The sequence below is a fragment of the Methylobacterium sp. Leaf108 genome (genome assembly GCF_001423265.1).
Lineage (GTDB): Bacteria > Pseudomonadota > Alphaproteobacteria > Rhizobiales > Beijerinckiaceae > Methylobacterium.
Map to the genome: position 1 here is coordinate 7501 of NZ_LMND01000012.1, position 113785 is coordinate 121285.

General features: G+C 69.6%; 109 protein-coding genes, 1 tRNA gene and 1 pseudogene (2 of these 111 running past the window's edge). 55 read left to right on the top strand and 56 right to left on the bottom strand.

The features are described 5' to 3' along the window. The 7 genes from ASF39_RS08245 to ASF39_RS08275 form a co-directional block, all read left to right on the top strand. Nucleotides 1-293 carry the 3' end of a cytochrome ubiquinol oxidase subunit I gene (locus ASF39_RS08245; RefSeq protein WP_055888075.1) on the top strand. The gene continues 1135 nt to the left of window position 1, outside the view, so 293 of the gene's 1428 nt are visible here — the last part of the coding sequence; its start codon lies beyond the left edge, outside the window; it ends in the stop codon at nt 291-293. A 10-nt stretch (nt 294-303) separates the two neighbouring features. Further along, nucleotides 304-1311 carry a cytochrome d ubiquinol oxidase subunit II gene (cydB, locus tag ASF39_RS08250; RefSeq protein WP_055888073.1) on the top strand — a complete coding sequence of 336 codons (1008 nt, stop codon included), beginning with the start codon at nt 304-306 and terminating at the stop codon, nt 1309-1311. Beyond that, nucleotides 1311-1442 carry a DUF2474 domain-containing protein gene (locus tag ASF39_RS08255; RefSeq protein ID WP_055888071.1) on the top strand — a complete coding sequence of 44 codons (132 nt, stop codon included), beginning with the start codon at nt 1311-1313 and terminating at the stop codon, nt 1440-1442. Before cydB ends, ASF39_RS08255 begins: the two co-directional genes overlap by 1 nt. 30 nt (nt 1443-1472) lie before the next feature. Next, nucleotides 1473-2057, top strand: coding sequence for a GbsR/MarR family transcriptional regulator (locus tag ASF39_RS08260; RefSeq protein WP_056283469.1), 585 nt, complete (start codon nt 1473-1475; stop codon nt 2055-2057). A 423-nt stretch (nt 2058-2480) separates the two neighbouring features. Then, the gene (locus ASF39_RS21130) at nt 2481-2666 is read left to right on the top strand and encodes a hypothetical protein (RefSeq protein WP_156648433.1); all 186 of its coding nucleotides are present in this window, start codon (nt 2481-2483) and stop codon (nt 2664-2666) included. A 200-nt stretch (nt 2667-2866) separates the two neighbouring features. Further along, nucleotides 2867-3739: an HD domain-containing phosphohydrolase gene (locus ASF39_RS08270; protein WP_244472322.1), complete on the top strand. Its 873-nt coding sequence runs from the start codon at nt 2867-2869 to the stop codon at nt 3737-3739. Between the two features lie 1145 nt (nt 3740-4884). Beyond that, the gene (locus tag ASF39_RS08275; RefSeq protein WP_056282714.1) at nt 4885-6576 is read left to right on the top strand and encodes a HAMP domain-containing methyl-accepting chemotaxis protein; all 1692 of its coding nucleotides are present in this window, start codon (nt 4885-4887) and stop codon (nt 6574-6576) included. Nucleotide 6577: 1 nt separating this feature from the next. On the opposite strand, the gene ASF39_RS08280 is transcribed toward ASF39_RS08275, so the two are convergent. Then, nucleotides 6578-7870 (bottom strand): ArgE/DapE family deacylase, encoded by a 1293-nt coding sequence (locus ASF39_RS08280; RefSeq protein WP_056282717.1) that lies wholly within the window; start codon nt 7868-7870, stop codon nt 6578-6580. A 137-nt stretch (nt 7871-8007) separates the two neighbouring features. Between ASF39_RS08280 and ASF39_RS08285 the strand changes: the two genes are divergently transcribed. Further along, nucleotides 8008-8313 carry a hypothetical protein gene (locus tag ASF39_RS08285; protein WP_056282721.1) on the top strand — a complete coding sequence of 102 codons (306 nt, stop codon included), beginning with the start codon at nt 8008-8010 and terminating at the stop codon, nt 8311-8313. A gap of 99 nt (nt 8314-8412) precedes the next feature. Here ASF39_RS08285 and ASF39_RS08290 read toward each other — a convergent pair whose 3' ends face one another. Further along, a complete protein-coding gene (locus tag ASF39_RS08290; protein WP_056282724.1) occupies nt 8413-10080 on the bottom strand; it encodes a TolC family protein in 1668 nt (555 codons plus the stop codon). A gap of 261 nt (nt 10081-10341) precedes the next feature. On the opposite strand from ASF39_RS08290, the gene ASF39_RS08295 reads away from it, so the two are divergent. Next, nucleotides 10342-11145, top strand: a complete 804-nt coding sequence (locus tag ASF39_RS08295) for an alpha/beta fold hydrolase (protein WP_056282727.1) — start codon at nt 10342-10344, stop codon at nt 11143-11145. Between the two features lie 6 nt (nt 11146-11151). On the opposite strand, the gene ASF39_RS08300 is transcribed toward ASF39_RS08295, so the two are convergent. Then, nucleotides 11152-12348: a beta-ketoacyl-[acyl-carrier-protein] synthase family protein gene (locus tag ASF39_RS08300; RefSeq protein WP_056282730.1), complete on the bottom strand. Its 1197-nt coding sequence runs from the start codon at nt 12346-12348 to the stop codon at nt 11152-11154. Further along, nucleotides 12345-12635 carry an acyl carrier protein gene (locus ASF39_RS08305; protein ID WP_055888055.1) on the bottom strand — a complete coding sequence of 97 codons (291 nt, stop codon included), beginning with the start codon at nt 12633-12635 and terminating at the stop codon, nt 12345-12347. The genes ASF39_RS08300 and ASF39_RS08305 overlap by 4 nt, the downstream gene beginning before the upstream one ends. Nucleotides 12636-12909: 274 nt before the next feature. On the opposite strand from ASF39_RS08305, the gene purB reads away from it, so the two are divergent. Beyond that, nucleotides 12910-14217, top strand: coding sequence for an adenylosuccinate lyase (gene purB / locus ASF39_RS08310; protein WP_055888054.1), 1308 nt, complete (start codon nt 12910-12912; stop codon nt 14215-14217). Between the two features lie 61 nt (nt 14218-14278). After that, entirely contained in the window at nt 14279-15130 is an 852-nt protein-coding gene (locus ASF39_RS08315) for a D-amino-acid transaminase (RefSeq protein ID WP_056282733.1), read from the top strand. 82 nt (nt 15131-15212) lie between these two features. On the opposite strand, the gene ASF39_RS08320 is transcribed toward ASF39_RS08315, so the two are convergent. Then, nucleotides 15213-15297 (bottom strand) — tRNA-Leu (locus ASF39_RS08320). A 173-nt stretch (nt 15298-15470) separates the two neighbouring features. Here ASF39_RS08320 and ASF39_RS08325 point away from each other — a divergent pair. After that, complete coding sequence (locus ASF39_RS08325) at nt 15471-16157, top strand: PspA/IM30 family protein (RefSeq protein WP_056282735.1); 687 nt, start codon at nt 15471-15473, stop codon at nt 16155-16157. Between the two features lie 54 nt (nt 16158-16211). Further along, entirely contained in the window at nt 16212-16484 is a 273-nt protein-coding gene (locus ASF39_RS08330) for a YiaA/YiaB family inner membrane protein (protein ID WP_056282738.1), read from the top strand. A gap of 143 nt (nt 16485-16627) precedes the next feature. On the opposite strand, the gene ASF39_RS08335 is transcribed toward ASF39_RS08330, so the two are convergent. Next, complete coding sequence (locus ASF39_RS08335) at nt 16628-16939, bottom strand: hypothetical protein (RefSeq protein ID WP_056283476.1); 312 nt, start codon at nt 16937-16939, stop codon at nt 16628-16630. Nucleotides 16940-17385: 446 nt separating this feature from the next. On the opposite strand from ASF39_RS08335, the gene ASF39_RS08340 reads away from it, so the two are divergent. Further along, the gene (locus tag ASF39_RS08340; protein ID WP_055888045.1) at nt 17386-17913 is read left to right on the top strand and encodes a cupin domain-containing protein; all 528 of its coding nucleotides are present in this window, start codon (nt 17386-17388) and stop codon (nt 17911-17913) included. Between the two features lie 232 nt (nt 17914-18145). On the opposite strand, the gene ASF39_RS08345 is transcribed toward ASF39_RS08340, so the two are convergent. From ASF39_RS08345 to arsH, 8 genes are all read right to left on the bottom strand, one after another. Beyond that, complete coding sequence (locus ASF39_RS08345; protein ID WP_056282742.1) at nt 18146-18841, bottom strand: response regulator transcription factor; 696 nt, start codon at nt 18839-18841, stop codon at nt 18146-18148. After that, on the bottom strand, nt 18838-21570 hold the full coding sequence (locus tag ASF39_RS08350) for a sensor histidine kinase KdpD (protein ID WP_056282745.1): 2733 nt from the start codon (nt 21568-21570) through the stop codon (nt 18838-18840). The genes ASF39_RS08345 and ASF39_RS08350 overlap by 4 nt, the downstream gene beginning before the upstream one ends. A 9-nt stretch (nt 21571-21579) precedes the next feature. Continuing rightward, nucleotides 21580-22185 carry a K(+)-transporting ATPase subunit C gene (locus ASF39_RS08355; RefSeq protein ID WP_056282748.1) on the bottom strand — a complete coding sequence of 202 codons (606 nt, stop codon included), beginning with the start codon at nt 22183-22185 and terminating at the stop codon, nt 21580-21582. 35 nt (nt 22186-22220) lie between these two features. After that, nucleotides 22221-24314: a potassium-transporting ATPase subunit KdpB gene (gene kdpB / locus ASF39_RS08360; protein ID WP_056282751.1), complete on the bottom strand. Its 2094-nt coding sequence runs from the start codon at nt 24312-24314 to the stop codon at nt 22221-22223. Nucleotides 24315-24436: 122 nt separating this feature from the next. After that, nucleotides 24437-24646: a hypothetical protein gene (locus ASF39_RS22030; protein ID WP_210168659.1), complete on the bottom strand. Its 210-nt coding sequence runs from the start codon at nt 24644-24646 to the stop codon at nt 24437-24439. A gap of 13 nt (nt 24647-24659) precedes the next feature. Then, nucleotides 24660-26375, bottom strand: a complete 1716-nt coding sequence (gene kdpA, locus ASF39_RS08365; RefSeq protein WP_056282754.1) for a potassium-transporting ATPase subunit KdpA — start codon at nt 26373-26375, stop codon at nt 24660-24662. 27 nt (nt 26376-26402) lie between these two features. Beyond that, complete coding sequence (locus ASF39_RS08370; protein WP_036267122.1) at nt 26403-26492, bottom strand: K(+)-transporting ATPase subunit F; 90 nt, start codon at nt 26490-26492, stop codon at nt 26403-26405. 306 nt (nt 26493-26798) lie between these two features. After that, nucleotides 26799-27560 carry an arsenical resistance protein ArsH gene (gene arsH / locus ASF39_RS08375; protein ID WP_056282757.1) on the bottom strand — a complete coding sequence of 254 codons (762 nt, stop codon included), beginning with the start codon at nt 27558-27560 and terminating at the stop codon, nt 26799-26801. A gap of 47 nt (nt 27561-27607) precedes the next feature. Here arsH and ASF39_RS08380 point away from each other — a divergent pair, with 47 nt between their 5' ends. The 7 genes from ASF39_RS08380 (at nt 27608) to ASF39_RS08410 (ending at nt 38757) form a co-directional block, all read left to right on the top strand. Further along, nucleotides 27608-27970 carry a metalloregulator ArsR/SmtB family transcription factor gene (locus ASF39_RS08380; protein ID WP_055888031.1) on the top strand — a complete coding sequence of 121 codons (363 nt, stop codon included), beginning with the start codon at nt 27608-27610 and terminating at the stop codon, nt 27968-27970. Further along, nucleotides 27963-28490: an arsenate reductase ArsC gene (locus ASF39_RS08385; RefSeq protein ID WP_055888030.1), complete on the top strand. Its 528-nt coding sequence runs from the start codon at nt 27963-27965 to the stop codon at nt 28488-28490. Before ASF39_RS08380 ends, ASF39_RS08385 begins: the two co-directional genes overlap by 8 nt. Next, a complete protein-coding gene (arsC, locus tag ASF39_RS08390; RefSeq protein WP_056282761.1) occupies nt 28490-28915 on the top strand; it encodes an arsenate reductase (glutaredoxin) in 426 nt (141 codons plus the stop codon). Before ASF39_RS08385 ends, arsC begins: the two co-directional genes overlap by 1 nt. A 36-nt stretch (nt 28916-28951) precedes the next feature. Continuing rightward, entirely contained in the window at nt 28952-30283 is a 1332-nt protein-coding gene (locus ASF39_RS08395) for an arsenic transporter (protein WP_056282763.1), read from the top strand. Between the two features lie 10 nt (nt 30284-30293). Continuing rightward, a complete protein-coding gene (locus tag ASF39_RS08400) occupies nt 30294-31457 on the top strand; it encodes an MFS transporter (protein ID WP_056282768.1) in 1164 nt (387 codons plus the stop codon). Between the two features lie 204 nt (nt 31458-31661). Then, nucleotides 31662-37574 (top strand): M10 family metallopeptidase C-terminal domain-containing protein, encoded by a 5913-nt coding sequence (locus ASF39_RS21135; protein WP_056282770.1) that lies wholly within the window; start codon nt 31662-31664, stop codon nt 37572-37574. A 175-nt stretch (nt 37575-37749) separates the two neighbouring features. Further along, nucleotides 37750-38757, top strand: coding sequence for a hypothetical protein (locus ASF39_RS08410; RefSeq protein ID WP_056282772.1), 1008 nt, complete (start codon nt 37750-37752; stop codon nt 38755-38757). A gap of 31 nt (nt 38758-38788) precedes the next feature. On the opposite strand, the gene ASF39_RS08415 is transcribed toward ASF39_RS08410, so the two are convergent. After that, entirely contained in the window at nt 38789-40651 is a 1863-nt protein-coding gene (locus ASF39_RS08415; protein WP_055888118.1) for an ABC transporter transmembrane domain-containing protein, read from the bottom strand. Nucleotides 40652-40852: 201 nt separating this feature from the next. Between ASF39_RS08415 and rpmE the strand changes: the two genes are divergently transcribed. After that, nucleotides 40853-41107, top strand: a complete 255-nt coding sequence (gene rpmE, locus ASF39_RS08420) for a 50S ribosomal protein L31 (RefSeq protein ID WP_055888117.1) — start codon at nt 40853-40855, stop codon at nt 41105-41107. Between the two features lie 85 nt (nt 41108-41192). Here the strand turns inward: rpmE and ASF39_RS08425 are convergent, their stop codons facing one another. Further along, complete coding sequence (locus ASF39_RS08425; protein WP_055888008.1) at nt 41193-41720, bottom strand: DUF1465 family protein; 528 nt, start codon at nt 41718-41720, stop codon at nt 41193-41195. Between the two features lie 510 nt (nt 41721-42230). Here ASF39_RS08425 and rpmH point away from each other — a divergent pair. From rpmH to ASF39_RS22035, 7 genes are read left to right on the top strand one after another with little or no spacing between them, the layout of a single operon-like run. Beyond that, nucleotides 42231-42365 (top strand): 50S ribosomal protein L34, encoded by a 135-nt coding sequence (gene rpmH / locus ASF39_RS08430; protein ID WP_055947927.1) that lies wholly within the window; start codon nt 42231-42233, stop codon nt 42363-42365. 39 nt (nt 42366-42404) lie between these two features. Beyond that, nucleotides 42405-42989 (top strand): ribonuclease P protein component, encoded by a 585-nt coding sequence (gene rnpA / locus ASF39_RS08435; RefSeq protein WP_244472323.1) that lies wholly within the window; start codon nt 42405-42407, stop codon nt 42987-42989. After that, nucleotides 42982-44841, top strand: a complete 1860-nt coding sequence (gene yidC / locus ASF39_RS08440; RefSeq protein ID WP_056282774.1) for a membrane protein insertase YidC — start codon at nt 42982-42984, stop codon at nt 44839-44841. The genes rnpA and yidC overlap by 8 nt, the downstream gene beginning before the upstream one ends. Nucleotides 44842-44897: 56 nt before the next feature. Further along, nucleotides 44898-45548, top strand: a complete 651-nt coding sequence (gene yihA, locus ASF39_RS08445; protein ID WP_055888002.1) for a ribosome biogenesis GTP-binding protein YihA/YsxC — start codon at nt 44898-44900, stop codon at nt 45546-45548. Then, entirely contained in the window at nt 45545-45922 is a 378-nt protein-coding gene (locus ASF39_RS08450) for a DUF423 domain-containing protein (protein WP_056282776.1), read from the top strand. Before yihA ends, ASF39_RS08450 begins: the two co-directional genes overlap by 4 nt. Next, nucleotides 45919-46155 carry a hypothetical protein gene (locus ASF39_RS20380; RefSeq protein ID WP_082494444.1) on the top strand — a complete coding sequence of 79 codons (237 nt, stop codon included), beginning with the start codon at nt 45919-45921 and terminating at the stop codon, nt 46153-46155. The genes ASF39_RS08450 and ASF39_RS20380 overlap by 4 nt, the downstream gene beginning before the upstream one ends. After that, on the top strand, nt 46152-46337 hold the full coding sequence (locus ASF39_RS22035; protein WP_210168660.1) for a hypothetical protein: 186 nt from the start codon (nt 46152-46154) through the stop codon (nt 46335-46337). The genes ASF39_RS20380 and ASF39_RS22035 overlap by 4 nt, the downstream gene beginning before the upstream one ends. Here the strand turns inward: ASF39_RS22035 and ASF39_RS08455 are convergent. Both ASF39_RS08455 and clpB read right to left on the bottom strand, forming a co-directional pair. Continuing rightward, nucleotides 46300-47748 carry a TIGR00366 family protein gene (locus ASF39_RS08455; protein WP_056282779.1) on the bottom strand — a complete coding sequence of 483 codons (1449 nt, stop codon included), beginning with the start codon at nt 47746-47748 and terminating at the stop codon, nt 46300-46302. The two genes, ASF39_RS22035 and ASF39_RS08455, sit on opposite strands and share 38 nt — an antisense overlap. A gap of 203 nt (nt 47749-47951) precedes the next feature. Further along, nucleotides 47952-50582: an ATP-dependent chaperone ClpB gene (clpB, locus tag ASF39_RS08460; protein WP_056282781.1), complete on the bottom strand. Its 2631-nt coding sequence runs from the start codon at nt 50580-50582 to the stop codon at nt 47952-47954. 324 nt (nt 50583-50906) lie between these two features. Between clpB and ASF39_RS08465 the strand changes: the two genes are divergently transcribed. Next, a complete protein-coding gene (locus tag ASF39_RS08465; RefSeq protein WP_056282784.1) occupies nt 50907-51695 on the top strand; it encodes an MOSC N-terminal beta barrel domain-containing protein in 789 nt (262 codons plus the stop codon). A gap of 30 nt (nt 51696-51725) precedes the next feature. Here ASF39_RS08465 and ASF39_RS08470 read toward each other — a convergent pair whose 3' ends face one another. Both ASF39_RS08470 and ASF39_RS08475 read right to left on the bottom strand, forming a co-directional pair. Next, on the bottom strand, nt 51726-52001 hold the full coding sequence (locus ASF39_RS08470; protein ID WP_055887987.1) for a hypothetical protein: 276 nt from the start codon (nt 51999-52001) through the stop codon (nt 51726-51728). 265 nt (nt 52002-52266) lie between these two features. Then, a complete protein-coding gene (locus ASF39_RS08475; protein ID WP_055887985.1) occupies nt 52267-52476 on the bottom strand; it encodes a hypothetical protein in 210 nt (69 codons plus the stop codon). A gap of 151 nt (nt 52477-52627) precedes the next feature. On the opposite strand from ASF39_RS08475, the gene argB reads away from it, so the two are divergent. Next, nucleotides 52628-53524, top strand: a complete 897-nt coding sequence (gene argB, locus ASF39_RS08480) for an acetylglutamate kinase (RefSeq protein ID WP_055887982.1) — start codon at nt 52628-52630, stop codon at nt 53522-53524. 139 nt (nt 53525-53663) lie between these two features. Then, a complete protein-coding gene (locus ASF39_RS08485) occupies nt 53664-54395 on the top strand; it encodes a pyrimidine 5'-nucleotidase (RefSeq protein ID WP_055887980.1) in 732 nt (243 codons plus the stop codon). 40 nt (nt 54396-54435) lie between these two features. On the opposite strand, the gene ASF39_RS08490 is transcribed toward ASF39_RS08485, so the two are convergent. From ASF39_RS08490 to ASF39_RS08510, 5 genes are all read right to left on the bottom strand, one after another. Beyond that, nucleotides 54436-55677, bottom strand: a complete 1242-nt coding sequence (locus ASF39_RS08490; RefSeq protein WP_056282787.1) for a hypothetical protein — start codon at nt 55675-55677, stop codon at nt 54436-54438. Between the two features lie 156 nt (nt 55678-55833). Continuing rightward, complete coding sequence (locus tag ASF39_RS08495) at nt 55834-56355, bottom strand: DUF2937 family protein (protein ID WP_056282790.1); 522 nt, start codon at nt 56353-56355, stop codon at nt 55834-55836. A gap of 68 nt (nt 56356-56423) precedes the next feature. Further along, nucleotides 56424-56693 (bottom strand): hypothetical protein, encoded by a 270-nt coding sequence (locus tag ASF39_RS08500; RefSeq protein ID WP_056282794.1) that lies wholly within the window; start codon nt 56691-56693, stop codon nt 56424-56426. A gap of 5 nt (nt 56694-56698) precedes the next feature. Continuing rightward, entirely contained in the window at nt 56699-57706 is a 1008-nt protein-coding gene (locus ASF39_RS08505) for a WD40 repeat domain-containing protein (RefSeq protein WP_056282797.1), read from the bottom strand. Beyond that, entirely contained in the window at nt 57703-58389 is a 687-nt protein-coding gene (locus tag ASF39_RS08510) for a YoaK family protein (protein ID WP_055887965.1), read from the bottom strand. Before ASF39_RS08510 ends, ASF39_RS08505 begins: the two co-directional genes overlap by 4 nt. Before the next feature lie 159 nt (nt 58390-58548). Here ASF39_RS08510 and ASF39_RS08515 point away from each other — a divergent pair, with 159 nt between their 5' ends. From ASF39_RS08515 to ASF39_RS08525, 3 genes are all read left to right on the top strand, one after another. Next, nucleotides 58549-58974, top strand: a complete 426-nt coding sequence (locus ASF39_RS08515; protein ID WP_055887962.1) for a response regulator — start codon at nt 58549-58551, stop codon at nt 58972-58974. A gap of 153 nt (nt 58975-59127) precedes the next feature. Then, nucleotides 59128-59505 carry a hypothetical protein gene (locus ASF39_RS08520; RefSeq protein WP_055888113.1) on the top strand — a complete coding sequence of 126 codons (378 nt, stop codon included), beginning with the start codon at nt 59128-59130 and terminating at the stop codon, nt 59503-59505. 100 nt (nt 59506-59605) lie between these two features. Beyond that, complete coding sequence (locus tag ASF39_RS08525) at nt 59606-60685, top strand: ROK family protein (RefSeq protein ID WP_056282799.1); 1080 nt, start codon at nt 59606-59608, stop codon at nt 60683-60685. A gap of 46 nt (nt 60686-60731) precedes the next feature. Here the strand turns inward: ASF39_RS08525 and ASF39_RS08530 are convergent, their stop codons facing one another. From ASF39_RS08530 to ASF39_RS08605, 16 genes and pseudogenes are all read right to left on the bottom strand, one after another. Then, the gene (locus tag ASF39_RS08530) at nt 60732-61406 is read right to left on the bottom strand and encodes a DUF2939 domain-containing protein (RefSeq protein ID WP_056282802.1); all 675 of its coding nucleotides are present in this window, start codon (nt 61404-61406) and stop codon (nt 60732-60734) included. Between the two features lie 23 nt (nt 61407-61429). Next, a complete protein-coding gene (locus tag ASF39_RS08535; protein WP_055887953.1) occupies nt 61430-61984 on the bottom strand; it encodes an RNA pyrophosphohydrolase in 555 nt (184 codons plus the stop codon). Between the two features lie 55 nt (nt 61985-62039). Next, nucleotides 62040-63245: a divergent polysaccharide deacetylase family protein gene (locus ASF39_RS08540; protein ID WP_056282807.1), complete on the bottom strand. Its 1206-nt coding sequence runs from the start codon at nt 63243-63245 to the stop codon at nt 62040-62042. 148 nt (nt 63246-63393) lie between these two features. Beyond that, a complete protein-coding gene (locus ASF39_RS08545; RefSeq protein WP_055887946.1) occupies nt 63394-64716 on the bottom strand; it encodes a S41 family peptidase in 1323 nt (440 codons plus the stop codon). Continuing rightward, complete coding sequence (locus tag ASF39_RS08550) at nt 64716-66026, bottom strand: peptidoglycan DD-metalloendopeptidase family protein (protein ID WP_244472324.1); 1311 nt, start codon at nt 66024-66026, stop codon at nt 64716-64718. Before ASF39_RS08550 ends, ASF39_RS08545 begins: the two co-directional genes overlap by 1 nt. Before the next feature lie 62 nt (nt 66027-66088). Next, nucleotides 66089-66589, bottom strand: coding sequence for a 23S rRNA (pseudouridine(1915)-N(3))-methyltransferase RlmH (rlmH, locus tag ASF39_RS08555; RefSeq protein ID WP_056282810.1), 501 nt, complete (start codon nt 66587-66589; stop codon nt 66089-66091). 57 nt (nt 66590-66646) lie between these two features. Next, nucleotides 66647-67084 carry a ribosome silencing factor gene (rsfS, locus tag ASF39_RS08560; protein WP_082494447.1) on the bottom strand — a complete coding sequence of 146 codons (438 nt, stop codon included), beginning with the start codon at nt 67082-67084 and terminating at the stop codon, nt 66647-66649. A gap of 2 nt (nt 67085-67086) precedes the next feature. Next, complete coding sequence (locus ASF39_RS08565) at nt 67087-67707, bottom strand: nicotinate-nucleotide adenylyltransferase (protein WP_082494480.1); 621 nt, start codon at nt 67705-67707, stop codon at nt 67087-67089. Between the two features lie 105 nt (nt 67708-67812). Continuing rightward, a complete protein-coding gene (locus ASF39_RS08570) occupies nt 67813-69111 on the bottom strand; it encodes a glutamate-5-semialdehyde dehydrogenase (RefSeq protein ID WP_056283483.1) in 1299 nt (432 codons plus the stop codon). Nucleotides 69112-69202: 91 nt separating this feature from the next. After that, nucleotides 69203-70324 carry a glutamate 5-kinase gene (gene proB / locus ASF39_RS08575; RefSeq protein WP_055887938.1) on the bottom strand — a complete coding sequence of 374 codons (1122 nt, stop codon included), beginning with the start codon at nt 70322-70324 and terminating at the stop codon, nt 69203-69205. Further along, on the bottom strand, nt 70321-70725 hold the full coding sequence (locus tag ASF39_RS08580; protein WP_055887934.1) for a type II toxin-antitoxin system VapC family toxin: 405 nt from the start codon (nt 70723-70725) through the stop codon (nt 70321-70323). Before ASF39_RS08580 ends, proB begins: the two co-directional genes overlap by 4 nt. A gap of 10 nt (nt 70726-70735) precedes the next feature. Then, complete coding sequence (locus ASF39_RS08585) at nt 70736-71050, bottom strand: type II toxin-antitoxin system VapB family antitoxin (RefSeq protein ID WP_056282813.1); 315 nt, start codon at nt 71048-71050, stop codon at nt 70736-70738. A 74-nt stretch (nt 71051-71124) separates the two neighbouring features. Beyond that, nucleotides 71125-72159 carry a GTPase ObgE gene (obgE, locus tag ASF39_RS08590; RefSeq protein ID WP_055887928.1) on the bottom strand — a complete coding sequence of 345 codons (1035 nt, stop codon included), beginning with the start codon at nt 72157-72159 and terminating at the stop codon, nt 71125-71127. 150 nt (nt 72160-72309) lie between these two features. Beyond that, complete coding sequence (gene rpmA, locus ASF39_RS08595; RefSeq protein WP_055887924.1) at nt 72310-72576, bottom strand: 50S ribosomal protein L27; 267 nt, start codon at nt 72574-72576, stop codon at nt 72310-72312. Nucleotides 72577-72702: 126 nt separating this feature from the next. Next, nucleotides 72703-73014 (bottom strand): annotated as a pseudogene (rplU, locus tag ASF39_RS08600) (50S ribosomal protein L21); the annotation flags it as partial. A 491-nt stretch (nt 73015-73505) separates the two neighbouring features. Further along, nucleotides 73506-75056, bottom strand: a complete 1551-nt coding sequence (locus tag ASF39_RS08605) for a helicase HerA-like domain-containing protein (RefSeq protein ID WP_055887918.1) — start codon at nt 75054-75056, stop codon at nt 73506-73508. Between the two features lie 227 nt (nt 75057-75283). On the opposite strand from ASF39_RS08605, the gene ASF39_RS08610 reads away from it, so the two are divergent. The 4 genes from ASF39_RS08610 to ASF39_RS08625 all read left to right on the top strand — a co-directional run bounded on the left by ASF39_RS08610 (nt 75284) and on the right by ASF39_RS08625 (nt 78701). After that, nucleotides 75284-75646 carry a hypothetical protein gene (locus ASF39_RS08610; RefSeq protein WP_200938188.1) on the top strand — a complete coding sequence of 121 codons (363 nt, stop codon included), beginning with the start codon at nt 75284-75286 and terminating at the stop codon, nt 75644-75646. Nucleotides 75647-75827: 181 nt separating this feature from the next. Further along, nucleotides 75828-76217: a hypothetical protein gene (locus tag ASF39_RS08615; RefSeq protein WP_056282816.1), complete on the top strand. Its 390-nt coding sequence runs from the start codon at nt 75828-75830 to the stop codon at nt 76215-76217. Between the two features lie 197 nt (nt 76218-76414). Continuing rightward, complete coding sequence (locus ASF39_RS08620; RefSeq protein ID WP_055887912.1) at nt 76415-77434, top strand: GNAT family N-acetyltransferase; 1020 nt, start codon at nt 76415-76417, stop codon at nt 77432-77434. A gap of 118 nt (nt 77435-77552) precedes the next feature. Further along, complete coding sequence (locus tag ASF39_RS08625; RefSeq protein WP_056282819.1) at nt 77553-78701, top strand: acyltransferase; 1149 nt, start codon at nt 77553-77555, stop codon at nt 78699-78701. Here ASF39_RS08625 and ASF39_RS08630 read toward each other — a convergent pair. The 3 genes from ASF39_RS08630 to ASF39_RS08640 form a co-directional block, all read right to left on the bottom strand. Continuing rightward, on the bottom strand, nt 78656-79525 hold the full coding sequence (locus ASF39_RS08630; RefSeq protein ID WP_056283486.1) for an SDR family oxidoreductase: 870 nt from the start codon (nt 79523-79525) through the stop codon (nt 78656-78658). The genes ASF39_RS08625 and ASF39_RS08630 overlap by 46 nt on opposite strands. 17 nt (nt 79526-79542) lie before the next feature. After that, nucleotides 79543-80715, bottom strand: coding sequence for a tRNA epoxyqueuosine(34) reductase QueG (gene queG / locus ASF39_RS08635; protein WP_082494481.1), 1173 nt, complete (start codon nt 80713-80715; stop codon nt 79543-79545). 103 nt (nt 80716-80818) lie between these two features. Further along, nucleotides 80819-81511 carry a glutathione S-transferase family protein gene (locus ASF39_RS08640; protein ID WP_055887906.1) on the bottom strand — a complete coding sequence of 231 codons (693 nt, stop codon included), beginning with the start codon at nt 81509-81511 and terminating at the stop codon, nt 80819-80821. A gap of 230 nt (nt 81512-81741) precedes the next feature. Between ASF39_RS08640 and ASF39_RS08645 the strand changes: the two genes are divergently transcribed. The 4 genes from ASF39_RS08645 (at nt 81742) to ASF39_RS08660 (ending at nt 85508) form a co-directional block, all read left to right on the top strand. Continuing rightward, nucleotides 81742-82545, top strand: a complete 804-nt coding sequence (locus ASF39_RS08645; protein WP_056283492.1) for an undecaprenyl-diphosphate phosphatase — start codon at nt 81742-81744, stop codon at nt 82543-82545. Between the two features lie 115 nt (nt 82546-82660). Beyond that, entirely contained in the window at nt 82661-84493 is a 1833-nt protein-coding gene (locus tag ASF39_RS08650; protein ID WP_056282822.1) for a methylmalonyl-CoA mutase subunit beta, read from the top strand. Nucleotides 84494-84565: 72 nt separating this feature from the next. Next, the gene (locus ASF39_RS08655; RefSeq protein ID WP_055888101.1) at nt 84566-84946 is read left to right on the top strand and encodes a hypothetical protein; all 381 of its coding nucleotides are present in this window, start codon (nt 84566-84568) and stop codon (nt 84944-84946) included. Between the two features lie 133 nt (nt 84947-85079). Continuing rightward, on the top strand, nt 85080-85508 hold the full coding sequence (locus tag ASF39_RS08660; RefSeq protein ID WP_055887899.1) for a hypothetical protein: 429 nt from the start codon (nt 85080-85082) through the stop codon (nt 85506-85508). A 167-nt stretch (nt 85509-85675) separates the two neighbouring features. Here the strand turns inward: ASF39_RS08660 and ASF39_RS08665 are convergent, their stop codons facing one another. The 4 genes from ASF39_RS08665 to ASF39_RS08680 form a co-directional block, all read right to left on the bottom strand. Continuing rightward, the gene (locus tag ASF39_RS08665) at nt 85676-87151 is read right to left on the bottom strand and encodes a PAS domain-containing methyl-accepting chemotaxis protein (RefSeq protein ID WP_056282826.1); all 1476 of its coding nucleotides are present in this window, start codon (nt 87149-87151) and stop codon (nt 85676-85678) included. Between the two features lie 178 nt (nt 87152-87329). After that, complete coding sequence (lepA, locus tag ASF39_RS08670; protein WP_055887894.1) at nt 87330-89135, bottom strand: translation elongation factor 4; 1806 nt, start codon at nt 89133-89135, stop codon at nt 87330-87332. A 138-nt stretch (nt 89136-89273) separates the two neighbouring features. Continuing rightward, nucleotides 89274-91373: a response regulator gene (locus ASF39_RS08675; RefSeq protein ID WP_056282829.1), complete on the bottom strand. Its 2100-nt coding sequence runs from the start codon at nt 91371-91373 to the stop codon at nt 89274-89276. 106 nt (nt 91374-91479) lie between these two features. Next, on the bottom strand, nt 91480-92271 hold the full coding sequence (locus ASF39_RS08680; RefSeq protein ID WP_056282832.1) for a DUF2470 domain-containing protein: 792 nt from the start codon (nt 92269-92271) through the stop codon (nt 91480-91482). Between the two features lie 328 nt (nt 92272-92599). On the opposite strand from ASF39_RS08680, the gene ASF39_RS08685 reads away from it, so the two are divergent. From ASF39_RS08685 to ASF39_RS08705, 5 genes are all read left to right on the top strand, one after another. After that, on the top strand, nt 92600-93310 hold the full coding sequence (locus tag ASF39_RS08685) for a response regulator transcription factor (protein ID WP_055887887.1): 711 nt from the start codon (nt 92600-92602) through the stop codon (nt 93308-93310). Nucleotides 93311-93349: 39 nt separating this feature from the next. Beyond that, on the top strand, nt 93350-95110 hold the full coding sequence (locus ASF39_RS08690; protein ID WP_055888099.1) for a sensor histidine kinase: 1761 nt from the start codon (nt 93350-93352) through the stop codon (nt 95108-95110). A gap of 9 nt (nt 95111-95119) precedes the next feature. Beyond that, nucleotides 95120-95644, top strand: coding sequence for a hypothetical protein (locus ASF39_RS08695; protein ID WP_082494449.1), 525 nt, complete (start codon nt 95120-95122; stop codon nt 95642-95644). Nucleotides 95645-95769: 125 nt separating this feature from the next. After that, complete coding sequence (locus ASF39_RS08700) at nt 95770-96171, top strand: PTS sugar transporter subunit IIA (protein WP_055887883.1); 402 nt, start codon at nt 95770-95772, stop codon at nt 96169-96171. Between the two features lie 94 nt (nt 96172-96265). Further along, nucleotides 96266-96589: an HPr family phosphocarrier protein gene (locus tag ASF39_RS08705; RefSeq protein WP_055887880.1), complete on the top strand. Its 324-nt coding sequence runs from the start codon at nt 96266-96268 to the stop codon at nt 96587-96589. A 14-nt stretch (nt 96590-96603) separates the two neighbouring features. Here the strand turns inward: ASF39_RS08705 and ASF39_RS08710 are convergent, their stop codons facing one another. The 3 genes from ASF39_RS08710 to ASF39_RS08720 form a co-directional block, all read right to left on the bottom strand. After that, a complete protein-coding gene (locus tag ASF39_RS08710) occupies nt 96604-97539 on the bottom strand; it encodes a hypothetical protein (RefSeq protein ID WP_156648434.1) in 936 nt (311 codons plus the stop codon). 134 nt (nt 97540-97673) lie between these two features. After that, nucleotides 97674-98762 (bottom strand): GTP-binding protein, encoded by a 1089-nt coding sequence (locus ASF39_RS08715; protein ID WP_056282839.1) that lies wholly within the window; start codon nt 98760-98762, stop codon nt 97674-97676. Between the two features lie 51 nt (nt 98763-98813). After that, nucleotides 98814-100328, bottom strand: a complete 1515-nt coding sequence (locus ASF39_RS08720; protein WP_056282843.1) for a D-alanyl-D-alanine carboxypeptidase family protein — start codon at nt 100326-100328, stop codon at nt 98814-98816. 298 nt (nt 100329-100626) lie between these two features. Between ASF39_RS08720 and queE the strand changes: the two genes are divergently transcribed. From queE to ASF39_RS21140, 5 genes are all read left to right on the top strand, one after another. After that, complete coding sequence (gene queE / locus ASF39_RS08725; protein WP_056282845.1) at nt 100627-101259, top strand: 7-carboxy-7-deazaguanine synthase; 633 nt, start codon at nt 100627-100629, stop codon at nt 101257-101259. Nucleotides 101260-101309: 50 nt separating this feature from the next. Next, on the top strand, nt 101310-101666 hold the full coding sequence (queD, locus tag ASF39_RS08730; RefSeq protein WP_056282848.1) for a 6-carboxytetrahydropterin synthase QueD: 357 nt from the start codon (nt 101310-101312) through the stop codon (nt 101664-101666). 4 nt (nt 101667-101670) lie between these two features. After that, nucleotides 101671-102378 carry a 7-cyano-7-deazaguanine synthase QueC gene (queC, locus tag ASF39_RS08735; protein ID WP_056282850.1) on the top strand — a complete coding sequence of 236 codons (708 nt, stop codon included), beginning with the start codon at nt 101671-101673 and terminating at the stop codon, nt 102376-102378. Nucleotides 102379-102470: 92 nt separating this feature from the next. Continuing rightward, on the top strand, nt 102471-103547 hold the full coding sequence (locus tag ASF39_RS20385) for a DUF262 domain-containing protein (RefSeq protein ID WP_156648435.1): 1077 nt from the start codon (nt 102471-102473) through the stop codon (nt 103545-103547). Nucleotides 103548-103556: 9 nt separating this feature from the next. Further along, complete coding sequence (locus tag ASF39_RS21140; RefSeq protein WP_156648436.1) at nt 103557-104480, top strand: hypothetical protein; 924 nt, start codon at nt 103557-103559, stop codon at nt 104478-104480. 29 nt (nt 104481-104509) lie between these two features. Here ASF39_RS21140 and ASF39_RS08740 read toward each other — a convergent pair whose 3' ends face one another. The 3 genes from ASF39_RS08740 to ASF39_RS08750 are packed head-to-tail and all read right to left on the bottom strand — an operon-like array spanning nt 104510 to nt 107828. After that, complete coding sequence (locus ASF39_RS08740) at nt 104510-104980, bottom strand: secondary thiamine-phosphate synthase enzyme YjbQ (RefSeq protein ID WP_056282854.1); 471 nt, start codon at nt 104978-104980, stop codon at nt 104510-104512. Continuing rightward, nucleotides 104977-106794 (bottom strand): cisplatin damage response ATP-dependent DNA ligase, encoded by a 1818-nt coding sequence (locus ASF39_RS08745; RefSeq protein ID WP_056282856.1) that lies wholly within the window; start codon nt 106792-106794, stop codon nt 104977-104979. Before ASF39_RS08745 ends, ASF39_RS08740 begins: the two co-directional genes overlap by 4 nt. After that, nucleotides 106791-107828 (bottom strand): ligase-associated DNA damage response exonuclease, encoded by a 1038-nt coding sequence (locus tag ASF39_RS08750; RefSeq protein ID WP_056282860.1) that lies wholly within the window; start codon nt 107826-107828, stop codon nt 106791-106793. The genes ASF39_RS08745 and ASF39_RS08750 overlap by 4 nt, the downstream gene beginning before the upstream one ends. A gap of 63 nt (nt 107829-107891) precedes the next feature. On the opposite strand from ASF39_RS08750, the gene ASF39_RS08755 reads away from it, so the two are divergent. Continuing rightward, entirely contained in the window at nt 107892-108851 is a 960-nt protein-coding gene (locus tag ASF39_RS08755) for a methyltransferase domain-containing protein (protein WP_056282863.1), read from the top strand. On the opposite strand, the gene ASF39_RS08760 is transcribed toward ASF39_RS08755, so the two are convergent. Continuing rightward, nucleotides 108840-112160 carry a PAS domain S-box protein gene (locus ASF39_RS08760; RefSeq protein ID WP_210168661.1) on the bottom strand — a complete coding sequence of 1107 codons (3321 nt, stop codon included), beginning with the start codon at nt 112158-112160 and terminating at the stop codon, nt 108840-108842. The genes ASF39_RS08755 and ASF39_RS08760 overlap by 12 nt on opposite strands. Before the next feature lie 548 nt (nt 112161-112708). On the opposite strand from ASF39_RS08760, the gene ASF39_RS08765 reads away from it, so the two are divergent. Further along, on the top strand, nt 112709-113509 hold the full coding sequence (locus ASF39_RS08765) for a YoaK family protein (protein WP_156387759.1): 801 nt from the start codon (nt 112709-112711) through the stop codon (nt 113507-113509). Nucleotides 113510-113517: 8 nt separating this feature from the next. Here the strand turns inward: ASF39_RS08765 and arfB are convergent, their stop codons facing one another. Beyond that, nucleotides 113518-113785 carry the 3' portion of an alternative ribosome rescue aminoacyl-tRNA hydrolase ArfB gene (arfB, locus tag ASF39_RS08770; protein ID WP_055887845.1) on the bottom strand. 155 nt of this gene lie beyond the right edge of the window, so the window shows 268 of its 423 coding nt (coding positions 156-423); its start codon lies beyond the right edge, outside the window — the gene reads right to left on this strand; the stop codon is at nt 113518-113520.

The following is a 113785-nucleotide window of genomic DNA, read 5'->3' on the forward strand; positions in this document are numbered from 1 at the left end:
CGGTCCTCGCCGGCTGGATCACCACCGAGGTCGGGCGCCAACCCTTCACGGTCTACGGCCTGCTGCGCACGGCGGATTCCGCCTCTCCGCTCTCGGCGCCCGCGGTCGCGGCCTCGCTCACCGCCTTCGTCGTCATCTACTTCGCGGTGTTCTCCATGGGCGTCCTCTACATCCTGCGCCTGATGGCCAAGCCGCCGATGCCCGGAGAGCACGGCGTCGAGGCCAACGTCCCGACCCGCACCGCCGGCATCACCCCGGCCCCCGCCCACGCTTACCCGCAACCGGCCGAGTGAGGACGCCACCATGATCGACACCCTCGACCTGACGGTGATCTGGGCCTTCATCATCGCCTTCGCGGTGTTCGCCTACATCGTGATGGACGGCTTCGACCTGGGCATCGGCATCCTGTTCCCGGCCTTCCGGCCGGGGGCGGAGCGCGACACCGCCATGAACTCCGTCGCCCCCGTCTGGGACGGCAACGAGACCTGGCTGGTCCTGGGCGGTGGCGGCCTGTTCGCGGTTTTCCCGCTCGCCTACGCCATCATCATGCCCGCCCTCTACGCGCCGATCATCGCGATGCTGCTGGGGCTGGTGTTCCGCGGCGTCGCCTTCGAGTTCCGCTGGCGCGATCCCGACCACCGGGCGTTCTGGGATATCGCCTTCACCGGCGGCTCGGTGGTGGCGACCCTGTCCCAGGGCATCGCGCTCGGCGCCCTCCTCCAGGGCATCAAGGTCGAGGGCCGGGCCTATGCCGGCGGCTGGTGGGACTGGCTCTCGCCGTTCACCGTGCTCGTCGGCATCGGGCTGCTGTTCGGCTACGCACTGCTCGGCGCCACCTGGCTCGTGATGCGGACCGAGGGGCCCTTGCGCGACAGGGCCCGGTCGCTTTCGCTCTGGCTCGGAGGCGCCACCCTGGTCGCGATCGGCGGCGTCAGCGCGGCCACGCCCTTCCTCGAGGGTCAGTATTGGGAACGCTGGTTCTCGATGCCCAACGTCCTCCTCACCACGCAGGTGCCGCTGCTCGTGGGCGTGGCCGGGTTCCTGTTCTTCCGGACCCTGACACGCGGCGCCGACCGCGCCCCGTTCCTGATCGCCCTCGGCCTGTTCCTCCTGTCCTTCATCGGCCTGGGCATCAGCATCTTCCCCGACATCGTGCCGGGTCGGGTCACGATCTGGCAGGCGGCCGCCCCCCATGCCAGCCAGGTCTTCATCCTGGTGGGCGCCGCGGTGCTGATTCCCCTCATCCTCACCTACACCGCGTATTCCTATTGGGTGTTCCGGGGGAAGGTCGATTCCTCGGGGTACCATTGATGGCAGGGCCATCGGTCGGGCCGGGGCCGCTCTGGCGGCGCCTCGCCTGGTTCGCCGTCATCTGGGCCGCCAGCATCCTCGCCCTCGGTGTCGTCGGTTTCATCCTCAAGACCTGGCTCAAGGCCGCGTGAGAACGTCTCGTGCCAGACCGTAAAGTCGCCCTGCCGCTCTCGCCCCTCGTCCAGACCTTCGTGCTGCATTTCGGCGAGATGGGGTCGCGCTGGGGCATCAACCGCACCGTCGGGCAGATCTACGCCCTGTTGTTCGTCTCGGAGCGCCCGCTGACCGCCGACGAGATCGTCGACCATCTCGGGCTGTCGCGTTCGAACGTCAGCATGGGCCTCAAGGAACTGCAGGCCTGGAACCTCGTGCGCCTGCAGCACCGCCCCGGCGACCGTCGCGACCACTTCTCGACCCCAGACGACATCTGGCAGATCGTTCGCACCCTCGCGGAGGAGCGCAAGAAGCGCGAGATCGACCCGACGCTGACGATGCTGCGCGAGAACCTGATGCAGGACGCCCAGACCGGCGAGGACGGCTATGCCCAGGACCGTCTGCGGGAGATGCACGACCTGCTGGAACTCCTCACGGGATGGTACTCCGATGTCCAGAAACTCGAGACCGAGCGCCTCCTGCAACTCCTGACCCTCGGCTCGAAGGTCCAGAAGGTCCTCGAGGCCAAGGATCGGGTGATGGGACTGCCCGCGCGCCTGCGGAGATCGAAAGCGCAGGACACCGAAGTCTGACCGGATCCTCGGCCCGTCCGCGACGGGCCGAGGCTGTGTGGACACGCGTCTGCGGCCTGGAAAGGCCTGACGGCGATGTGCGCAACCTGGGCGGGCTTTCGACCTCGCGGGCCGTAGACCCTCGACGATTGCGACGAGCCGGCCGATGGCCTCGGCACCGGGGCATGGACAGTCCAGCCGCATCCCGATCGGGATGTGACGCTTTTGACCATTGATTTGATAAAGGCCCTCCCTCCATAAATATTGCGCCGCGATTGATGGCTATGCCTCTTTCTCGAAGGCTCTCCAATTCCCTTTTTATAAATCAGAACCGAATCATTGTTTGAAGATATCGACGCCTCGACGAGGCAAAAGCGAGCGCCTCGGAACAAGACGAATTGGATCGTCCTGATCCGGATCCCGAATGGGGCCGAGACGCACAGCATGGCGCAAGACGTCTTCGAGACGGGCGCCAGCATCGGCATGCCTGCCTACAGCGAACGTCCCGACGGGCTCACAGTGAAGATCATCCGCATGGACGACGTCTGCTCGGTCGACCGGGCCGGGCGCGCCGCAAGCCTCGCGGACGCCCCATCAATCGCCGGGAACCCGGCCTGGTCGTCGTCGTGATTGCGGGCGAGGGCACGGCGCCGCGCGCTCGTGCGAAGCGCGTCCTCTGGGTCACGGACGATCCGGGCCGCAACGCGGCGCTGATCCTTCAGGTCGCCCCGGCGGTGGACTGCCGGATGCACGATTTGTCCGGCGATACCGCCCCGGCGGAACCGTGTGCGACGGTGATCTGCGACGTCGCTCATCTCGACGACGGCGCCATGGTCCGCCTGCACGCCTTACGCGAGTCGTCGCCGATCAAGGGGCCGCTGATCGTCATCCAGGCGCGGGAAAGCCGCCGCACCCGCCTCCAGGCCATCAAGCTTGGCGCGACGCACATCCTGTCGGGCCCCGTCGACGTGCAGCGCATCCGGTCCGCCCTCGGGGTACAGGAAGATGCACCGCCACGGCCGCTCGCCCCGCATGTCGCCGCACAGGCGGCACGGGTCAGTGCCTTCTATACCGACGTGTTCGTGGCCGATCGCCCGATCACGCCGACCGTGATCGACAACGGGACGGAGCTGATCGAGCGCGCGATCCGGGAAACCGGCATCCGGGACTGGATCGGGGCGATACACCGCTTCGACGATGCCACGCATCAACACTGCTTGCTCGTCGCCGGCATCGCGGCGGCGTTCGCCACGCATCTCGGGCTCGGCGCCCTCGACCGGCACCGCCTGACCAAGGCCGCGCTCGTGCACGATGTCGGCAAGATCCACGTCCCAACCGCGATCCTCAACAAGCCAGGGCGCCTCGACGACGCCGAGATGGCGGTGATGCGACTCCACCCGGCGCGGGGACATGCCATGCTCGCCGACCAGGGCTTTTCGACCGAGCTGCTGACCGTGGTGCGCTCGCACCACGAGATGTTGGACGGTTCGGGCTACCCGGATGGGCTGAAGGAGGCGGAGATTCCGGATCTGGTGCGCCTCGTCACGGTCTGCGACATCTACGGGGCGCTGATCGAACGGCGTTCCTACAAGCCGCCGATGCCGTCGGCGCAGGCCTACGCGATCCTGACGGCAATGGAGGAGCGCCTGGACCCCGTGCTGGTGCGGGCGTTCGCGCCCATCGCCGACGCCTTCTCCCCCTGACCCCGCGGCTCTCCCCGCTCCCGCCATGAGGCCGGCAGGGTTTTCTCAACGTCCCCTCCGGCCGCACCAGTAGGACCGCCGTCCGCATCGCGGCGCGCGATGCATGGTCCGTGGCCTCCCGGTTCGCGATCACCACGGAGGCTCCTTCATGTGCGCGGACGGCTGGGGCGAGGTCGATCCGATGCCCTCGCAGGCCGATTGCGGTCATGCTCGGGCGCCGCGCGGGCTCGATGATGCGGGGCCCGCTTGAAGCGAGCGGACCCCCCGTCTGCTTTTCCGGTCCTATCGGATTCGTTGCGACGTCACCCCGATCGCGTCACAGAGAAGAATCTGCGACAGGCCTTCGCGCTTTTGCAAACATCGATGCGCGCTCGTGTGAGCCGATGCAGGTCGGCGGTGTCATGACGATCTATAAAAGCGATGCCCCTCAAGGTTTTATCGCCTTTGCACGATGTGCCAGCGGCTACGCTGATGCCACGGATTTCGATCCCAGGAACTCGATCACGGCGATCGGTTGTCCCTCGCATCGAGTGGCGACCTGCGCCGTCGGGTCGGCAGTGGAGCGGGTGAGCATATGCAAACGCGAACCCCGGCCTATCGCCGCGGCGGACCGAAGCGTGGCTCGTACAAATGGGTCAGGCCTCGACCCCAACAGCGGCCATTGCTTCTGATACTTTCGAATAAAAGACGTTATTTAATATTGCCAATTAAATAAACTGATTATTTAATTTTGTAAGAAACCTAAATGAAGATTTGATAACGAATTTTATTAAAACGACCCGCCCTTCAATCTCGAACGCCGAGCCATGTTTCTTTTGCGGAACCTCGACCCGCGTATATGCCTTTCTTTCTGACCAAAGTTTATAATTCAATCTTGAATCAATATAATTATATTCATATTTATGTTATCCATAAAAATATGGATGTTGATTTTTGCATTCACATAAATATTCTTATATTATCAATTAAAAAATAATAGTCCTTTGCATCGATCTTTTACATGTAATAATATTGAATTCAAATTTTGTACTAAGGATAATATAACTACGGCTGCTTACTGAATAGACAGACGATTTAATCAATTTTTAACGGTAGACTTGCCATTGTTATAACTGAACCAGATGATTTTCCAGAAGGCCCGACCAATGAAATTTTTCGGTAACCTCAGCCTGCTGACGAAGATCGCCCTTCCCCTGGCGATCACAGCGCTCTTGGCGGCGGGCCTCGTCGCCTATGCCCGATCGGCCCTCGTCACCCTCGCGGAGCAGACCAACCAGATCGCGCAGGTCCAGGCGGCGCGGCAGGCTCAGATCCTGACCGTCCAGATCGCAGTCACGGAAGCGACGATCCAGAACCGGAACATCCTGATCGAGACGGATTCCGCGAAGCGGCAAGGCTATTACACCCGGCAGCTCGCCTCCATCAAGACGGGCTACGACGCCATGGATCGCCTCGTCCAGCTCGCGGACACCGAGCAGCGAAAGACGGCGAACCAAACCCTGCGGGCGAGACTGGAATCCTACACCGAGGTTCTCCAACGCTCGACCGCCCTCGGCATGAAGGGTGACGCCAGCTCCGGAATGCAGCTTGCCCAGGAAGAGGCTGCACCGCGGCGCGCGAAGATTCGGGAGGAAATCGGAGCTCGCACCGCGCTCCTGGAGCAGGAACTCAAGGTCGCGTCCGGCGACGCGGAGCGCCTCGCGGCCTCGTCGACCACCCTGCTGATGGTATCGGCCGGCCTCGGCCTCTCGGCCGCCCTGGGGCTCGCCGCCGCCATCGTCGTGCTGGGCGTGTCGCGCCCCATCGGCCGCATGACCACCGCCATGGGCCAGCTCGCCCGGGGCGATCTGGACATTGCCGTCGAGGGCGTGGAACGGAAGGACGAGATCGGCCTGCTGGCGCGCTCCCTCGCCGTGTTCAAGGACAACGCCGTGACGGCCCGGCGCCTCGCGGCCGAGCAGGAGGTCGAGAACGCCGGCAAGATGCGCCGCGCCGAGATCCTGGAGGGTCTGACCAAGCGCTTCGAATCCGACATCTCGGTCCTGACCGATGGCCTGGCGGGTGCGGCCACGGAGATGGAGGCCACCGCTCAGTCGATGTCCGCCACCGCCGAGCAGGCGATCCAGCAGGCGGTATCGGTGGCGGGTGCGGCCGAGCAGACCTCCGCCAACGTGCAGACCGTGGCCGCGGCCAGCGAGGAGATGTCGGCCTCGATCCAGGAGATCGTCGGTCAGGTGAGCCAATCCTCGACTTACGCGGACCAGGCCGTGGCGGATACGCGCCGGACGGAGGCCACCGTGCAGCGGCTCGCCGTCGTCGCCGACAGCATCACCGACGTGGTCGCCATGATCCAGACCATCGCGGGCCAAACCAACCTGCTGGCGCTCAACGCCACCATCGAGGCGGCGCGCGCCGGCGAGGCCGGACGGGGATTCGCCGTGGTCGCGACGGAGGTGAAGGAACTCGCGGGGCAGACGGCACGGGCCACCGAAGACATCCGCGTGAAGATCGGCGAGATCCAGGGCGCGACGGGCGAGGTGGTGAGCGACATCGCCCGCATCGGCAAGACCATCGCCGACATGTCCGGCTTCTCGTCCGGCATCGCCGCGGCGATGGAGCAGCAGGGCGCCGCGACCCAGGAGATCGCCCGCAACGTGCAGGAAGCCGCCCAGGGCACCCAGAACGTGACGAGCAACATCGAGCACGTCCGCATCGGCGCCGGAACCACCAGTGCGGCCGCCACCCAGGTGCTCGGCGCGGCGCGAGAGCTGTCGCGCTACTCCGAGAGCCTCGGTGAAGAGGTGAAACGCTTCCTGTCAGGCGTGAAGGCGGCCTGATTCACTTTAAAGCGACCGGCTCGGTCCCGCACCAGCGCGCGATGAACAGAGCCATCGCCGTAGTGACCCGCTGCAGCGACGACAGGCTCACGCGCTCGTCGAAGCCGTGGATGTTCTCGCCGACCGGGCCGTAGCAGAGGGCCGGCACCCGGTCGTAGAGGGCATGCACGCGGGCATCGAGATAGCAGGGCATCGTCACGCTCCGCATGGCATCGCCCGTGGCGGCCCGGTGGGCGTCGGCCAGGACCGCTTCGGCGTCCGACCCTTCGTCGAGGACATAGCCTTGCGCGAAGAAGCCGTCGAAGGTCACCCGCGGCGGCGTGCGGCATAGGAAAGGATCGGTGGCGGCGACATCGGCGACACACGCCTCGATCGCCCGAGCGGCCGCGTCGGCCGCCATGCCCGGATAGAGGGCGATCCGGCACGAGGCGCGGCACCAGGCCGGGACCGACGAGGCCCAGTCGCCCCCCTCGATCCGGCCGAGGTTGAGGTTGATGGGATGGGCGAGCGCCGCGAAATGCGGGTGCCGGTCCTTCTGTGCGTTCCAGGCCGCCTCGAGACCGCGCAGGGCCGCGATCACGCGGTAGACCGCGTCGATGGCGTTGGCGCCCTCCCCCATCTCGCGGACATGGACCGGCCGACCCCGGACCTCGACCGTGAACCAGAGGACGCCCACGTTGGCCCGCACCAGCCGCTCGTCCATGGGTTCGGGGATGAGCACCGCCTCGGCGCGGTAGCCGGCCAGGTGGGTCATCAGGGCGCCGTTGCCGGTGGATTCCTCCTCGACCACCGATTGCAGGATCACCTCCGCGGCCGGCTGGTGGCCGAGGCGGCGCAGCGCGTCGAGGGCGAACAGGTTGGCGGCGTGGCCCGCCTTCATGTCGGCCGCACCGCGCCCGTAGAGCCAGTCGCCGACGATCGCCGGCTCGAACGGGGAATGCGTCCAGAGATCGCCCGGCCCGGCCGGGACCACGTCGACATGGGCCTGGAGGATCAAGGACCGGCCTGGCGTTCGGCGCGGGCGATGCCGGCCGATCACGATGGGCGCATCCGAATGTTCAGCCGTGACGGGCGCGCCGCCGGGATGGGCGGCGATGGCCACGGGGTCGAGGGCGAGTTCCGCCACCTCGTAGCCGCGCCCGGCGAAGGCCCGCGCCGTCCAGGCCTGGACCGCATGCTCGCGTCCCCGGGTCGAGGCGAACCCGACGAGGGCACGGGTGTGCGCGATCTGCCCGGCGAATCCCTCGGCGACCGCGGCGGCGATGTCGTCGTCGGAGGGAGCGGTTCCTGTCATCGCAACGCCTTTCGAAGGGGGTTCGATCACGGTCCCCATCTGGCGCCGAGCCCGCCATGGCCGACGCGATTGAACAGAACCCGGCCTGCCGCGGTTGGCCCTGCAGAGATCGCTTTCGGATCCTTCGGAGTCATACCATGCGCAGCACCACTTTCGCCCTCGCCGCCTCGCTCGCCCTCGCCCTCGGCGGCGGTGCCTTCGCCCAGACGCCCGCCGGCGGCGGCAGCGCCGAGGGTAACCTCAACAACCCCGGCAGCGTGAAGAGCAACGGCGAGAAGGCGATGGAGCGCAGCACCGGATCGGCCACCGGACTGCCCGACACCGCCACCGGATCGACCCGGACGAACCCGGCGATGGTTCCTCCCGGCGCCGGCCCGGCCGGAACCGGCATGCCCCCGGGCACCGGCGGCACCGCCGGCGGTCCGGGCGGCATCAACCGCTGAAGCCAGCGTTCCTAACGACGCATACACGACAACGGGAAGGCCGGGCTCAGCCCGGCCTTTTTCACATGAAACGTCGGACCGAGGGTGGGCCGGGCCTACCTACCCCTTGTCGCGGGCGTCGGTGCGCAGCCCGATCGGTTCTGCCCTGCCGCCACGCACGACGCCGGATTTGGCGGGCGCCGGCTTTTCGGGAACGGATTTGGCGGTGGCCATCGTGGCCGGACCGGGCTTGCCGACATCTGCGCGGACGGGGCCACCCATCGATGGGGGCAGCGAGAGCGCCGGGCGTTCGCCCGAGGGCCGTCGCGGCAGCGCGGCCCCTTTCCCCGTCGTGTCCCGCGCCGTCGGCTTGCCGGTGATGGCGGGCGCGAGGCTTCCCGTGGTGAACGGATCGCCGGGCGGCGGGGCGAGCAGCGCGATCGGTCCCGCCACCAGTCCCGGAGCGGGCGACCCGAGGCGCCCCATGGCGGCGGCCAGGGCGAAGGCGAGGCGGTCGCGCTCGGCTTCGCCGGTGGCGAGCAGGATCTCGGCGATCGCCAGTTCGGAGCGGCTGTTGAGCTCGTCGATGACGGTCCGGAAACCCGCGCCGCGCTCGATCTCGTAACCGTGCACCGCCCCGCGCAGGGCCGCGACGCGCCGGGCGAGGGTGGCGACCTGCGCCTGGTAGGCGGCGCGGCGCTGGAACACCGTCCTGGCGCTGGTCACGGTGCGGAGGATCGCGTCCTCGGTGTCGTAGAACTTCTGCTGGGCGAAGGCGGAGGCCTCGGCGATCCGCGGATAGGCGCCGGGCTCGTAGAGCGGGATCCTGGCCTGGACCTGCGTCGTGGTCTCGCGGATGCTGCGCAGGGTCGGCGTGATGTCGGTCTGCCGGCCGTGGGTGAATTGCAGGGAGAGCTGCGGCAGCAGCGCACCCTTGGCCGCATCGGCGAGCTGGCCGGCCGCCTGGGTCTCGAGGCGGGCCGCGGCCAGGCGCGGACTCTCGGCGCGCACGATGTCGGCGAGCTCGGCCTCGCTGCGCGGCAGCGGCGGCAGGCGCGGTGGCGACAGCCGCGTGGCGGGGATGCCGGTGATGCGGGTGAAATCGATCTCGGACGCCTTGAGGTCGGCGATGGCGAGTTCGACCCCGGCGCTGGCGTCGGCGACGCGGGAATCGGCCAGGGCACTGTCGGTGAGGGTGGCATCGTTGACCGCCACCTGCGCCTCGACCCCGCGCCGGATCGTCTCGATGCTCTGGAGCTGGCGCTGGCGATGGCCGAGGACCTTGCGGTCGCGGATCACCGCCAGATAGGCGGCCGCGGTCTCGAACAGCAGTTGTTGGCGGACGTCGTGGGTGATCAGGCGCCCGGCCTCCGCCAGGGTCCGCGCCGACAGCAGCGAGTTCCAGCGCTGGAAACCGTCGAACAGCGGCAGGTCGACGGTGATGCCGTATTGGTTGGGGCGGTAGCGCGGCGTCGAATCGACCCCCGCATCGAAGATCGGCAGGTCGGGATGGTACTTGATCTTGCTGTCGAGGGGCTTGGAGCCGACCAGCGCGATGCTGGGGAGGAACGCGTCGATGGTGCCGCGCAGGCGGGCCTCGGCTCCGTCCTGGCGCGCCTTGTTGGAGCGCAGCACGTAGCTTTGGTCGAAGGCGAAGTTCTGCGCCGCTTCCAACTGCTGGGCCGCGACCGGCGCGAGCGGGGCGAGCGCCCACGCGACGGACAGGGCGGCGAGGCCGCCTCTCGCCCGGCGGCCGGTGCCGCGTTTCTCGCCTGCGCGCCACTGCACCGGACCCGTACTCCTCAGGTTCACGCGATCGAAGGCGACCGCCCCTCGGCCCCGCCGCCCCCTTATGGTTAGCGTGCCGCTAAAATTCCCTTAAGCATTGGTGGAGCGCGCCGTCCCATCCGGTTTGTTTACGACTAGGGCGTAGTTTGGGGAGGTTCGACGGACGATAGACTGTCGACGATGGTCGACCAGACGGCGCACCGCATGTCCAGACATCCAGCCGATAGCCTGGGCGGACAGCGGATCGAGGCGAGGCGAGCGATGATGCGTCCGGCAGGTTACGCGGCCCTGTTCGCGGCGGGCACCTTCGCGGTGGCCCTGGCCTACGAAGGTGCCGTCCGCTACCTGCGCAGCCAGGTGTTCCAGCCCGATCCGGGCCCGATCACGGCGGTGACCCGCGACGGCGTCGCCTTCTCGCCCCTCACCCTGACCCGGGCCGACGGCACCACCGTGACGGGGTTGCAGGCGACGGGCTCCCGGCCGGGCAAAGCCGTGGTGGTCTATCTCCACGGCAACGGCGGCAGTGCCCTCACCGGCGCCCACGACGCGGCGATCCTGGCCACCGTCGGCTACGATCTCGTCATCGCCGATTACGCGGGCTACGGCGGCAACCCCGGCTCGCCCTCCCAAAGCGGGCTCGTCGCCGATGCGGACGCGTTCCTCGCCAGGGGCCACGTCATCGCCGAGGGGCGCCCGCTCCTGCTGATCGGCCACTCCCTCGGAGGGGCGCTCGCCGTCCTGGTGGCGGGAGACGCTCCGATCGCCGGGCTCCTGACCATCGGTGCCGTCGCCCGGCTGTCGGACCTCGTCCCGGTCCTGGCCCGCCCGTTCCTGCGCGACCGCTTCGACGCGCTGGCGTCGGCCTCGCGCGTCACGGCGCCGTGGCTCATCGCGCACGGCGAGGCGGACGAGGTCGTCCCCGCCTCCGACGCGGTCCGTCTCGCCGGCGCACGGGCGCAGTCCCGCCGTGAACTCGACATCGCGACGGGTCTCGCCCACCCGGTGGAACCGGCCAGTCTTCTCGGGCTCACCGAGCGCCTGTTCGCGATGCGTGCCAGATCCTGACGCCGGTCAGGACAGGCTCGTGAAGACCAGCGAGGCGTTGAGCCCGCCAAAGGCGAAGGAGTTCGACATCGCCACCGGGATCGGCATCGTTCGGGCTTGGTTGGGGATGTAGTCGAGGTCGCAATCGGGATCGACCCCGTCGAAGTTGGCGGTCGGCGGAGCGATGCCGTGCTGCATGGCCAGCACCGTGGCGATGGCCTCGAGGGCGCCGGCCGCGCCCAGGGCGTGGCCGGTCACGCCCTTCGTCGAGGAGGCCGGCGGGCAGGTGGCCGCGCCGAACACCGCCTTCATGGCGGCGGTCTCGCTGCGGTCGTTGGCGGTGGTGCCGGTGCCGTGGGCGTTGACGTAGGCCACGTCCGACGGCGAGAGGCCGGCGTCGGCCAGGGCGAGGCGCATGGCCCCGGCCATGCCCTCGACGTTGGGCGCCACGATGTCGGCCGCATCGGCGTTGGAGCCGAAGCCCGCGACCACGATGCCGGACCGATGGCCACGGCGGGCGGCGTGTTCGGCCGTCTCCAGAATCAGAATGCCGGCCCCCTCCGAGAGGATGAGACCGTCACGCCCGGCCGCGAACGGCCGGCAGGCGGTCTTCGACATGATCCGCATCGATTCCCAGGCCCGGATCGTGCCCACCGACAACGGCGCCTCGCAGCCGCCGGTGATGACGATGTCGGCGAGCCCCCCGCGCAGGAACTGCAGGGCGAGCCCGATGGCGTGGGTCGCCGAAGCGCAGGCGCTCGACGTGACGAAGCATGGACCGCGCGCGCCCGTGGCGATGGAGACCCAGCTCGCCGACGAACTCACCATGGCTTTCGCCACGGTCATCGGATGCAGCCGCTTGTTGTTCTGGCCGTAGAGCCGGACGTATTGGTCGTCCATGCTGCACTGACCGCCGGCCCCGTTGCCGAGGATGACCGCGGCCCGCGTCGGATCGGGCAGGCCGTCCGCCAACCCGGCGTCGGCCATGGCCTGGCGGGTGGCCGCCAGGGCGAAGAGGGCGCTGCGGTCGCAGGCGGAAGTCGCGATGCCGGGGTCCTTCAGGATCGCGGCGTCGGTAATCTGCGCCACCGTCACCCCCGATCCCGGCAGCCCGACGGCCTCGCCGAGCACCGGCGCGGCGGCCACCAGGCTCGCCCAGAACGTCTCGGCGCAAAGGCCGTTGGGGGCGACGACCCCGACGCCCGAGACGACGACCGTGGTCACGCGGCGATCTTCCGGGTCTTGAAGCTGGCGATCTCACCGGCCAGGTCGCCGATGGTCTTCAGGTCGGTGAACTTCAGGTTGGCGTTGAAATCGAGGTCGATGCCGTAATGGTCCTCGATCTTGAACAGGATCTCGACGAAGTCGAAGGAATCGATGCCCACCGCCTCGATCGTGGTGGCAGCGGAAAGCGGCTCGCCCGCTTCCGTACGGTAGGGCTGCAGGGTCTCGATGAGGAACGCGACGACGGAATCGTGCGTGGCGTCTTCGATCTTGGACGGTGTGCTCATGGTCCGCTCCCCCTCGATAAGTTGTCGATGTCCGATGAAGAGAGGCTAATCCGTTCAAGTTAGTCATGCAATTTCTGATCAAAATTAATCTTAATCGGGCCGTCACTGATCAGGCCATGACCAGCCCACCGAAACCGCCCGCTTCGGAACCGGAGAGGGCCTCTGCAAGGCCGGACCCGTCTTGCCTTCCGCACCCTCATCACCTAGCGATCCCGTCATCAGTCCGGAGGCCGATCCGGCGACCATCGCGGTCCGTCCGCAGGAGCCGTCTTCAATGATCCCCCGCTACAGCCGCCCCGAGATGACGGCGATCTGGTCGCCCGAGACCCGCTTCAGGATCTGGTTCGAGATCGAGGCGCATGCGACCTCGGCGCTGGCCGAGATCGGCGTCGTTCCCAAGGCGGCGGCGGACGTCATCTGGGAGAAGGGCCGCGACGCGGTGTTCGACGTCGCGCGCATCGACGCGATCGAGGCGGTGACCAAGCACGACGTCATCGCCTTCCTCACCCATCTCTCCGAGATCGTCGGCCCGGAGGCGCGCTTCGTCCACCAGGGCATGACCTCGTCGGACGTGCTCGACACCTGCCTCAACGTGCAGCTCGTGCGGGCCGCCGACATCCTGATCGCCGACGTGGACGCCCTGCTGGCGGCGCTCAAGCGCCGCGCCTACGAGCACAAGCTGACCCCGACCATCGGGCGCTCGCACGGCATCCACGCCGAGCCGGTCACCTTCGGCCTCAAGCTCGCCCAGGCCTACGCCGAGTTCGCGCGGGCCCGGGCCAGGCTCGTGGCGGCACGCGAAGAAGTGGCCACCTGCGCGATCTCGGGCGCCGTCGGCACCTTCGCCAACATCGATCCGCGCGTGGAAGTCTATGTGGCGCAGGCGATGGGGCTGACCCCGGAGCCGGTCTCGACCCAGGTGATCCCGCGCGACCGCCACGCGATGTTCTTCGCGACGCTGGGCGTGGTGGCGAGTTCGGTGGAGCGGCTGTCGATCGAGGTGCGCCACCTGCAGCGCACGGAGGTGCTGGAGGCGGAGGAGTTCTTCTCCGAGGGCCAGAAGGGCTCCTCGGCGATGCCGCACAAGCGCAACCCGGTGCTCACCGAGAACCTGACCGGGCTCGCCCGCATGGTGCGCTCGTTCGCCCTGCCGGCCATGGAGAACGTGGCGCTCTGGCACGAGCGCGACATCTCGCATTCCTCCGTGGAGCGCATGATCGGGCCGGATGCGACGGTGACCCTCGACTTCGCCCTGGCCCGCCTGACCGGCGTGATCGACAAGCTCCTGATCTATCCCGAGCAGATGCAGCGCAACCTCGACAAGCTCGGCGGCCTCGTCCATTCGCAGCGCGTGCTGCTGGCCCTGACCCAGGGCGGCCTCTCGCGCGAGGAGTCCTACCGCCTCGTCCAGCGCAACGCGATGCCGGTCTGGCGCGGCGAAGGCGAGTTCCTGGCGCTGCTCAAGGCCGACGCCGAGGTGACCGCCGTCCTCGGCCCCGCCGAGATCGAGGATTGCTTCGACCTCGGCTACCATTTCAAGCATGTGGACACGATCTTCGAGCGGGTGTTCGGCGCCCCCTGAGGGCGCACGAATCCTGCTTTCGGCCCTATAACCGGCACCCGTTCGCGCGAGGAACCACGACGTGTCTGAAGCCCGCATCGTCTATCTCAACGGCGCGTTCCTGCCCTTCGACGAGGCCAAGGTCTCGGTGATGGATCGCGGCTTCCTGTTCGCCGACGGGATCTACGAGGTCTCGGCGGTGCTGGACGGCCGGCTCGTCGACAACGCGGCCCATCTCGCCCGCCTCGACCGGTCGCTCGGCGAGATCGGCATCCGCAATCCGCACACGATCGAGGGCTGGGTCGGCCTCCAGGAGGAGCTGGTACGGCACAACGGGCTCACGGAGGGCCTCGTCTACATGCAGGTGACGCGCGGGGCGTTCGAGCGCGATTTCGCGTTCCCGCCCGCCGAGACGCCGCCCACCGTCATGATGTTCACCCAGGCCAAGACCGTGGCCGCGAACCCCCTGGCCGAGCGCGGCGCCAAGGTCGTCACCGTGCCCGACATCCGCTGGAAGCGGCGCGACATCAAGTCGGTCGCCCTGCTCGCCCAGGTGCTGGCCAAGCAGGAGGCGGCCAAGGCCGGCGTCGCCGAGGCCTGGATGGTGGAGGACGGCTTCGTGACCGAAGGCTCCTCCTCCACGGCCTTCATGGTGGCCGGCGACGCGATCGTCACGCGTCCGCTTTCGACGGCCCTGCTGCCCGGCATCACCCGCCTCGCGGTGATGCGGCTGGCCGGCGACGAAGGCCTGCGCGTCGAGGAGCGCCTCTTCACCGTCGAGGAGGCCGTCGCCGCCGACGAGGCGTTCTACACCAGCGCCTCGGCCTTCGTGATGCCGGTCGTCGCCATCGACGGACGGCCGGTCGGCACCGGCGAACCCGGCCCCCGCGCGCGGCGCCTGCGCGACCTCTATCTGGAGCTGGCGCGCGCTTAGCGGTACGGCGATATCCGGACGGCCACGCTCGCCCAGCCGCCTGTGTCGTCGTCTCGGGGAAGAAGGCGTCTCGGGGAAAAAATGGTGCGGGCGGTCGGAATCGAACCGACACTCCTTGCGGAACCGGATTTTGAGTCCGGCGCGTCTACCAGTTCCACCACGCCCGCAACGCTCGCCTCTTGGCACAAGTTTCGGCGCTCGGCCAGTGGGAGCCGACGTCCCGGCATGTCGGGCCGACGAGCGCCTTTATTTTGAACGGCGTGCAGAAACACACTTACACACCGTTCAAAAGACCTCATATGAGAACCGTGAACACGCTTCACGGGTCCGGAGGTCATCCATGTTCAAGCTTTTCAGGATTCTCGCCCGCGGCACCGCCGCCCAGGCCGAAGAGGATCTGTTCGATCGTCATGCCCTGCTGGTCCTCGATCAGCAGATCCGGGAAACGCGGGTGTCCCTCGAGCGCAGCAAGCTGGCGTTGGCCACAGCCCTGGCGGGCGACCGGGCCGAGGCACGGCGGCGCGAGGAGGTCGCCGCCAGGATCGACGACCTGGAGACGCGGGCCGTCGCGGCCCTGAGCGGCGGTCGCGAAGATTTGGCGGCGGAAGCGGCCGACACCATCGCGGACCTGGAAGGCGAGATCGCGGCCATTGCCGCGGCACGGTTGCGGTTCGGCACCGAGATCGGTCGCCTGCGCCATCTCGTGGCCGACGCCACCCGGCGTCAGGCGGATCTGGAGCGTGGGCGCCGCATCGCGGCTGCCGCCGAAGCCGTCCGGCGCCTGGGCGCCAGCGCCGCCGGCAGCGACCGCGCCACCCTGCGCGAGGCGGAGGCGACGCTCCAGCGCCTGCGTCGCAACCAGGTCGAGGCCGCGGACCTCGACGAGGCGCGGGCCGAGGTCGAACCGGGCCAGGACATCGCCGAAAAACTCGCCCGCGAGGGCTTTGGAGCCGCGAGCCGGCCGCGGGCAGGAGACGTCCTCGAACGCCTTCGCCAGAAGGCGACCATGCAGCCGGCCGGCGCCTGAACGACCCCACCCAGGCACCATTCCCCTCCCTCGTCACGCTTCAGGAGATCGATCATGAACAACGAAACCACGCAGCATTCCGGCGCCTGGGTCGCCTTCACCTACGCCTCGTTCCTGGGCTCCCTCGTCATGGTCGCCCTCGGCATCCTGTTCATGCCGATGGACATCTGGGTGAAGGGCTACCTGACCATGGGCGTGGTCATGCTGGTCCAGTCCTGCATCACCGCCACCAAGACCATCCGCGACGTCCACGAGGGCCGGCGCATGGTCAACCGGATCGAGGACGCCAAGACGGAACGGCTGCTCATGTCGGTGAGCAAGGACTGATCCGGCTCGACCGCGATGCGGCCACCCGAGCGTGTTCCGCGACGGGTGTCCGCGATCGCGGTGGGGCACCCGGACGGCGACAGACCCGACGGCGGCCAATCGAGCCGCACGATGTCCCGACCGCGGTGCCGGGTCGCCGGATCTCAGGCCGCGATACCCTGGGCAGGGATATTCTGGGCAGGGATGTCCTGGGCGACATAGGCCGTCATCATCTCGCAGACGGCGCGGTGGGCGTAGGTGGCGACGCTCTCGTTGCCCAGGACGGGAAAGGCATCGACGATCCTGCGGCCGGCAAGGACCTGTCCGATTTCGTCGGGCGTAAAGCCGTCCTCAAGGGCCGCGGCGGAGGCCGCAAGCCCGTAGAGGCGCGGGATACGGTGCTTCTCCCGGCCCGGCAGCGCCGCCGCAAGGAGTCGCGGGCGCGCCGTGTCACTCCGCCTGTCGTCGTCTCTCATGGCCGTGGCCTCCATCCGATCCTGTGCCAAATCCGTCCTGCTCGCACCTCGAAAGGCGACAGGGTTCTGGCCGCTGAAAGAACGAGTCTGGTATCGCCTTCATTGTCGTTCACCTCGGGTCGGGACCGCCGTTGCTCGGCGACGTCAAAGATTTACCTCTTCCTTGTCGGAATGTGCTTCCAAAGTTCCCTCCCTTGGGAGATCGCACCTCGCGAAGCGGTCCCGATGCGGAGAAGACCGCGACGTCGCCCGTCCCGACCCAGGTGGGCAGCCATCTCCGTCATCGAGCGGGTCTCGTTCCGCGAGCACTCGTCGCCGGTGGCGATGCCCGAAGGGACCGACCCGCGACGTCCCGCAGGCGCATGCCGCGGACCGGGGCCATTCACGATACGAGCGTCGAAGCGGGCGCTGCGCTACGATGAGCCGACACTCGCAGGAGGCCGCCGATGCACGACGAGACGACGCATCCCCACGACCACGCGCACGACCACGGATCGGAGACGGGCGGCGAGGCCCGCGAACGCTGGAAGCACGACGGCGTTCGCGTCATTCCCGGCGACAGCCTCGATTCCAACACCGCCCAGACGCCGGGCATGTTCCGCCAGGCCGCCATCAATCACGCACGCGTCGGCGCCCAGAAGATCTGGGCCGGCACGGTGGCGATCGCTCCCGACGCCAAGACCGGCGTCCACCACCACGGTGCGCTGGAGAGCGTGATCTACGTCATTTCGGGCCGCGCCCGGATGCGCTGGGGCGACAGGCTCGAATACGTCGCCGAGGCGGGACCCGGCGACTTCATCTTCGTGCCCCCTTACGTGCCGCATCAGGAGATCAACGCCGACCCGGACCAGCCGCTTCACTGCGTCCTGGTGCGCTCCGACAACGAAGCGGTGGTGGTCAACATCACCGACGTCGAACCCGTCGAACGGCCAGAGACCGTCCATTGGGTCGACCCGATCCACGCCCACCCGTGAGGACACCGGGCGCCCCCGCCGAAGCCCGGGCACCTGCGATGCCGCGTCCGGTGCCCCGTCGCCGCGAGCCTGTCGCCGGGCGGCGGCCTCGACGAGGCGTCCCGAACGGCCGACGGGATCGGCCGGCCGCCGTGTCGTCGGCGATGTGCCGCGCCGGCACGGCCGCGATGCAACGGCGTTCTGTCGATCGCGACCGGGAGGCTACGGCCGTCTTCGAGGAAGATCGCGGCGGTCAGGGCCGCCCTTCGTCGTCCGGCGCGCGCAGCCGGTAGCCGACGCCGGTCTCCGTCAGGAGGATGCGCGGACGCTCGGGATCGGCTTCCAGCTTGAGGCGGAGCTGGCGCATGTAGACCCGCAGGTATTGCGGATCGGACGAGGTCGAGACCGCGGTCATGAGCTGGGCGTGCGTGAGCACCTTGCCGGCATGCTGGACCAGCACGCGCAGGAAGTCGTACTCCCGCGGCGTCAGCTTCACCTCGGCGCCGCGGACCCGGACGATGCGGCGCACGATGTCGACGCTGAGGCCGTCGACCTCGAACAGGGCCCGCTCGCCCTGGACGGCGAGCTGGTGGCGCAGGGCGGCACGGATGCGCGCCAGCAGTTCGCCCATGCCGAAGGGCTTGGTCACGTAGTCGTCGGCACCGAGATCGAGGGCCTCGACCTTGCCCGGCTCGTCGTCGCGGCTGGAGAGCACCACCACCGGCAGGTCGCGAAAATCCGCCCGGACGACGCGCAGCAGGTCGTGCCCGCGCATGTCGGGCAGCCCGAGGTCGAGGATGATCAGGTCGACCGCCTCCCTGGCCAGCATGGCGAGGGCGGTGCGCGCGTCGGGCGCCTCGACGACGGCGTAGCCCTGCGTGGCCAGGCCCATGCGCAGGAGCTTGCGGATCGGCGGCTCGTCGTCGACGACGAGGATGGTTATGCTCATCCTGCGATCCCCGATCGACCGTTCCCCGCCGCGGGAATGGGCAGGTGGATGGTGAAGACCGCGCCGCTGCGGTCGCGGCGGTTGCCGGCCGTCAGCGTCCCGCCCATCGCCTCGACGAAACCGCGCGCGATGGCGAGGCCGAGCCCCGTCCCGGCCCGGACGCTGTCGCCCTTGGCGGCACGATAGAACTTGTCGAACACCCGTTCCAGCTCGGCTTGCGGCAGGCCACCGCCCTCGTCGAGGACGCGCAGGCGGACCGCACCGCGATGAACCGCCCCTTCGACCGTCACGACCGATCCGTCCGGCGCGTATTTGGCGGCGTTGTCGAGGAGGTTGACGAGCACCTGCTCGAACAGCACCGGGTCGAGGCGCAGGGCCGGCAGCGCCGCGGGCACGGCGACCACGACGCGATGGCGCGACAGGACCGTACCGAGCCGGCGGATGGCCGTGTCGACGATCTCGGCCACGTCCTGCGGGGTGAGGGTCGCCGCCACCGCGCCCGCTTCGAGCCGGGTCATGTCGAGGAGGTTGGCGATGAAGCGGTTCAACCGCTCGGACTCCGCGACGATGGTCGTCACGAGCTCGCCCTTGGCGTCCGGGGACAGGGCCCCTTCGAGGTCGCGCAGGGTGGTGGCCGCCCCCAGCACGGAGGCCAGCGGCGTGCGCAGGTCGTGGGAGATCGAGGTGAGCAGGGCCTGGGCCAGGCGGTCGGTCTCGGCGGCGCGTTCGGCCCGGTCGAGCTCTTCCACCAGGCGGACCCGCTCGATGGCGAGCGCCGCCATGTCGGCCAGGGCATCGAACAGGCGCCGGCTTTCGGGCGAGAGGATGGGGCCGGTGCCGTCCGTGTCGAGACCGACGACACCGACGATGCCGCGGCCGGTTCGCATCGGCAGGAACAGGCGCCTGGCGCCGGGCAGGGTGTCGGCGCCGCGCCCGGCCGGCCTCTCGTTGTCGAAGGCCCAGGTCGCCGCGCCGAGGTCGGCCGCCTCGAGGCGGTCCTCGGGCGGGAAGCCGGCCTTGACCGAGACCGTTCCGTCCTCGGGCAACAGCACGACCACGCTAACCCTCAGCATGGCCGCGATCTGCGCCGAGGTCGCCCACAGCACGTCGTCGAGGGTGGCACAGCCGGCGAGCGTGCGGCTGAAGCCGTAGAGCCGTTCCGTGGCGCGGGCCCTGCCCTGCGAGACGACGGCCTCGCGGCGGGAGCGCGAGGCGAGGTTCGAGACGACGACCGCCACCAGGGTGAACAGCAGGAACGCCGCCACGTTGGTCGGGTCCGCGATGGTCAGGGTATAGACCGGAGGCAGGAAGAAGAAGTTGTAGGACAGGGAGGCGGCGACCACCGCGACGAGGGAAGGCCCCAGCCCGAGGCGCGCCGCGACCGCGACCACCGCCGTCAGGAGGAACAGGTCCGCGTTCTCCACGCCGAGGACGGGCTGCGTCAGCAGGGCGAGCGCGAGGGCCACGGCCGTCGCGGCGAGGCCGAACAGGTAGGGCGCCACGACGGAAGCCGGCGCGGGCGCGGTGGCCACCGTCTTGGGCGGCATCGGATCGGCCCTCACCGCCTCGCCGGCGATGACGTGGATGCTGATGTCGCCCGAGCGCCGGACGATGTCGTGCACCACCGAGCCGTTGACGAGTTCGAACAGGGCCGAGCGCTCGGCCTTGCCGAGGATGATGTGGTTGACGTTCGTCGCGCGGGCATGGGCGAGGATGTCGTCGGCGATACGCCGGCCGCCGGGAATGGTCACGGCGTCGCCGCCGAGGCGGTCGGCCAGGCGCAGGGTGTCGGCGATGCGGTCGCGCGCGGCCTCGTCGAGGGAGAGGCTTCGCGGGCCTTCGATGGTGATGGCGGTCCAGGGCGCGTGCAGGCGGTCGGCCAGGCGCTTGGCGTGACGCACGAGGCCGGCCGAGCGCGGGTCCTCGCTGACGCAGACCAGCACCCGTTCGCCGGCGCCCCACGGGCCCGCGATGGCGTTGGCCCGCATGTGGCTCAGGAGTTCGTCGTCAACCCGGTCGGCGGTCCGGCGCAGCGCCAGTTCACGAAGGGCGGTCAGGTTGCCGCGCGAGAAGTAGTGCCTGAGGGCGCGCTCGGCGTTGCCCTTCACGTAGACCTTGCCGTCGCGCAGGCGCTGGATCAGGTCGTCGGGGTTGAGGTCCACCACCTCGATGTCCTCGGCCCGGTCGAGGATGCCGTCGGGAACGGTCTCGCGCACCCGGATGCGGGTGATCTGCGCGACGACGTCGTTGAGGCTTTCCACGTGCTGGATGTTGAGGGTGGTGAAGACGTCGATGCCGGCGTCGAGCAGTTCCTCCACGTCCTGGTAGCGCTTGGGATGGCGCGAGCCCGGTGCGTTGGTGTGGGCGAGTTCGTCGACGAGGGCGAGGCCGGGTCGGCGCGCGAGCAGCGCGTCGAGATCCATCTCCTCGAGGACCGCGGCGTGATACGGCACCGCCCGGCGGGGCACGATCTCGAAACCGTCGACCAGGGCCGCGGTCTCGGGCCGGCCATGGGTCTCGACCACGCCGACGACGACGTCGGTGCCCGCCTTGAGCCTGGCACGACCGATGGTGAGCATCTCGTAGGTCTTGCCGACCCCCGGGGCCGCCCCGAGGAAGATCTTGAGGCGGCCGCGCCCGCCCTCCTCCCGGCGCGCGGCCGCCAGCAGCGCGTCGGGGGACGGCCGGGCGGGCTCGCGCGGCGGGAGCGGGGTCGGCGGGCGGTTCATTCGGCGCGGTTACTTCCGTTCCAGCTCGTCGAGGGCGAGGTTGAGGGCGAGCACGTTCACCCGTGGCTCGCCGAGGACGCCCAGGAGCCGGCCCTGGACCCGGGACGCGACGAGGCCGCGCACCCGATCCTCGGCGAGGTTACGCGCCTTGGCGACGCGGGGCACCTGGAACAGGGCGGCGTCGGGCGAGACGTCGGGGTCGAGGCCCGACCCGCTCGTCGTGACGAGGTCGACCGGGACGGGACGACCCGGGTTCTCGGATCGGCGCGCGGCGAGGTCGCCCGTCACCCGCTCCGCGAGCGCGGCGCTGGTGGGGCCGAGGTTGGAGCCCGAGGAGCTCGCGGCGTTGTAGGGCGAGGGTATGGTTCTGGTCGCATCGGACGGGTCGGCGGCGGTGGTGGCCGAGGGCCGGCCCTGGAAGTAGCGGTCGCTGGTGAAGGACTGGCCGATCAGGCCGGAGCCGACGGACCGGCCGTCCCGTTCGACGAGGCTGCCCGCGGCCTCGGCCGGGAAGATGGCCCCGGCGAGGCCGGTCATCGCGAGGGGATAGCCGAGCCCGGTGATGGCCGTCAGCGCGATCAGCAGGACGAGGGCGGGGCGAAGCGGGTTCGACATGGCGGGTACTCTTTCGCGGGACGGTTCGAAGCGAATCAGACGAGGTGCAGGGCGGTGACGGCCAGATCGATGGCCTTGATGCCGATGAAGGGCACCAGGATGCCGCCGAGCCCGTAGATCAGGAGGTTCCGGCGCAGCAGCGCCCCGGCCCCGACCGCCCGGTAGGCCACGCCGCGCAGGGCCAGCGGGATCAGCACGACGATGATGAGCGCATTGAAGACGACGGCCGAGAGGATCGCACTCTGCGACGAGGCCAGCCCCATGACGTTGAGTGCCTGGAGCTGGGGATAGAGACCCAGGAACATCGCCGGGATGATGGCGAAATACTTGGCCACGTCGTTGGCGATGGAAAACGTCGTCAGGGCGCCGCGGGTCATCAGGAGCTGCTTGCCGATGCCGACGATCTCGATGAGCTTGGTCGGGTCGCTGTCGAGGTCGACCATGTTGCCGGCCTCGCGGGCCGCCACCGTGCCGGTGTTCATGGCGACTCCCACATCCGCCTGGGCGAGCGCCGGCGCGTCGTTGGTACCGTCGCCGCACATGGCGACGAGCTTGCCCTGCGCCTGCTCCTTGCGGATCAGCGCCAGCTTGTCCTCCGGGGTGGCCTGGGCGAGGAAGTCGTCGACGCCGGCCTCGGCGGCGATGGCGGCTGCGGTCATGGGGTTGTCGCCGGTGATCATCACGGTGCGGATGCCCATCCGGCGAAGCTCGGCAAAGCGCTCGCGGATACCGCCCTTCACGATGTCCTTGAGGTAGACGACGCCGAGCAAACGGCCGTCGCGGCTGACCGCCAGGGGCGTGCCGCCGGCCTTGGCGACATCCTCGGCGATGGCCTGGATCTCGCGCACGGTCTCATCGGCGACACCGGGGCTGTAGGCCAGGGCCGCGCTCGATCCACGCGTGGCCATCGGCTGCTTGCTCACGGACGCAATGATGGAATCGACCGCGCCCTTGCGGATGGAGGAACCGTCGAGGTCGACGCCGCTCATCCGGGTCTGGGCGGTGAACGGCACGAAGGTCGCGTTCAGGCTCGCCATGTCGCGGGCGCGAATGCCGTATCGGTCCTTGGCCAGCACGACGATGGAGCGACCCTCGGGGGTCTCGTCGGCCAGCGAGGCCAGTTGGGCGGCGTCGGCCAAATCCTGCTCGGAGACGCCGTTCAAGGGCCGGAACTCGGTGGCCTGGCGGTTGCCCAGCGTGATGGTGCCGGTCTTGTCGAGCAGCAGGGTGTCGATGTCGCCCGCCGCCTCGACGGCCCGACCCGACATGGCCAGCACGTTGAAACGCACCAGCCGATCCATGCCGGCGATACCGATGGCCGACAGCAGCGCGCCGATGGTGGTGGGGATCAGGGTGACGAACAGGGCCACCAGCACGATGAGCGAGATGGAGCCGCCGGCATAGGAAGCGAAGCTCGGGATCGACGCCACCGCGAAGACGAAGACGATGGTGAGGCCGGCGAGCAGGATGTTGAGGGCGATCTCGTTCGGGGTCTTCTGCCGGGAGGCGCCCTCGACCAGCGCGATCATGCGGTCGACGAAGGTCGAGCCGGCGGCCGCCGTGATCCGCACCCGGATCTCGTCGGAGAGCACCTGGGTGCCGCCGGTCACCGCCGAGCGGTCGCCGCCGGATTCCCGGATCACCGGAGCGGATTCTCCGGTGATGGCGGCCTCGTTGACCGAAGCGACGCCCTGGATCACCTCGCCGTCGGACGGGATGATGTCGCCGGCCTCGACCAGAACCACGTCGCCGACCTTGAGGTCGTTGCCGGGGACGGTCTCGAACTCCCGGCCGGCACCCTCCAGGCGCTTGGCCATGGTCTCGGTGCGAGTGCGCCGCAGGCTGTCGGCCTGGGCCTTGCCGCGCCCTTCGGCGATGGCCTCGGCGAAGTTGGCGAACAGCACGGTGAACCAGAGCCAGAGGACGATCTGGCCGGAGAAGGCGAGGTCGGCGCCGCCGGTCAGCAAGTCGCGGAGAAACAGGACGGTGGTGAGCGCGGCCACCACCTCGACCACGAACATGACCGGGTTGCCGATCATGATGCGCGGGTCGAGCTTGGCGAGGGCGCCGACGAGCGCCGGCCCGACGAGGGCGGCGCTGAACAGGCGTGTGGGAGTCTGGCGGGCCATGGGGAACGTCCGGGATGAGGGTCGGCGGGGAGCCGGCGCACGACGCGCCCGGCCCGAGCGGATCTGGCGAAAGCGGCCACCCCCGGGGAGCGTCGGGGCGCCACCGCGAAGCGGCCTGGGGTTCAGGGCGCCAGCAGGCGGCCGGCAACGGCGGCGCAGGCCAGGAGGGCGAGCGCACCGAGCAGGGTCACCGCGAGCATTCCGAGCACGATGTCGGACACCCGGGTCTTGCCCCCGTCCTGCGGGGTCCGGCTCGCGATCGGCGTCCTCGGCCGGCGAGGTCCGAGCCCCCTGCGCAAGGCTGCGCGCCGCTGTGCGAGGCGAGGCGGCATGGCGTGACGCATCTCAGCCTCCGGCTGCGAAGGTCTGGCCGAGGCCGCCGGCGAGGTGCTCGACGATGGGCCCGAGCGCCAGGGCCGGGAAGAAGGTCAGCCCGCCGACGATGAGGATCACGCCAACCAGCAGGCCGACGAACAGGCCGCCATGGGTCGGGAACGTCCCCGCGGAGGCCGGCACGGTCGTCTTGGCGGCGAGCGACCCGGCCATGGCGAGCGCCGGCACGATCACGAAGAACCGTCCGAATAGCATGCCGAGGCCGAGCGTCGCGTTGTAGAAGGTGGTGTTGGCGCTCAGCCCGCCGAAGGCCGAGCCGTTGTTGGCCGCCGCCGAGGTGAAGGCGTAGAGGATTTCCGAGAAGCCGTGCGGACCCGCATTGGCCGGGCCGGCGAGCCCGGCCGCGACCACGGTGGCGAGTGCGGTGAAGCCGAGCATCATCAGGGGCAGGCACAGGATGGCGAGCATCGCCATCTTGACCTCGCGGCCCTCGATCTTCTTGCCGAGGTATTCCGGCGTGCGCCCCACCATCAGGCCGGCCACGAAGATCGTCACGACGACGAAGACCAGGATGCCGTAGAGGCCGGCGCCGACGCCGCCGACGATGATCTCGCCGAGCTGCATGTTGATCATCGGGATCATGCCGCCCAGCGCCGTGAACGAGTCGTGCATGGCGTTGACGGCGCCGCAGGACGCCGCCGTCGTCACCGCCGCGAACAGGGCGGAGGCGACGATGCCGAAACGGACCTCCTTGCCCTCCATGTTGCCGCCGGTGAGCCCGAACGAGTTGAGGACGGGGCTGCCCGCGCTCTCGGCCCAGTAGACGACGCTGACACCGGCCAGGAACAGCACACCCATGGCGGCAAGGATCGCCCAGCCCTGGCGCTCGTCGCCGACCATGCGGCCGAAGACGTTCGTCATCGCAGCGCCGATGGCGAAGATGGACACGATCTGGATGAAGTTCGAAAGCGCCGTCGGGTTCTCGAACGGATGGGCGGCATTGACGTTGAAGAAGCCGCCGCCGTTGGTGCCGAGCATCTTGATGGCGACCTGGCTCGCCACCGGCCCGACCGCGATGGTCTGCCTGGCGCCCTCGAGGGTCGTCACCTCGACGGCTCCGCCCAGTGTCTGCGGGACGCCCTGGGAGACGAGGAACAGGGTGTAGAGAATGCAGAGCGGCAGCAGCACGTAGAGGACGGTGCGGGTGAGATCGACCCAGAACGACCCCACCGTCGTGGCCGACGCCCGCGAAAAGCCCCGGACCAGGGCGACGGCGAGCGCGATTCCGGTGGCCGCCGAAAGGAAGTTCTGGTGGGTCAGCCCCAGCATCTGCGCGAGGTACGACAGCGTCGTCTCGCCGCCGTAGGACTGCCAGTTGGTGTTGGTGACGAAGCTCGCCGCGGTGTTGAAGGCGAGGTCGGGCGCGACCGCCGACTGCCCGTCCGGGTTGAACGGCAGCGCCGCCTGGACGCGCAGCAGCGCGTAGAGGCTCAGGAAACCGAGGGCGTGGAAGGCGAGCATGGCCAGCGCGTAGGTCAGCCAGTGCTGCTCCTGATCGGCGTCGATGCCGGCGGCGCGGTAGAGGCCGCGCTCGACGGGGGCGAGCACGGGCGAGAGGAAGGTGCGCTCGCCCGTGAACACGCGGGTCATGTAGCCGCCGAGGGGGCGGGCGAGCGCCAGCACGACCGCGCAGAACAGCGCGATCTGGATCCAGCCGTTGATTGTCATGGCAAGTCTTCCTTGGGAGCCGTTCCTTCAGAACCGCTCGGGGCGGACGAGGGCGTAGGTGAGGTATCCGAGCAGCCCCAGGGTCACGAGGGCGCCGAGCGTCAGGTCGAGCGTCATGGCGCGTCCCTCACAGGCGTTCGCAGAAGGTCGCGTAGGCGGCGGCCAGGCCGAAGAAGGCCAGCCCCGCGGCGATGAAGACGATGTCGGGCATGGTGCGTCCGTTGTCGGTCGGGGGCCGGTGCCATGACCGGCCGCGCTCGTCGGACTATGTGGACGCGAACCGCGTGAGGGTTCGAGAGGGAGTCGAGGGCGATCCCATAAGGATCTCATCAGGATCGCGGGGCGGTCGTCCCGGGCTGGGGGGCCGCCACCGCGACGGTGGCGCCGGCATGACGCCGGGCCCCGGCCGGGGCATCGCTCACCCTATCGTTTGACGAACCCGACGTCGGCCGCCACCCCCGCCAGTCGCTCGGGCTCGCGTTCCTTGCGCTCGCTGTAGCGGTCAACGAGGTAGTCGGCCCGTTCGCGGGTGAGCAGCGTGAACTTCATGAGTTCCTCGCAGACGTCGACGACGCGTTCGTAGAGGGGGCCCGGCTTCATGCGACCGGCCTCGTCGAACTCCTTGTAGGCCATCGGCACCGAGGATTGGTTGGGGATGGTGATCATCCGCATCCAGCGCCCGAGCACGCGCAGGGCGTTGACCGCGTTGAAGCTCTGCGAACCGCCCGAGACCTGCATCACCGCCAGGGTCCGCCCCTGAGTCGGCCGCACGCTGCCCTCGCTGAGTGGCAGCCAGTCGATCTGGCTCTTGATGACGCCGGTGAGGGTTCCGTGGCGCTCCGGGCTCACCCAGACCTGGCCCTCCGACCAGATCGAGAGCGCACGCAGTTCCTGCACCTTGGGATGGTCGGCAGCCGCGTCGTCCGGCAGCGGCAGGCCGTGCGCGTCGTAGATCCGCACCTCGCCCCCCATCCGCTCGAGGAGGTGAGCCGCCTCGTGGGCGAGGAACCGGCTGAACGAACGCTCGCGCAGGCTGCCGTAGAGGATCAGGAACCGCGGCGCATGCGTGAAGGGCGCATCGACCCGAAGGGTCTGGGGCGTCGGCACCGCGAAATGCGCCTCGCTGAGGTTCGGCAGGCCGTTGGCGGAGGTCGGTCGGGGGAAGGTCGGTCGGGGCTTGTCCACGGCGTCGCTTTCTTTTATACTTCAATGATGGTTGAGATATTGAACCGATGATGGCCGAACGGCAAGCCCTCACCGCCTTTGCGGCCCTGTCGCAGGAGAGCCGCCTGAGGATCGTGCGGGCGCTGGTCACCGCCGGCCCGGAGGGGCTGGCGGCCGGCCTCATCGCCGAGGGGATCGGCGTGTCCTCCTCCAACGTCTCGTTCCACCTCAAGGAACTGGAGCACGCCGGCCTCATCGCATCCCGCCGCGAGGGCCGGTCGATCATCTACAGCGCCGTCTATCCGGCCCTGTCGGGCCTGATCGCCTTCCTGATGAGGGATTGCTGCCAGGGCCGGCCGGAGGTCTGCGCGCCCGCCGTCACCGCACTCGACGCCTGCTGCACACCGTCTGGGGAGATCGTCCATGCCTGATCGCGTCTACAACGTCCTGTTCCTCTGCACCGGCAACACCGCCCGTTCGATCCTGGCGGAAGCCATGCTCGCCAAGGAAGGCGCGGGCCGCTTCATGGCCTATTCCGCCGGCAGCCGGCCCAAGGGAGTCGTCAACCCGATCGCCCTCCAGGTGCTGCGCGAGACCGATTATCCCACCGACGGGCTCGCCTCGAAGCCCTGGGACGTGTTCGCGACGCCCGACGCGCCAAGGATGGATTTCGTGTTCACGGTCTGCGACAGCGCCGCCGGCGAATCCTGCCCGGTCTGGCCCGGCCAGCCGGTGACCGCCCATTGGGGTATCGAGGACCCCGCCGCCGCCGAGGGAACCGACCTCCAGAAGAAGGCCGCCTTCGTCACCGCCCAACGCTACCTCAAGAACCGGATTTCCGCCTTCCTCGCCCTTCCGATCGCCAGCCTCGACGCCGTGGCCCTGTCGTCGAAGGTCCGCGAGATCGGCCATCAGTCCGGCGCCACCGCCGCCCGGCCGGAGGTGGCGTGATGGACGTCGTCATCTACCACAACCCGGCGTGCGGCACCTCGCGCAACACCCTGGCGATGATCCGCAACGCCGGTATCGAGCCGCATGTGATCGAGTACCTGAAGACCCCGCCGACGCGGGCGCTGCTGCGCCAGCTCGTCGATCGCGCCGGGATGTCGGTGCGCGATCTCCTGCGCGAGAAGGGTACGCCCTATGCGGAGCTCGGCCTGTCCGATCCGGGGCTCGGAGACGACCGGCTGCTGGATGCCATCGGCGAGCACCCGATCCTGATGAATCGGCCCCTCGTCGTCAGCCCGAACGGCGTCGCCCTGTGCCGCCCGTCCGAACGGGTCCTCGACCTCCTGCCGCCGCAACGGGGCGCGTTCGTCAAGGAGGACGGCGAGCGCGTCGTCGACGAGCACGGCCGGACCGTCGCCACCGCCTGATCGCCAACGACCGGACAAGACAAAGACACCGCCCCGATGCTCGCGCTCGCCATCTTCGTCGTGACCCTCGTCTTCGTCATCTGGCAGCCCAGGTTCGCCTGGCAGCCCAACGGCCTCGGCATCGGGTGGAGCGCGCTGGCCGGGGCCGGCGTCGCCCTGGCCACCGGCGTCATCGGCCTGTCCGACGTGCCGGTGGTATGGGACATCGTCTGGGACGCGACCTTCACCTTCGTGGCGTTGATCGTGATCTCGCTGCTCCTCGACGAGGCCGGGTTCTTCCACTGGTCGGCGCTGCACATCGCCCGCTGGGGCGGCGGTCGCGGCCGGCTCCTGTTCCCCCTCGTCATCCTGCTCGGCGCGGCGATCGCGGCGGTCTTCGCCAACGACGGGGCAGCCCTGCTCTTGACCCCGATCGTCCTGGCCATCCTGCTGCGGCTTGACTTCAAGCCGGCCGCCGCGCTGGCCTTCATCGTCGCCTGCGGGTTCGTGGCCGATTCCACCAGCCTGCCCCTCGTGATCTCGAACCTCGTCAACATCGTCAGCGCGAACTTCTTCTCGATCTCCTTCAGCCGGTACGCCGCGGTGATGGTGCCGGTGAACCTCGTCTCCCTGGCGGCCACCCTCGTCGTGCTGTGGCTGTTCTACCGCCGCGACCTGCCGGCCACCTATCGGATCGCCGACCTCGAGCCCCCGCGCGAGGCGATCCGCGACCCGCTGGTGTTCAAGGCGGCCTTCCCGCTCCTGGCCGTCCTGCTGGCGGCCTATGTCGTCACGGCGCCGCTCGGAGTACCGGTCTCCGTCGTCACCGGAGCCGGGGCGCTCCTGATGCTGGCGCTGGCCGGGCGCTGGTTCTCCGGGGGCAACGGCGGCGTCATCGCCATCGGCAAGGTGCTGTCCGGCGCCCCCTGGCAGATCGTGCTGTTCAGCCTCGGCATGTACCTCGTCGTCTACGGGCTGAAGAACGCCGGGCTCACCGACATCCTGGCCCAGGGCCTGGCGCGGCTCGCCGGCCAGGGCGACACGGTGGCGACCATCGGCACCGGTTTCGCCGCCGCGATCCTGTCCTCGGTGATGAACAACATGCCGAGCGTCCTCGTCGGCGCCCTAGCGATCCAGCAGGCCCCCGACCTCGCGCCCCTCACCCGAGAGCTGATGGTCTATGCCAACGTCATCGGCTGCGACCTCGGGCCGAAGTTCACCCCCATCGGGAGCCTCGCCACCCTGCTCTGGCTGCACGTTCTGGCCACCAAGGGGCAGCGCATCACCTGGGGGCAGTATATGAAGGTCGGCCTCGTCATCACGCCGCCGGTCCTGCTCGTGACCCTGGCGGCCCTCGCCCTCTGGCTGCCGATCCTGGGGCCGCAATAACGGGTCATTCATGGACGGTAGCCGACGCTGGCCGGTCATCTCCGCGCTCGGAATCGTCCAGATCCTGTCCTGGGGGTCGTCGTTCTATCTCCTCGGGGTGCTCGCGACGCCGATCGCCGCCGACACCGGCTGGCCCCTGACCTGGATCGTGGGCGGCCTGTCGGCGGGCCTGCTCGTGGCCGGCCTGGTTTCGCCGACCGTGGGCCGGACCATCGCGCGCCATGGCGGGCGCCCGGTGCTGGCCTCCGCGGCGGTGGCGATGGCGACCGGCCTCGTCGTGCTCGCGCTGGCCCCGAACCTGACCGTCTTCCTCCTGGCCTGGCTGTTCCTCGGCCTCGGCATGGGGATGGGCCTGTACGACCCGGCCTTCGCCACCCTCGGGCGCCTCTACGGTGCGCAGGCGCGTCCCGCGATCGCGACCCTCACCTTGTGGGGAGGCTTCGCCAGCACGGTGAGCTGGCCGCTCTCCGCCCTCCTCGTCGAGGCGATCGGCTGGCGGGGAACCTGCCTCGCCTATGCCGGGCTGCAACTGGCGGTGTCGCTGCCCCTGGTCCTGTGGACGATCCCCCCGCCGGCCACCCCGGCGCCGGGCCCCGACGTCCGGCAGAAGCCCGTCCCGGTCCTGGCGGAACGCGAGCGCCGGGCCTTCGTCGTGATGGCCGGCATCCTGGTCCTGGGCGGTACGGTGATGACCATGGTGTCGGTCCATCTCCTCACCCTGCTCCAGGCGCGCGCGGTGCCGCTGGCCTCGGCCGTGGCTTTCGGCGCGCTGATCGGCCCGGCCCAGGTCGGCGCCCGGCTACTGGAGATGGCGGGCCGGGGCCGCCACCATCCGCTCTGGACGCTCACCGCCGCCATGAGCCTCGTCGCGGTCGGCATCGCCCTGCTGGCGGTGGAGGTGCCCTTCGTGGGCCTCGCCCTCGTGCTCTACGGCGCCGGCAACGGCATCTATTCGATCGCCCGCGGAACGGTGCCGCTCGTGCTGTTCGGCCCGGAGCGCTACGCCCCCCTGATCGGGCTGCTGGCACGGCCGGGGCTGATGGCCCAGGCGGCGGCCCCCCTCGTCGGCGCCTTCGTCCTGACCCACGGCGGCGCCGAAGGCGTGTTCGCGCTGCTCACGACCCTGGCCGTCGCGAACGTGGCGCTGGTGGGTCTCCTGTGGCGGTGTCGCTGACCCCGAAGGACCGGCACGGCCTCCGTCGGCCGCTCGTGGATAACGGATCGCGAGGATGCGCTGGCGCGGTTCACACTTCGATAGGGTAACGACGCGTTAAGGAGGGCCCGGCGCGACCCTTTCGCGGCGGCAAGCCCGCTTGGAACACTTCGTCAAACCCCGATCCGCATCGTCGGCACCGTCCACGGTTCCGGGTTTCTTGCGATGTGCGTATTCTGCGGCCAGACCCACCCGACGGTCGCCTATGCCCTGGGATCGGGAAGCGGCACCACCGCCACCGCGTCGGAGGCGTCCGGCACGGCGACGTTCACGTCCGTGTCACGCACCGCCGACGTCGACGTCAACGGCCTGCTGTACGGCACGAAGTGGGCCGGGACCGCGCTCACGGTGTCGTTCCCCGACGTCTATGACGATTACGGGACCGGCTACTACGATCAGGGCGCGGCGAGCCGCATGGCCGTGCTGACGGCCGCGCAACAGACGGCCGCGCGGGCGGTGCTGGCCAACGTCGCCGCCGTCTCCAACCTCGCCCTCACGGAGATCGCCGAGACCGCGAGCGTCCACGCCAACATCCGGCTGGCGAACTCGGGCGCGCCCTCGACCTCCTACGCCTATCTGCCGGGGTCGAGCCTGTCGGGCGATGTCTTCTTCGGCAACATCGCCGGGAGCGTGCCGGTGGCGGGCACCTACGCCTACCACACCTACCTCCACGAGATCGGGCACGCCCTCGGCCTGAAGCACGGCCACGACACCGGTTCGTTCGGCGCGATCTCGCGCCCGATGGATGCGATGGAATACTCGGTGATGACCTATCGCTCCTACGTCGGCGCGCCCCTCACCGGCTATCGCAACGAGTCCATAGGCTACGCCCAATCGCTGATGATGCTCGACATCGCAGCCCTGCAGGCCCTCTACGGCGCCGACTACACCACCCAGGCCGGCGACACGGTCTACAGCTTCAGCGCCACCACGGGCGTCATGTCCATCGACGGGGTCGCCCAGGACGCGGTGGCCGGCAACCGCGTGTTCCGGACCATCTGGGACGGCGGCGGCAACGACACCTACGACTTCTCCAACTACACGACCCACCAGACGATCGACCTCGGCGCCGGGGCCGGCAGCACGATGTCGACCGCCCAGATCGCCTATCTCGGCGGCCCGTCCGCACGCGCCAACCTCTACAACGCCCTCCTGTTCGCCGGGAACGTCGCATCCCTCATCGAGAACGCCGTCGGCGGCGCGGGCAACGACCTCATCACCGGCAACCAGGCGGCCAACACCCTGTCAGGCGGCGCGGGCAACGACACCCTCGACGGCGGCATCGGCGACGACACCCTGATCGGCGGCGCCGGTGACGACACCTACCGGCTCGGCGACGCCGGCGACGTGGTGACGGAACTGGCCGGCGGCGGCACGGATACGGTGCTGGCCGCCTTCGGCCTCACCCTCGCGGACGACATCGAGAACGCCACCCTCACCGGCACGGCGGCGGTGAACGCCACCGGCAACGCCCTGGCCAACCTGCTCACCGGAAACGCCGCCGCCAACGTCCTCGACGGCGGCGCGGGCAACGACACCCTCGACGGCGGCGCCGGTGCCGACGCGCTCACCGGCGGGCTCGGCGACGATGTCTACGTCGTCGATTCCACGGGCGACACCGTGACGGAACTGGCCGGGGCGGGCATGGACACCGTGCGCGCCGGTATCGCCTACGTGCTGGGCCTCAACCTCGAGAACCTGGTGCTGACCGGCACCGCCTCCGTCGCCGGGACCGGCAACGGGCTCGCCAACGCGCTCACCGGCAACGCGGGCGCCAACCTCCTCGACGGGATCACCGGCGCCGACACCCTGGCGGGGGGCGCGGGCAACGACACCTACATCGTCGACGGCGACGACGTCGTCGTCGAGGGCGCCGGCGGCGGGACGGACACCGTCCGGTCCTCGGGAAGCCACGTCCTCGGCAGCGAGGTCGAGGTGCTGGTGCTCACCGGCACCGCCGCCATCGACGGCACCGGCAACGCCCTGGCCAACACGCTCACCGGCAACGCCGGCGCCAACGTCCTCGACGGTGGCATCGGGGCCGACCGCATGGCCGGAGGCGCGGGCGACGACACCTATCGCGTCGACGCCACCGGCGACGTGGTGACGGAACTGGCCAACGGCGGCACCGATACGGTGTCCGCCTCCGTCGGCTACGTCCTGCTCGCCAACCTCGAGAACCTCACCCTGACCGGCAACGCCGCCATCGACGCCACCGGCAACATGCTGGCCAACGTCCTCACCGGAAACGCCGCGGCCAACCGCCTCGACGGCGGCCTCGGAGCCGACACCATGGCCGGCGGGCTCGGCGACGACACCTACCGGGTCGACAACCTGGGCGACGTCGTCACGGAGGCGTCCAACGGCGGCACCGACCGGGTCGAGGCATCCGTCGGCCACACCCTCGGCGGCGACGTCGAGATCCTGACGCTCACCGGCACCGGCGCCATCTCAGGCACGGGCAACGGTCTCGCCAACCTCATCACCGGCAACGGCGGCGCCAACCTCGTCGACGGCGCGGCCGGCGACGACACCATGGCCGGCGGCCTCGGCAACGACACCTACCGCGTCGACAGCGCCGGCGACATCGTCATCGAGCTCACGGCGGGGGGGATCGACACCGTCGAAGCCGCCGCCAGCTACGTCCTGGGCGCACAGGTCGAGTACCTCGTGCTCACGGGCTCCGCCGCCATCGGCGGGACCGGAAACGCGCTGGCCAATCGCATCACCGGCAACGGTGCGGGCAACACGCTGACGGGCGATGCCGGCGACGACACCCTCGATGGCGGCGCCGGCGACGACGTCCTGGTCGGGGGGCTGGGCAACGACACCTATCGCATCGACAGCGCGAGCGACGTTGTCACCGAGGCGGCCGGTGGCGGCACCGATACGGTCGAGGCGGCGGCGACCTACACCCTCGGCGACGCAATCGAGGGCCTCGTCCTCGTCGGTGCCGCGGCCATCGCCGGCACCGGCAACGTCCTGGCCAACGCCATCGCCGGTAACACGGCGGCCAATCGCATCGACGCCGGCGACGGTAACGACACCCTCGACGGCGGCGCCGGCGCCGATACGCTGGTCGGCGGGCTCGGCGACGACACCTTCAGGGTCGACGCGGCCGGCGACGTGGTCACCGAAGCCGCCGGCGAGGGCACCGACACGGTGATCGCGACGGTCGGATACATCCTGTCGGGCGAGGTGGAAGCCCTGACCCTGGCCGGGTCGGCGGCGATCAACGGCACCGGCAACGGGCTCGCCAACCTCATCACCGGCAACATCGGCGCCAACATCCTGGACGGCGGCGCCGGCAGCGATACCCTCGCGGGCGGGCTCGGCGACGACACCTACCGGATCGACACCGTGGCGGACGTGGTGATCGAGGCGGCGGCCGCGGGCACCGACACCGTACAGGCCTCCTTCGACGTCACGCTCGGGGCCAACCTCGAGAACCTGCAGCTTCTGGGCTCGGCCGCCGTCAACGGGACCGGCAACGCACTGGCCAACGCCATCACCGGCAACGCCGGGGCCAACCTCATCGACGGCGGCGCCGGCGCCGATCGCATGGCGGGAGGGCTCGGGGACGACGTCTACAGGGTCGACAACGCCGGCGACATCGTCACCGAGACGGCCTCGGGCGGAACCGACACGGTGCAGGCCGGCATTTCCGCGACCCTCTCCGCCTTCGTCGAGAACCTGACGCTCACCGGCAGCCTGGCGATTTCGGGAACCGGCAACACCCTCGCCAACCGTCTCGTCGGCAACGGAGCCGCCAATACCCTCGACGGGGCCTCGGGCGCCGACACCATGGTCGGTGGGGCGGGCAACGACATCTACCGGGTCGACTCCGCCCTCGACGTGACCACGGAACTCGCCGGCGAGGGCACCGACACGGTCCTGGCGTCGACCGGATACACCCTCGGCGACAACGTGGAGAATCTGACGCTCGGCGGCACCGCCGCCCTCTCGGGCACCGGCAACGCCCTGTCCAACCTCGTCACCGGCAACGCGGGCGCCAACCTCCTCGACGGCGGCGCGGGCGCCGATACCCTGGCCGGCGGGCTCGGCAACGACACCTACCGGGTCGACGATGCCGGGGACGTGGTCACCGAAATCGCCGGGGGCGGCACCGACACCGTCGAGACCCTGGTCAGCCTGACCCTCGCGGCACAGGTCGAGGCCCTGACCCTCGCCGGCAGCGCTGCGATCGACGGCACCGGAAACGCGCTCTCCAACCTCCTCACCGGCAACGATGCGGCCAACGTCCTCGACGGCGCGGGCGGCGACGACACCTTCGAGGGCGGCGCCGGGGCCGACACCCTGATCGGCGGGCTGGGCAACGACAGTTACCGCGTCGGTGCCGGCGACGTGATCACCGAGGCGGCGGGCGGGGGCATCGATACGGTCCTCTCGGCCATCACATGGACCCTCGCGGGCGAGATCGAGACCCTCACCCTCACCGGGACCGGCGCCGTCGACGGTACCGGCAATGCGCTCTCGAACCGCATCACCGGCAACGCCGCCGCCAACACCCTGGCGGGCGATGCCGGCAACGATACCCTCGACGGCGGAGCCGGTGCCGACACCCTGGTGGGCGGGCTGGGCGACGACACCTATCGCATCGTCGATAGCGGCGACGTCGTCACGGAATTGACGGGAGGTGGCATCGACACGGTCGAGGCGGCGCTGAGCCTCGTACTGGCCGACTTCGTCGAGAACCTGGTCCTGACCGGGGTCACGGCCCTCTCGGGCACCGGCAACGGCCTCGCCAACCGCCTCACCGGCAATGCCGGCGCCAACCTCATCGACGGAGGGGCGGGCGCGGACACCATGGCCGGCGGCCTGGGCAACGACACCTACCGGGTCGACGACAGCGGCGACGTCGTCGTCGAACTCGCCGGCGGCGGCAGCGACCTCGTCGAAACCGGCCTGAGCCATACGCTGTCGGCGCAGGTGGAAAACCTCACCCTCACCGGCTCGGGCGCCATCGACGGCACCGGCAATGCGCTGGCCAACGTCATCACCGGCAACGCAGCCGCCAACGTCCTCGACGGCGGCGCCGGCAGCGACAGGATGGCCGGTGGGCTCGGCGACGACACCTATCTCGTCGATATGGCGGCCGACGCGGTGATCGAGGCGGCCGGCGGCGGAACCGACACCGTTCGGTCCTCCGCCAGCGTCACCCTGGCCCTCAACGTGGAGAACCTCACCCTGGTCGGCACCGCCGCCATCGCCGGAACCGGAAACGCGCTGGCCAACGTCATCTTCGGCAATGGGGCCGCCAATAGCCTCGACGGCGGCCTCGGAGCCGATTCGATGGCCGGCGGCCTCGGCAACGACACCTACCGGGTCGACAGCGCCGGGGACGTGGTCACCGAAGCGGCGGCATCGGGCACCGATACGGTCCTGACGGCGTTTAGCTACACGCTGAGCGACCACGTCGAGGCGTTGACGCTCACCGGAAGCCTGGCGGCCGATGCCACCGGCAACGGGCTCGCCAATGTCATCACCGGCAACGGCGCCGCCAACGTCCTCGACGGCGGCGCGGGTGCCGACACGATAATCGGCGGAGCCGGCAACGACACCTATGTCCTCGATTCGCTGTCGGACGTGGTCAGTGAAGGCGCCAGCGCCGGAACCGATAGCGTCCGCAGCGCCGTCACCCATACCCTCGGGGCGAACGTCGAGAACCTCACCCTGCTCGGGAGCGCCGACATCGACGGCAGCGGCAACGCCCTCGCCAACCGGATCCTCGGCAACGACGCGGTCAACGCCCTGTCGGGAGCGGCCGGCGACGACGTCCTGCGGGGGGCCGGCGGAGACGACCGTCTCACCGGCGGGCTGGGCCGGGACATCTTCACCTACGACGCCTTCGACTTCGGAGCCGACACCATCCTCGACTTCCTCTCCGGCACCGACCGGATCGACCTGCGCGGGTCCGGCATCGATGCCGTCGCGGATGTCTCGTTCGCGGCCTCCGGCGGCGACCTCCTGATCTCGTTCGCGGGGGTCGACGACACGATCACGCTGGCCGGCCTCTCGTCCCTGCAACTCGCCGCGTCGGACCTCCTGTTCGCATGAGGATCCGCCTCGCCCCGATCGCCGTCGCCCCCTCGCCCTGCGGCGGCGGGGTCGACGCGAGGGCGCGTCATCGCCTCCCGATGCAGGAGATGGGCGAACCGATACCGGGCGGTATTTCCCGATCGATCGTTTCGACGCATGATGTCGTCATGGCCGGCGGTAAGGTCGAAGCGTCATGAAACAGGTCATGCTGGCGACCCTGGGTTGCCTTTTGTCGGCGTTGTCCTGCTTTGGCGCCGACGGTTACTCGTTCTCGACCTACCTGTCCGACCGCGGCGGTTGCAACGCCCAGCGGCAGATCCTCGACGGGCGCCTGAAGGAACTCCGGCTCGACGTCGCCTCGTCCCAGAAGGCCGGTCGCAGTGCGAGCGTCGACCTGTTCGGGAAGCCGGCGGCGGACTGGTCGGAGGCCGACATCCGCGAGGTCCTGGCGGCCTACGGCTACTGCGAGGAACAGCTCTTCCTGCGCAATGTCGAAGGGACCACGCACCGTAAGAATCGGGAATCGATGCGCAGGGACTACGAGGTACTGATCGCGCGCGGCGCGGCGCGGATCGAGGAGAGCCTGCGGGAGATCATCGCCGCCGGCCGCAGCGAGGCCACCAAGACCGGCGCCCAGGCGACGGGCCAGCGCCGACCGAACCGCGACGGTCCTCCGGGCGATCGCTGGAACCGAGACGGGGTCCGGCCCTCAGCCGCCGCCGAGGGCGAGCCGGGCGAACGGTTGCCGGACCCGACGACCGACCTCAGCGAGGCGGAACGGACGAGGCAGTCCGAGATCCGGGCCGGTCTCCTGCAGGATGCCCGCCGCACCGCCCTCGAACGGGAGCGCGACCGCCTGCGCGCGCAGATCCCGCCCTCCGACCGGCCCGTGCCCGCTGGTCCCATCGCATCCGCACCGGAGAAGACCGCCGACGCCTTCGCCTTCGCGCCCCGGCCGATCGTCGACCGAACCCAATGCGCGGTGACGCGGGAGGGCTTCGACCAGGTCCAGCGCGGGATGCCGCTCGAACGCGTCGAGGCGGTGATCGGGTGCCGGGGGACGTTGACCACCACCACGATGTCGGCCGACCTCGGCAAGGTCGAGGTGATGCTCTGGGACGACCGCCGCAGCAGCGGCGCCATCACGGTTCAGTTCCTTAACAACGTGGTCTTCGCGAAGAGCCAGGTCGGGCTGAACTGACGGGACCCGCGACTGCGCGGCTAGGCTCTCCTCACTCCGCCGCCGGCCTCGCCGCGCGTAGAGCCTGCGCCGCCCGGCTCCGCGCGATGTCGCCGTGGGCATCGGTGAACTGGAGCGCGGCGAGCTGTGCGTAGAGCGCGCCCTCGGCCAGCAGGCTGTCGTGGGTGCCCGATTCGACGATGCGGCCGCCGTCGAGGACGAGGATGCGGTCCGCCGAGCGGATCGTGGCGAGGCGGTGAGCGATGACGATGGTGGTGCGCCCGCGCATCAGCGTGTCGAGGGCGCTCTGCACCGCGCGCTCGCTTTCCGCGTCCAGGGCCGAGGTCGCCTCGTCGAGGAGCAGGATCGGCGCATCCTTCAGGATCGCGCGGGCGATGGCGACGCGCTGGCGCTGGCCGCCCGAGAGCGTGACGCCGCGCTCGCCCACCACGGTGTGGTAGCCCTGCGGCAGGGCCTGGACGAAGCCGTCGGCATGAGCGAGTTCGGCCGCCCGCCTGACGTCGGCCTCGGTGGCGCTCGGCCGGCCGTAGGCGATGTTCTCGAACACCGTGCCGGAGAACACCGTCGGGTCCTGCGGCACCAGGGACAGGCGCTGGCGCAGGGCGTCCGGATCGGCCTTCGCGATGTCGACGCCGTCGATGCGCACGCAGCCCGAGACCGGATCGTAGAACCGCAGGATGAGCTGCAGGACCGTGGTCTTGCCGGCGCCCGAGGGGCCGACGAGGGCGACCCGCTCGCCGCGGGACACGGAAAAGTCGATCCCGTCGAGAGCCGCGTGCTCGGGCCGGGTCGGATAGGAGAAGCGCACCGCCTCGAAGGCGAGTTCGCCGCGCGAGGGCGACGGCATCGCGACGGGGGCGTCGGGCGCGCGGATCACCGGCTCGGCGGCCAGGATCTCGCCCAGCCGCTCGGCCGCACCGGCCGCCTGGGCGAGTTCCCCGTAGACCTCGGAGAGCTGGCCGAGCGCACTGGCACCGAAGACGGCGTAGAGCACGAACTGCGAAAGCTGGCCGGCGGTCATGGTGCCCGCCAGCACCCCTTGCGCGCCGTACCACATCACCCCGACGACGCTCGACGAGATGAGGAAGATCGCCACCCCCGTCAGGAGCGAGCGCGCCCGCACCGAATCGCGGGCGGCCCCGTAGGCGTTCTCGGAGGCCTGCGCGAAGCGGCCGGCCGTGGTCCGGCCCATGCCGAAGGCCTGCATCGTCCGGATCGAGCCCACCGCCTCGGAGGCGTAGGCCGAGGCCTCGGCGAGGCGGTCCTGCGCGGCCCGCGAGCGGCGCCGCACCCCGCGCCCCGACAGGATCAGCGGAAACACGATGAGCGGGATCGCCACGAGCACGAGGACCGACAATCGCGGGCTGGTGATGACCATCATGACGACGGCGCCCACGAACAGGAAGGCGTTGCGCAGGAGGATCGAGATCGAGATCCCGAACACCGACTTGACCTGCGTCGCGTCCGCGGTCAGCCGCGAGATGATCTCGCCCGATTGCGACCGGTCGAAGAAGGCCGGGTCCAGCACCGTCAGGCGGCGGAAGACGGCGCTGCGCAGATCGGCCACCACACGCTCGCCGAGCGTCACCACCGTGTAGTAGCGGGCGGCACTCGACAGCGCGAGCACGGCGACGACGCCGAGGAGGCCGGCGAAATAGGCGTCGATGACGGGCGCGTTCTCCGCCGAGAAGCCGTGGTCGATCACCCGGCGCATGGCGATGGGCACCACCAGGGTGGCACCGGAGGCGACGAGGAGCGCCAGGAACGCCGCCACGATCCGGCCGCGGTAGACCGCCGCGAACGGAACGAGCGGCTTCAACGACCCCAGGGGCGCCTTCGAACGATTGTCCTGGCCGGAGGTCTGGCCGGAGCTGCGGTCGGATTTACGGGCCATCATGCCTCTGGAGGATCGACGGATATGACATGGGACGGGCGCGGAACACCGAAATCCCGCCGTCCCGGCCGAGCGGACACGGATGGCCGCTTGTTCGTTCCGGAGCGGTGAGGTATAGGCGCGGCTTCATCCGATTGCGCGTGATCTATGGCCGCGGGCCGCCAGGCGGGCCGGTCGGCGTGGCTATTGAAGGACTTCGTCATGGCAAAGAGTGCGGCCGACAAGGCCAAGGGTACCGAGCATCCCGACTACCACTTCATCAAGGTCGTGATGACCGATGGGTCGGACTACATGACCCGGTCGACCTACGGCAAGGAGGGCGACACCCTCAACCTCGACATCGATCCCAACACGCACCCGGCCTGGACCGGCGGCGAGCAGAAGATGCTCGATCGCGGCGGTCGCGTCTCGCGCTTCAACTCGCGCTTCGGCAGCCTCTCGTTCGGCAAGAAGTAAGGCCTTTCCCGCTCCTGCGGGACCGGGCGGCGAAAACAGGCGGTGCCCGACACGGGGCACCGCCTGTTTTCGTTCGGCCGCCAAGTCAGTGCGCGGTGTTGAAGGTCGTGCGCAGGAGGTCGTGCTGGGCCGCCACCGGGCTGATGCGGGCGACCGGCGTCGGGCGGTCGTCGCAGATCAACGCGTCGAGGTGCAGGACGCGGGCATGCAGGCGGCGCGTGCGCACGATGAGGTCCTGCAGGCGCGTCGGCAGCAGCGTCCCGGCATCGGCCCGCGGCAGGTCGGGCGTGGTCAGCCGCACGCGGGTCTTTTCCTGCATCGCCTGGGAGGCGCTGATCTCGCCCTCGGCCACGGCGCGCTGCACGAGGAGCCAGGAGGCGATCTGCATCAGGCGGGTGGTGAGGCGCATGCTCTCGCTGGCGTAGGCGAGGGTGCCGTCCCGCGACAGCAGGCGCGATTCCTCGCGGCCCTGCCCGTCGAGATAGGCCGCCGCTTCCTCGACGATGGCCATGCCCTCGCGGAACAGCCCCTTGAACGCCTCGGAGGCCAGGTAGGTCGTCCCGAAATCGACCCAGTCCCGCTCGTCCCGGAAGGTGACGTCGAACCCGTTCATGGTGCCCCCTGTGCCAAGGCCGGATCGTTGCCGTTCCGAAATGGAACGCGACCCCTGCCGCTGCAGCCCATGTGGCAAACCTAGCGCCGAACGCGCCCCGGCGCGTCGCTAACCGTGTGTTAACGTTAAGGGACAGGGCGGGCGCCGGACAAAAAAATGCCGCCTCGGGTGGGCGGCATGTGTCGAGTCGTCAGGAGGCATCGCGCGAGCGGACCGGAAACCCCGTTCCACATCCAGAACCCTGGACGACCCGATCGTGCCACCGGCATGGTTAACCGAGGGTTAAGGCCTCACCTGCGCGCTCGCCCGAAGGTTCCCGCGAGGGGTCCGCCGCCGGGGAAACGGAATTGACTTGAGCCCCCCCTTCCGCCATAAGCCGCGCCATCGCGACGCCGCGCCCCTTGTGGGCGCCCTTCGCGCTTGCAGACACATTCTTGGAGCGAGCCTCAGGATGTCGCGCGTGACCTTTCGGGTCCGCCGTCCCGGCTCTGTTCCGTCGGAGATCGCGCGATGAAAAGAACCTACCAGCCCAGCAAGCTCGTGCGGAAGCGTCGTCACGGCTTTCGTGCGCGCATGGCCACCGCCGGCGGCCGCAAGGTCATTGCCGCGCGCCGCGCTCACGGCCGCAAGAAGCTTTCGGCCTGATCGACCGGTCGCGCCGTTGGACGACGGCGCATCGGCAGGATGATCAGCGTCCAGGATCGGCGGCTCGGGCTTGACCGGGCCGGAGCGTGTGCGGCCGAGGTCGAGCGAACCGTGTCGACGATCGAACGCCTGAAGAAGCGCTCCGATTTTCTCTCCGCTGCCGGCGGGCGCAGGTTTCATACCGACCGCATGACGGCACAGGGGATCCTGCGACCCAACCCCGATCCCGCCGGTCTGAGAATCGGCTTCACCGTCACCAAGCGGGTCGGACACGCCACCGAGCGCAATCGCATCAAACGACGCCTGCGCAGCGTGGTGGAGCAGGCTGCGCGCGACCTGCCGGACGTTGCCGCCGACGTGGTCCTCGTGGCCCGCCGTCCGAGCCTGCACGCCCCCTTCGGTGTCCTCGTCGACGAACTGCGCCGCGCTGTAGGCGCCGTGACGAAACCGCGGTCCGCAATCCAGCCCGACACCGGCTCGGCCCGCCCTTCCCGGAGCGGATCCCGATCGCGCGGCCGGCCCACGGGCACCGCCCCATCCGATCTTTCGGCAAAGCCGGTCGATTCCTCGCCGCTGCCGCCCTCCCCTCCCGCCAACCTGTGTGACGGATCGACCGATGGGTAATGACAAGACGAACATGATCGTCGCGATCGCCCTGTCGCTGGCGGTCCTGCTCGGTTGGAACTACTTCATCGCCGCGCCGCGAGTGGAGCAGCAGCGCCAGGCGGCGCTGCTCGAGAAGGCGGCCCAGGGTCAGGCCGCGACCGGACAGGCCGGCGTCGACGGCGTCCCGACTCCGAGTCCCAAGGAGGGCCAGCCCTCCTCGCCGATCCCCGGCACCCTCGGCAGCCCGACACAGACGGTCGAATCGCGCGAGGCCGCCCTGGCGCGCTCGCCGCGCGTGCGCATCGAGACGCCGGCCCTGTCCGGCTCGGTGTCGCTCAAGGGCGGCCGCATCGACGACGTCCTGCTCAAGGGCTACCACGAGACCGTCGACGACAAGAGCCCGCGCATCGTGCTGCTGTCGCCCACCGGCAGCGCCAACCCCTATTTCGCCGAGTTCGGCTGGGTCGGCCAGAATGCCGGTCCTCTGCCCACCGGCGAGACCGTCTGGACCGCCGACGGCACCGTGCTGTCGCCCGGCACGCCCCTGACCCTGACCTTCGACAACGGCGCCGGCCTCGTCTTCAAGCGGGTCCTGACCGTCGACGACAAGTTCATGTTCACGGTGCGCGACGAGGTCGAGAACAAGAGCGCCAACCCGGTCACGCTCTACCCCTACAGCCTCGTCTCGCGTTGGGGAAAGCCGCAGACGCAGGGGTTCTACGTCCTGCACGAAGGCATGATCGGCGTGCTCGGCGGCGAAGGACTTCAGGAATATACTTACGACCACGTCGCCAAGGAGCCGCCCTACGGCAACGGCGGCACCAAGGGTAAGGCCTGGGCCAACGTGACCGGCGGCTTCGTCGGCATCACCGACAAGTATTGGGCCGCCGCCGCCATCCCCGACCAGGCGGAGGCCTACACCGGCGCCTTCACCGAGCGCACCGACGGGGCCACCAAGGTCTACCAGGCCAGCGTGCGCGGCGACGGCCGCACCATCGCACTGGGCGCGTCTCTGGGCGCGACCCAGCGCCTGTTCGCAGGCGCCAAGGAAGTCAACGCGATCACCACCTACGAGAAGGATCTCGGCATCAAGCAGTTCGATCTGATGATCGACTGGGGCTGGTTCCACTTCATCACCAAGCCGATGTTCCGGGCTCTGGACTTCTTCTTCCACCTGTTCGGCAATTTCGGCGTCTCGATCCTGGTCGTGACCCTCCTGCTCAAGATCCTGTTCCTGCCCATCGCCAACAAGTCCTACAAGTCCATGGCCAAGATGAAGGCCGTGCAGCCCGAGATGCTCTCCATCCGCGAGCGCTACGGCGACGACAAGATGAAGCAGCAACAGGCGATGATGGAGCTGTACAAGAAGGAGAAGATCAACCCGGTCGCCGGCTGCTGGCCGGTGCTGATCCAGATCCCGGTGTTCTTCGCGCTCTACAAGGTCTTGTTCATCACCATCGAGATGCGGCACGCGCCGTTCTTCGGCTGGATCCAGGACCTGGCCGCGCCCGATCCGACGAGCCTTCTCAACCTGTTCGGCCTGCTGCCCTACGCGGCACCGGACTTCGTCCACCTCGGCATCTGGCCCATCATCATGGGCATCACGATGTTCATCCAGATGAAGATGAACCCCGCGCCGCCGGACCCGGTGCAGGCGCAGATCTTCACCTTCATGCCGATCGTGTTCACCTTCATGCTCGGCTCGTTCCCCGCCGGCCTGGTGATCTACTGGGCCTGGAACAACACCCTCTCGGTGATCCAGCAGTACGTCATCATGCGCCAGAACGGGGTGAAGGTGGAGCTGTGGGACAACTTGAGCGGCATGGTGAAGAAGAAGCCCGCCGACAAGGTCCCGACCGTCAAAAGCTGACCTTTCCGGTCGATGGAGGGGGCGAGCCTCATCCATCCACCTGCCGGAGCCGCACCATGTCCCAAGAGAACGACGATGCGGCCCTCCTGGAATCGGGCCGCCTGCTGTTCGCAGGCGTGGCCGACTTCCTGTCCTCGGCGCCGACCGTCGCGGCGCTGCCGCCGATGAAGGGCGTCGAGATCGCCTTCGCCGGGCGATCGAACGTCGGCAAGTCGAGCCTCGTCAACGCGCTGACAGGCCGCAACACCCTGGCGCGGACCTCGCACACGCCCGGCCGCACCCAGCAGCTCAACTTCTTCGACATCGGCGGACGGCTCACCCTCGTCGACATGCCCGGCTACGGCTACGCCAAGGTCGAGAAGGCCAAGGTCGAGGCCTGGACCGACCTGATCCACGACTACCTCAAGGGCCGGGCCAACCTCGCCCGCGTCTTCATGCTGATCGATTCGCGCCACGGGCTGAAGAGCATCGACACCGACGTCCTCGACGGCCTCGACAAGGCCGCGGTGAGCTACCAGATCGTCCTGACCAAGGGCGACGCCCTCAGGAAATCCGAGATCGCGGCACGGATCGCGGGCGTGCAAGAGGCGCTGTCGAAGCGCCCGGCCGCCTACCCCGAGATCCTGATCACCTCGAGCCGCGACGACAGCGGCGTGCCGGAGCTGCGCGCCAGCGTGGCCCGCCTGCTCGCGGAGCGCGGCGCATGAGGCTCGCGCTGCCGGACCGCATTCTGCTGGCACTCGGCGCGCTGGCGGGGCTGCTCGGGGTCGTCGCCAGCGCGGCGGCGGCCCATTCGGGTGGCGCGGAATCCCTCAAGACGGCGGCGCAGTTCCTGCTGTTCCATGCGCCCGTCGTGATCGGGCTCGTGGCGCTGAGCCAGAGCGGGGCCACCCATCGGCTCGTCACACGCTCGGCGGCCGTCGCCGTCGTGCTCGGGCTCGCGCTGTTCTGTGGCGATCTCGCCCTGCGTGCGCTCTACGGGACCCCGCTGTTTGCGATGGCGGCGCCTGCCGGCGGGATCGTGCTGATGCTGGCGTGGGCGACGGTCGGCGTGGCGGCGTTCGTTCCGGTGCGTGCGTGAACCACATTCCGAACGAGCAGACGAAACTCCTGGCGACGGCGCTTAACACGGCGGCGACATCCTGTTTTACCGTCGGCATCGCGACCCCGATTGCGGGATACGTCTACAATCTCGGAAATCTGCAGACGACGCTGACCCCGTCGATTCTCGCGCTCGGTGTGCTCAGTTGGCTTTCGGCTGCCATCGTCCTACATCTTATCGCCAGACACGTATTGACGAGGCTTCTGTCATGAACGGATTAGCCATCTTCGCCTTCGTCATCATGCCGATGATTGTCGTGACGATCGGGTACGTGGCGATGCGCCTTCACGACGCGTCGATCGATCGATACCTGAAGAACAATAGTTTGGATGGCAAGAATGCCTCCCCGCCTGCCCTCACCCCGGCATCACCGGCGGGTGATAGGTCAGCGTGAAGGCCAGCGCCCAGAGCAGGAACAGCACCACCGGCAGGTGGACGAGGAGTTGCAGGAAGCTGAAGCCGACGATATCGCGGGCCTTGAGGCCGAGGATGCCGAGAAGCGGCAGCATCCAGAACGGGTTGATGAGGTTGGGCAGGGCTTCGGCCGCGTTGTAGACCATCACCGCCCAGCCGAGGTGCACCTGAAGCTCGTTGGCCGCCTGCATCACGTAGGGCGCTTCCAGGAGCCACTTGCCGCCGCCCGACGGCACAAAGAAGCCGAGCACCGCCGAGTAGACGCCCATGGAGATCGGGAAGCTGCCGGTGGTGTTCAGGCTCACGAAGGCATGCGTGATCACGTCCGACACCGAGGTGCCGGCGGCGTTCTTGGCCCCGGTCAGCATGGCGCTGATGGCGGCGTAGAGCGGGAACTGGATCAGGATGCCGGCGGTGGCCGGGACCGATTTGGCGACCGCACGCAGGAAGCGGATCGGCCGCCAGTGCAGCAGCAGGCCGAGGGTGATGAAGATCAGGTTGTAGGTGTTGAGGTTCGAGATCGCGGTGATCCAGGACTGGCGCGAGAACTCCTGCCAGATCCAGCCCGCCGCCAGGATCACGAGCAGGATGTTGAGGATCGGCCAATGCTCCAGCCGTTCGCCGGGCTGGGAGGGAGCCTCGATCGTCTCTTCCTCGCGGGCGACGTCGATTCCCAGGTCCTGCGCCGTCACGGCGGTGTCGCGACCCGGCGCCGAGGCGATGGCGATCACCACCGAGATCACGAACAGGATCGCGGCCACCAGCATCGACTGCCACAAGAAGATGGTCTCGCTGAAGGGAATCACGCCGGTGATCGGCAGCAGGGACTTCGGCAGGCTGGCCGGGTTGGCCTGGAGCTGCGCGGCCGACGAACTGAGGCCCATGGCCCAGGTCGCCCCGAGGCCGAGGTAGGCCGCCGCCCCGGCGGCGCGGTAGTCCATCCGCAGTTCGGTGCGCCGGGCCAGCGCCCGGGCCAGCAGGCCGCCGAAGATCAGGCTCAGGCCCCAGCTCAGGAACGACGACAGCATCGTCGCCGCCGCCACGAAGCCCACGGCGGCGGTACCGCTCTTGGGCACGCGGGCGAGGCGGTCGATCAATCTCTGCACCGGCGGCGCGGTGGCTACGACGTAGCCGCCGATGGTCACGAAGGCCATCTGCATGGTGAAGGGGATCAGGCTCCAGAAGCCGTCGCCGAAGCTCCTGGCGATCGCCATGGGCGGGGCGCCGTTGGCCACCGCTCCCAGCGCGACGATCACCACCGCGATCGCCACGAAGACGAAGGCATCGGGAAACCAGCGCTCGGCCCAGGCGGTGAATCGGATGCCGAGTTGGGCGAGGGCACCATCGGTGGCCGCACCTGCGGCGGTCCGCTTCGGGTCTGGCGATGGCATGGGTGGCCCCTCGTGTCGTGCCGGTCACGCGCTGCCGACGACGCGCCGGTGTCGCAAAAACGAGGGGCAGGCTCAACCCATGCTGGCGAATCGGTCCCGTCAAACGGACGCAATCGTCATGGATCGCAGGACATGGATCGCAGGACAAAGAAGGCCGCCGACCCCGGTGCAGGGTCGGCGGCCTCTTTTTGGTCCAGCGAGCCTCAGTTGAGCGTCGCGGAGGCCGGTCGCCTCTTCTCGCCGATGGCCCGGTCGCCGATCATCAGGCCGAGCGGCCCCAGATCGATCGTCAGGGCCTCGCCGTCGTGGACGACCCCTTCGAGGATCAACTGCGCCAGCGGGTCCTGGATCGCCTTCTGGATCACGCGCTTCAGGGGCCGCGCACCGTAGGCGGGGTCGTAGCCCTTGTCGGCGAGCCAGTCGCGGGCGTCCGGGGCCACCGTGAGGGTGATCTTGCGATCCTCCAGCAGGGTCTGCAGCCGGCCGAGCTGGATCTCGACGATCGCCCCCATCTCCGACCGGCGCAGGCGGTGGAACAGGATGATCTCGTCGATCCGGTTCAGGAACTCCGGCCGGAAGTGCCGGCGCACCATCCCCATCACCTCCTCGCGCACGCCCTCCGTCTCCTCGTTCTCCGCCTGGTTCACGAGGTATTCGGCCCCGAGATTCGAGGTCATGATGAGGAGCGTGTTGCGGAAGTCCACCGTCCGCCCCTGCCCGTCCGTGAGCCGGCCGTCGTCGAGCACCTGCAGCAGGACGTTGAACACGTCCGGATGCGCCTTCTCGATCTCGTCGAACAGCACGACCTGGTAGGGCCGGCGGCGCACCGCCTCCGTCAGCGCCCCGCCCTCCTCGTAGCCGACGTAGCCGGGAGGCGCGCCGATGAGCCGGGCGACCGAGTGCTTCTCCATGTACTCCGACATGTCGATGCGCAGGAGCGCCGTCTCGTCGTCGAACAGGAAGCCGGCCAGCGCCTTGGTCAGCTCGGTCTTGCCGACGCCGGTCGGGCCGAGGAACATGAACGAGCCGGTCGGCCGGTTGGGGTCCTGCAAGCCGGCGCGCGCCCGGCGCACGGCCGTGGAGACCGCCTCCACAGCCTCGCGCTGGCCGACGACGCGCTTGGCCAAGGCCTCTTCCATCGCCAGCAGTTTCTCACGCTCGCCCTCCAGCATCTTGTCGACGGGCACGCCGGTCCAGCGCGAGACGACGCCCGCGATGTGGGCCGGCGTCACCGCCTCCTCGACCATGCCGTCGCGGCCGGCACCGGCCTCCGCCTTGGCCTCGATCTCGGCGAGCTGCTTCTCCAGCCCGGGAATCGCGCCGTAGGCGAGCTCGCCCGCACGCTGGTACTGGCCCTGGCGCTGGGCGCTGGCGAGTTCGGTGCGGGCCTCGTCGAGGCGCTTCTTGAGGTCGGCGGCGGCGCCGAGCTTGTCCTTCTCCGCCTTCCAGCGGGCGGTGATGGAGGAGGATTGCTCCTCGAGGTCGGCGAGTTCGCGCTCCAGCCGCGCGAGCCGGTCGCGGGAGGCCGAATCCGTCTCCTTCTTCAGCGCCTCGCCCTCGATCTTGCGGCGCACGATCTCGCGGTCGACGTTGTCGAGTTCCTCGGGCTTGGAATCCACCTGCATGCGCAGGCGCGATCCGGCCTCGTCCATCAGGTCGATGGCCTTGTCGGGCAGGAAGCGGTCGGTGATGTAGCGGTTCGACAGGGTCGCGGCCGCCACTAGCGCCGCATCCTGGATGCGCACGCCGTGGTGCTGCTCGTACTTCTCCTTGATGCCGCGCAGGATCGAGACGGTGTCCTCGACGGTGGGCTCGGAGACGAACACCGGCTGGAAACGCCGCGCCAGGGCCGCGTCCTTCTCGACGTGCTTGCGGTACTCGTCCAGCGTGGTGGCGCCGACGCAGTGCAACTCGCCGCGCGCCAGCGCCGGCTTGAGCAGGTTCGAGGCGTCCATCGCCCCGTCGGCCTTTCCGGCCCCCACGAGGGTGTGCATCTCGTCGATGAACAGGATGATGCCGCCGGCCGCCGCGGTGACTTCGGCCAGGACCGCCTTCAGACGCTCCTCGAACTCGCCGCGATACTTCGCGCCGGCGATGAGCGATCCCATGTCGAGGGCGAGCAGGCTCTTCTCCTTGAGCGATTCGGGCACGTCGCCGTTGACGATGCGCAGGGCCAGTCCCTCGATGATCGCGGTCTTGCCGACGCCCGGCTCGCCGATGAGCACCGGATTGTTCTTCGTGCGCCGCGACAGCACCTGGATGGTGCGGCGGATCTCCTCGTCGCGGCCGATCACCGGGTCGAGCTTGCCCTCGCGGGCCGCTTCCGTGAGGTCGCGCGCATACTTCTTGAGCGCGTCGTAGGCGTTCTCGGCGGTGGCGTTGTCGGCGGTGCGGCCCTTGCGCAGGGCGTTGATGGCGGCGTTGAGCGAATTGGCGGTGACGCCGGCGGCGGCCAGGGCACGGCCGGCCTCGGTGTCCTTCTCGACGGCGATGGCGAGGAGCAGGCGCTCCACCGTCACATAGGAATCGCCGGCCTTCTGGGCCGCCTTCTCGGCGGTGTCGAACAGGCGCATCAGCTCGCGCGTCGCCTGCGGCTGGGATGCGTTGCCGGACACCTGCGGCTGCTTGGCGAGCCATTGCTCGGTCTGCATCAGGGCGACGCGGGACTGGCCGCCGGCCCGGTCGATCAGGCCCGCGCACAGGCCCTCGGGATCGTCGAGGAGCGCCTTGAGCAGGTGGCCCGGCTGGAACTGCGGGTGGCCCTCGCGCAAGGCGATGGTCTGCGCCGCCTGCAGGAAGCCGCGGGCGCGTTCGGTGTACATCTCGGCATTCATGCCATCGTTCCCCGTCATGAAGGACGTCAGGCTCGCCCGCCTCAGCAGCGCGGCCCCGTCACGACCCCGTCCTCCGGCTTTTCGCCGCGAGGGACCCCGGCACCCCATCGGCCGCCGGTGCACCGGATGTGGTGTTGCAAATTCGCATCACAAGAGGAGACCGCGCGGAAAGGCGCGGCGGGATCGCGCCGGATGTCGGCTCGCGAAACCGCTGGGCACGCCCGCCGAACCGGCGTAGCGACGGCCGCGGGGATCGCCACGGATCTTGCTACCGATGGTGCAACAGCAGCCAGCCCTTCTCACCGATCCCATCAGGTGCGCGCCATGACCCCATCGACGTCCAAAACCGTCACGATCGCCAGCCTGTATCGCTATCCCGTCAAGGGCTTGAGCCCGGAGTCGCTGCACGAGGCCGTCCTGGAGCGGGACGGGTACTTTCCCCATGACCGCCTGTTCGCCATCGAGAACGGACCGTCGGGCTTCGATCCCGGACGCCCGGCCCACGAGCCCAAGATCAAGTTCCTGATGCTGATGCGCCACGAGGCCCTGGCGCGCCTGGCGACCCGGTACGAGCCGGCCACCGGCGTCCTCACCATCGCCCAGGAGGGGCGCGTCGCCGTGGAGGCGGACCTCGCCGCCCCGGAGGGGCGCCGGGCCGTCGAGGCCTTCATGGCGGGCTACCTGCCCGACGCCCTGCGGGGCGAGCCGCGCCTGCTGGCGGCGCCCGAGGGGTTCCGGTTCACCGACTCCCCGCGCGGCTACGTCTCGCTGCTCAACCTGGCGAGCGTGGCGGCCCTGGAGGACATGACCGGAGTGCCGGTCGATCCGCTGCGCTTCCGCGCCAACCTGCACCTGACCGGTCTCGCGCCGTGGGCAGAACTCGATCTCGTCGGCCGTGTCTTGAACGGTCCGAACGGCGTGGTCCTGCGGGTGATCAAGCGGACGGAGCGATGCGCCGCGACCAACGTCGATCCGGCCACCGGTATCCGAGACCTCACGATCCCGCGCACCCTCGACCGAAACCTCGGGCACACCGATTGCGGGGTCTATGCCGAGGTCCTGGCGGGTGGACGCATCGCCACCGGCGACGATGTCGTCCTCGCCGACGCCTGACCGCGTGACGGCCCGGATCGCCGAAGTCGATCAGATGCCGTCGCGATGCACCAGGACGATGGCCGCGGCATAGCCGGCTCGGCGCAGGTGGCGCAGATCCGAGTGCCGGCGCTCGCAGGTGATCTTGAGGTAGCGCGATTCGCCGCCCGTCATGCCCGTGGAGGCGGCCACCGTCTGGCCCTGCATCAGGCATTCGATCGGCGTGCGGACCGGCGAGACGATGACGTCGAGGGCGGTGTCGCGGGAGCAGTCGCGGGCCAGCAGCGTACCGGCACAGACGAGGGCAACGGATAACAGTTCAGGCATGACGGACCCCTTTTTCGAAAGTGGCGAATAAGGTCCGCGGGTTTTGCTCTGGCGTCCGAGCGGCCGCGTGATCGTTGCCTTGGTCGTTCCCCTCGTGGTGACCCTGCTTCTTGTCGGTCGACCGTACGTTCCGGTCGAACCCGCATCTTGCATGGCGTGTGCCAGGGTCGTTCTTGGTGGTGGCCGTTCTTGGTGGTGGCAGGCGGCCCATGCACAGGTTGCAGGGTGCCGGCGATGGGGACGCCCGCGCGGGCGTCCCTCTCGGTCAGCCGCGCGGCGAGAGCCAGACCGGCTCGGGCAGGTCGCGGGGCAGCAGGGCCGCGACGGCGTCGAGATCGACGACGTAGCGTTCCGTGAGCAGACGCCAGACGTCGGCCTTGGTCTGGGCGAGGCCGGCGATGTCGCCGAGCGCGGTGGCCAGGACCGAGGTCGCCGTGAGAACCGGGCGAGCGTGGGTGAGATCGGGGTTCAGCATCGGCTCGTGATCCTGTCAGACACGACCTGAGAGTGTGCCCGCACGGTTAATCGTCGGTTACCGGCATAGTTTTCGGGGGCGGACGGGTTCGCAGGGGGCGTGGGCTGCGCTAGACCCCCTCCCGCCGTCACGCAGACCCCGAGTCGCCGCGATGAAAGAACCCCTGCCGAACGTCCACGTCCGGGCGGAAGTCCTGGTGCAGGCGCTGCCGCACATGCAGCGCTACGACCAGGAGATCGTGGTCATCAAGTACGGTGGCCACGCCATGGGCGATGCCGCGGCGGCGGAGGATTTCGCCGAGGACATCGTGCTCCTCGAGCAGTCAGGCCTGAAGCCGATCGTGGTGCACGGCGGCGGCCCGCAGATCGGCCGCATGCTCGGTCGCCTGGGCATCCAGTCCGAGTTCAAGGGCGGCTTGCGCGTCACCGACGAGGCCACCGTGGAGGTGGTCGAGATGGTGCTGGCCGGCTCGATCAACAAACAGATCGTCGGCTGGATCTCGGCCGAGGGCGGCCGGGCCATCGGCCTGTGCGGCAAGGACGGCAACATGGTACGCGCCAGGAAGGCGATGCGCACCATCATCGACCCCGACAGCCGGACCGAGCAATCGGTGGACCTCGGCCTCGTCGGAGAGCCCGAGCACGTCGAACGCGGCGTCCTCGACGCGGTGCTCAAGGCCGAGCTGATCCCGGTGCTGGCCCCGGTCGCGTTCGGGGCAGACGGCCAGACCTACAACGTCAACGCCGACACCTTCGCGGGCGCCATCGCCGGCTCGCTGCGGGCCAAGCGCCTCCTGCTGCTCACCGACGTGCCCGGCGTCCTCGACAAGGAGGGCAAGCTGATCCCGGAACTCTCGGTGGAGGATTGCCGGCGGCTGGTGGCGGACGGGACGATCACCGGCGGCATGATCCCCAAGATCGAGACTTGTATCTACGCCATCGAGCAGGGGGTCGAGGCCGTGGTCATCCTCGACGGCAAGGTCGGACACGCGGTGCTGCTCGAACTCTTCACCGACTACGGTGCCGGCACCCTGATCCGACGCAGCTGACCGCACGCGCACCGGCTCCCGCCCCGAGCGGCGAGCCGGAGCGCGATGCATTGCGCATGACCGATTTGGTCACTACCAACAGTCACACTATCGTCGGTGCCCGAAGCCGGCCGTCCTCCCGCGAACCCCGCGAACCACCTTGTTTCTTCCAGGCGAGAGCCATTTCACCGCCGCCGCGTCCCGCGGATTCTCCGATGTCGACACCTGGGTGTTCGATCTCGACAACACGCTCTATCCGAGCGACGCGATGGTCTGGCCACAGGTCGACGAGCGCATCACGCTCTACGTCATGCGCCTCTACGGCCTCGACGGCCTCTCCGCCCGCGCGCTGCAGAAGTATTTCTACCATCGCTACGGCACGACGCTGAAGGCGTTGATGATCGAGGACGCGATCGACCCGCACGACTTCCTCGATTTCGCCCACGACATCGACCATTCGACCATCAGCCTCGACCCGGCGCTGGGCGATGCGATCGAGCGGCTGCCGGGGCGCAAGCTCATCCTCACCAACGGCTCGCGGCGGCACGCCGAGGACGTGGCGCGCAAGCTCGGCATCCTCGATCACTTCGAGGACGTGTTCGACATCGCGGCCGCCGACTTCATCCCGAAGCCCGAGCGGTCGACCTACGAGCGCTTCCTCGCACGCCACGGCGTCGATCCGCGCCGCTCGGCCCTGTTCGAGGACATCGCCCGCAACCTCGTCGTGCCCCACGAGATCGGCATGGCGACCGTGCTGGTGGTGCCCCGCACCCTCGACCCGTTCCGCGAAGCCTTCGAGCAGGAGGCGGTGCAGGAAACGCACATCGACCACATCACCAACGATCTCGCCGGCTTCCTGAGCGAACGGGTCCTGCCGGTCGCCGGGTCCTGAGGGCCCAAGCCTGAGAGCCCAAACCTGAGAACTCGAGCGTTCAGGCGTCGTTGGCGGCCTGGGCGTTGCGCAGGAGCCCGACCTTGGGCCGGCGCGTGCGGAACTGGCCGCGCTCGACCGCGATGAACACCAGCACCACCACCGAGAGGGTGGTGATCCACCACATCACGGTGAGGCCGACGCCGATGCAGGCGACGGCGAAGGCGGCCGCGAAGGCGGCGAGCGCACCGGGGACCAGCACCGCAGCCACCCGCTCGCTGCGCCGGATGGCGCCGTGGAGGGCGAAGGCGGCGGCCAGGGCGCCGACGAGCCCGAGTTCGTACCAGAGCTCGAACAGCACCGTGGTCGGCGCGTTGGCGGGCACGAGCCCGACGACGCGGCCGCGGCGGGCGCTCTCGAGCCCGTGGCCGGTGATGAGGCGGACCGGCTCGGTGGTGACCACCTTCTGCCAGGCCTTGATGCTGAGAACGGCGGGCGCCACCGGCCCCGCCACGGCGATCCCGAGGGGCCGCGCCACGAAGGGCAGCAGCGGGGCCGCCACGAGGAGGCCGGCGCCGAGGACGGCCACCAGGCGCGTCGTGAGGCTCATGCGAACGCTGGCGAGAGCGAAGACGACGGCACCGACGGCGAGCGCCGTCCATTGCGTCACATTGGGCACCGCCACGAGGGCGCAGGCCACCAGCACGAGGGTGACCAGCGCCTCGATGTCGCGTCCGCGCGAGCGCAGCCACGCCATCGCCGGCCAGACGAGGAGGGCGAGGAGGATCAAGCCGCGGTTCAGGGCGCCGTCGTCGTCGGCGCTGCTGCGCATCACGCTGTCGCCGAACAGGCCGATCCCGATCGACAGGATCGCGGCGGCGGTCACGCCCACCGGCAGGAGGTAGAGGTTGGCCGAGCGCATCCGGTCCGGCAGCGCGAGGTAGCCGACGAGGGTCAGGAGGATCGTCGCGACGAGGTTGAGGAGCCGCTCCGTGGCCGGGTCGAGGAACGGGGTCCAGACCAGCGAGAGGGCGGCCCAGCCCAGCACGAGCAGACCGGCGTGGAAGGCGGGCGAGCGCAGGAGCGCCGTCGCCACGGGCCGGACCGGGCGGTTCTTGCCGTCGATGGCGCTCGCCAGGATCAGCAGGACGATGCAGATCGGGACCAGGATGACGGCCGCGCGCCGCGCCACCTGGGCCGCGATCGGCACCACGACGAACAGCCCGAAGAAACCGACGCGCCGCAGCAGGGCGGCCGCGTCGAGGGCCGGATCGATGGACGAGGAGGTCGGTGCGCGCGCCATGTGCGAGAGGTCAGCCGTGAGCCGGCGCCACGAGGGAGCCCGCGCGCTACCGGCGCAGTCGTAAGGCATCGCGGACGGGCCGGCTGTAGATCGACCGCAACACCTGTGCCTTCCCCGCAACGGCGAAGGCGCGTCCCGGCTCGCAAGACCGATCCGTCAGGCGGGGTTGGCCGCCGGGCGCCGCCGCGGGGTCAGGCGCCGGACGAGGTCGCTGAGCAGCCGCCAGCCGGCCCAGGTGGCGAGAAAGCCGAGGCAGCCGGCGATCAGGCCGTCGGCGGTGGTCGGCACGGCCGGCTGGTAATCCTGGTAGGTGGCGCGGACCAGCGGCAGGTCGGGCGAGCGAACGAGGGTCGCCAGCCGGCCGAGGGGGCCGCCGGCCCGGGCCAGGGCCTGCTGCTGCGCGTCGAGGTCGGCCAGGCGCTCAATGTCGTAGCGGGCGGCCTCGCCGCGCCTGGCCACCAGCGCATCCTGGTTCTTGCGCAGCCGCTCGACGGCGCCGTCGCGGCTGTTGCCGGTGTCGGCGGCGTCCTTCTCGAAGGTGGAGACCACCCGGCGCAGCTCGTCCACGGTCCCGCCGAGGCGCTGGGTGTACTGCTGGGCGAATTCCGGCCCCTGGGCGGCGACGGCGCCGCCGAACAGGCCGAGGGCAAGGCCGAGGGTACGTAGGACACGAAACACGGCGGTTTCCTCACGGCGACGTCTGGACAAGGGCGGGACCCTGGCCGGGGTTCCGCGTCGAGCGCCGGTCAGCCGGTCAGGGCGTCGGCCACGTCGGCCTGCGTCACCGCCGCGATGGGTTTCGGCACCTTGAGCGCCCGGGTGCGCTCGCCCGGCCGCATGATCAGGATCACGGTCTCGAAGCCCGGGCAGGCGGGGTCGGGACACAGGATCTCGTTGACCTTGACGACATCCGCCGCGTCCAGCCCCGCGGCGGGACGGACCCAGGCCTCGACCCGGCGGCGGGGGCCGTCGTCGGCGGGCGGGCGGGCGGAGCGGCCGAGACCGAACAGGGCCATCGCGCTCAGCCCGGAAGGGTCAGGAGGCCGGCCTGGCCGTCGGCGCAACCGAAGGCGAGGCGCCCTCCCCTGGCGTCCCAGGCGAGCGCGGAGATGCCGCTGCCCTTCACGGCCGGGCGCACCAGCAGTTCCGAGGCGTCGACGAAGCGCACGAGCAGGATGCAGCCGTCCTCGTAGCCGATCGCCAGCACCAGGGCCTTGGGGTGGAAGGCGACGCGGGAGACCCGGGCCGGGCGCACGCCGCATTCGCGCGGCGCCTTGCCGGTGGGGCCTTCCTTCGAATCGAACGGCCACACGATGGCCGCCTCGGCGCCGCTGGTGGCGAGCCAGTCGCCGTCCCCCGACCAGCTCGTGGAGCGGACCTTGCCCGGATAGCCCGACATCCGCATGTGGCCCTTGTCCGGCTGCAGGCGCCAGCCGTGCAGGGCGTTCTCCTGCATCGTCGTGACGACGAAGCGTCCGTCCGGCGACCAGGTGACGTCGATGTGCGAGCCCTTCCAGGCCACGGCCTCCGGCTCGGCGGAGAGGTTCGGGTACCAGAGGGTGGCGCCGTTGTAGTGCGAGATCGCGAGGCGGTAGCCCTTGGGTGCGAAGGCGAGCCCGCGGGCGGTGGTGGGAGCGGTGAACGCCTTCTCCCGGCCCTTGGCGTCGCGGGCGACGACGGCGCGGCCGGCGGCATAGGCCACGGCACCGTCGGGATGGAGCGCCAGGGCGTCGATCCAGGCGCCCTTCGCGCCGGCACCGAGTTCGGACGTGGCGCCGTCGGCGCGGATCTCCACCACGCGCCCGTCGTCGCCGCCCGTGACGAGGCGCCGCCCGTCGCCGGCCCCCACGAGGATGCCGCCGCCGGGATGGGCCTCCACCTCCCGCTCGACGCCCTCGGCGACGAGCACGACGCGGCCGTCCCCCAGCGCCAGGGCGAGGGTGTCCTTCATCCAGGCCGCGACGGTGACGTGCGCGCCGGCCTTCAGCGGCGCCACGTGGTCGGCGAGGGAGGGTTCGCTCAGGCTCATGCGTCGGGCGTCCTTGGCCAGCGTTGGGCAGGGCCGGGTTCGTGGAGCATCGTCAGCACCGTCGCCATCACGGCGAGGCATCCGGCGAGTCCGGCGGGGATCGCCAGCGCATACAACGACAGCTCGGCATAGGCGATGGTGCCCGTCAGCGAACCCACCAGCAGGGACAGCCAGACGAAGCCGTCGCCCATCCAGGCGAAGCGCGGCCCGCGGCCGGCCAGGGCGAGGGCGAGCTTCTGGCCGAAGCCGAACAGGGCGCCGGTGACGAAGGTGGTTCCCGCCCGGAACCCCTGCACATGGGCGAGCACGGCGTTCTGCGCGCCCATCGCCAGGGCGAGGAGGAGCGAGGCGACGTGATCGGTGGGCGTGGTCACCGCGGCGGAAAAGGCGGCGGCGACCACCACCGTCTCGAAGGCGAGGATCGCCGGCGTCCCCCAGCGCGGGGGCAGCAGAGCGGAGAACCCGCCGCCGCAGATCCCACCGAGGAGGAAGGCGGCGATGAGCAGGGCCGGAAGCAGGGCGCCGCCGGGCTCTCCGTGCCCGAGGTGGACCGCGAACTGCGTGGTGTTGCCGCTCATGAACGAGGTGTAGAGCCCGCCCAGCCGAATGAAGCCCAGCGCGTCGACGTAGCCCGCGAGCGCGGTCATCACGAGGCCGAAGCCGAGGTGCCACGGGCGGGTCAAGCGGACGCCCTGCCCGCCATGCCCGCAGGGTTAAGCCTTTGCTCACCAAACCCGCGCAATTTGACCGAACCGGGGTGAACGTCGGGGCGAACGGAGCCGTTGGTCCAGCGATCCGGTCTCGGGGGTCTCGTCCTCAGCCGGGTGCGTTGGAGTTGCGTCATGGTCCCTTTCGCCTGTGCTGCCCTGCCCTGGCCGGCCATCCGGCCGGTCGGCATCAACGAAACGGTTCTCGTGGTCGAGGATGAGGCCATGGTGTGCGAGCTCGCCGCCGAGGCCCTCCTGGACGAAGGCTATCGCGTGCTCACGGCGGAGGATGCCGACGAGGCGCAGACCATCCTCGAGCGGGAGAGCGTCGATCTGCTCTTCACCGATATCGATCTGGCCCGCAACACGAACGGCATCGTCCTGGCCCGCCGGGCCCGGCGTCAGCGCCCAGGGCTCCCGGTCATCTACACCTCCGGCGGACGGGCGAGCCTGTCCCAGGCCGATGCCGTGGCCGCCTCGGTGTTCGTGCCCAAGCCGTACCGGCCGAGCCAGCTCGTGGCGGTGGCCAACGGCCTCCTGCGCGGCCCCCATCTCTTCTGAACGGGCGGCCTGCTAGACGACGACCCCCATCTTTCCCACGACGGCGTGCCGGGAGCCTTACGACCCCGGCATCCGTTTCCCAGCGAACCGCGCCCCCGGGTCGCGCGCCGACGCCTGCCGCGCCCGTTTCGAGCGCCACCCTTGGAGATCCCCATGCGACCCGTCTATGCCCGCACGCTGCTGATCGCCATCGCCCTCCTGTTCGCCTACGCCCACCCGGCGGCGGCCTGCGACGTGAAGAGCGCCAAGCTCGAGGAGGCGATCGCCGACAAGAGCGAATTGCGCGAGGCCGCCAACAAGCAGACCGTGCGCGACCTGCGCACCCTGCGCGACGCGGCCATCGTGCTGGACACCTACAAGTACGCCGCCGAATGCGAGGCGCTGATGAAGATCGTCGCCAAGCTCGCCGCCGACCCGGAAACCACCATCGAGCGCGGCGGCGACACCGACGAGGACAAGGCCGAGGGCATCGCGGAAGCCCGCAAGCCCAAGGTCGTGCCGGGCATCGAGCCGGCCCCCGCCAAGCGCTGACACGCGGCGGCGGCCTGCCCCGCAGCCCGATCGCGCCTGACGCGTTGTCGGGCGGGGCCGACGGTGTTCGGTCGAACCAATCGAAACGGTGAGCGACACGATGGCGAGCGGCAGCAAGTCGGGACGATCGGCACTCTTCCACGGATCGCTCGACCTGCCCGCCGTGGTGGTGGATTCCACCAACATCGAACTGAAGGACGACGAGGGCTTCGTCGGCGACCAGGTCTCGAAGAAGGCGTTCCGCGCCCTCGTCGAGGAGTGGCGCGGCAGGATGCGCGAGCTCGGGCCCGACCCCCTCGCCGACCGGCCGAGCGAGACGATCAGCAAGAAGCGCCTCGACGAGGCCCTCACCGGCGACGCGCCGCTCGCCGCGGGAGTGGTGTTCAGCGCCGTGGAGGAGTTCGCCCAGGGCCTGGCGCGGCTGGTGCGCCGCTTCCTGCGCCAGAAGGGCTGGCGCGACACCTCGCACATCGTGGTGGGCGGAGGCCTGCGCGACAGCCTCGTCGGTCGCCTGGCGATCGCCAGGGCGGCGGCGATCCTGCGCGGGGGCGGGCTCGACATCGTCATGGAGCCGATCCGCAACCATCCCGACGACGCCGGGCTGATCGGCGCCGTCCACCTCGCTCCGGCCTGGATCTTCGCGGGCTACGACAGCCTGCTGGCCGTCGACATCGGCGGCAGCAACATCCGGGCGGGCGTCATCGAGACCCACCTGAAGAAGGCGCCGGACCTGTCGCGGGTGGCGGTGTTCCGGTCCGAGATCTGGCGCCATGTGGACGACGAGCCGAGCCCGAGCCGCGACGAGGCCGTCGACCGGCTCATCGCCATGCTCACCGACCTGATCCGGCGCGCCGAGCGGGCCGACCTGGCGCTGGCGCCCTTCATCGGGATCGGGTGCCCCGGCCGGATCGAGCCCGACGGCACCATCGCCCGGGGCGGCCAGAACCTGCCGGGGGACTGGGAGGGCGAAGGCTTCAACCTGCCCGGCCGCATCCTCGCGGCGATCCCGCGGATCGGCGACCACGACACCATGGTGGTCATGCACAACGACGCCGTGGTGCAGGGCCTCAGCGAGGTCCCGTACATGCACGATGTCGCCAGGTGGGGTGTCCTCACCATCGGGACGGGCCTCGGCAACGCCCGCTTCACGAGCCGGCAGGCGCAGCCCGAGGACGCCTGATCGCCTCCCGGGCTCGCATCCCGGACGATCACGCCCGACGCGATCGTCAGGGTTTCACGTCCGAGGGCTTCATCTCCGACGGCTTCGTCTCCGATGGCTTCGTCTCCGATGGCTTGCCATTGCGCGACCGCGGCGCCGTGGCCTGCGCGAGTGTCTTCGCCAGGCGCTGGCGCATGTCCTCGGGCAGGTCGATGTCCACGAGGCGCCAGGTCCAGCCGCGCAGGCGAAGGCGGATCCTGAACTGCCGCGGCTCGCCGTGACCGGGGGGAACCCTCAGCACCACGGTGCGAAAGCCCCGCATCTCGGAGGTCAGGTAGAACGCGACGAGCTTGCCGAAGCCGTCGACGCGCAGGCCGCCGGATCGGGACGGGGCCGGCCCGGCCGCTTCGTCCGCCGATTCGACCGATTGCGGCCGACCGTCGTCGAGGAAGTCGATGACGGTGCGCGGTGTCACCAAGGTTTCCACCAGGGGGACGGCCAGCACCATCGCCGTGTCGACGATGCGCTCGCGCGGCTCGGCGGCCGCGGTGCTCGCCCGTGCCGCCGCGGTGGCCTGGCGCACGAGGGACAACCGCAGGGTGCGGAAGTTCACGTGCCGCTCGACGTAGGCCTCGTCGCCCGCCTGGACGGCCCTGGCGAGATCGTAGAGCGCCCAGAGCGGCGTGAGCGTGAAGAGGAACCAGCCGAGCGCCAGACCGATCGGGAGCGACCACCAGCGCATGGCGCGCCCTCAGCTCCGGCCGCTCACGACCGGTCCCGCCAGCCGGCGAGCCCCGAGAAGGCGGCGACCACGCCCTCGTAGACCGGCCGCTTGAACGGAACGATCAGGTCCGGCAACGCCGCCATCGCCTCCCAACGCCAGGCGTCGAACTCGGACGGATGGGCGCCGCCGCCCGGATGCAGGACGTCGATGTCCGCATCCGTGCCGAGGTGGCCGAACGCGAACCACTTCTGCGACTGCCCGCGATACCGCCCCTTCCAGACCTGCTTGAGCACGTCGGGGGGCAGGTCGTAGGACAGCCAGCCGGGCGCCTCCGCCAGCAGCACGACGCGGTCGGGGGACACGTTGGTCTCCTCGTAGAGCTCGCGAAGGGCGGCGGCCTTGGGGTCCTCGCCCTCGTCGATGCCGCCCTGGGGCATCTGCCAGGCACGGCCGTCGGCGACGTGCTCGGGGCCGGCGTCGGCCCGGCGCCGGCCAACGAACACCCGCCCCTTGGCATCGAGCAGCGCGATTCCGACGCAGGCGCGATAGGGAAGGTCGGCGCCGGCGCCGCGGGTCGTGTCTGAATCTGTGGTCATCGCGCGGGACCATAGGGCAGCCGGCGCCCGGACGGCAACGCGCGGCCTCGATCCGTCACGGGGCCGCGCTGGTGAGGCGGGCGCCGGCCGCCGGGCCTCGCAGTGCCGCGCTCACCGGAACGAGGCGCACGCCGCGTGCTTCGAGATCGCGCGACCAGCGGGCGATACGCTCGATCGTCATCGGCATGCCCCCGGCCGAGGCCAGGACGAACCCCTTGGCCTTGGCCTCGGTCTCGAGCCGGGCGAGTTCGCGGTCGATCGCCTCCGGACGCGGCACCGCATCGACCACGATCTCGGCACGCGCCACCGGCGTCTTGGTCTTGGCCGCCACCGTCAGGGCCTGGCTGCGCGGGGAGGCGCCGTCGTCGAGGAAGCCCAGACCGCGCTGGCCGAGGTCGCGCATCACCGGCTCGAGGGCGGCGGCATCCGCGGTGAACTTGGCGCCCATGAAGTTGACGACGCCGATGAAGCCGCTGAACCGGCTCATCGCCCAGGCGAGGCGATCCAGCGTCTCGGCGGGCCGCGAGGTGGTCAGCAGCGTCTGCGGGCCGGGATCGCTGTCGGGATAGTCGAACGGCTCCATCGGCGCGTGCAGAAGCACTTCGTGCCCGGCCTCCCGCGCCCTCGCGACGGAACGTTCGAGCTCGGTGCCGTAGGGCGAATAGGCGAGGCTGACGGCAGCGGGCAGCTTGGCGACGGCGCTGGCCGTGGCCGCCTGGCCGACGCCGAGGCCGGTGACGACGAGGGCGATGCGCGGGCCGCCGGTGACGCCGGCGAGGGGCCGGGCGTAGACGTCGAGGGAACGGCGACGGCCCTCCCCGATCTTGGGCACCGATCCGTGGCGGCTGCGCTCCACCAGCCGCGGATCGGGCGCGGCGGCGAGCGTCACGCCCGCCTCGTTCGGAACGCGGATGATGACCGCATCGGTGGGAGCGGCGGTGCCGAGGGGACGCACGACGTTGACGCCCGAGGCGCCTTCGACGTCGCTGGCGGAACTGGGACCGGAGGCGACCCGCTCGGGGGGCGGCGCCGGAACCGTGGCCGCTTCGGGCTCGCGCAGGCTGATGACGGCGTGCGCCCGTGGCTCGCCGCCCTGGGGATCGCCTGTGACGGCCAGAACGCTGCCGCCGATCACGACCGCGGCCGCGAGCGCCCCGAACGCCGTCGCGCGGGAGGGGCGCTGCCGCAGCAACGCGCGCAACCGCTCGGCCTTCGACACGGGCTGTCCGAGGGGACGGGTCAGGATGTCGTCGGAGGCCACGCCTGCCTGCTTCCTCGGCCGTGGAGCGCACGCCGGCCGTCATCCCCGTCCATCAACGAACGAGGCGGCCTCCAGCGTCGGTCCGCACCGACATTGGAGGCCGCCATGGTTAACGTCCGGCTAAGACCCGCGAGGGCGGCCCTCGGGGCTAGTTGGGAACGGCTGCCTTCGGGGTGTTGGCGGCGCCCTTCTGGACACCGCGCAGGAGGTCGGTGGCCGCGATCAGCTGCTTGTCCTTGGCCGGATCCGGCGGGACATAGGCCGAGGAACCGCCGCGCTCCTCGGTGTCCTTCTGCTTCAGGTGGCCCTTGAGGCCGGCCTCGCCCTTGGTCTCGTCCTTGCCCTTCAGCTCGTCGGGGATCTCCTGCGTGACCTCGACGTCCGGCTCGATGCCCTTGGCCTGGATCGAGCGGCCCGACGGCGTGTAGTAGCGCGCCGTGGTCAGGCGCAGAGCGCCGCTGCCGCCGAGCGGGATGATCGACTGCACCGAGCCCTTGCCGAACGAGCGGGTGCCGAGCACCGTCGCGCGCTTGTGGTCCTGCAGGGCGCCGGCGACGATCTCGGACGCCGATGCCGAGCCGCCGTTGACGAGGACGACCACCGGCCGGCCCTTGGTGTAGTCGCCGCCCTTGGCCGAGAAGCGCTGGGTCTCGTCGGCGTTGCGGCCGCGGGTGGAGACGATCTCGCCGCGGTCGAGGAAGGCGTCGGAGACCAGCACCGCCTGGTCGAGGAGGCCGCCGGGGTTGTTGCGCAGGTCGAGCACGTAGCCCTTGAGCTTCTCCGGACCGATCTCGGCGGTGACCTTGTCGATCGCCGTGCGAAGGCCGTCGAAGGTCTGCTCGTTGAACTGGGTCAGGCGGATGTAGCCGACGTCGCCGCCCTCGATCCGCGACCGCACCGGCTTGATCTTGATGACGTCGCGGTTGAGCGTGACCAGCAGGGGCTCCTTGGCCTCCTTGCGGCTGATCTTCAACTTGACCGGGGAATTGACCGGGCCGCGCATCTTGTCGACCGCCTGGTTCAGGGTGAGCCCCTGGACCTGATCGTCGTCGATCTGGGTGATGATGTCGTTGGTGAGGATGCCGGCCTTGGAGGCGGGGGTGTCGTCGATCGGTGTCACGACCTTGATGAGGCCGTCCTCCATCGTGACCTCGATGCCGAGGCCGCCGAACTCGCCGCGCGTCTGCACCTGCATGTCGCGGAAGCTCTTGGAATCCATGTAGCTCGAATGCGGGTCGAGGGAGGTCAGCATGCCGTTGACGGCCGCCTCGATCAGCTTGGCCTCGTCGGGCTTCTCGACGTAGTCGGTGCGGACCTTCTCGAACACGTCGCCGAACAGGCTGAGCTGGCGATAGGTCTCCGCGGAGGCCGCCACCGCGCTGGTTCCGGAGAGCAGGTGCGTCTGGGTCGCGACGATGGATGTACCGGCGCCCAGGAACGCGCCGACCAGAACCAGGGAAATCTTGCGCATTATCCGCGAACCTTCTCGCTGGGGCTTTTGGCCCACCAAGGCTCCGGATCGATGGAGCCCCCGTCCTTCTTGAACTCGACGTAGAGCGTCGGATCGTTACGCTCGCCGCCCGGCGATTGGGGACCGGGGCCGCCTTCCCCCATCACCGCCACAGGCTCCCCGGCCAGCACGAACTGCCCGACGTCGACGTTGATCTGATCCATGCCCGCCAACACGAGATAGTAGCCATCGCCGGCGTTGATGATCAAGAGTCGCCCGTATGAGCGAAATTGTCCGGCGAAGGAGACCCAACCGTCGGCGGGCGAGGACACCACCGCCTTGGGACGGGTCGCCAGGGAGATGCCGCGGGTGCTGCCGCCGGTGCCGTCGGGCTGGTTGAAGGTCCGCACCAGGGTCCCGCTGACCGGGCGTGGCAGGTCGCCGCGGGCGTCCGCGAACCGGATTTTCGGCGAGAGACGTGCGGGATCGCGCAGGCCGGCTGCGGCAAAACGCTCCTGGGTGGCGCGGGCTTCGCGCGTCTCGGCGGCGCGGGCCTCCTCCGCCGCCTTGCGGGCGGAGGCGACCTCGGACTCCATGCGGTCGAGCAGATCCTTGAAGCTGCGCGCCTGGACCGCCAGCGCGGCGATGCGCGTCCGCTCGGCGGCGAGCCCGCCCTCGACCTCGGCGAGGCGGGCGCGCCGGGCGGTCACGAGGGCGTTGAGGCGCTGCTGCTCCTTCGCCCAGCCGGCGAGGTCGTTGGTCAGGGCCTCGCGGTCCGAGGCGATCTGCCCGCGCAGGCGGACCATCTCGCCGAGGTCCGCGGCCAGGGTCTCGGCCTCGCCGCGCAGTTCGGGCACGATGGCGCCGAGCAGCATCGATGTGCGGATGACCACGAGGACGTCCTCGGGCTGCACCAGGACGGCGGGAGGCGGGCGGCGGCCCATGCGCTGCAGGGCGGCGAGGATCTCGGCGATGACGCCGCGGCGGGCCTCCAGGGAGCGCCGGATCGCCTCCTCGCTGGCGCCGAGCGTCTTGAGGCGCTCTTCGAGGCGCGTCATCCGGTCTTCGGTGGCCTGGGACTGCCGGGCGGCGTCGAGGAGGGCGGCGTTCAGCTTGGCGCGATCCCCGCCGATCGCCGCGACCTCCGCTTCGAGCTGCGCCCTGGCGGTGTTGGAGGCGGCCAGGGCCTCCTCGACGCGCTTGAGGTTCTCGGCCCGGCGCGCCTTCTCGTCGAGGCTGCGCTGGATCGCCTCGACGGCCTCGGGCGGTTTCTCGGGCGGTTTTTCGGGCGACGGTCCCTGCGCGACGGCCGGGGCCGTGAGAAGGCACAACAGGCCGGCGATCCCACTGCGCGCGCCGTCCCGACCGATCCAGTTTCGACGCCGCGTGCCGATCATGATTCGTCGGGGTTGCCGCGGTGATAGGGGTGGCCGGAGAGGATGGTCAGCGTGCGGTAGACTTGCTCCAGGACGAGCACCCGCACAAGCCCGTGCGGCAGCGTGGCGGCCCCGAACGAGAGGGTCAGGTCGGCGCGGCGGCGCACCTCGGGGTCGAGGCCGTCGGCCCCGCCGATCGCGATGACCAGGACGGGACGCTGCCCGTCGCGCCAGTCGGCGATGCGCCCGGCGAGGGTGGGGCTCGGCAGATCGCTGCGTCCGCGCTCGTCGTAGGCGAGAAGCACGCCGGCCGCGGGGCATTGCGCGAGGATCGCCGTGCCTTCCTCGGCACAACGGTCGGGCGCCCGCCGTGCCCTGCTCTCCGCGATCTCGACCACGTCGCAGGCGGAAAAGCCGAGCCCGCGCGCGATCGGGATCGCACGATCGCGGTAGCGTGCGGCAAGGTCGCGCTCCAGTCCGGCCTTGAGGCGTCCGACAGCGACCACGAGGAGGCGCAAGGCAGTCTCCCGGTGTAAGGCAGTCTCCCGGTGTGCAGGCGCGGGGACGGTGCGCTCTTAGCCTGCCAGCAGGCCCAGGGGGCGGTCGACGCCCCACATCTTCTCGAGGTTGTAGAAGCCCCGCACCTCGGGCCGGAAGATGTGGACGATGATGTCGCCGGCATCGATCAGCACCCAGTCGCAGGCGGGCAGTCCCTCGACGCGGGCACCACCGAAGCCCTTCGACTTCATGTCCTGAAGGATGCGATCGGCGATGGCACCGACATGACGCTGCGAGCGCCCGGAGGTGATGATCATCGCATCGGCCAGCGAGGTCTTGCCGGCGAGGTCGATCTCGATCGTATCTTCGGCCTTCATGTCCTCGATACAATCGAGGGCGAGCGCGCGCAGATCGCCGATCTTCCGGTCGGTGGCGGCGTCGGAACCCGGGGTTCCTTCTTGGGTCGGGTCGGACAGAGTCTCGGTTCCTCGAAATGATGGTGGCGTCGCACTCATCTTTAGCCTGTTTGCGGGAGATTGATATCATCCCGCCGCATTTTCAATCCTTCGTCCTGCATCTCCGCCTGCCGACGGATCAGCGTCGACGACAGCGTCGAGCGCGGCCCGTGCAGGAACACCCAGGCCGGTGGCGTCCGCGCGGCGAGGGTCGAGGCATCCCGCTCGGGCAGGCGCCAGCGGTCGAGCACCTGCGCGGCCCGCCCGCTGGGCGCCGACAGCGTGAAGCCGGGCCGGTCGATCACCGCGATCGGCATCAGGGCGGCGATCTCGGCGAATCCCTGCCAGCGGTGGAAGTTCGCGAGACTGTCGGCCCCCATGATCCACACGAAGCGGACCTGGGGCAGGCGCGCAACCAGGTGGCGCAGGCTCTGGCGGGTGTAGCGGGCGCCGATCCGGCTCTCGAAATCCGTCACCGCGATCCGCGGATGGGCGGCGATGCGGGCCGCGGCCGCGACCCTGGCGGCGGCCGGCGCGAGACGACCGCGGTCCTTGAGCGGGTTGCCCGGGCTCACCATCCACCAGACCCGGTCGAGGGCGAGGCGACGCAGCGCGACGAGGCTCACGTGGCGGTGGCCGGAATGGGCCGGATCGAACGATCCGCCGTAGAGGCCGATCCGCATGCCGGGAAAGGCCGGCGGGAGCGGTGCCGGCAGGACGAAGTCAAGCCGGCGCGGAAAGGGCATCGACCCGGGCCCAGGAGCTGACACGCGACGGACGCGCGCGCGTCACGGGCGGGTCTGCCCGCTCCCGTGGACGCGGTACTTGAAGGTGGTGAGCTGCTCGACGCCGACCGGGCCGCGGGCGTGCATCCGGCCGGTGGCGATGCCGATCTCGGCCCCGAAGCCGAACTCGCCGCCGTCGGCGAACTGGGTCGAGGCGTTGTGGACGACGATGGCCGAATCGACCTCGGCCAGGAACCGCGTCGCCTCGCCGCCGTCCTCGGTGACGATGGCGTCGGTATGGTGCGATCCGTAGGTCTCGATGTGGTCGATGGCGGCGCCGAGCCCGTCGACCACGCGCACCGCGATGACGGCGTCGAGGTATTCGGTGCGCCAATCGGCCTGCGTCGCCGCGCTCACCCGCGCATCGACGGCCTGCACCGCCTCGTCGCCGCGCACGGCGCATCCGGCGTCGATCAGCGCCTCCACGAGGGGGCGCAGATGGGTGCCGGCGCAGGCCCGGTCCACCAGCAGCGTCTCGGCGGCGCCGCAGATGCCGGTGCGGCGCATCTTGCTGTTGAGGACGATGGTGCGGGCCATGTCGAGATCGGCCTCAGCCGCGACGTAGACGTGGCAGATGCCGTCGAGATGCGCGAACACCGGCACCCGTGCCTCGGCGTGGACCCGCTCGACGAGCCCGCGTCCGCCGCGGGGCACCAGGACGTCGATGCAACCGTCGAGCCCCGAAAGCATCGCGCCCACCGCCGCGCGGTCGCGGGTGGGCACGATCTGCACGGCGTCGGCGGGAAGGCCGGCGGCCTCCAGGCCCGCGCGCATGACGGTGGCGATGGCCAGCGACGTGCGGTGGCTGTCCGAGCCGGCGCGCAGGATCGCCGCGTTCCCGGCCTTGAGGCAGAGGGCGCCGGCGTCCGCGGTGACGTTGGGCCGGCTCTCGAAGATCACGCCGATGACCCCGAGCGGCACGGCGATGCGCTCGATCAGGAGTCCGTTGGGCCGTTCGAAGGCGGCGACCTGGCGACCGACCGGATCGGGCAGCGCGCCGATCTTCTCGACGGCCTCGGCGATGCCGGCGAGGCGCACGGGATCGAGGGTCAGGCGATCGATCAGCGCATGAGTCTGGCCGGCGGCCCTGGCGGCGGCGACGTCGTGGGCGTTCTCGGCGAGGATCGTGTCGCCGGCCGCGCGCAGGTGTTCGGCCACGAGCCGCAGGGCGACGTCCTTGGTCTGGGCGGAGGCCAGCGCCATCAGGCGGGCGGCGGCGCGGGCGCGCCGGCCGATGCCGTGCATCGCGTCGGTGAGGTCGGTCGCGACGGAAGGGTCGGATCTCAGATTCGCAATGGGCACCATCGTATTCCTGGCAGCGTCCCCCGCGACGGGTCCCGCGCTGCCGGCCCGTCATGCCACCCGGTATGGGGCAAAACAAGCACGGCGTGCTTCACTCGCCCACCATCGCCATGTCGTCGCGATGCACCATTTCCGCCCGCCCGGGATGGGTGAGGAGGTCGGCGATCTCGCGGCTGGGACGGCCGATGATACGGGCGGCCTGGGCGCTGTCGTAGGCGACGAGCCCACGCCCGAGGGTGCGGCCGGACACGTCGCGGATGATGACCGCGTCGCCGCGCCCGAAGCTGCCCTCGATCCTCGTGACGCCCACCGGCAGCAGGCTGGCCCCGCCCTGCAGCGCCCGGGCGGCGCCGTCGTCGATGACGAGGATGCCGCGCGGTTCGAGGGAGCCGGCGATCCAGGTCTTGCGGGCGGCCACCGGGTTGGAGCCCGACAGGAACCACGTGCAGCGCCCGCCCTGGAGGATGCTGCGCAGGGGATTCTTCTCGCGTCCGTCGGCGATGACCAAGTGGGTGCCTCCACCCGTGGCGATCTTGGCCGCCTCGACCTTGGTGCGCATGCCGCCCCGCGACAGTTCCGAGGCCGGGCCGCCGGCCATCGCCTCGATGGCCGGCGTGATGCGCTCGATGAGCGGCAGGTGGCGGGCATCGGGATCGCTCGCCGGAGGGGCGGTGTAGAGGCCGTCGATGTCCGAGAACAGCACCAGCACGTCGGCGCCGATCATGGTGGCGACCCGGGCGGCGAGCCGGTCGTTGTCGCCGTAGCGGATCTCGCTGGTGGCCACCGTGTCGTTCTCGTTGACGACGGGCACGGCACGCACTTCGAGGAGCTTGAGCACCGTGGCGCGGGCGTTGAGGTAGCGCCGGCGCTCCTCGGTGTCCTGCGGCGTCACCAGGATCTGGCCCGCGACGATGCCGTGGTGCCCGAGCGCTTCGGACCAGTAGCGCGCCAGGGCGATCTGGCCGACGGCCGCCGCCGCCTGGCTCTCCTCGAGGCGCAGGACGCCCGGCGCATAGCCCAGCACCGTCCGGCCGAGTGCGATGGAGCCCGACGAGACCACGAGGACGTCGACGCCCCGCGCATGCAGGTCGGCCACGTCCTCGGCCAGCGCCGCCAGCCAGGCGTGGCGCAGCCGCCCGCGACCGCGATCGACGAGAAGCGCCGACCCGACCTTGATGACGACGCGGCGGAAATCCTGGAGGGAAGGAGTCATGGGGCAGGTCGGTACGCGGGCTCGATGTCCGTGTGCACGAAGTCGTTGCCCTTGAACAGCAAGGGTAGCCCATGGACCCTGGCGACGGCGTAGGTGAGGCAGTCGCCGAGGTTGAGCCTAGCCGGGTGACCGCGGCCCTTGCCAAAGCGAATGAAGGCCTCCGATGCGCTTTCGAACATGGTGGCGTCGAAGGCGACGATCGTGATGCTTCTGCGTGAGACGAACCGATGAAGCATGCTTTCGGCATGGCCTGGAGCATGGCTTTCGAGAACCATGCGGGTTTCGACCAGCGTCGGCGCCCCGACGATGGCTCTCCGGATAGCCAATAATCTCAGGAAGGCATCTGCTTCGGGCTCAGCGGCCAGGATTGCGAACATCGCCGACGTATCGAGAGCAAGCACGTCGGGACGCTCAGATCGGGAGGCCGCTCTCGTCGTAGAACGAGCTATGATCGGACGTGGCACCCGGCGCGATGTGTCTGGATGTCTCCCGCACTAAAGCGCGCAGGGCTTCGTAATCATCACGTTGTTCCGGGGTCATTTCCTCAACCGTCGGGATGCGAAAAGGGCCACGTGCGTGGTCTGGTGCCGAAGGCTGCGACCTCTCGTCGAGGGACGCTCGCAGCGAGGCGACGACGGCCTCGCCGAGGCTCGTACCGCGGCGGTCGGCGAGTTCCTGAGCGAGAGCATAAGCCTCGTCGCCCTCGACGATCAGCGTCTCCGTCATCGCCGTCTCCTCTCAGCCATCTTGAGCCAAGCCTATCCAAAGCCAAGCCTATCCTAGGCGGCCCATCTCGTCACTCACGGTTGCCACGCCTCCGCCGGCTGGCGCTCGGCCTCCGCAGCCTTGGCCTCCTGCATCTCCCGCGTGATCGCCCGCAGGGCGTCCTGCACGCCGAGGCCCGTGGCCGAGGACAGGATCAGCGGCTTGACCTTGGCCGCCCGCTTCAGGCGCGCCACCTGCTCCTTGAGGGTGTCGGGATCGACCGTGTCCGCCTTGGAGAGGGCGACGATCTCGGGCTTGTCGGTGAGGCCGTGGCCGTAGGCGTCCAGTTCCTTGCGCACCAGCTTGTAGGTCTTGCCGGCGTGCTCGCAGGTGGCGTCCACGAGGTGGAGGAGCGCACGGCACCGCTCCACGTGGGCGAGGAACTTGTCGCCGAGCCCGACGCCCTCGTGCGCGCCCTCGATCAGGCCCGGGATGTCGGCCAGCACGAACTCGCGCTCGTCCGAGCGCACCACGCCGAGGCCCGGGTGCAGGGTAGTGAAGGGATAATCCGCGATCTTGGGTTTGGCCGCCGTCACCGTGGCGAGGAAGGTCGACTTGCCGGCGTTGGGCAGGCCGACGAGACCGGCATCCGCGATGAGCTTCAGGCGCAGCCAGATCCACTGCTCGTGGCCTTCCAAACCGGGGTTGGCGTGCTTGGGCGCCCGGTTGGTGGAGGTGGTGAAATAGGCGTTGCCGAAGCCGCCGTTGCCGCCCTTGGCCAGCCGCACGCGCTGGCCGACGTGGGTCATGTCGGCGATCAGCGTCTCGCCGTCCTCGGCGATGATCTCGGTCCCGGCGGGCACCTTCAGCACCACGTCGGCGCCATTGGCGCCGTGGCGGTTCGAGCCCATGCCGTGCTCGCCCTTCTTGGCCTTGAAGTGCTGCTGGTAGCGGTAGTCGATCAGGGTGTTGAGCCCGTCGACGCATTCGACCCAGACGTCGCCGCCGCGCCCGCCGTCGCCGCCGTTGGGGCCGCCGAACTCGATGAACTTTTCGCGCCGGAACGCGACGCAGCCGGCGCCGCCGTCTCCGGAGCGGACATAGACCTTGGCTTCGTCGAGGAATTTCACGGCCGGACTCGTTTCACGGGTTCGGGTCGGCGATCCCTCGCCGACCCTTGAGACAAACGACAACGGGGAAGACGGTTTCCCATCTCCCCCGGGGTCTCATTGCGCGTCGGACGATCCTTCGGAAAGGATCGCCCGTGACGATGCGGATGCCTACTCGGCGGCTTCCTGCATCGGGATCACCGCCACGAAGGCGCGACCGCGCTTGACCTGGAACTCGACCCGGCCATCCGCCTTGGCGAACAGGGTGTGGTCGGTGCCGATGCCGACGTTGACGCCGGGGTGGAACTTGGTGCCGCGCTGGCGAACGATGATGTTGCCGGCGATCACGGCTTCCGAGCCGAACTTCTTGACGCCGAGGCGCTGGCCGGCGGAATCGCGGCCGTTGCGGGACGAGCCGCCTGCTTTCTTGTGGGCCATCTGGATGTGCTCCGAATTGGTGTTGCGTCGCTGGGGCGGTGATCAGGCTTCGGCGGAGGCGAATTCGCCCTCGGAGCTCTTCACGGTCTTGGCCCTGCGCTCGGGCGCCTTCGACGACTTGCCGCCGGCGCTGATCTCCATGATCCGCACCACGGTGTGGTGCTGGCGGTGGCCGCGCTTGCGCCGCGAGTTCTGCCGGCGGCGCTTCTTGAAGGCGATGACCTTCTTGTCGCGGCCGTGGCTGACGATCTCGCCGACGACGCTGATGCCGCTCAGCATGGGGGCACCGACCTCGGTGGCGCCTTCGCCGTCGGCGAACAGCAGGACCTCGCCGAAGGTAACGGCCGAGCCCTCTTCGCCCTCGAGCGTGGCGATGGTGATGGTGTCGTTGGCGGCAACGCGATACTGCTTGCCGCCCGTCTTGATGACTGCGAACATCGTTCTCTCTCGTGTTCTCTGCCGGCCTCCGGCTGGCGCCTGGGCCGTCTTCTTGTTCAGGTCATCCGCGGCACCGGTCGAGCGATGCGCGAACGCGAAACGCGCGGACTTCTGCGAGGAAGCCGCGCGTTGCTCCGGTTCGTTAGGCTCGATCGACGTGATTTGTCAAGGACGGCAAACTGGTGGTCGCCGGCTGTTCGTCCGCGCGGACAGCTTCCGCGATCGACGGACCGCGCACGATGATGGCCAGCAGAATTCAAGCTTGTGCACCGAGTTCGTTCAGAACTGGCCCCGGTTCTCAGCCGTCTCGTATCAGGTCGCGCGCTTCGGATCGACCAAGCTGAAGGGGCTTTCCTCTCTACCTTCGGGGGAGGGACCAAGGATGGAGGCGGCTGGGCAACCCTCCGCGTCAGACCAGCGAAAACGCCGCCGCCTCCCAGCAAGGGGTAAAAGCGGCGCGAAAATTTCGCCGGAGCGTCACGCAGTGGGCCTCACCGCTTCATCAACCCACCCAGCACGTTGCGCAGGATCGCGTTCCCCACCTGCGTCCCTACCGTCCGCGCCATCGAGCGGGCGGCGTTGCCGATCACCTGTTCGGCGAGGCTCTGGGGCGGGCGGCGGCCTTTTCCCGTCGCCGGCTTGCCACCGAACATTCCGCCGACGAGGCCGCCGAGCATGCCCGTCAGGCCACCCTCCGACTCCTGCGCCGCCTCGGCGCCGCCCGCGTCGAGCCCCTTGCGCTTGGCCAGGATCTCGTAGGCGCTCTCGTTGTCGATCGCCTGATCGTACTTCCCCCGCAGCGGGCTCTTGGCGATGAGGTCGGCGCGCTCGGCCGGCGTCAGCGGCCCGACCCGGCCCTGGGGGGCCGCGATCAGCGCGCGCTCCACCACGGAGGGCGTGCCCTTGGCCTCCAGAAAGCTGACCAGCGCTTCGCCGACGCCGAGTTCGGTGATGGCTTTCGCCACGTCGAAACCGGGGTTCTGGCGAAACGTCTCGGCGGCGGCCTTCACGGCGCGCTGGTCGCGCGGGGTGAAGGCGCGCAGCGCGTGCTGTACCCGGTTGCCGAGCTGGCCGAGCACGGTCTCGGGCACGTCGAGCGGGTTCTGCGTCACGAAGTAGACGCCGACTCCCTTGGAGCGGATCAGGCGCACCACCTGTTCCACGGCGTCGAGCAAGGCCTTGGGCGCGTCGTCGAACAGCAGGTGCGCCTCGTCGAAGAAGAACACCAGCTTGGGCTTGTCGAGATCGCCCACTTCGGGAAGCTGCTCGAACAGCTCGGAGAGCATCCACAGCAGGAACGAGGCGTAGAGCCTGGGCCGCTGCATCAGCTTGTCGGCGGCCAGGATATTGACGATGCCGCGCCCGTCGCGGTCGCGCTTCATGAAGTCGTTGAGGTCGAGCGCCGGTTCGCCGAAGAACCGGTCGGCCCCCTGGTTCTCCAGCATCAGGAGCTGGCGCTGGATCGCGCCGACCGATGCGGCCGAGACGTTGCCGTACGTCCCCGAAATCTCCTTCAGGTTCTCGGTGAGGTAGAGCAGCAGCGCCCGCAGGTCCTTGAGGTCGAGCACCGGCCACTGGTTGTCGTCCGCGACCCGGAAGGCAATGTTGAGCACGCCCTCCTGGGTGTCGTTGAGTTCGAGGAGCCGCGCCAGCAGCAGCGGCCCCATCTCGATGACCGTGGCGCGGATCGGATGGCCCTGGTCCCCGAACAGGTCCCAGAACACCGTGGGAAACCGGTCGGGCTCGTAGGTGATGCCGAGTTCCTGCGCCCGCTTGACGAAGACGGGCTTGGCTTCTCCGTCGGCGGCCAGCCCCGAGAGGTCGCCCTTGATGTCGGCGGCGAAGACCGGGACGCCGGCGTTGGAGAATCCTTCCACCATCACCTGGAGGGTCACGGTCTTGCCCGTGCCGGTGGCGCCGGCCACGAGGCCGTGGCGGTTGGCGAGCCTGAGGGTCAGGGCCTCCGGCTTGGCGCCGCTCTTGCCCACGAGGATCTTGCCGTCGAGGATTTTGCCGTCGAGATCCTGGCTGTCGCCCTGCATGATCGTCCGCTCCAAACCTCGTGCCGTGCGCAAAGGCGCGGCGCCTGCGGTTATGGCGGTCGCCGGCCGTCTTTTCCAGGCCGACCGCATCGGGACGGCGTACGTCGAAGCGTGGCGTAAACGATGTTTCGTGCCGCCGCGTGCCGAAACACCTCCGGCGTGCGTTACCTCCCCACGAGATCGCCTGCCTCCGGTTCGGACACGGCGCATCTCACGGAGGATACCGCGTGAAACAATCGATCACCCTGGCCGCCGGCCTCATCGCCGCCGGCCTTTTCTTCGCGCCCGCAGCGGTGTCGGCGGCCCCCATGCCCGTCCCGACCGCCGACGTGGCACCCCTGGCGACGGATACCGTCCAGTACGGTTACGGCCGCCGCGGTTATGGCGGCGGTTACGGTCGTGGCGGTTACGGTCGTGGCGGCTACGGCAATCGTGGCTACGGTCGTGGCGGTTACGGCGGTCGCGGCTACGGTCGTGGCGGTTACGGTGGCTATGGCCGGGGTGGCTATGGCCGCGGCCCCGCCCGCATCGGCATCGGCCCGGGCAACATCCTCGGCGGCGGCCCCGGCTACATCGGCCGCGGCTTCTGATCGGACCACGGGCGCGCCGCGGACTCGCGGGGCGCCCGACCGGATGTCGAGGTCCGAGCGCGGCCCGTTGCGCCGCCCTGCTCGAATATCCCGGTCCATCGGGGCTCCCTCGCCCGGCCGCCCTTGATTTCACGGCGGCGAGGCTCGAAGGACGAGCTTCCTTTTCGGCGGAGCCTTGGACATGGACGAATTGATCACCCGCGTCACGAGCGTGACCGGCCTCGATGCGGCGACGGCGCAGACGGCCCTCGGCCACATCCTGGCCTTCCTGCAGAAGGAAGGGCCGGCCACCGAGGTCGCGCAGCTGCTCGCGGCGATGCCGGGATCGGAAGCCCTCATCGCCGATTCCAACGCGGGCGAGGGTGGCGGCGGCGGCCTGATGGGCATGCTCGGCGGGATGATGGGCGGCGGCGTCATGGCGCTCGGCCAGAAGCTGATGGCGGCCGGCGTGCCGATGGGTCAGATGCAGCCCCTCGGGCGTGAATTGTTCGCCTATGGCCGCGAAAAGGCCGGCGAGGACGTGATGGGCCCCATCGTCGGCTCCATCCCCGGCCTCAACCAGTTCGTCTGACCGGACCGCGCGGTGCTTCGGCGGCTACCCTTCGGTAGAGGTCGCCGGAACGGGTCGCCCTGCGCCTTAAGCTCCTCTGTCGCCACGCGAAGATCTGTCATAAAAGCGTTCCCGCTTCGTGATTGATGGAAGCGGTCGAGGCACGAGGCCGACGGCTCCACCGGGAGCCAGCCCAGGCGCCTCGCAGGGCGGATCCGATGGTCCCGAATTTCGCGCGTGACGCCTCGGCGGCGTGGCTCAACGGCTGGGAGGCGCATGTGCACGCCCCCCTCGCCCGGTTCCGGCAGAAGCGGGTCGACGCGGGCCTCGCCGCGTTTCCGGGCCTCGGCTTCCTGCCGCCCGGCGGTGTCCCGATCAAGTTCAAGCCGCGCCTCAAGAGGCCGCTGGCGGCGCCGGGCCTCGACCCGAGCCTCGGCCGGATCGGCAACCTCGAAGTGCGTCTGGCCACATCCGTGCCCGACATCCGCCGGGCGCAGCGCCTGCGCTACCGGGTGTTCTACGAGGAGATGTCGGCGATCCCCACCGGGATGACCCTGCTCGCGCGCCGCGACATCGACGATTACGACACGGTCTGCGACCACCTCCTCGTCATCGACCACGCCGCCACCGAGGCCAAGCCCTTCCGCAAGCCGCGCCCGAAGGTGGTGGGCACCTACCGCCTGCTGCGCCAGGACGCCGCCGACCGCAACTTCGGCTTCTACACCGCCGGCGAGTACGACATCGCGCCGCTGCTCGCGGCCAACCCCGGCAAGAGGTTTCTCGAACTCGGCCGCTCGTGCGTCCTCAAGCCCTATCGGACCAAGCGCACGGTGGAGCTGCTGTGGGCCGGCATCTGGGCCTATGTCCAGCATCACCGCATCGACGCGATGCTCGGCTGCGCCAGCCTGGAGGGCACCGACCCCGATCGGCTGGCCTTGCCCTTGAGCTTCCTCCACCACCACGCCCGGGCGCCCGACGCCTGGCGCGCGCGCGCCCTGCCCGGCCGCTACGTGGCGATGGACCGCCTCGCCCGCGAGGCGATCGACCCGAAGGCGGCGCTGCAGGCACTGCCGCCGCTGATCAAGGGCTACCTGCGCGTCGGCGCCACCTTCGGCGACGGCGCCGTGGTCGATCACCAGTTCGGCACCACCGACGTCTTCGTGGTGCTGCCGGTCTCGGCCATCGCCGCCCGCTACATCGACCACTTCGGTCCGGCCGCGAACCGCAGGGCCGCCTGACACGGGCGGCCCGACCCGACGGGACAGGCTTGCTCACCCCGCCGCGCCACGACTAAACCCGCGGGGCGGACGGGGCCTCGACGCCCCTTCCGCCGAGGCGTGGAGGAACGGGGCGCCCATGCGCGGCTATCGGTACGAGGCCCTCGACGGGGTGCGCGGGATCGCGGCGCAGGCGGTGCTGGTGAGCCATGCCCTCGGGATGGCCTATCCGCACCTCGAGGCACCGGTGGCCGGTGTCGTCGAGTGGGTCGGGCGCCTCTCGGTGATGGTGTTCTTTTCCCTGAGCGGCTTCGTGATCGCCACGAGCCTGTCGCGCCTGATCGCGCAGGACCGCGACCGGTTCGTGCTGCACTACGCCGTCCACCGCGTCGCCCGGATCTGGCCGCCCCTGATCCTGGCCATCGTCGTCACCTTCGCGGTGGGCGCTATCGGCCATGCCGGGCTGCCGCTGCTGACCCGCACCGGCGATCCCTACCGCCTCGACCTCGTCGCGTTCCTGCGCGGCGTCACGCTGACCTTCGGGCCGGGGGACGCCACCTTCGTCATCGACCGGGCGCTGTGGTCCCTACGCCAGGAGGTCTACCTCTATGGTGTCGCGGCCTTCGCCGCCCTGGCCCTGGTCCGGACCGGGCTCGTGCGCCTCGTGGCAGGGACGGTGGTGGTCGGGATGATCGCCATCACCGCCGACCGATTCTTCTACCCGCAATCCCTCGCCCTGTTCGCCGCCGGGGCCGGCGCCGCACTGTTCGGCCACCGCCTGGGGGCCTGGGCGGACTCGGGCCTGCTGTGGCCGGCGACCGCCCTGCTTCTGGTGCTCCCCCTCGCGACGGTGAGCGACCCGGGCTACGTCGACGCCTTGAGCGACCACCGCGGCCTGCTCGCCTACCAGGCCGCCCTCGGCCTGCCGCTGGCGCTGTGCCTCTTGAACCTCGCGACGCGGGACGGCCCAGCCACCCGCCTGTTCACGGCCTGGCGCGGGGCGGCGGCGTTCTCCTACACGCTCTACGTCATCCACGTGCCGGTCATGACGCTGGTGTTCTCGCTCCGGGCCCACCAGGGCTGGGTGCCCGGCGCGCTCGGGACGGTGCTCACCCTCCTCGTCGCCCTCGCGGTGGCGCAAGGCCTGTCCTACGTGGCGGCCCGGTTCGTGGAGCGTCCGCGCCAGGTCCGGGCGCTGATCTTTCGCGCCCTGGGGGTGGTCGGGCATGCGCCCCGCCCGGCTCAGGCCGAGGCGTCGCCCACCAGGGCGGCCAAGCCCTCCCGGTAGGTCGGGTAGGCGAGGTCGACCCCGAGTTCCTCGCGGATCAGCCGGTTCCGCACGCGCTTGTTCTCGCCGTAGAAGCTGCGGGCCATCGGGCTGAGATCAGCGGTCTCGAAATCCACCTCCGGCGGCAGCGGCAGTCCGGCGAGGGCGGCGGCGTATTCGGTGACCACCTGCGGCGGCGTCGGTTCGTCGTCGGTGACGTTGTAGGTCGCCCCCGGCCGCGGCCGGCGGATCGAGGCCATCAGCGTCGTGGCGATGTCGTCCACATGGATGCGGTTGAAGACCTGGCCGGCCTTGATGATCCGCTGCGACTTGCCCTCGCGCAGTTTCACCAGCGGGTTGCGGCCCGGGCCGTAGATGCCCGACAGGCGGAACACCTGCACCGCCTTGCCGGTCTGCCGGCCGAGATCGCGCCAGGCCTCCTCCACCGCGAGGCGGCCGCGCGAGCGCGCGCTCTTGGGGATGGGTAGGGTGTCCTCGTCGATCCAGGCGCCGTCGTGGTCGCCGTAGACGCCGATGGTGGAGAGGTAGCCGATCCAGCCGATGCGGCTGTCGCGGATCGCGGCGCCGTAGCGACGCAGCACCGTGTCGCCGTCGCGGTCCGGTGGCGCCGAGACGAGGAGCGCGTCGGTCTCGGCGAGATCGGCCGCGATGCGCGGGTCGTCGGATTCCGGCCCGAAGGTGCGCATGGCGAACGTCGTCTCGCGGGCGATGGCGTCGGCACGGGCCCCGTCGGTGACGGTGGCCCGCACGGCGGCGAATTGGGCGCCCTCGCGTTCGGCGAAATGGCGGGCGGTGAAGCCGAGGCCGAAGACGAACAGGTTCACGGGGCTGGTCTCCGTCGTCAGGTCGCGCCGGGGCGCACCGGGGCCATATCGCGCGCGGCGTCCCATTCCGCCAGCACGTCGGCGTCGGTTTCTCGGCCCGCGTGGTCGTCGGCGAGGATCGCGAAGCGCGCCGGGTCGAGGAGTCGGGCGGCCGCCCACACCGCCATGCCGCGCACCAGGGCGGACGGATCGCGCAGGTTGTCGAGGGCGCCCTGCGCCAAGGTCTCGTCCCGCGAATTGCCGATGGCGATGAGAACGTTGCGCAGGAAGCGGTCGCGCCCGGTCCGCTTGATCGGCGTGCCGGCGAAGCGGACCCGGAACGCCGCCTCGTCGAGGCGGGCGAGGTCGGCCAGCGGCGGCGCGAGGAGGTCGTCGCGTGCCGCCAGCCGCGATTCGCCCGCCGCCCTGGCGAACTTGTTCCAAGGGCAGACGGCGAGACAATCGTCGCAGCCGAAGATGCGGTTGCCGATGGCCGCGCGGAACTCCGGCGCGATCGGCCCCTCGTGCTCGATGGTGAGGTAGGAGATGCAGCGCCGCGCATCGAGCCGGTAGGGCGCCGGCAGCGCGCCCGTCGGGCAGATGTCGAGGCAGCGCCGGCAGCCGCCGCAATGGTCGGCCTCGGGCGCATCCGGCGCGAACGCGGCCGAGGTGTAGATGGCGCCCAAGAGCAGCCAGTTCCCGAACGCCCGCGACAGCAGCACCGTGTGCTTGCCCTGCCAGCCCAGGCCGGCGGCGGCCGCCAGCGGCTTCTCCATCACGGGAGCGGTGTCCACGAAAACCTTCACGCGGACGTCGCCCTTGGCCGAGAGGTAGCCGCCGAGTTCCTTCAGCTTGCCCTTCAGCACCTCGTGGTAGTCGCGCCGCTGGGCGTAGGCCGCGATGGCGCCGCGGTCCCGCTGTTCGAGGAGCGACAACGGATCGGTCTCGGGACCGTAGTTCATCCCGAGCATGACGACCGACCGGACCTGCGGCCACAGTACGGCCGGGTCGGCGCGCTGGTCGGCGCGGTCCTGCATCCACGCCATCCCGCCGTGGAAATCGGCGGCGAGCCAGCCCGCGAGGTCTTCGGGGAGGCCCGGCACGGCGTCGGGCGTCGTCACCCGGACGAGGTCGAAGCCGAGACGGCGGGCGCGGGTCTCGAGGGCGTCCCGGAGTTCGCCGCCGGCGAGGATCTTTCGGGGCTGTTTCATGCCGGAGGAGGCCGGCTCGTCACGCATCGGCGCTTCCCGGAACGGGGTCCGCGCCCGCCCGGGAAACGGCGTCCGTGCCGGATCGGGAGCCGCGCGAAGGACGTCAGAAATCGAGGTCCGCGTAATGGTCGGCCGGGGCCATGCCGGGCACACGGTCGGCGAGCAGGGTGCGGAAGGACGGGCGCGACTTCACCCGCGCGTACCAGTCCTTGGCGGTCTCGTCCTCGTCCCATGGCACGTCGCCGAGGTAATCCACGCAGGAGAGATGGGCCGCCGCCGCGAGATCGGCATAGGTGAGATGGTCGCCCGACAGCCAGCGCCGCCGCCCCATCAGGTAGCCGATGTATTTGAGGTGGTAGCGCACGTTGGTGCGCGCGGCGCGGATCGCGTGCATGTCCGGCGGACCGCCGCCCACCGCGCTCGTCATGAACCGCTTGTGGATCTTCTCCAGCACCAGGTAGCCGGTCACCTCCGCGTCGAACTTGACGAGGAACCAGTCGAGCAGCCGGCGGACCTCGACCCGGTCGGCGGTGACCTCCGGCAGCAGGCGCCGGCCACTGAGGCCGAGCCCGCGGGTCTCGTCGAGATATTCCGCGATGATGCCGGGCCCCGGCACGGCCAGCCCCGTCTCCTCGACGAGGACCGGCGTGGTGCCGGCGGGATTGAGGAGCAGGAAGGCGTCGCGACGCTCCCACGGCTTTTCTTCGACGAGGGCCGGCTCCATGCCCATCTCGGCCAGGACCAGGCGCACGAAACGTGAGTGCGGACAGAAGGGGGAATGGTGCAGCGTCGCCATCGAGGCCGTTTCGGACGAGTTTCGGCGCGTCGGGCCGACGGGCCGTGTCGAAGCCCCTCGTGAACGGGCCGCGGTTGAGACTTATTGCTCGATCGTTGCCGCCTCATTAACACGCTCGACCTTTCACGGTAACCGTCCGTCAACCGCGATCGGACAAGCCTGCCCCGCGGCCCGCTCGACGGCGCGATGAACGCGACACCCAACCACCACGATATCGGGGCGATCAGATGATGGATGCGGTCGGCATCGCGAAGGCGGTCGTGCTCGGCGTGGTGGAAGGCGCCACCGAGTTCATCCCGGTGTCCTCCACCGGACACCAGCTCCTGGTCGGGCACTTCATCGGCTTCAAGTCGCCCAACAACACCTTCGAGGTGCTGATCCAGCTCGGCGCCATCCTGGCGATCCTGACGGTCTACTTCCGCCGCCTGCTGGGCGTGGCGCTGGCCTTCCCCAACGATCCGCGGGCGCGCCGCTTCGTCTTCGGCATCCTGATCGCCTTCCTGCCGGCGGCGATCATCGGCGGCCTCCTGTCGAAATACATCAAGTACTACCTGTTCAACCCGTGGATCGTCTGCGCGACCCTGGTGGCCGGCGGCCTCGTCCTGCTCGTCATCGACGAGACCGACCTCGAGGTCGAGAAACGCGACGTGTTCGACTTCCCCCTGGTGATGGACCTCAAGATCGGCCTGTTCCAGTGCCTGGCCATGATCCCCGGCGTGTCGCGCTCGGGCGCCACCATCGTCGGCGCGATGCTGATGGGGGCCGACAAGCGCTCGGCCACCGAGTTCTCGTTCTACCTCGCGATGCCGACGATGGCCGGCGCCTTCGCCAAGGACCTGCTCGACAACTACAAGAACCTCACGGTGGACGACACCGGCCTCATCGTCATCGGCTTCATCACCGCCTTCATCTCCGCCCTGATCGTGGTGCGCACGGTGCTCGACTACGTCTCGGCCCACGGCTTCCGGTTGTTCGCCTGGTGGCGGATCATCGTCGGGTCGCTCGGGTTCGCGGGCCTGATCGTGTTCGGATAGGCGTCGCGGCAACAGCCACAAGGCGATTGCCTCCACGCGGCCCGTCATGCGAGGGCTTGCAGCGAAACCGTGTCCGGCCACGCTCGGCCGGCGCATCGCTCGCGAGGCCCTGACGATGGAAGACCGCCCCTTCGCCGACCTGTTTCCGCCGGCCACCCGCGAGCGCTGGCTCGGCCTGGTGGAGGGCGTGCTCAAGGGCGGCGATTTCGAGAAGCGGCTAGTCTCGCGCAGCGCCGACGGCATCCGGATCGAACCGCTCTACGAGGCGGCCGAGCCGGTGGCCCAGCCGATGCGGGCGCCCGGCCCGTGGCGGATCTCCCAGCGCCTCGACCATCCCGATCCGGCCGCCGCCAACGCGCTCGCCCTGGCCGACCTCGAAGGCGGCGCCGACGCGCTTACCCTGGTCTTTGCCGGCGCGCCGTCCGCCCGCGGCTACGGGCTCGAAGCCCACGACGTCACCGCCCTCGAGACCGCCCTGTCGGGCGTGATGCTGCCGCTCATCGGCTTGCGCCTCGACGCCGGCGTCCGTGGCATCGAAGCCGCGGAACTCGTCAAGGCCCTGGCCGAGGCCCGCGGCGAGGCGCTCGGCGCCCTCGACCTCGATCTCGGTCTCGATCCGATCGGCACCCTGGCGGCCACGGGCGCCGAGGCGGACGAGGGTCTGTCGCAGGCCGCCGCGCTGCTGGCGACGTTCGATGCGGCCGGCTTCACCGGCCGCGCCATGCTCGCCGACGGGCGCCCCTATCACGAGGCCGGCGCCAGCGAGGGGGCGGAACTCGCCGCCGTGCTCGCCACCGCCGTGGCCTACCTGCGCGGCCTCGAGGCCTCCGGCCACGACCTGGCACGGGCGCGCGACGCGATCGCCGTGCTGCTGGTGGCCGATGCCGACGAGTTCCTGACCATCGCCAAGTTCCGCGCCATGCGCCGGCTGTGGGCGCGGGTGGAGGCCGCCTGCGGGCTCGACCCGAAGCCCCTGCGCCTGCATGCCGAGACCGCCTGGCGGATGATGACCCGGCGCGAGCCCTTCACCAACATCCTGCGCACGACGCTCGCCACCGCCTCCGCGGGCCTGGGCGGCGCCGATGCGGTCACCGCCCTGCCCTACACCCTGGCACTCGGCCTCTCAGACGGTTTCGCCCGGCGGGTGGCACGCAACAGCCAGATCGTGCTGATCGAGGAATCCAACCTCGCCAGGGTCGCCGACCCGGCCGCCGGCGCGGGCAGCTTCGAGACCCTGACGCAATCGCTGGCCGAGAGCGCCTGGGCCGGCTTCCAGGAGATCGAGCGCGAGGGCGGCATCCTCGCCAGCCTCCGGGCGGGACACCTCCAGAGCCGGATCGCGGCGATGCGGGCGACCCGCACCAAGGCGGTGGCGACACGCCGCGAGGCGCTCACCGGCGCCAGCGAATTCCCGAACCTCTACGAGAAGCCCGTCACCGTCCTCGACGTGCCGGCCGCCGCACCCATGCCGGCGGGCGAGGCCGCCCTGCCCTCGCACCGCCTCGCCGAGCCCTACGAGGCGCTGCGCGACACGTCCGATGCGCATCTGGCATCCTCGGGCAAGCGCCCGGCGGTGTTCCTGGCCAACCTCGGCCCGGTGGCGGTCTTCAACGCGCGCTCGACCTTCGCGGCCAACGCCTTTGCGGCGGGCGGCATCGAGGCCCTGGGCAACGACGGCTTCGTCGAGCCCGCAGCCTTGGCCGAGGCCTTCACCGCATCCGGCGCGGCCATCGCCTGCCTGTGCTCGTCCGATGCGCTCTACGCCACCCATGCGGTGGTGGCTGCCGAGGCCCTGAAGGCGGCGGGCGCCCGCGAGATCTATCTGGCCGGCAAGCCGGGCGAGCTCGACGCGGCGCTCAGGCAGGCCGGCGTCACCGGTTACCTCCATGCCGGCGGCGACCTCCTCGCGCTGCTGGGGGCGGCGCTGGCCACGGCGGCCGCGGCCTGAGCGCCCAGCCCGCAACCGTTGTGGGCGCTTGGCGGTTTCCCGGGTCCACCAACACGGATCGAGGACATGACGATGCGTCTCCTGAGCCTGGCAGCCCTGACCTCCGCCATCGCGGTCGCCGCAACGGGGCCGGTGGCCGCCAAGAAGGTCGCCGTCCCCGACCGCTACGACGGCAGCTGGAGCATCGAGGTCATCACCGAGGACGGCCCCTGCGACCGCGCCTATCGCTACGGCGTGAAGATCGATCGCGGGCAGGCGAGCTATGCGGGCGACGACTTCGACGTGCGCGGGCGCGTCTCCGGCAACGGCAGCGTCAAGGCGGTGATCGCGCGCGGGTCGGACAGCGCCAGCGTCGTCGGCCGCCTCGGACGTGAGGGCTTGGGCAACGGCACCTGGACCACAAACGGACCAGTCCGTTGCACGGGTCGCTGGAACGCCGAACGCCGGGGCTAGCCCCGCGATCTGTGCCCCCGGCGTCACAGGCGCGACCCGGCATCACGATCTCGTCGTTCGGCCCTGTTCCGGCCGGATTCCCTGGTGAATACTCGGATGGCACCGATCTTAGCCATGCCTGAGGCCTTCCCCGATGAAAGCCGTGCTGCTCAGCCTCGTGACCGTCGTCGCTCTCACGCCGCCGGTGCAGGCGGGGCCTCGGGTTCCCGGTAGCGCGCACGAGATGCTGCTTCCCCTGGAGCAGGCGGCCACCGCCTGTTTCGCCGAGACCGTGGCGGCCAACCCGCGCAGCATGGCCTTCGCGCGGGCCGGACGCTGGTACGAGGCGGCCAGCGTCACCGGCTTCCTATGCCGTCCGGAGGTCGACGCCATGGTCGGCGCGCACGACCGGCTCTACGGGCGCGGCACCGGCAACCGCTTTTTCAAGAACGCCTACGCCAGGCACCTCGGGCAGCAGCTGGCCGACCGGCTCAAGCCGTTCCTCGAGCGCACCGCGGTCGCCAACGCCGAACCACGCGATGGCGCCGCCTCCGATGCGAGCGGCAAGGGCACCGACGAGTAGAGCGGGAAGCGATCCGCGACGTGGCGGAAGCGGCCCGGGGGTCGGGCAGACCGCGAGCCGCGTCGTACGGTGTCCTGTCGATCACGTCGTGGTGCGGAAACGGGCTTCGCTTGCGGGCCGCGCGGGCTCGGCGATGCGGTTCCGGCTCGATTCGAGCGGGAACCGTCTCAGGCCAGGGCCCTGGCCGAGACGGCGACCCGGCGAACCGAGGCGTCGATCTCTCCGGCGGTCTGCGAGATGCCCTCCATGCTCTCGCGTACGAGCTGTACGCTCTTTGCCGCGTTCTGCATGTTCAGGGACATGTCGCGGGTGACGGCGGATTGCTCGGTCACCGCCGAGGACACGCTCAGCGAGATCTCGCTCAGATGCGCGATGGTCGCGGTGATCGCCGTGATCGCGTCGACGGCCTGGTCCGTGGCCGCCTGCACGGCGCCGATCTGGGTGCCGATCTCCTGGGTCGCCCGCGACGATTGGGCGGCGAGCGCCTTCACCTCCGTGGCGACCACGGCAAAGCCCCGTCCCGCTTCGCCGGCCCGCGCCGCCTCGATGGTGGCGTTGAGTGCCAGGAGGTTGGTCTGGTCGGCGATGGAGCGGATCAGGCTCACGGCCTCGCCGATCCTGTCGGCGGCCGTTGTCAGGCCCGAGATGATGCCATTGGCTTCGCGGGCGCGCACGACGGCATCGTCCGCCGCGGTCCTCGCCTCCGTGGCGTGCCGGCTCAATTCCTCGATGGAGGCGGCGAACTCCTCGGCCCCCGCGGCGATGGCCTGGACGTTGCCGGAGGTCTCGACGGCGCTGTCCGTCGTCTTCTGGGCGCGGACGGCCACGTCGGACATCGCGTGGGTGATCGCCTCGATGTCGCCGTCGATGACCTTCTGGCCGGCGATCCGGCGCATGCGGTCGTTCACCTGCTGCGTCACGTCCGTCGCGAACTTGACGACCGAGGAAGGCCGGCCCTCCGCGTCGAGGATCGGGTTGTAGGCACCCATGATCCACACGATGCGGCCGTCCTTGGCCTGGCGCTGGAACTCGCCGGCTTGATAGCGGCCCTCGGCGAGCGCCGCCCAGAAGGCCGCGTAGGCGGGGCTATCGCGCTCGGCTTCGCTGACGAAAAGGCTGTGGTGACGGCCGCGGACTTCCTCGATCCGGTAGCCCATGGTGGACAGGAAGTTCTCGTTGGCGTCGGTGATGGTGCCGTCGAGGGTGAAATGGATGACCGCCTGGGACCGGTCGAGCGCCGCGATCTGCCCCTGATAGACGGCGTCGCGGGCCTTCTGGGCGGTGATGTCGGTGGCGAACTTCACGATCTTGACCGGACGCCCGCGGCGATCGAGCACCGGGTTGTAGGACGCCTGGATGTAGATCGTCCGCCCGCCCTTGCCGACCCGCTTGAACTCGCGCGACTGGAACTGGCCCTGGCGAAGCTGCTCCCAGAACGCCCGGTACTCGGCGCTGTCCCGCTCGGCCTCGGGGACCAGCATGGCGTGCGGCCGCCCCTCGATCTCGTCGAGGCGATAGCCGATCACGTCGAGGAAGGGCTGGTTGGCCCGCAGGATGCGCCCGTCGAGCGAAAATTCGATCCGCCCGAGCGACTTGTCGAGCGCACGCAGAACCGCGGAATCGGACAGGATATTGAGCGACATGTTGGACAACCCAGGAGCGGCACTGGGCAATCCTATCCCGGCATTGATAAAATTCGATTAAAATTGCCGCTTTTTGAGAGATATAACCAATTTGTCCGCATCGATGAACAATTCGAGAGTTCTATATCGGATTTGTACCGCCTAAAGTATAAAATATACAATCGATATATGACGCTGGCTAATCGTCCATCTTCAGCGCCGCAATGAAGGCCTCCTGCGGAATTTCCACACGGCCGAACTGGCGCATCTTCTTCTTGCCCTCCTTCTGCTTGTCCAGGAGTTTGCGCTTGCGCGAGATGTCGCCGCCGTAGCACTTGGCGGTGACGTCCTTGGACAGGGCCTTGATGGTCTCGCGGGCGATGATCTTGCCGCCGAGCGCCGCCTGGACCGGGATCTGGAACAGGTGGCGTGGGATGAGGTCCTTCAGCTTCTCGCACATCGCCCGGCCGCGATGCTCGGCGCGGGTGCGGTGGACCAGCATCGAGAGGGCGTCCACCGGCTCGGCATTGACGAGGATCGACATCTTCACGAGGTCGCCCTCGCGGTAATCGGAGATGTGATAGTCGAAGCTCGCGTAGCCTTTCGAGATCGACTTCAGGCGATCGTAGAAATCGAACACCACTTCGTTGAGCGGCAGGTCGTAGACGACCATGGCGCGCTTGCCGACGTAGTTGAGGTCGACCTGGGTGCCGCGCCGGTCCTGGCACAGCTTGAGGACGCCGCCGAGATACTCGTCGGGCGTGAGGATCGTGGCGCGGATCCACGGCTCCTCGATGGCCGTGATCTTCATCACGTCCGGCATGTCGGCCGGGTTGTGGAGTTCCTTGACCGTGCCGTCGGTCATCTGCAGGCGGTAGACGACGGAGGGCGCCGTCGAGATGAGGTCGAGGTTGAACTCGCGCTCCAGCCGTTCCTGGATGATCTCCAGGTGCAGCAGCCCGAGGAAGCCGCAGCGGAAGCCGAAGCCGAGCGCCGCCGAGGTCTCCATCTCGTAGGAGAACGACGCATCGTTCAGGCGCAGCTTGCTCATGGCGCTGCGCAGGGTCTCGAACTCGGCGGCATCCACGGGGAACAGGCCGCAGAAGACGACCGACTGCACGTCCTTGAAGCCCGGCAGCATCTCCTTGCAGGGGCGCTTGTCCTCGGTGAGGGTGTCGCCGACGCGGGTGTCGGCGACCTCCTTGATCGAGCCGGTGAAGAAGCCGACCTCGCCGGGGCCGAGTTCGGCGATGTCCGCCATCTTCGGCCGGAACACGCCGATCTTGTCGACGCCGTGCACGGCGTCGGCCCGCATCATGCGGATGTTCATGCCCTTCTTGAGCACGCCGTCGACGATGCGGACCAGCACCACGACGCCGAGATAGACGTCGTACCAGCTGTCCACCAGCAGGGCCTTGAGGGGCGCGTCGCGGTCGCCCTTGGGCGGCGGCAGGCGCTTGACGATGGCCTCCAGCACCGCCTCGATGTTGAGCCCGCTCTTGGCCGAGATCGCCACGGCCTCGGAGGCGTCGATGCCGATGACCTCCTCGATCTGGGCGCGGATGCGCTCGGGCTCGGCGGCGGGCAGGTCGATCTTGTTGAGGACGGGCACGATCTCGTGGTTGGCGTCGAGCGCCTGGTAGACGTTGGCCAGCGTCTGCGCCTCGACGCCCTGGGAGGCGTCCACCACCAGCAGCGAGCCCTCGCAGGCGGCCAGCGACCGCGAGACCTCGTAGGCGAAGTCGACGTGGCCGGGGGTGTCCATCAGGTTGAGGATGTAGTCCTTGCCGTCCTCGGCCTTGTATTCGAGGCGCACGGTCTGCGCCTTGATGGTGATGCCGCGCTCCTTCTCGATGTCCATCGAGTCGAGCATCTGCTCGCTCATGTCGCGCAGGGCCACGGTACCGGTGGTCTGGATCAGCCGGTCGGCCAGGGTCGATTTACCGTGGTCGATATGGGCGACGATGGAGAAGTTGCGGATGTTGTCGATGGGGGATGTCGTCATCGAGAATTGGCTCTCCGGCGCGGCGCGGCCCGTCGGCTTGAGGCGAGGGCCCGGCGCACGGTCTGTCGGCTTCTAGGAACGGACCCGCGAGATAGCAGTGCCGCCCGCCAGCGCCAAGCGAGCGTGGCGTCGCGCCGGTCAGAGCAGCGCGACGGTGGAGGAGACGTCGGGGCTCTGCAGGGACGTGAGTTCGCCGAAGGTGCGCCTGGCCAGATCGCGGGCGATGGAGCAGCGCCGCTGCGCCGCCGTCGACTCAGGCCCCTCGGCCGCGGCGGCGAGCCGTCCGTAGGCGTTGGCGAGGTCGAGGAAGCCGAGGCGGGCGGCGGCCACAGCGATGGTCTGCGCTTCCCGGGCCGAGCTCGCGGCATCGCCTGCGGTCTCCAGGAGCGACATGAAGGCTCGCAGGGTGCCCTGGGCGGCGGCGAGGCCGAGTTCGGACCGCAGGCTATCGTAGCAGGCCCGCTCGAACACCGCCGGCCGGCTCGGGCGCTGACCGCCTTCACCGGCATCCAGGAGGACGAAGGCGGAGAGCTGCCGCGCCACCGCCTCGGCGAGGGAGGCGCGGTCGAACGGCTTGGCGAGGTGGTCGTTGATTCCCGCCTCCGTGAAGGCGCGCACCCGCTGGGGCATCACGTCGGCGGTCAGGGCGAGGATCGGCACGCGGCGCGAGGGATGCTGCAGGGCGCGGATGCGGCGGGCGGCGGTCAAGCCGTCCATCACCGGCATCACCATGTCCATCAGCACGAGATCGTAGGTCCGGGCCTGGACCGCCTCCACGGCGGCCAGGCCATCGCCGACGACGTCGACGACGCAGCCGGACCTTTCGAGCATCGCCCGCACCACCTCCTGGTCGATGGCGCCGTCCTCGGCCAGGAGCACGCGGGTGGGGCGCGTCAAGGCCACTTCCATCGCCGCCGGGGCGGGCTCGGCTTCGAGGGATGCCGGCAGCACCACGGAGAACCGGTAGGCGGCCGCCTCGCCGGGCCGGGTCGTCCGGTCGAGGCGCCCTCCCATCAGCCCGATCAAGCGCTGGGCCATGGCGAGGCCGAGGCCGCCGCCGTCGATGAGGGCCGCCCGTGGCAGCACCGTGACGTTGGTCTGGTCGGGGACCGTCGCGACGATGGCGATGCGCAGCACGTCCGCCCCCTGCCCGAGGCGGGGGCCGAGGACCGAGAGGCGGATCGCTCCGGCCTGGGCCACGCCGACCGCGTCGTTGAGGAGGTTCAGGAGGATCTGGCGCAGGCGGCGCTCGTCGCCCGTCACCTGCGCGGGCAGGTCGTGGCCGAAGCTGGTGTCGAGGATCAGGCCCTTGCCCTCGGCGGCCGGGCGGACGAGGTCGACGACGCCGGCGATCACGGCCACCGGGGCGAAGCTGCGCCGTTCGATCCGCAGGTCGCCGGTCTCGGATTTCGCGTAGTCGAGGATGTCGTCCACCGCCACGAGCAGGGTCTCGGTGGCGGCCTCGACGAGGGCGAGGTGGCGGCGCTGCTGCGGTTCGAGCGGGCCGCCGTCGGTGAGGAGGTCGATGAAGCCGCGGATGGCGGTGAGCGGCGTGCGGATCTCGTGGCTCATCAGGCCGATGAACTCGGATTTCGCGCGGGTGGTGTTCTCGGCCCTGGCCCGGCCGAGCTCGGCCGCATCGCGGGCCATGCGCCACTCGTCGGACTGGTTGCGCCGCTCGGTGACGTCGCGCAGGCACGACAGGATGGTGGGGCCGCCCTCGGCCACGCCATCGGCCACGGGGTCGTTGACGGCCTCGACCCAGATCCAGTGGCCGTCGGCATGGCGCATGCGCACCGCGAGGACCACGCTGCGGCCGGTCGCCTCGACGGCCGCGTCCGCCGCGTCGAAGGCCGCGAGGTCGTCCGGGTGGACGCGCCCGCGCAGGACGGTGGCGTCGCTGCCGGTACCGAACAGGCGCGCGAACGAGGGGGTCGCGTAGGTGGCGGGCTCGCCGGAACGGCGCAGCAGGACGACGTCGGTCATGCCCTGGGCGACGACCCGCTCCGGCGCCACCTGCAGCCGGGGGCCGTCCCCGTCCGGGGCCGACCGGCCTCGTTCGGCGGCGGCGATGGCGACGATGGTCGAGAGGCGCAGGCGCGCTTCCTCGGCCGAGCTTGGGTCGGCGGCGCTCCCCGGCAGGATCCGGGCGACGGCCCGGCTCCAGGCGCGGGCGAACCCGATCCTGACGGACCGCAGGAGGGTTCCGGGCGAACCGCCTTCACGCAACCGACTCATGACACTCCGCACGCATGGAACCGACCGCGGGCGATCGGGCCCGCGGCCCGATCCTAGCGGCTCAGTCGTTTCGAATGCGTAGCGGCGCCGGCCGCTGGTCGTGCTGTCAGGCGGCCGGCCCGCCGGCCCCGGCACGGTCGGAGGCGGCCATCTCCACCAGGACCTTGCGCAGGCTGCCCATGTCCCGCACCGGGCTCGGATAGGGGATGCGGGCGGTGCGGTCGCCGGCCAGCAGGTCCATTCCCTCCGGGTCGATCCCTGTCAGCCGCCAGTTCGCCGTGGCGTCGCCCGCATAGGCCGCCAGGGCATCGGCGTGGTCGGCGTTCATATGGGAGACGGCGCCCGCCTCGCCGGCGACGATCGCCTCGCACCCCGAGAGGTCGAGGAGGAGTTCGGCCTTGGTCAGGGTCGCGGCCTTGGCGAATCCCCCGTTGAGGTGGCCGGCGGTGGGCTCCAGGGCGAAGAACGCGAAGTCGGGAAAATCGGCGTAGAGCTTGGCCTTGGGGTGGCGCATCAGGAAGCGCTCCCGCGCCCGCGCCTCCTCCGTCCGGCGTACGAGGCCAGTCACCGTCAGGCGCGGATGGGCCAGGGGGTCGCCCTTGCCGCCGGCGCTGAACAGGAGCGAGGCGCGCGGGTCTTTGAGCAGGTTGCGGGTGTGGCCGGACAGGCGCGAGAGCAGCATCAGCGGCGTCCCGTCGACGTCGGTGGCCATCGTCACCAGCGAGGCGAAGGGGGTGCCGTCATCCGGATCGAGGGTGGCGAGCGCCCCCGAGCGGACGGTCCGCAGGAGGTGCCGGGCGAGCCCGATGGCGTCGAACGGCGCCTCCGAGGCCGGAAGCGGTTGCGCGGGGCCGCGACGCGGCTCGGAGAGGGGCGGTGGGGTCTCGTCGCTGGCCATGGCGGATCGAATTCCTCGAGTGCGGCGGGTGGGGTGAGCATAGCCCGGGCGGCCCGCACGTCACGGGGTCACGCCCCGCGACCTCTTCGCCGGAGGGCTCGCGGCACGGGGTGGCCGCCTGCGGAATATCCCGCCCCTTACGGTCAAGCTACCACGACCGCTCGCTTTTTTAGATCGCACCGGCTACAGGGGATGACTCTCCGCGCGAATGCGGCCCGTCTCGGACACGGCCGCGACCGCGTTTTGCCGGACCCTTTCGCCAGGGCCGGATGCGGAGGCGCTGGCTCGTGACGGGCCCGTGGGCCGCATCCGAGCAATAGGGAACGCCATGCCGACCATTGCCCTCGTCGACGACGACCGCAACATCCTCACCTCCGTCTCGATCGCGCTGGAGACGGAAGGCTACCGCATCCAGACCTATACGGACGGCGCCTCGGCCCTCGACGGGCTCAAGCACTCGCCCCCGGACCTCGCGATCTTCGACATCAAGATGCCGCGCATGGACGGCATGGAGCTGCTGCGCCGCCTGCGGCAGAAATCCGACCTGCCGGTCATCTTCCTCACCTCGAAGGACGAGGAGATCGACGAGTTGTTCGGCCTCAAGATGGGTGCGGACGACTTCATCCATAAGCCGTTCTCGCAGCGCCTGCTTGTGGAGCGCGTCAAGGCGGTCCTGCGCCGGTTCGCGCCCAAGGACGGCCCGGGTGCGGCCGCCCGCGAGGCCGATGCTGCCGCCCGGTCCCTGGAGCGCGGCCTCCTGATGATGGACCCCGAGCGCCACACCTGCACCTGGAAGGGCGAGCCCGTGACCCTCACGGTCACCGAGTTCCTGATCCTGCAGGCCCTGGCGCATCGCCCCGGCGTCGTGAAGAGCCGCAACGCCCTGATGGACGCCGCCTACGACGACCAGGTCTACGTCGACGACCGCACCATCGACAGCCACATCAAGCGGCTGCGCAAGAAGTTCAAGGTGGTGGACACCAACTTCGACATGATCGAAACCCTCTACGGCGTTGGCTACCGCTTCAAGGAAAGCTGAGGCGCGCCGCCCCTTCGATTCGTGCCGACCCGGACCACCGTGGCTCCCTCCGACGAGAACATTCCCCCGCGCGGCCTGCTGGCGTGGCCGCGCCTGCTGTGGCGCGGGATCGGGCAGAGGGCCTCCTCGAGCCTGACGCGGCGCATCGTCGTCCTCAATCTCGTGGGGCTCTTCGCCCTCCTGTTCGGCTTCCTCTATCTCAACCAGTTCCGACAGGGCCTGATCCAGGCCAGGGTCCAGAGCCTGCTGATCCAGGGCGAGATCATCGCCGGCGCGATCGCCTCCTCGGCCTCCGTGGAGACGGACGCCATCCGGATCGATCCCGACAAGCTCCTGCAGCTCCAGGCGGGCGAGCCCGGATCCTTGCGCGAGGAGAACCCCTCGCCGCTGACCTTCTCCCTCAACCCGGAACGGGTGGCGCCGCTGCTGCGCCGCCTGGTGACGCCCACCGGAAATCGTGCCCGCGTCTACGACCAGGACGGCGGCCTCCTGTTCGACACCCGCACGCTGTCGGCCCGCGGCGAGATCGGGCGCGCCGACGGCCTGCCGCGGCATCGCCGCAACGTGCTCGAACAGGCCTACGACTTCGTCCAGGCGAAGATCTTCGGCGCGGTCCTGGGAGACCCCCCGGCGCAGCCCGACGAGGCCGGGCCGACCAACGGCCAATCCCTCAAGGAGGTCCAGGTCGCCCTTGCAGGGTCGCGCGGCACCGTGGTCCGTCGCAACCGGGCGACGGAGACCATCGTTTCGGTGGCGGTGCCGATCCAGCGCGGCGGCGTCGTGCGCGGCGCCCTGATGCTCTCGACGCAAGGGGGCGACATCGACCGGGTGATCGCCTCCGAGCGGTTCGGCCTGCTGCAGGTCTTCCTCATCGCCGCCCTGGTGATGCTGGTGCTCTCGATCCTGCTCGCCGGTGCCATCGCCGGCCCGGTCCGGCGCCTGGCCGACGCGGCCGAGAAGGTGCGCCTGGGGATCAAGTCGCGCGAGGAGATCCCGGACTTCACCGGCCGCACCGACGAGATCGGCCACCTCTCGGGCGCCCTGCGCGACATGACCCAGGCCCTCTACCGCCGTATCGACGCCATCGAGAGTTTCGCCGCCGACGTCAGCCACGAGCTCAAGAACCCGCTCACCTCCCTGCGCAGCGCCGTCGAGACCCTGCCGCTGGCACGCAGCGACGAGTCGCGCGGGCGGCTCCTGGCGATCATCCAGCACGACGTGAAGCGCCTCGACCGCCTGATCAGCGACATCTCCGACGCCTCACGCCTCGATGCCGAACTGGCGCGGGCCGAGGCGCGACGGGTCGACCTGCGCAAGCTCCTCACCACCGTCGTCTCGGTGGCCAACGAGCGCAAGCGCGCCAAGGACGCCTTCATCCAGTTCGACGTCGACGCGCCGCCCGGCGACGTCGAGGCGCCGTTCATGATCTTCGGCCACGACAGCCGGCTCGGGCAGGTGATCAACAACCTCCTCGACAACGCCCGCTCGTTCTCCCCCCCCGACGCCAAGGTCCGGGTCGCCCTGCGCCGCGTGAAGGGCGAGGTCGAGATGATCGTCGAGGACGAGGGCCCGGGTATTCCCCAGGACGCGCTGGAGCGGATCTTCGAGCGGTTCTACACCGACCGCCCCGAGCAGGGATTCGGCCAGAACTCCGGCCTCGGGCTGTCGATCTCCCGCCAGATCGTCCAGGCCCATCGCGGCACCATCCGCGCCGAGAACCGGCCCGGCCCCGCCGACGAGGACGGCGAGCCCACGATCCGCGGCGCCCGCTTCATCGTGCGCCTGCCGTCGCTGCGCTGATCGCGGCCGATGCCGGTCGCCTCGCCCCTTCGTGAGACCGTGCATGCGACGGCCGTGGCGATCCGCGAGGCCGGCGTTCTGATCAGGGGCCAATCGGGGACGGGCAAGACCGCCCTCGCCCTGGCGCTCCTCGATCGGGCGGCGATGGGCGGCATCCATGCCGGTCTCGTGGGCGACGACCGCATCCGGCTCGAACGACACCATGGGCGCCTCGTCGCCGGTCCGCATCCGGATCTGGCGGGGCTCGCCGAGGTTCGCGGCCACGGCATCCGGCGCCTCGCTGCGACGCACGACGCGGCGGTTGTGCGCCTCGTGGTCGATCTGGGACGCGATGACGAACGCCTGCCCGAGCACGGCGCGGATCGCGTCACCCTCCTCGACGTCGCCCTGCCCCGTCTCACCCTCGGACCAGGGCTCCTGCGGAGCGGTCTCGGGGTCCGGCTGGTCTTCGACGCCCTCGACACGCAGGCCGTGTGCGTTGCGGCGCAGACGCACCTGCCGATTCTCGCAGCGTGGCATGACGGCGACCCGTAGCCTCGGCACATCCACCATGGCATGATCGTGACGTTGTGCCGTACAAAACGTCGCGACCGTCTTGCGCACGACATTGCGCTGCACAAAATGGCAGCGGCTTCTCGAGAGCGCTGGAACATGCGTCGATGATTGGAATGGTGCTCGTCACCCACGGGCTGCTCGCGACGGAGTTCAAAGCCGCGCTCGAGCACGTCGTGGGTCCTCAGAAGCAGATCGAGACGATCACGATCGGCCCCGAGGACGACATGGAAACCCGCCGCCTCGACATCATGTCGGCGGTGGGCCGGGTCAACACTGGCAACGGCGTCGTCGTGCTCACCGACATGTTCGGCGGCACGCCGTCGAACCTCGCCCTGTCCTGTATGAGCGGCGGCTGCGTCGAGGTGGTCGCCGGCATCAACCTTCCCATGCTGATCAAGCTCGCCAGCGTCCGCGACGAGGAGACCCTCGGGGACGCGGTGCTCCACGCCCAGGAGGCGGGGCGCAAGTACATTAACGTCGCCTCGCGGGTCCTTGCGGGAAAATGAGCTTTCGCCGGACGCGGGAAGGGCTTAACCACGGTTCCATCATGAGAGCGTGGCCGAAGCGACCGCGCCGAACCGAGGAAGCGGCCCGCACCCGATGAGCGAGACCTTCGAGGCCGAGGACGACGATCTCCCACCGGTGCCCGAGGGCGGACTGCTGGAGGTCGTTCCTGTCATCAACCGACGTGGGCTGCACGCGCGCGCCTCCGCCAAGTTCGTCCAGACCGTCGAGCGCTACGACGCCCAGGTCACGGTCACGCGGTCCGGCGAGACCGTGGGCGGTCGCTCGATCATGGGCCTTCTCACCCTCGGCGCGGCCCAGGGGACGACCATCGCGGTGACCTCGGTGGGGCCGGACGCCCGCGCCTGCATGGACGCGATCGTCGCCCTCCTCGCCAACCGGTTCGGCGAGGACGAGTAGTCCCGCCCCGCGGCTTAGCCGCGGATACGGTCGTCCTTCGGCACCGCGGCGACGACGCTGCGCCGATCCTCCGCCTGTTTCCACAGCACTGCGCCGGCGCCGGTTCCCAAGTGGATGCGGCCCGCGACGAGGCGTCCCGACCGTCTCACAAGGTCGACGCAGGCCTCGCCGCGCCGACCGAAGCGGCGGGTCACCACACGCACCATGATCGCCTGCGAGGGATCGTCGAGGATCGGTCGCGCCGACACGCGGGCGTCGAGGCCGAGGAAGTCCTCGACGGCATCGCGGATGCGGCCGGGGTCGACCACACATTCGATCTCCGACCGGTCGCGGGCGATGGCATTCGGGGGGCGGATACCGAGGACGTTCCCCGCGGGGATATCGCGGCGGGCGCTCACGGCCGAGCGCAACGGTGCCATCGTTCGTTCGAGCAGCGACGCGGCCGGCTCGATCTCGGCACCGGAGCGGTCGAGGCGCATTCCGAGGGCGACGAGGCCCTCGTCGAGGGCCTGCGCGACGGCGCCGGCATGGGCAGGATGGACGGTCGGGGCGAGGGTCAGGCCCGGCGGCTGCCAGGGCCGGACACGGCCACGCCCCCATACGGCCGACGGCATGACGAGGCCGACGACGCCCTCGATGCGGGTCCGTCCCGCCGACCCGGCGAGAGCGAAGGCGAACGCCGGCTCGACGCCGCGCTCCTGATGCTGCGCCGCCGCCAGCAGGTAGTCGGGATCGGCGAAGACCGGCGTGGGCACGCCCATGCGCGCGAGCAGGTCGCGCCAGGCCACCACCCGCTCGTCGGTGACCGCCGACGCCTTCACGATCTCGACCGACCAGGTGTCCGGCCCGGGCCTGACGGGCTCCGCCTCCGGCCGCGGCCATCCGATGCCGCCTTGCCCGATGCCGCCTTGCCCGAGGCCACCTTGGATCACCCTGAACCTGTGTCGCATGCAATCGTCCTGATCCCGGGTGGGGATGTCTCGATCCGGGACGCCGCCGCCGTCACGGCGCGTCCCTCACCACCCGGGTACCAAGATCGATGCCGGCTTGCCGCCGACCGGGACCGGGACCGCCGAAGGCCGTTTCAGCCGCCGGGGATCGCCAGGGGGTTGGCGGTGAGCGCCGCCGCGTCCGGCGCGTCGAGGCGCGGACGGCCGAGGAAGGCGTCCCACAGACCCTGGACGAAGGCGGTGTCGAGGTCGCGCACGATCAGGACGAGACGGGAGCGGCGATCGGAATCCGGCCAGGCCTCGAGGACCACGGGGGTATGGATGATGTGCTGGACGCCGTGGACGACGACGGGGCGATCGGGCGAATCGGCGAGTCCGACCAGTCCCTTCAGGCGCAGCAGCTTGGGGCCGTGGGCCGAGCGCAGCAGATCGAGGAACATCTCGAACGCCGGGCGCGGCACCGGTGTCTCGCTCGTCAGCGTGAAGGCACGGATCGCCGCGTCGTGGCGGTTCACGTCGTGGTGGTGATGCCCATGATGGTGGTGGTGGTGGTCCACCGCCTCCGCACCGAGCCAGGCGCGCACGTCCGCGCTCTTGCCCTCGACGCCGAACAGCCCTCCGAGAAGATCGGCCGCGGCGACGTCGCCCTCGTGGATGCCGGCGCCGGGGTTGAGGGCGGCGAGCCGCCCGCGCAGGGCCGCCCCGCCATCGCGGGCGAGATCGGCCTTGGCCACGACGATCCGGTCGGCCACCGCCGCCTGGCGCAGGGCCTCGGGATGGGCGTCGAGGGTGGCCTCGCCGTTGACGGCATCGACCACGGTGACGACGCCCTGCAGCCGGTACCGCATCACCAGATAGGGGTGGTAGATCAGTGCGTGCAGGATCGGCGCGGGGTCGGCCAGGCCCGTCGTCTCGATGACGACCCGGCGGAACGGCGTGACGCGGCCGTTGTCGCGCTTGCGCAGAAGGTCCTCGAGGGTGGCGATGAGGTCGCCGCGCACGGTGCAGCACAGGCAGCCGGCGCCGAGCAGGATCATGTCCTGGTCGACCGATTCGATCAGGAGGTGGTCGAGCCCGATCTCGCCGAACTCGTTGACGATGACCACCGTGTCGGCCAGCGCCGGGTCGCGCAGCAGGCGGTTCAAGAGGGTCGTCTTGCCGGCTCCGAGGAAGCCGGTGAGGACGGTGAGCGGGATCGGGTCCGGGCGGCGCGCGTCTGTCATGCGGATCGCCTTACGCTGGTTTTCCCGCCCCCGTCACCCGCGCCCGGGCGCTCAGTCGCGCGCGGCGCGCCCGGCGGCGGCCTTGGTCGTCCCCGGTTTCTCGGGCTTCTTGTCGCCGGCTTTGGCCGCCGGTTTGGCCGGGGTCGCCTTGGCCGGGGTCGCCTTGGCCGCATTCGGTTTGGCCGGCTTGACGGCCTCTGCCTTCACCTTCGCGCCGCCCGCCAGGACGGGCGTGGTCTCCACCGCGGTGTAGGCGCTGGCGGACGCGGGCGTTCCGGGCCGTGTCTTGACGGTCGCCTTCGCCGTGCTCGAAGCGGGCTTGTCCTGGATCGCCCGGGTCTTCGCCTGCTTGGCCTCGCGGGCCGCTTCGCGCTTGGCCTTGCCCTCCTCCAGCTTGGCGGTGCGGGCGGCGGCCTTCTCGGCCTTGTCCGCGTCCTCCTGCTGGCTGAGGGCGATGGCGCCCTCGGCGGGATCGCGGCCGATCCAGACCAGGATCGGCTGCAGGGGCGCGCGCGGGGGCAGCGCGCGGTTGCGCAGGGCGGCACTGTTCATGGTGGCGAAGGCGAGGGCGGCGGGGAGCGGCGAGACCGAGGCCATCAACTGGGTGTTGGCCTGGTCGGCGGCGGCGCCGGCGACCACGGCGGCCTGGCCGGAGTCCACCGGCATCGGCTTGCGGCGGTCGCAGATGTAGGGGCGCATGTCCGGCGGCTCGGAGATCGCGGAGGTCGGCAGCGTCTCGAGGGTCGCGGCCCCCCAGCCGGGCGATTGGGTGAAGCCGTAGTCGAACAGGTCCGCCGCCTTGATGTCGCGCTCGCGCGCGCTCGGCTGGCCCATCACCACGGTGATGATGCGCCGGCCGTTGCGGGTGGCGCTCGCCACCACGTTGAAGCCGCCCGAGCAGATGAAGCCGGTCTTCATGCCGTCGGTACCGGCGTAGCGCCCGAGCAGGCCGTTGTGGTTGGCCATGACGGAGCGGCCGAACTGGATGGCACTGATGGAGAAGAGCGGGCGGGAATCGGGGAAGTCCCGGATCAGGGCGCGCCCGAGCACGGCCATGTCCCGCGCCGTCGTCCACTGGCGTGGGTCGGGCAGTCCGTGCGGGTTGGTCCAGCGGCTCTCGCGCATCCCGATCCGCTGGGCCGTCTCGTTCATGGCGGCGGCGAAGCCCTCGACCGAGCCGCCGAGGTTCTCGCCGATCGCGTAGGCCACGTCGTTGGCCGACTTGACCATGATGATCTTGAGGGCGTTGTCGAGGGTGAGCTGGGTGCCCGGCTTGAAGCCCATCTTCGAGGGCGGCTCGGCCGCCGCCTGGGGCGAGATGGTGATCAGCGAATCGAGGCTCACCTTGCCCTGGCGGACCATGTCGAGGGCGACATAGGCGGTCATCAGCTTGGTGACGGAAGCCGGGAACCACGGGTCGGTGGCGCCCTGGGCATGGATCACCTTGCCCGAATCGACGTCCACCACCAGCATCGGTGCGGTGACCGCCTGCGCCGCACACGGCGCGAACAGGCCCGCCGCAGCGGTGAGCCCAAGGACGAAGCGCCTCAAGAATCGGTTCGACATCAGGCCTGTCTCGACGGGGACGATCGCGACGGGGCGGTCCCGTCGCGGCGTGCGGTCTTCGGATGGGGCGGCGTGCCCGCCCGGTCGTCCGGACGTGACCGCAGGGGCGATGACGGGTCCGCCGCACCCGCCACGAGGCCACTCCAACCCGTGTTCCGTGGCGAGAGCATGGCGAAGATGGCCGCCCCGCGCGGCCATGCACAGGCGGGTGTGGTGGCGTCGGCCCCGCGCGGGGTCTATGGGCTCGCACTCGACCGGCCACGTCGGCCGGCCCTATCGACCGTTCTACGGGAACGCGATGTCCTACGCCGTCAAGGAACTCTTCCACACGCTCCAGGGCGAGGGCGCACAGGCCGGGCGCGCCGCCGTGTTCTGCCGGTTCTCGGGCTGCAACCTGTGGTCCGGCCGGGAGGAGGATCGCGCGGATGCCGCCTGCCGCTTCTGCGACACCGACTTCATCGGCATGGACGGCGACGGCGGCGGGCGTTTCGCCGACGCCGACGCGCTGGCCCGGGCCATCGCCGCGACCTGGGGCGGCGGCGACCACCACCGCTACGTGGTCTTCACCGGCGGCGAGCCGCTGCTGCAACTCGATGCCGCCCTGATCGACGCGGTCCATGCCGCCGGCTTCGAGATCGCCGTGGAGACCAACGGCACCCTCGCGGCGCCAGCGGGGATCGACTGGATCTGCGTCAGCCCCAAGGCCGGCAACCCGCTCGTACAGACGAGCGGCCACGAACTGAAGCTGGTCTATCCGCAGGCCGGGTTCGATCTGGCGGCGCTCGCCGCCCTCCCCTTCCGGCATCACTGGCTCCAGCCGATGGACGGGCCCGACCGCATCGCCCATACGCGGGCGGCGGTGGAGGCCTGCCGCGGCGACGCCCGCTGGCGCCTGTCGCTGCAGACGCACAAGATCATCGGCATTCCGTAGCGGGCCGGCGGGTCGGAAACAGGTCGTCCGAATCAGGTAGAGTGCGTGTCATGAAGATCACCCAAGCCTTCACGTTCGAGGCGGCCCACCGCCTGCCGCACGTGCCCGAGAGCCACCGCTGCCACCGCATGCACGGCCACTCCTACCGGGTCGAGCTGACCCTGACCGCGCCGGTCGATCCCCATACCGGCTGGGTCGTCGACTTCTTCGACGTCGAGACCGCCTTCGCGCCGATCCTGGCCCGGCTCGACCACTACTGCCTCAACGAGGTCGAGGGGCTGGAGAACCCCACCGCCGAGCACATCGCGGCCTGGATCTGGCATCGCACCAAGCCGTCCCTGCCGGTGCTGTCGTCGGTGCGGGTGTTCGAGACGCCGATGTCCTGGGCCGAGTACGAGGGCGACTAGCGCCATGACCGACGAGGGCGCCCTGGTCCTGTTCTCGGGGGGACAGGATTCCACCACCTGCCTCGCCTGGGCGCTGGCGCGCTACCCACGCGTCGAGACCCTGGGCTTCGAGTACGGCCAGCGCCACCGCATCGAGATGGACTGCCGCGCCCGGCTGCGGACCGGCATCGCCGCCCTCGATCCGGCCTGGGCGGCGCGGCTCGGCGACGACCACGTGGTCGCCCTCGATGCGCTGGGCGCGATCTCGGAGACGGCGCTCACCCGCGACACCGCCATCGCCATGGCGGCGGACGGGTTGCCCAACACCTTCGTGCCGGGCCGCAACATCGTCTTCCTGACCTTCGCCGCGGCCCTGGCCTATCGCCGCGACCTGCGCCGCATCGTCGGCGGCATGTGCGAGACCGATTTCTCCGGCTATCCCGATTGCCGCGACGACGCGATCAAGGCGCTGCAGGTGGCGCTCAACCTCGGCATGGACCGCCGCTTCGTCCTCGAGACCCCGTTGATGTGGATCGACAAGGCCGCAACCTGGGCGCTGGCGAAGGCCACCGGCGGCCAGGGCCTGGTAGAGCTGATCGTCGAGGACACCCACACCTGCTACCTCGGGCAGCGCGGCGAGCGCCACGACTGGGGCTACGGGTGTGGGACGTGCCCGGCGTGCGAGCTGCGGGCGAAGGGGTATCGAGCGTTTATAACGGAGACGACAGACTGAAACGTCTTCTAGCGTAGAATTGTTCGCGTAGTAGGACTCTTTCAAGGAAATGCAATTAGAAGATGATTTAACCAAATTAGCAGGAGAGACCTTTGGCACTCGGAAGCGCAGCAGAAATTGAACGCCGATTCGAGCAATCCCAAAATGACCTAGTTTTGCAAACGTCGGATTTTTCACTTCAAGGTTTGAAGGAGATGGTTGATAGCGAGATTATCGATCTATCTCCGAAATATCAGAGGAGAGAGCGTTGGGAGGTCGAGCGTCAATCTGAATTGATCGAGTCGTTTCTCTTAAATGTTCCCGTTCCTCCGATCTATCTCGCAGAAGAAGAGTATGGCGTATATTCAATAATTGATGGAAAGCAAAGAATTTCAGCAGTTTCTGACTACTTGAACAATGCATTTGCTATTAAAGGTTTGACTGAGTTTCCAGAGTTAAATGGCGCGCGTTTTCGAGATCTTCCGAAAACACTCCAAAGCGCACTTCGTGTTCGCCCCTATTTGCGCGTAATTACACTTTTGAAGCAATCTCACCCACGGCTAAAATATGAGGTATTCATTCGATTAAATCGCGGGGGGATTCGATTAAATAATCAAGAGATAAGAAATGTCGCATTTCGGGGAAATGCGAACGATGCAATTTATACAGCTGGAGAAAACATCCTTTTAAGATCTGCGCTAAAAATAGATGGTCCAAAATCCGCTGCTTTCCAGCAAATGCAAGACGCTGAATACGTTCTACGCTTTCTGACGCTGCGTCAATCTTGGGAAAATTTCTCCGGAAGCCTTTCTCAGTCGATGGATGAGTTCATGATGACACATCGTGACGTCCGAGGAGCGGAGCTAGAAGCACTTATTTCACCATTCGAAAACGCAATAAGTAGAACAGCGTCGCTTTGGGGGGAAATGGCATTTCAGCGATGGGATGGTCAGCGCTGGCGTCAACAGGCGTTGGCAGGATTGTACGATGCTGAAATGATTGCTTCTTCCCTGATCAGCAACGAACAAGTGAATTTGATATCAGGAGAGCGGCCACGACTTATTGAAGAAACAAAACGCCTTTTCTTAGATTCTGAGTTTGAGGAGGCAGTACGGCTTGGAACAAACACTCCATCAAGGATCAAATTGAGGATTGAAAAAGTCCGCGATATGCTTCTGAATTTAGCGTGAGTACAGATCATGAGTATAGCTCGCGGTGAATTTCTGAGAAGCCTTGAAGGAATAAATGAGGCAATAAGTCTCGAATATTTGGCTCAGGGCGCGACGCAAACCACAATTACACCGGGAGTATTTGTTCTCCGTCGCGGCATTCTCATTTCCAGTTTGATTGCACTGGAAACATTCGTCAGAGATCGAACGGTGGAAGCGCTCCGAACTCTTGAGCGCTGGCCATTATCCTATGAAGATCTTCCAGAAAAACTGCGAATAGCAGCAAGACTAAACGCATTATCAAATCTTCAACAATTCGCGAAAATGTTAAAACGTCAAGAAGAAGATTTTGAACTAGAACTTAGAACTGAAATATCCAAAATGGCCTCAGGACATGGCACAGTTCAGCAATTTAGTAAATTTGTCGCGGGAGACTATACTGGTAATATATCGGACCTTGGATTGAAAGATCTTTTATCGAGCTTGCAAGTTGCGGACTGCTGGAATACATTCCGGACGTTTGTTTCTGATGCCGGCATCGGCGTACCTTCAGTTCAAGAGCTCGTAAAAGGGATAGTGCGAAAACGCCATCGTAGCGCACACTCTGCAAGCTATTCTCCAAATGCCGGAGATATAGTGAACTTAAGCACTGACCTTTTATGCGTTGGCCTTTGTTTCGATGCATCAGTTTCATCCTCAATGGAGCAATCGCTATTTGCTGCCGATCAATGGTCAGACGGAAAATGCAAATGGCGTGATGGAGTAAACCTCTATTTCGCTGAGCCATACAATCGTCGAGTACGCGTACTCAAGTCTGGCCAAGCAAGGGCTTTCCGAATTGCAAATGATCTTACCGAAGCAAAACTCTCGATTCCTCGGGCAACTCCTGGACAAATTTCTCTTTTGATTGAAAGAGATATGTCAGGGAGACCGGTTAAATGGGATATCATGTAAATTTTTAATGATAAATTTTTAAAACGAATCTATAATCCACTAATATAAAAAATGATTTCTCGCCGATGCGGTCGATCCCGGTGCTCGATCAGGTAGATCCCCTGCCACGTCCCGAGACCCATCCGGCCGCAGACGACCGGCACGGCGATGCTCGCATCCGTCACCATGGTGCGGATGTGGGCCGGCATGTCGTCCGGCCCCTCGCTCCCGTGGACATAGGCTCTGTGGCGCGGCGCCAGCCCGTCCAGCGCCGTCATCAGGTCGGTGCGCACGTCGGGATCGGCGTTCTCCTGGATGGTGAGGGAGGCGGAGGTGTGCCGGCAGAACACCGTCAGCAGACCCTGCGTGATGCCGCTGCGGGCCACGAAGGCCGCGACCGCCTCGGTGATCTCCGTGAACCCCGGACCGGGCGTCGCGACGGCGATGCGGGCGCTCGCCTGCCGCGAGACCGCTCCGTCCGAAAAGTCGGTGATGTCTCCGATCCTGCCCTCGCCCGTCATCGCGTCTCCTCGCTCATGGCGGCACCCGGCGCGATCTCACGCTCGCCCCGCGCCAGGATGCGCTCCAGCACGTCGATCCGGTCGGCCTCCGCCGAGGGCTTGTCCCAGCGGATGCGGCTGACGCGTGGAAAGCGCATGGCCACCCCCGACTTGTGCCGGGTGGAGCGCTGCACGCCCTCGAAGGCGATCTCCAGCACCAGCCCGGTCTCCGGCCCGTAGGCGACCTCGCGCACCGGGCCGAACCGCTTCGTGGTGTTGTTGCGGACGTAGCGGTCGAGCTTGGCCAGTTCGGCGTCGGTGAAGCCGTGGTAGGCCTTGCCCACCGGCACCAGTTCCTCGCCGCCGCCCTCCACCGTGCGCCAGCAGCCGAAGGTGTAGTCCGAGTAGAACGACGAGCGTTTCCCGTGCCCGCGCTGGGCGTACATCATCACCGCATCGACCACGTGCGGTTCGCGCTTCCACTTCCACCAGGGCCCCTTGGGCCGGCCGGGCAGGTAGGGGCTGGTGCGCCGCTTCAGCATCACGCCCTCGATGGCGTCGGCATCCGCCCCGGCCCCGGCCGACGCCGGATCGGCGCGCGCCGCGGCCAGGTCCTCCCAGGTCGCGAAGGGCACCAGCGGCGACAGGTCGATGCGGGCGTGGTCGAGGCCGCCGACGAAGGCCTCGAGCCGGGCGCGCCGCTCGGTGAAGGGCATCTCGCGCAGGTCCTCGCCATCGGCCGTGAGAAGGTCGTAGGCCCGCACGTGGGCGGGAAACTCCTCCAGCAGCTTCCCCGTCACCGACTTGCGGTTGAGCCGCTGCTGCAGGACGTTGAAACTCTGGACGCGCTCGTCACGCAGGATCAGCAATTCGCCGTCGAGGGTGCCCTCGAAGGCGATGGCCTCGGCGAGGTCCGGAAAGGCACCGGAGATGTCCTCGCCGGTGCGCGAGTAGATGCGTGCCACCTGTGTGCCTTCGGCGTCGCGCCCGCCCGCAAGCTGGACGCGGATGCCGTCCCACTTCCACTCGCCGGAGAAATCGGCCGGGTCGAGCTTGTCGAAATCGGTCTCCTCCTCGATCGGGTGCGACAGCATCGGCGGCCGGAACGGCGCCGGGTTGAGGGTCTGGGGCCGTTCCCCCCTGCCCTCCACCCAGGCGAACAGGGTCGCGTAGGGGGGCTCGAGCCCGTGCCAGACCTCCTCGACCGCATCGGCCTCGTGCCCGCCGAGCGCCCCCACCGCGGTCTTGGCGAGCCGCGCCGAGACGCCGACCCGCAGCGACCCGGTGATGAGCTTCAGCAGCGCCCACCGCCCGGTCTCGTCGAGGGCATCGAGCCAGTCGGCGATGTGGCCGGGGAGATCGGACTTCTTCGTCGTGGCGAGGGTGTCGACGACCTCCCCGAGGGTGGGGATGTGGGGCGGCGGGTCGTTGTGGCCGATCGGGGGGGGACTCCCCTCTCCCTCGTGGAGAGGGATCGGGGTAGCCGAGCGCCCCCGGGCTGCGCCGAGCGGAACCACACCCACCTCCACCGTCTCCCCACGAGGGGGAGGAGAGGCCGCCGAGGGTCCCGGCCAGATCAGCGCCGTGGTCTCGGCGAGATCGCCGACGTAGTTGTACGACAGGCGGAACAGCACCGGGTCGATCCGCGCCTCCACCAGCCCGCGGATCATCCCCGCCTTGGCCTCGCGGAAGGTCAGCCCGCCGGTCATCGCGGCCAGCGCGTAGCCCCGCTCGGGATCGGGGGCATGGGCGAAATAATCCTGCAGCAGGCGCAGCTTGGCGTTGCGGCGCGGCTCGTAGGCGAGCCGGTCGAGGAGATGGGCGAAGTCGTTCATGCCGCGACCTCGGCCGCCGGCTCGGCTTCGCCCTCGTCGCCGTAGCCGAGCATGTGGAGGGGCTTGGCCGCGATGCCCTGCGTCCCGCACCAATGCACCAGGGCGTCCTCCTGGCCGTGCGTCACCCAGACCTCGCCCGCACCCGTCTCGGTGATGGTGCGGCACAGGTCGGGCCAGTCGGCGTGATCGGAGATCACGAGGGGCAGTTCGGCGCCCTTCTGCCGGGCGCGGGCCCTCACCCGCATCCAGCCCGAGGCGAAGGAGGTCACCGGATCGGGAAACTTTCGCGACCACACGTCCTGGATCGCGGACGGCGGGCACAGCACGATGGCGCCCTGGAGCTTTGCCCGGTCGGCCGCCACCACCTTGGGCGTATCGCCCAGCGGGATGCCCTCGCGCTTGTAGAGATCCGTCAGCTTCTCCATGGCGCCGTGGAGATGGATCGGCCCGTCGTAGCCGGCCTGCCGAAGCAGCGCCATCACCCGTTGCGCCTTGCCCAGCGCATAGGCCCCGACGATGTGGGCGCGCTCGGGAAACAGCGCGACGGAGGCCAGGAGCCTGTCGACCTCGCCCCTGGTGTCCGGCATCCGGAACACCGGCAGGCCGAAGGTCGCCTCGGTGATGAAGACATCGCATGGCACCACCTCGAACGGCAGGCAGGTGGGATCGGGCGCACGCTTGTAGTCGCCCGACACGACGACGCGCAGGCCACCCGATTCCACCGCGATCTGGGCGGAGCCGAGGACGTGGCCGGCGGGCACGAAGCGCACGGTGACGTCGCCGATGCGGATCGGCTGGCCGAGCTGCGCCTCCTGGCGCGTGTCGCAGAACGCTTCGCCGTAGCGCACCGCCATGATGCGCAGGGTCTCCCCCGTCGCCAGCACCCGGCCGTGGCCGGACCGGGCGTGGTCGGCATGACCGTGGGTGATGAGCGCCCGCGGCACCGGCCAGGTCGGGTCGATGTGAAAATCGCCGCCCGGGCAGTACAGGCCCTCGCGGGTCAGGGTGAGGAGATCGCTGGCGCTTGGGGTCATGGTCGCGGCTATGTAGGGCGATCCGGAACAGGCCGCGACCCTCCCACCCATGACCCCAGCACGATGACCCCACAGACCTCGTCCGGCGATCTCCTGGCCGACCGCCGCTACGGCTACGGTGCCGCCTGCCTCGCGGAGGGCGACGTCGCGGCCGCCGCCGAGATGGCCGAACAGACATTGGAACGGGCGCCGCGCTTTGCGCCCGCCTGGTTCCTGCTCGGCCGTGCCAGGGAGGCGCAGCATCGGGCGGGTGGTGACGAGGGCGCGTTCCATGCGGCGCTGCGCGCCTACGCCAACGCCCTCGATCTCGACCCGGAGGATGGGCAGGGCGCCCGTCTCCACCTCGCGCGGATGGGCGAGGGCGCGGCGATGGAGGCGATCACCCCGGCCTACGTCCGCGCCCTGTTCGACGGCTACGCGCCGCGGTTCGAGCGCCACCTCGTGGACGACCTCCACTACCGGGGTCCGTCCATGCTGGTGGCGGCCCTGGACCGCGCCGCCGGGGCGGCGGCCCCGTTCGCGGTCGCACTCGACCTCGGCTGCGGCACCGGGCTGGTGGGCGAGGCCCTCGGCGGCCGGGTCGCGCATCTCACCGGCGTCGACCTCTCGCCGGGGATGCTGGCACACGCCGAGCGCGCCGGGCGCTATCGCCGGCTGGTGGCCGGGGACCTGCGCAGCTTTCTCGCCACCGAACCGGCGGACGCCTTCGACCTCGTCGTATCGGCGGACGTCTTCATCTACGTCGGCGATCTGGCAGCGGCCCTCTGCGCCATCGCCCGCGTCCTGCGGGTGGGGGGCTACGCCGCCTTCACCGTCCAGTCGCCCCCCGGCCCGGGTGTCGAGCTGGGGCAGGATGGGCGCTACGCCCACGGCGAGGGCGCGCTGTCGCAGGCCATCGCGGCGGCCGGTCTCGATCTGCGCCTCGCGGAGGAGGCCGCGATCCGGCGCGAAAGCGACGCCGACGTGCCCGGCCGCGTCGTCGTGCTCCGGCGCCCCGATCCCGGCGCGGCCTCACGCCCGTGAGGCGCTCGCGACGGGCGCGGCGGGACCCGGACCGCCGCCGGGCTCGCGATCGCGCAGCCAGCGGTCGATGGTGGCGTAGAGGTCGTCGCGCCTGAACGGCTTGCCGACGTGGTCGTCCATCCCGGCCTCGCGGAAGCGACGGATCTGCTCGGGCAGCACGTTGGCGGTCATCGCAACGATCGGCAGCCTCGGCCCGGGCCCGGCCATCCGGCGGATGAGCTTGGTCGCCGTCATGCCGTCCATGCCCGGCATCTGCACGTCCATCAGCACGAGGTCGTAGTCGTTGTCCTGCACCGCGACGAGGGCGGCGGCACCGTCGCCGACCACGTCGAGGGTATGGCCGGCCGCCTCGATGATCACCCGGGCGAGCTCCTGGTTGATCTCCACGTCCTCGACCAGAAGGAGGCGTCCGGTCCTGCGCGGCGGCGCGCCGGCCTCGCCCGCGGTCGGGCCCGCGCCGAGGTCGAGGCGCCCGCGCGGCAGCGTCACCGTGAACCAGAAGGTCGAGCCCCGCCCCTCCTGCGAGAACACCCCGATCTCGCCGCCCATCAGCTCCACGAGGCGCCGGCAGATGGCGAGGCCGAGGCCGGTGCCGCCGAAGTCGCGCTTGATCGAACTGTCGGCCTGGCTGAAGCGCTTGAACAGCCGCGCCTGCTTGTCCCTGGGGATGCCGATGCCGGTATCGGTGACGGCAAAGCGCAGGCGCTCGCCGGTGGCCAGACTCGCCTCGTGCCGAACCACGAGGGCGACATAGCCCTCCTTCGTGAACTTCAGGGCGTTGTTGAGGAGGTTGAGCAGGATCTGGCGCAGGCGGGCCTCGTCGCCCACCAGGACGCGCGGCAGGCCCCGATCGAGGTCGACCGTGATCTCGACGTCGCCACCGCGCCGGGCGCCCCGGGTGATCGACAGGCAATTGTCGACGAGGGCGCGCAGGGGAAACGGCCGGGGATCGAGCTCGACCGCCCCGGCCTCGACCTTCGAGAAGTCGAGGATGTCGTTGACCACGGTCAACAGGGCCGCGCCCGAGGATTGCACCAGTTCGGCATGGCGGCGGACATCGTCGGGCAGGGACTCGCGCTTGTCGAGGATGAGACCGCTGAAGCCGATGATCGCGTTGAGCGGCGTGCGGATCTCGTGGCTCATCGAGGCCAGGAAGTCGGTCTTGGCCTCGTTGGCGGTATCGGCGTGGGCGCGCGCGAGCTCCGCCATCTCCTTGGCGAGGCGCAGTTCCTCGCCCTGCCTGTGCCGGTCGGAGACGTCGCGCAGGGAGCAGACCAGGCCCTGCGGCGCCCCTGTCGCCTCGTCCCGCACGAGCTTGACGAGGTTCTCGACCCAGACCCAGTGCCCGTCCTTGTGCCGGATGCGATAGGTGATCGCGTCGCGGTCTTCCGGCACGGCTCCGGCGAACAGGCGTCCGGCGCCGTCGCGCACCGCCTGGCGATCGTCGGGGTGGATGCCCTCCAGAACGTCGACGCCGGTCAGTTCGTCGGCGCCGCAGCCGAACAGCGCGATGCACGACGGCGAGATGTATTGACGCCGGAGATCGCCGTCGATCCGGGTGATCACGTCGCTCGTCGTCTCGGCGAGCAAGCGGTAGCGCCCCTCGCTCTCGCGCAGGGCGTCGTCGCTGCGCTTGCGGTCCATGATGTTGCGGACCGAAGCGATGAGACCGGCCGGCGCTCCGGCCTCGTCGCGCAAAAGCTTGATCGAGGCCTCGACCCAGACCCATTCGCCCGACCGGTGGCGGAGGCGGTTGGTGTTCACCACCCGGTCCCTGGCACCGGAGGCCAGTTCGGCGAAGACGCCCGACAGCCCCTCGACATCGTCGGGATGGACCATCTGCTGCGGGCTCGTGCCGACGAGGTCGTCGGGTTCGTAGCCCAGGAGATCGCGCGAGCCCGGCGAGACGAACAGGCGCCGCCCCGTCAGGTCCATATGGGTGATCATGTCGGTGCTGTGGTCGGCCAGCAGCCGATAGCGTGCCTTGCTCTCGCGGACGGCACGCTCGGCCTCCCTTGCGGTCCGCTCGGCCGCCTTGAGATGGGTGATGTCGCGGGCGATCGCCACGAGGCGATCGGTGGGGCGGTTCCCATCGACGATCGGAGTGATCAGCACCTCCACGTGGAGCGGATTGCCCTTGGCCGTCACGGTCTCGCCCTCGATCCGTGCCGACCCGGTGGCGCGCGCCTCTGCGAGCTTGGCCCGGACCGCGTCGTGCATCGCCTCCGGCCACAGGTCGAGGTACGGCTTGCACAGGATCGCGGCGGGATCGTCGACCTCCATGACGCGCAGGCCGTTGCGACTGACGAACTCCAGGTTGCCGTCGGCGTCGATCACCTCGATGCAGTCGCCGGAGCCATCGATGACGCCGCGCAGGAACGCTTCGCTGTCCTTGAGGGCCTGCGAGGCCTGCACCAGGGGCGCCACGAAGATGCGTTTGCCGGCGAGCCAGATCACCCCTGCGAGGATGGTGGAGATCGCCAGCAGCAGCAGGCCGCCGCGCACGAGCTGCGCGTCGATCGGCGCCAGGACCGTCGCCCGGCTGAGCCCGACCATCAGGCGGGCGTCGGTTCCCGGCAGGCGGCTGTGGCCGAAGACGCGTTCGGTCCCGCGGATGTCGCGCCCTTCGTAACGGCCGTTCTCGACGGCGAGGGCCGCCCTGACGTTGTCGAAGCCGGACAGGTCCTGGCCGACGATCCCGGGCAGCGAGGGGTAGCGGGCGAGGCCGCGTCCGCTGCCGTCCACCAGGAGGACGGTGGCGTCGTTCTTCTGGCCCACCGCCTTGGCCAGGTCGTCGAACCAGTTCAGGTCCAGCGTGGCCATGACCGTCCGCGGTCTCTCCCCGGCGACAGCGGCGGCGACCGGCAGGGCCGCGGCCACGGTGGGAGCCTTGCGGGAGAGGGTGACGTAGAAGTCGCTGACGCTGAAGGCGCCCGCGGCCATCGTCTTGAGATACCAGGCGCGCTGCGACACATCGAGGCCCAGCGTTCCTTCCACCGTCGAACAGGTGATGCGCCCTGCGGAGTCGACGAGGAAGAAGGCCGAGGCCCACGGTCGATCGAGGCGGACCCGATCGAGGAAGGTCTTGCAGGTGGCCGCATCCCGTTCGACCACCGCCGGCACCCGCGACAGCAGGCCGAGGGTGGTCCGCGCCTCGTCGATGGTGTCGCGGTAGCGCTCGACTCCGTCCTGGGCCGCCTCGTGGACCCGGTCGACCGCCGCGGCGATGCGTTGCCGGCGCTGCTGGTACAGCTCGTTGAGCTGGACGGCCGACAGCGGCACGAGCGTGGCGGCCACCAAGAGAGCCAACCGCGTCCGGATCCCGAACCGGGCGGACAGGGGCGTCCGGCTCGGCACGGCGTCGGCGGATGCCGCAGAATGCCCGGCGGCTTTCATGTCACTGTCGTTCCCCGGTGCCCGGACGGCCTCGTCGTGCCGGGAAAGTGCCGCGCGGCCGTACGCGCAGGACGATGTCTCGGATGAGGGTCGGCCAGCGCCTTGCCGTGCAACCCTCGGTGCCTTCGCTCTAGCAGGTACGACGATCCCTACCAGACCGTTGACGGGCGCTCGCTCCCGCGGTCGCTCGGCATGCGGCCTAACCCGATCGGCCGAGGGCGTGGGGACGAGGAGTTCGCTCCCCCCCGCTCGCGACGGTCCGCGCCCTGCGTGATGCAACCGGTTTGCGGTATCTCTGTTGCTAAGCTGGCCCGCGTCGGCCGGCCGATGCCTCCCCCGCTCGCAGCCCGGTTCGTCGCCGGGGAAGGGGGCAGGACGGCCATACGGCCTTTCGGCCCCTGCCGTTGTCGATCGAGCGGATCCGGGGCCGGCGGCACCCCGGGACATTTTTGGAGCACCGGATGGCAGACCAGAACAACAAGTCGTTTCCCGCCAGCGGCAAGACGCGGATTCCCCTCGCGCTCGCCCTCTCGGGCCTGGCGGGCTGCGCCGACTCCATCGGGTTCCTCGAATACTCGCAGCTCTTCATGTCGTTCATGAGCGGCAACACCACCCGGTTCGGGGTGTCGGTCAGCCTCGGCGACTGGGAGAGCACCGCCCGCGTCGCGTCCGTGATCCTGATCTTCTGCTTCGGGGCCTTCGCCGGGACCCTGATCGCGGCCTGGGTCGGCCAATGGCGCCTGGCGGTGCTCCTGTCGCTGCAGGCCCTTCTGCTCACCGCGGGCCTCGTGATGCCCTACGGCACCTTCGCCTGGCCGCTGCACGCCTACCCGATCGTCCTGGCGCTCGGCCTCCAGAACGCGACCCTGCAGGACGAGGCCGGCCGCAGCCTGGCCCTCACCTACGTCACCGGCGCGGTGGTGCGGTTCGGGACGGGGCTCGCCAACCTGCTCCTGCACAAGCCGGCCCCCTCGTTCTGGATCCAGGCGCCGTTGTGGGGTGCCCTGAGCGCCGGCGCGGTGGTCGGTGGCGTCCTTCAGAACCGCTACGGCGAGGACGCCTTCCTGGTCCCGGCCGCCCTGGCGGGCGTGCTGGCCGTCATCGCCCTGGTCATGACGCTGGCAAAGCCCGGCAGCGCCTACGTGACGAGCGCCTCGGCCCCCGCGCCGGATGCCCCGGCCAGCGCTCCGCCGGTCGGCGCCCCCGCCCTCGACAAGCCCTACGACGTCGAAGTCCACGGCTCGCCGGGACGCCGCCCCTGATCGGAGCCTCAGTCGCCGCCGGCCTCGCCGCGCAGGCGTTTGGTGGCGCTGCGCTTCGACTTGTCGTCGAGGCGCCGCTTCTTCGACGCCAGCGTCGGGCGGGTGGCCCGGCGCGGCGTCGGCGGCACCGCCGCCTCGGCCACGAGTTCGGCGAGGCGCTCGCGGGCGTCGGCGCGGTTGCGGTCCTGCGTCCGGAACCTTTGGGCGCTGATGACGATGACGCCGTCCACCGTCAGGCGCCGCCCGGCCAGCCGCATCAGGCGCACGGCCACCGCG

Coding starts and splice junctions, on each gene's coding strand:
- cydB (WP_055888073.1), top strand. CDS start 304: ATGATCGACACCCTCGACCTGACGGTGATCTGGGCCTTCATCATCGCC.
- ASF39_RS08255 (WP_055888071.1), top strand. CDS start 1,311: ATGGCAGGGCCATCGGTCGGGCCGGGGCCGCTCTGGCGGCGCCTCGCC.
- ASF39_RS21130 (WP_156648433.1), top strand. CDS start 2,481: ATGGCGCAAGACGTCTTCGAGACGGGCGCCAGCATCGGCATGCCTGCC.
- ASF39_RS08270 (WP_244472322.1), top strand. CDS start 2,867: ATGGTCCGCCTGCACGCCTTACGCGAGTCGTCGCCGATCAAGGGGCCG.
- ASF39_RS08275 (WP_056282714.1), top strand. CDS start 4,885: ATGAAATTTTTCGGTAACCTCAGCCTGCTGACGAAGATCGCCCTTCCC.
- ASF39_RS08280 (WP_056282717.1), bottom strand. CDS start 7,870: ATGACAGGAACCGCTCCCTCCGACGACGACATCGCCGCCGCGGTCGCC.
- ASF39_RS08285 (WP_056282721.1), top strand. CDS start 8,008: ATGCGCAGCACCACTTTCGCCCTCGCCGCCTCGCTCGCCCTCGCCCTC.
- ASF39_RS08295 (WP_056282727.1), top strand. CDS start 10,342: ATGATGCGTCCGGCAGGTTACGCGGCCCTGTTCGCGGCGGGCACCTTC.
- ASF39_RS08305 (WP_055888055.1), bottom strand. CDS start 12,635: ATGAGCACACCGTCCAAGATCGAAGACGCCACGCACGATTCCGTCGTC.
- purB (WP_055888054.1), top strand. CDS start 12,910: ATGATCCCCCGCTACAGCCGCCCCGAGATGACGGCGATCTGGTCGCCC.
- ASF39_RS08325 (WP_056282735.1), top strand. CDS start 15,471: ATGTTCAAGCTTTTCAGGATTCTCGCCCGCGGCACCGCCGCCCAGGCC.
- ASF39_RS08330 (WP_056282738.1), top strand. CDS start 16,212: ATGAACAACGAAACCACGCAGCATTCCGGCGCCTGGGTCGCCTTCACC.
- ASF39_RS08335 (WP_056283476.1), bottom strand. CDS start 16,939: ATGAGAGACGACGACAGGCGGAGTGACACGGCGCGCCCGCGACTCCTT.
- ASF39_RS08340 (WP_055888045.1), top strand. CDS start 17,386: ATGCACGACGAGACGACGCATCCCCACGACCACGCGCACGACCACGGA.
- ASF39_RS08345 (WP_056282742.1), bottom strand. CDS start 18,841: ATGAGCATAACCATCCTCGTCGTCGACGACGAGCCGCCGATCCGCAAG.
- ASF39_RS08350 (WP_056282745.1), bottom strand. CDS start 21,570: ATGAACCGCCCGCCGACCCCGCTCCCGCCGCGCGAGCCCGCCCGGCCG.
- ASF39_RS08355 (WP_056282748.1), bottom strand. CDS start 22,185: ATGTCGAACCCGCTTCGCCCCGCCCTCGTCCTGCTGATCGCGCTGACG.
- kdpB (WP_056282751.1), bottom strand. CDS start 24,314: ATGGCCCGCCAGACTCCCACACGCCTGTTCAGCGCCGCCCTCGTCGGG.
- ASF39_RS22030 (WP_210168659.1), bottom strand. CDS start 24,646: ATGCCGCCTCGCCTCGCACAGCGGCGCGCAGCCTTGCGCAGGGGGCTC.
- kdpA (WP_056282754.1), bottom strand. CDS start 26,375: ATGACAATCAACGGCTGGATCCAGATCGCGCTGTTCTGCGCGGTCGTG.
- ASF39_RS08370 (WP_036267122.1), bottom strand. CDS start 26,492: ATGACGCTCGACCTGACGCTCGGCGCCCTCGTGACCCTGGGGCTGCTC.
- ASF39_RS08380 (WP_055888031.1), top strand. CDS start 27,608: ATGATGGCCGAACGGCAAGCCCTCACCGCCTTTGCGGCCCTGTCGCAG.
- ASF39_RS08385 (WP_055888030.1), top strand. CDS start 27,963: ATGCCTGATCGCGTCTACAACGTCCTGTTCCTCTGCACCGGCAACACC.
- arsC (WP_056282761.1), top strand. CDS start 28,490: ATGGACGTCGTCATCTACCACAACCCGGCGTGCGGCACCTCGCGCAAC.
- ASF39_RS08395 (WP_056282763.1), top strand. CDS start 28,952: ATGCTCGCGCTCGCCATCTTCGTCGTGACCCTCGTCTTCGTCATCTGG.
- ASF39_RS08400 (WP_056282768.1), top strand. CDS start 30,294: ATGGACGGTAGCCGACGCTGGCCGGTCATCTCCGCGCTCGGAATCGTC.
- ASF39_RS21135 (WP_056282770.1), top strand. CDS start 31,662: ATGTGCGTATTCTGCGGCCAGACCCACCCGACGGTCGCCTATGCCCTG.
- ASF39_RS08410 (WP_056282772.1), top strand. CDS start 37,750: ATGAAACAGGTCATGCTGGCGACCCTGGGTTGCCTTTTGTCGGCGTTG.
- ASF39_RS08415 (WP_055888118.1), bottom strand. CDS start 40,651: ATGGCCCGTAAATCCGACCGCAGCTCCGGCCAGACCTCCGGCCAGGAC.
- rpmE (WP_055888117.1), top strand. CDS start 40,853: ATGGCAAAGAGTGCGGCCGACAAGGCCAAGGGTACCGAGCATCCCGAC.
- ASF39_RS08425 (WP_055888008.1), bottom strand. CDS start 41,720: ATGAACGGGTTCGACGTCACCTTCCGGGACGAGCGGGACTGGGTCGAT.
- rpmH (WP_055947927.1), top strand. CDS start 42,231: ATGAAAAGAACCTACCAGCCCAGCAAGCTCGTGCGGAAGCGTCGTCAC.
- rnpA (WP_244472323.1), top strand. CDS start 42,405: ATGATCAGCGTCCAGGATCGGCGGCTCGGGCTTGACCGGGCCGGAGCG.
- yidC (WP_056282774.1), top strand. CDS start 42,982: ATGGGTAATGACAAGACGAACATGATCGTCGCGATCGCCCTGTCGCTG.
- yihA (WP_055888002.1), top strand. CDS start 44,898: ATGTCCCAAGAGAACGACGATGCGGCCCTCCTGGAATCGGGCCGCCTG.
- ASF39_RS08450 (WP_056282776.1), top strand. CDS start 45,545: ATGAGGCTCGCGCTGCCGGACCGCATTCTGCTGGCACTCGGCGCGCTG.
- ASF39_RS22035 (WP_210168660.1), top strand. CDS start 46,152: ATGAACGGATTAGCCATCTTCGCCTTCGTCATCATGCCGATGATTGTC.
- ASF39_RS08455 (WP_056282779.1), bottom strand. CDS start 47,748: ATGCCATCGCCAGACCCGAAGCGGACCGCCGCAGGTGCGGCCACCGAT.
- clpB (WP_056282781.1), bottom strand. CDS start 50,582: ATGAATGCCGAGATGTACACCGAACGCGCCCGCGGCTTCCTGCAGGCG.
- ASF39_RS08465 (WP_056282784.1), top strand. CDS start 50,907: ATGACCCCATCGACGTCCAAAACCGTCACGATCGCCAGCCTGTATCGC.
- ASF39_RS08470 (WP_055887987.1), bottom strand. CDS start 52,001: ATGCCTGAACTGTTATCCGTTGCCCTCGTCTGTGCCGGTACGCTGCTG.
- ASF39_RS08475 (WP_055887985.1), bottom strand. CDS start 52,476: ATGCTGAACCCCGATCTCACCCACGCTCGCCCGGTTCTCACGGCGACC.
- argB (WP_055887982.1), top strand. CDS start 52,628: ATGAAAGAACCCCTGCCGAACGTCCACGTCCGGGCGGAAGTCCTGGTG.
- ASF39_RS08490 (WP_056282787.1), bottom strand. CDS start 55,677: ATGGCGCGCGCACCGACCTCCTCGTCCATCGATCCGGCCCTCGACGCG.
- ASF39_RS08500 (WP_056282794.1), bottom strand. CDS start 56,693: ATGGCCCTGTTCGGTCTCGGCCGCTCCGCCCGCCCGCCCGCCGACGAC.
- ASF39_RS08505 (WP_056282797.1), bottom strand. CDS start 57,706: ATGAGCCTGAGCGAACCCTCCCTCGCCGACCACGTGGCGCCGCTGAAG.
- ASF39_RS08515 (WP_055887962.1), top strand. CDS start 58,549: ATGGTCCCTTTCGCCTGTGCTGCCCTGCCCTGGCCGGCCATCCGGCCG.
- ASF39_RS08520 (WP_055888113.1), top strand. CDS start 59,128: ATGCGACCCGTCTATGCCCGCACGCTGCTGATCGCCATCGCCCTCCTG.
- ASF39_RS08525 (WP_056282799.1), top strand. CDS start 59,606: ATGGCGAGCGGCAGCAAGTCGGGACGATCGGCACTCTTCCACGGATCG.
- ASF39_RS08530 (WP_056282802.1), bottom strand. CDS start 61,406: ATGCGCTGGTGGTCGCTCCCGATCGGTCTGGCGCTCGGCTGGTTCCTC.
- ASF39_RS08535 (WP_055887953.1), bottom strand. CDS start 61,984: ATGACCACAGATTCAGACACGACCCGCGGCGCCGGCGCCGACCTTCCC.
- ASF39_RS08545 (WP_055887946.1), bottom strand. CDS start 64,716: ATGCGCAAGATTTCCCTGGTTCTGGTCGGCGCGTTCCTGGGCGCCGGT.
- rsfS (WP_082494447.1), bottom strand. CDS start 67,084: ATGAGTGCGACGCCACCATCATTTCGAGGAACCGAGACTCTGTCCGAC.
- ASF39_RS08565 (WP_082494480.1), bottom strand. CDS start 67,707: ATGCGGATCGGCCTCTACGGCGGATCGTTCGATCCGGCCCATTCCGGC.
- proB (WP_055887938.1), bottom strand. CDS start 70,324: ATGACTCCTTCCCTCCAGGATTTCCGCCGCGTCGTCATCAAGGTCGGG.
- ASF39_RS08585 (WP_056282813.1), bottom strand. CDS start 71,050: ATGACGGAGACGCTGATCGTCGAGGGCGACGAGGCTTATGCTCTCGCT.
- rpmA (WP_055887924.1), bottom strand. CDS start 72,576: ATGGCCCACAAGAAAGCAGGCGGCTCGTCCCGCAACGGCCGCGATTCC.
- ASF39_RS08605 (WP_055887918.1), bottom strand. CDS start 75,056: ATGCAGGGCGACAGCCAGGATCTCGACGGCAAAATCCTCGACGGCAAG.
- ASF39_RS08615 (WP_056282816.1), top strand. CDS start 75,828: ATGGACGAATTGATCACCCGCGTCACGAGCGTGACCGGCCTCGATGCG.
- ASF39_RS08620 (WP_055887912.1), top strand. CDS start 76,415: ATGGTCCCGAATTTCGCGCGTGACGCCTCGGCGGCGTGGCTCAACGGC.
- ASF39_RS08625 (WP_056282819.1), top strand. CDS start 77,553: ATGCGCGGCTATCGGTACGAGGCCCTCGACGGGGTGCGCGGGATCGCG.
- queG (WP_082494481.1), bottom strand. CDS start 80,715: ATGAAACAGCCCCGAAAGATCCTCGCCGGCGGCGAACTCCGGGACGCC.
- ASF39_RS08640 (WP_055887906.1), bottom strand. CDS start 81,511: ATGGCGACGCTGCACCATTCCCCCTTCTGTCCGCACTCACGTTTCGTG.
- ASF39_RS08645 (WP_056283492.1), top strand. CDS start 81,742: ATGGATGCGGTCGGCATCGCGAAGGCGGTCGTGCTCGGCGTGGTGGAA.
- ASF39_RS08650 (WP_056282822.1), top strand. CDS start 82,661: ATGGAAGACCGCCCCTTCGCCGACCTGTTTCCGCCGGCCACCCGCGAG.
- ASF39_RS08655 (WP_055888101.1), top strand. CDS start 84,566: ATGCGTCTCCTGAGCCTGGCAGCCCTGACCTCCGCCATCGCGGTCGCC.
- ASF39_RS08660 (WP_055887899.1), top strand. CDS start 85,080: ATGAAAGCCGTGCTGCTCAGCCTCGTGACCGTCGTCGCTCTCACGCCG.
- ASF39_RS08665 (WP_056282826.1), bottom strand. CDS start 87,151: ATGTCGCTCAATATCCTGTCCGATTCCGCGGTTCTGCGTGCGCTCGAC.
- lepA (WP_055887894.1), bottom strand. CDS start 89,135: ATGACGACATCCCCCATCGACAACATCCGCAACTTCTCCATCGTCGCC.
- ASF39_RS08675 (WP_056282829.1), bottom strand. CDS start 91,373: ATGAGTCGGTTGCGTGAAGGCGGTTCGCCCGGAACCCTCCTGCGGTCC.
- ASF39_RS08680 (WP_056282832.1), bottom strand. CDS start 92,271: ATGGCCAGCGACGAGACCCCACCGCCCCTCTCCGAGCCGCGTCGCGGC.
- ASF39_RS08685 (WP_055887887.1), top strand. CDS start 92,600: ATGCCGACCATTGCCCTCGTCGACGACGACCGCAACATCCTCACCTCC.
- ASF39_RS08695 (WP_082494449.1), top strand. CDS start 95,120: ATGCCGGTCGCCTCGCCCCTTCGTGAGACCGTGCATGCGACGGCCGTG.
- ASF39_RS08700 (WP_055887883.1), top strand. CDS start 95,770: ATGATTGGAATGGTGCTCGTCACCCACGGGCTGCTCGCGACGGAGTTC.
- ASF39_RS08705 (WP_055887880.1), top strand. CDS start 96,266: ATGAGCGAGACCTTCGAGGCCGAGGACGACGATCTCCCACCGGTGCCC.
- ASF39_RS08710 (WP_156648434.1), bottom strand. CDS start 97,539: ATGCGACACAGGTTCAGGGTGATCCAAGGTGGCCTCGGGCAAGGCGGC.
- ASF39_RS08715 (WP_056282839.1), bottom strand. CDS start 98,762: ATGACAGACGCGCGCCGCCCGGACCCGATCCCGCTCACCGTCCTCACC.
- ASF39_RS08720 (WP_056282843.1), bottom strand. CDS start 100,328: ATGTCGAACCGATTCTTGAGGCGCTTCGTCCTTGGGCTCACCGCTGCG.
- queE (WP_056282845.1), top strand. CDS start 100,627: ATGTCCTACGCCGTCAAGGAACTCTTCCACACGCTCCAGGGCGAGGGC.
- queD (WP_056282848.1), top strand. CDS start 101,310: ATGAAGATCACCCAAGCCTTCACGTTCGAGGCGGCCCACCGCCTGCCG.
- queC (WP_056282850.1), top strand. CDS start 101,671: ATGACCGACGAGGGCGCCCTGGTCCTGTTCTCGGGGGGACAGGATTCC.
- ASF39_RS21140 (WP_156648436.1), top strand. CDS start 103,557: ATGAGTATAGCTCGCGGTGAATTTCTGAGAAGCCTTGAAGGAATAAAT.
- ASF39_RS08740 (WP_056282854.1), bottom strand. CDS start 104,980: ATGACGGGCGAGGGCAGGATCGGAGACATCACCGACTTTTCGGACGGA.
- ASF39_RS08745 (WP_056282856.1), bottom strand. CDS start 106,794: ATGAACGACTTCGCCCATCTCCTCGACCGGCTCGCCTACGAGCCGCGC.
- ASF39_RS08750 (WP_056282860.1), bottom strand. CDS start 107,828: ATGACCCCAAGCGCCAGCGATCTCCTCACCCTGACCCGCGAGGGCCTG.
- ASF39_RS08755 (WP_056282863.1), top strand. CDS start 107,892: ATGACCCCACAGACCTCGTCCGGCGATCTCCTGGCCGACCGCCGCTAC.
- ASF39_RS08765 (WP_156387759.1), top strand. CDS start 112,709: ATGGCAGACCAGAACAACAAGTCGTTTCCCGCCAGCGGCAAGACGCGG.